General features: G+C 42.6%; 95 protein-coding genes and 1 other RNA gene (2 of these 96 running past the window's edge). 30 read left to right on the top strand and 66 right to left on the bottom strand.

Features of this window, described 5'->3' with window-relative positions; all coding sequences use genetic code 11:
• The 3 genes in view from HOP08_02570 to HOP08_02560 are tightly spaced (at most 44 nt apart) and all read left to right on the top strand, a layout consistent with a single transcriptional unit that may run on beyond the window.
• On the top strand, positions 1 to 262 hold the 3' portion of the coding sequence (locus HOP08_02570) for a hypothetical protein (protein NOT73785.1). Its footprint begins 344 nt before the window's first position; 262 of the gene's 606 nt are visible here — the last part of the coding sequence; its start codon lies beyond the left edge, outside the window; its stop codon occupies positions 260 to 262.
• Positions 262 to 1,044: a 5'/3'-nucleotidase SurE gene (surE, locus tag HOP08_02565; protein ID NOT73784.1), complete on the top strand. Its 783-nt coding sequence runs from the start codon at positions 262 to 264 to the stop codon at positions 1,042 to 1,044. The genes HOP08_02570 and surE overlap by 1 nt, the downstream gene beginning before the upstream one ends.
• Positions 1,045 to 1,088: 44 nt before the next feature.
• A complete protein-coding gene (locus HOP08_02560) occupies positions 1,089 to 3,866 on the top strand; it encodes a TonB-dependent receptor plug domain-containing protein (protein ID NOT73783.1) in 2,778 nt (925 codons plus the stop codon).
• Here the strand turns inward: HOP08_02560 and priA are convergent, their stop codons facing one another.
• Genes priA through HOP08_02540 form a run of 4 tightly spaced genes read right to left on the bottom strand, consistent with a single transcriptional unit; the run spans position 3,867 to position 10,836 of the window.
• A complete protein-coding gene (gene priA / locus HOP08_02555) occupies positions 3,867 to 6,362 on the bottom strand; it encodes a primosomal protein N' (protein NOT73782.1) in 2,496 nt (831 codons plus the stop codon).
• A 58-nt stretch (positions 6,363 to 6,420) separates the two neighbouring features.
• Positions 6,421 to 7,863: an alpha-L-fucosidase gene (locus HOP08_02550; GenBank protein ID NOT73781.1), complete on the bottom strand. Its 1,443-nt coding sequence runs from the start codon at positions 7,861 to 7,863 to the stop codon at positions 6,421 to 6,423.
• A gap of 4 nt (positions 7,864 to 7,867) precedes the next feature.
• Positions 7,868 to 9,841, bottom strand: coding sequence for a thioredoxin domain-containing protein (locus HOP08_02545; GenBank protein ID NOT73780.1), 1,974 nt, complete (start codon positions 9,839 to 9,841; stop codon positions 7,868 to 7,870).
• Between the two features lie 20 nt (positions 9,842 to 9,861).
• On the bottom strand, positions 9,862 to 10,836 hold the full coding sequence (locus HOP08_02540; GenBank protein ID NOT73779.1) for a GSCFA domain-containing protein: 975 nt from the start codon (positions 10,834 to 10,836) through the stop codon (positions 9,862 to 9,864).
• A 78-nt stretch (positions 10,837 to 10,914) separates the two neighbouring features.
• Between HOP08_02540 and HOP08_02535 the strand changes: the two genes are divergently transcribed.
• From HOP08_02535 to xth, 3 genes are read left to right on the top strand one after another with little or no spacing between them, the layout of a single operon-like run.
• Positions 10,915 to 12,108, top strand: a complete 1,194-nt coding sequence (locus HOP08_02535) for an anhydro-N-acetylmuramic acid kinase (GenBank protein NOT73778.1) — start codon at positions 10,915 to 10,917, stop codon at positions 12,106 to 12,108.
• A 29-nt stretch (positions 12,109 to 12,137) separates the two neighbouring features.
• The gene (nagB, locus tag HOP08_02530; GenBank protein NOT73777.1) at positions 12,138 to 14,036 is read left to right on the top strand and encodes a glucosamine-6-phosphate deaminase; all 1,899 of its coding nucleotides are present in this window, start codon (positions 12,138 to 12,140) and stop codon (positions 14,034 to 14,036) included.
• Between the two features lie 36 nt (positions 14,037 to 14,072).
• Positions 14,073 to 14,846, top strand: coding sequence for an exodeoxyribonuclease III (xth, locus tag HOP08_02525; protein ID NOT73776.1), 774 nt, complete (start codon positions 14,073 to 14,075; stop codon positions 14,844 to 14,846).
• A 10-nt stretch (positions 14,847 to 14,856) separates the two neighbouring features.
• Here the strand turns inward: xth and HOP08_02520 are convergent, their stop codons facing one another.
• On the bottom strand, positions 14,857 to 15,255 hold the full coding sequence (locus HOP08_02520; GenBank protein NOT73775.1) for a hypothetical protein: 399 nt from the start codon (positions 15,253 to 15,255) through the stop codon (positions 14,857 to 14,859).
• A gap of 109 nt (positions 15,256 to 15,364) precedes the next feature.
• On the opposite strand from HOP08_02520, the gene HOP08_02515 reads away from it, so the two are divergent.
• Entirely contained in the window at positions 15,365 to 16,180 is an 816-nt protein-coding gene (locus HOP08_02515) for a hypothetical protein (protein ID NOT73774.1), read from the top strand.
• A 13-nt stretch (positions 16,181 to 16,193) separates the two neighbouring features.
• Here the strand turns inward: HOP08_02515 and HOP08_02510 are convergent, their stop codons facing one another.
• Positions 16,194 to 17,021 (bottom strand): helix-turn-helix transcriptional regulator, encoded by an 828-nt coding sequence (locus HOP08_02510; GenBank protein NOT73773.1) that lies wholly within the window; start codon positions 17,019 to 17,021, stop codon positions 16,194 to 16,196.
• Positions 17,022 to 17,086: 65 nt separating this feature from the next.
• Between HOP08_02510 and HOP08_02505 the strand changes: the two genes are divergently transcribed.
• Positions 17,087 to 17,920 (top strand): alpha/beta hydrolase, encoded by an 834-nt coding sequence (locus HOP08_02505; GenBank protein ID NOT73772.1) that lies wholly within the window; start codon positions 17,087 to 17,089, stop codon positions 17,918 to 17,920.
• Between the two features lie 57 nt (positions 17,921 to 17,977).
• Here HOP08_02505 and HOP08_02500 read toward each other — a convergent pair whose 3' ends face one another.
• The 8 genes from HOP08_02500 to HOP08_02465 form a co-directional block, all read right to left on the bottom strand.
• The gene (locus HOP08_02500; protein ID NOT73771.1) at positions 17,978 to 18,403 is read right to left on the bottom strand and encodes a hypothetical protein; all 426 of its coding nucleotides are present in this window, start codon (positions 18,401 to 18,403) and stop codon (positions 17,978 to 17,980) included.
• 3 nt (positions 18,404 to 18,406) lie between these two features.
• The gene (locus tag HOP08_02495) at positions 18,407 to 18,820 is read right to left on the bottom strand and encodes a hypothetical protein (GenBank protein NOT73770.1); all 414 of its coding nucleotides are present in this window, start codon (positions 18,818 to 18,820) and stop codon (positions 18,407 to 18,409) included.
• A gap of 13 nt (positions 18,821 to 18,833) precedes the next feature.
• Entirely contained in the window at positions 18,834 to 19,544 is a 711-nt protein-coding gene (locus HOP08_02490; GenBank protein ID NOT73769.1) for a hypothetical protein, read from the bottom strand.
• Positions 19,545 to 19,559: 15 nt separating this feature from the next.
• Entirely contained in the window at positions 19,560 to 20,525 is a 966-nt protein-coding gene (locus HOP08_02485) for a hypothetical protein (GenBank protein ID NOT73768.1), read from the bottom strand.
• A gap of 73 nt (positions 20,526 to 20,598) precedes the next feature.
• Positions 20,599 to 20,901 carry a DUF1330 domain-containing protein gene (locus tag HOP08_02480; GenBank protein ID NOT73767.1) on the bottom strand — a complete coding sequence of 101 codons (303 nt, stop codon included), beginning with the start codon at positions 20,899 to 20,901 and terminating at the stop codon, positions 20,599 to 20,601.
• A 69-nt stretch (positions 20,902 to 20,970) separates the two neighbouring features.
• Complete coding sequence (locus HOP08_02475) at positions 20,971 to 21,441, bottom strand: nuclear transport factor 2 family protein (GenBank protein NOT73766.1); 471 nt, start codon at positions 21,439 to 21,441, stop codon at positions 20,971 to 20,973.
• 150 nt (positions 21,442 to 21,591) lie between these two features.
• A complete protein-coding gene (locus HOP08_02470) occupies positions 21,592 to 22,161 on the bottom strand; it encodes a dihydrofolate reductase (protein NOT73765.1) in 570 nt (189 codons plus the stop codon).
• A gap of 33 nt (positions 22,162 to 22,194) precedes the next feature.
• Positions 22,195 to 22,767: a hypothetical protein gene (locus tag HOP08_02465; GenBank protein NOT73764.1), complete on the bottom strand. Its 573-nt coding sequence runs from the start codon at positions 22,765 to 22,767 to the stop codon at positions 22,195 to 22,197.
• 737 nt (positions 22,768 to 23,504) lie between these two features.
• Here HOP08_02465 and tnpA point away from each other — a divergent pair.
• Positions 23,505 to 23,957, top strand: coding sequence for an IS200/IS605 family transposase (gene tnpA, locus HOP08_02460; protein ID NOT73763.1), 453 nt, complete (start codon positions 23,505 to 23,507; stop codon positions 23,955 to 23,957).
• A gap of 368 nt (positions 23,958 to 24,325) precedes the next feature.
• Here the strand turns inward: tnpA and map are convergent, their stop codons facing one another.
• The 29 genes from map to HOP08_02315 form a co-directional block, all read right to left on the bottom strand.
• The gene (gene map / locus HOP08_02455; protein ID NOT73762.1) at positions 24,326 to 25,090 is read right to left on the bottom strand and encodes a type I methionyl aminopeptidase; all 765 of its coding nucleotides are present in this window, start codon (positions 25,088 to 25,090) and stop codon (positions 24,326 to 24,328) included.
• Positions 25,091 to 25,143: 53 nt separating this feature from the next.
• Positions 25,144 to 25,767: a dihydrofolate reductase gene (locus HOP08_02450; protein NOT73761.1), complete on the bottom strand. Its 624-nt coding sequence runs from the start codon at positions 25,765 to 25,767 to the stop codon at positions 25,144 to 25,146.
• 168 nt (positions 25,768 to 25,935) lie between these two features.
• The gene (locus HOP08_02445) at positions 25,936 to 26,562 is read right to left on the bottom strand and encodes a hypothetical protein (GenBank protein NOT73760.1); all 627 of its coding nucleotides are present in this window, start codon (positions 26,560 to 26,562) and stop codon (positions 25,936 to 25,938) included.
• Between the two features lie 30 nt (positions 26,563 to 26,592).
• Positions 26,593 to 27,036 carry a hypothetical protein gene (locus HOP08_02440; GenBank protein ID NOT73759.1) on the bottom strand — a complete coding sequence of 148 codons (444 nt, stop codon included), beginning with the start codon at positions 27,034 to 27,036 and terminating at the stop codon, positions 26,593 to 26,595.
• A gap of 74 nt (positions 27,037 to 27,110) precedes the next feature.
• Positions 27,111 to 27,743, bottom strand: coding sequence for a hypothetical protein (locus HOP08_02435; GenBank protein NOT73758.1), 633 nt, complete (start codon positions 27,741 to 27,743; stop codon positions 27,111 to 27,113).
• A 3-nt stretch (positions 27,744 to 27,746) separates the two neighbouring features.
• Positions 27,747 to 28,520, bottom strand: coding sequence for a nuclear transport factor 2 family protein (locus HOP08_02430; GenBank protein NOT73757.1), 774 nt, complete (start codon positions 28,518 to 28,520; stop codon positions 27,747 to 27,749).
• Positions 28,521 to 28,678: 158 nt separating this feature from the next.
• Entirely contained in the window at positions 28,679 to 29,311 is a 633-nt protein-coding gene (locus HOP08_02425; protein ID NOT73756.1) for a hypothetical protein, read from the bottom strand.
• A gap of 33 nt (positions 29,312 to 29,344) precedes the next feature.
• Positions 29,345 to 31,093: a beta-lactamase family protein gene (locus HOP08_02420; protein ID NOT73755.1), complete on the bottom strand. Its 1,749-nt coding sequence runs from the start codon at positions 31,091 to 31,093 to the stop codon at positions 29,345 to 29,347.
• Positions 31,094 to 31,158: 65 nt separating this feature from the next.
• Positions 31,159 to 32,100: an alpha/beta hydrolase gene (locus HOP08_02415; GenBank protein NOT73754.1), complete on the bottom strand. Its 942-nt coding sequence runs from the start codon at positions 32,098 to 32,100 to the stop codon at positions 31,159 to 31,161.
• Positions 32,101 to 32,157: 57 nt separating this feature from the next.
• Positions 32,158 to 33,195, bottom strand: coding sequence for a S41 family peptidase (locus tag HOP08_02410; GenBank protein NOT73753.1), 1,038 nt, complete (start codon positions 33,193 to 33,195; stop codon positions 32,158 to 32,160).
• 41 nt (positions 33,196 to 33,236) lie between these two features.
• Positions 33,237 to 33,890, bottom strand: a complete 654-nt coding sequence (locus HOP08_02405; GenBank protein NOT73752.1) for a CPBP family intramembrane metalloprotease — start codon at positions 33,888 to 33,890, stop codon at positions 33,237 to 33,239.
• 3 nt (positions 33,891 to 33,893) lie between these two features.
• Entirely contained in the window at positions 33,894 to 34,472 is a 579-nt protein-coding gene (locus HOP08_02400; GenBank protein NOT73751.1) for a dihydrofolate reductase, read from the bottom strand.
• A gap of 28 nt (positions 34,473 to 34,500) precedes the next feature.
• The gene (arr, locus tag HOP08_02395) at positions 34,501 to 34,941 is read right to left on the bottom strand and encodes an NAD(+)--rifampin ADP-ribosyltransferase (protein NOT73750.1); all 441 of its coding nucleotides are present in this window, start codon (positions 34,939 to 34,941) and stop codon (positions 34,501 to 34,503) included.
• 218 nt (positions 34,942 to 35,159) lie between these two features.
• Positions 35,160 to 36,287 (bottom strand): TonB family protein, encoded by a 1,128-nt coding sequence (locus HOP08_02390; protein ID NOT73749.1) that lies wholly within the window; start codon positions 36,285 to 36,287, stop codon positions 35,160 to 35,162.
• A 280-nt stretch (positions 36,288 to 36,567) separates the two neighbouring features.
• A complete protein-coding gene (locus tag HOP08_02385; GenBank protein NOT73748.1) occupies positions 36,568 to 36,933 on the bottom strand; it encodes a hypothetical protein in 366 nt (121 codons plus the stop codon).
• 40 nt (positions 36,934 to 36,973) lie between these two features.
• Positions 36,974 to 37,447 carry a hypothetical protein gene (locus HOP08_02380; GenBank protein ID NOT73747.1) on the bottom strand — a complete coding sequence of 158 codons (474 nt, stop codon included), beginning with the start codon at positions 37,445 to 37,447 and terminating at the stop codon, positions 36,974 to 36,976.
• Positions 37,448 to 37,514: 67 nt separating this feature from the next.
• Positions 37,515 to 37,979, bottom strand: coding sequence for a VOC family protein (locus HOP08_02375; GenBank protein ID NOT73746.1), 465 nt, complete (start codon positions 37,977 to 37,979; stop codon positions 37,515 to 37,517).
• Between the two features lie 20 nt (positions 37,980 to 37,999).
• The gene (locus tag HOP08_02370; protein ID NOT73745.1) at positions 38,000 to 38,425 is read right to left on the bottom strand and encodes a DUF1801 domain-containing protein; all 426 of its coding nucleotides are present in this window, start codon (positions 38,423 to 38,425) and stop codon (positions 38,000 to 38,002) included.
• 32 nt (positions 38,426 to 38,457) lie between these two features.
• The gene (locus tag HOP08_02365) at positions 38,458 to 40,182 is read right to left on the bottom strand and encodes a hypothetical protein (GenBank protein ID NOT73744.1); all 1,725 of its coding nucleotides are present in this window, start codon (positions 40,180 to 40,182) and stop codon (positions 38,458 to 38,460) included.
• A gap of 192 nt (positions 40,183 to 40,374) precedes the next feature.
• The gene (locus HOP08_02360; protein ID NOT73743.1) at positions 40,375 to 41,010 is read right to left on the bottom strand and encodes an alpha/beta hydrolase; all 636 of its coding nucleotides are present in this window, start codon (positions 41,008 to 41,010) and stop codon (positions 40,375 to 40,377) included.
• 139 nt (positions 41,011 to 41,149) lie between these two features.
• Positions 41,150 to 42,019, bottom strand: coding sequence for an alpha/beta hydrolase (locus tag HOP08_02355; protein ID NOT73742.1), 870 nt, complete (start codon positions 42,017 to 42,019; stop codon positions 41,150 to 41,152).
• Positions 42,020 to 42,225: 206 nt separating this feature from the next.
• Positions 42,226 to 43,440, bottom strand: a complete 1,215-nt coding sequence (locus tag HOP08_02350; protein ID NOT73741.1) for a hypothetical protein — start codon at positions 43,438 to 43,440, stop codon at positions 42,226 to 42,228.
• Positions 43,441 to 43,453: 13 nt separating this feature from the next.
• Positions 43,454 to 44,101, bottom strand: coding sequence for a YceI family protein (locus HOP08_02345; GenBank protein NOT73740.1), 648 nt, complete (start codon positions 44,099 to 44,101; stop codon positions 43,454 to 43,456).
• A 424-nt stretch (positions 44,102 to 44,525) separates the two neighbouring features.
• On the bottom strand, positions 44,526 to 44,897 hold the full coding sequence (locus HOP08_02340) for a hypothetical protein (protein ID NOT73739.1): 372 nt from the start codon (positions 44,895 to 44,897) through the stop codon (positions 44,526 to 44,528).
• A 158-nt stretch (positions 44,898 to 45,055) separates the two neighbouring features.
• Complete coding sequence (locus tag HOP08_02335; GenBank protein ID NOT73738.1) at positions 45,056 to 45,736, bottom strand: hypothetical protein; 681 nt, start codon at positions 45,734 to 45,736, stop codon at positions 45,056 to 45,058.
• Positions 45,737 to 45,929: 193 nt separating this feature from the next.
• Positions 45,930 to 46,934, bottom strand: a complete 1,005-nt coding sequence (locus HOP08_02330) for an HNH endonuclease (GenBank protein NOT73737.1) — start codon at positions 46,932 to 46,934, stop codon at positions 45,930 to 45,932.
• 474 nt (positions 46,935 to 47,408) lie between these two features.
• Positions 47,409 to 48,716: a UDP-N-acetylglucosamine 1-carboxyvinyltransferase gene (gene murA, locus HOP08_02325; protein ID NOT73736.1), complete on the bottom strand. Its 1,308-nt coding sequence runs from the start codon at positions 48,714 to 48,716 to the stop codon at positions 47,409 to 47,411.
• Positions 48,713 to 49,417 (bottom strand): DUF4290 domain-containing protein, encoded by a 705-nt coding sequence (locus HOP08_02320; GenBank protein NOT73735.1) that lies wholly within the window; start codon positions 49,415 to 49,417, stop codon positions 48,713 to 48,715. Before HOP08_02320 ends, murA begins: the two co-directional genes overlap by 4 nt.
• A gap of 54 nt (positions 49,418 to 49,471) precedes the next feature.
• The gene (locus HOP08_02315) at positions 49,472 to 51,727 is read right to left on the bottom strand and encodes a UvrD-helicase domain-containing protein (protein NOT73734.1); all 2,256 of its coding nucleotides are present in this window, start codon (positions 51,725 to 51,727) and stop codon (positions 49,472 to 49,474) included.
• 101 nt (positions 51,728 to 51,828) lie between these two features.
• Here HOP08_02315 and HOP08_02310 point away from each other — a divergent pair, with 101 nt between their 5' ends.
• Positions 51,829 to 52,398, top strand: a complete 570-nt coding sequence (locus tag HOP08_02310) for a DUF3109 family protein (GenBank protein ID NOT73733.1) — start codon at positions 51,829 to 51,831, stop codon at positions 52,396 to 52,398.
• A gap of 72 nt (positions 52,399 to 52,470) precedes the next feature.
• On the opposite strand, the gene HOP08_02305 is transcribed toward HOP08_02310, so the two are convergent.
• The 6 genes from HOP08_02305 to apaG all read right to left on the bottom strand — a co-directional run bounded on the left by HOP08_02305 (position 52,471) and on the right by apaG (position 55,884).
• Positions 52,471 to 52,914, bottom strand: coding sequence for a 50S ribosomal protein L9 (locus HOP08_02305; GenBank protein NOT73732.1), 444 nt, complete (start codon positions 52,912 to 52,914; stop codon positions 52,471 to 52,473).
• Positions 52,915 to 52,934: 20 nt separating this feature from the next.
• Positions 52,935 to 53,186, bottom strand: coding sequence for a 30S ribosomal protein S18 (locus HOP08_02300; GenBank protein ID NOT73731.1), 252 nt, complete (start codon positions 53,184 to 53,186; stop codon positions 52,935 to 52,937).
• On the bottom strand, positions 53,183 to 53,578 hold the full coding sequence (locus HOP08_02295; protein ID NOT73730.1) for a 30S ribosomal protein S6: 396 nt from the start codon (positions 53,576 to 53,578) through the stop codon (positions 53,183 to 53,185). The genes HOP08_02300 and HOP08_02295 overlap by 4 nt, the downstream gene beginning before the upstream one ends.
• A gap of 162 nt (positions 53,579 to 53,740) precedes the next feature.
• A complete protein-coding gene (locus tag HOP08_02290; GenBank protein ID NOT73729.1) occupies positions 53,741 to 54,655 on the bottom strand; it encodes a chromosome segregation protein SMC in 915 nt (304 codons plus the stop codon).
• Positions 54,656 to 54,697: 42 nt separating this feature from the next.
• Positions 54,698 to 55,480: a class I SAM-dependent methyltransferase gene (locus tag HOP08_02285; GenBank protein NOT73728.1), complete on the bottom strand. Its 783-nt coding sequence runs from the start codon at positions 55,478 to 55,480 to the stop codon at positions 54,698 to 54,700.
• A gap of 17 nt (positions 55,481 to 55,497) precedes the next feature.
• Positions 55,498 to 55,884: a Co2+/Mg2+ efflux protein ApaG gene (gene apaG / locus HOP08_02280; protein ID NOT73727.1), complete on the bottom strand. Its 387-nt coding sequence runs from the start codon at positions 55,882 to 55,884 to the stop codon at positions 55,498 to 55,500.
• A gap of 58 nt (positions 55,885 to 55,942) precedes the next feature.
• Here apaG and ung point away from each other — a divergent pair, with 58 nt between their 5' ends.
• Positions 55,943 to 56,611: a uracil-DNA glycosylase gene (ung, locus tag HOP08_02275; GenBank protein ID NOT73726.1), complete on the top strand. Its 669-nt coding sequence runs from the start codon at positions 55,943 to 55,945 to the stop codon at positions 56,609 to 56,611.
• Between the two features lie 48 nt (positions 56,612 to 56,659).
• On the opposite strand, the gene lepB is transcribed toward ung, so the two are convergent.
• From lepB to HOP08_02240, 7 genes are all read right to left on the bottom strand, one after another.
• A complete protein-coding gene (gene lepB / locus HOP08_02270) occupies positions 56,660 to 57,817 on the bottom strand; it encodes a signal peptidase I (GenBank protein NOT73725.1) in 1,158 nt (385 codons plus the stop codon).
• Positions 57,818 to 57,868: 51 nt separating this feature from the next.
• Entirely contained in the window at positions 57,869 to 58,579 is a 711-nt protein-coding gene (gene dapB / locus HOP08_02265; GenBank protein NOT73724.1) for a 4-hydroxy-tetrahydrodipicolinate reductase, read from the bottom strand.
• Positions 58,580 to 58,584: 5 nt separating this feature from the next.
• On the bottom strand, positions 58,585 to 59,187 hold the full coding sequence (locus HOP08_02260; protein NOT73723.1) for a hypothetical protein: 603 nt from the start codon (positions 59,185 to 59,187) through the stop codon (positions 58,585 to 58,587).
• Between the two features lie 4 nt (positions 59,188 to 59,191).
• Positions 59,192 to 60,079, bottom strand: coding sequence for a ParB/RepB/Spo0J family partition protein (locus HOP08_02255; GenBank protein NOT73722.1), 888 nt, complete (start codon positions 60,077 to 60,079; stop codon positions 59,192 to 59,194).
• Entirely contained in the window at positions 60,079 to 60,852 is a 774-nt protein-coding gene (locus HOP08_02250; protein ID NOT73721.1) for a ParA family protein, read from the bottom strand. The genes HOP08_02255 and HOP08_02250 overlap by 1 nt, the downstream gene beginning before the upstream one ends.
• A gap of 142 nt (positions 60,853 to 60,994) precedes the next feature.
• Complete coding sequence (gene yidC / locus HOP08_02245; protein ID NOT73720.1) at positions 60,995 to 62,833, bottom strand: membrane protein insertase YidC; 1,839 nt, start codon at positions 62,831 to 62,833, stop codon at positions 60,995 to 60,997.
• A gap of 29 nt (positions 62,834 to 62,862) precedes the next feature.
• Complete coding sequence (locus HOP08_02240) at positions 62,863 to 64,482, bottom strand: CTP synthase (protein ID NOT73719.1); 1,620 nt, start codon at positions 64,480 to 64,482, stop codon at positions 62,863 to 62,865.
• Between the two features lie 254 nt (positions 64,483 to 64,736).
• Between HOP08_02240 and HOP08_02235 the strand changes: the two genes are divergently transcribed.
• The 8 genes from HOP08_02235 to HOP08_02200 all read left to right on the top strand — a co-directional run bounded on the left by HOP08_02235 (position 64,737) and on the right by HOP08_02200 (position 88,269).
• A complete protein-coding gene (locus tag HOP08_02235; protein ID NOT73718.1) occupies positions 64,737 to 78,968 on the top strand; it encodes a T9SS type B sorting domain-containing protein in 14,232 nt (4,743 codons plus the stop codon).
• A 13-nt stretch (positions 78,969 to 78,981) separates the two neighbouring features.
• The gene (locus HOP08_02230) at positions 78,982 to 80,013 is read left to right on the top strand and encodes a type IX secretion system membrane protein PorP/SprF (GenBank protein NOT73717.1); all 1,032 of its coding nucleotides are present in this window, start codon (positions 78,982 to 78,984) and stop codon (positions 80,011 to 80,013) included.
• A gap of 197 nt (positions 80,014 to 80,210) precedes the next feature.
• Positions 80,211 to 83,903 carry a PKD domain-containing protein gene (locus tag HOP08_02225; protein ID NOT73716.1) on the top strand — a complete coding sequence of 1,231 codons (3,693 nt, stop codon included), beginning with the start codon at positions 80,211 to 80,213 and terminating at the stop codon, positions 83,901 to 83,903.
• Positions 83,900 to 84,916, top strand: coding sequence for a type IX secretion system membrane protein PorP/SprF (locus tag HOP08_02220; GenBank protein ID NOT73715.1), 1,017 nt, complete (start codon positions 83,900 to 83,902; stop codon positions 84,914 to 84,916). Before HOP08_02225 ends, HOP08_02220 begins: the two co-directional genes overlap by 4 nt.
• 68 nt (positions 84,917 to 84,984) lie before the next feature.
• The gene (locus HOP08_02215) at positions 84,985 to 86,406 is read left to right on the top strand and encodes an HD domain-containing protein (GenBank protein ID NOT73714.1); all 1,422 of its coding nucleotides are present in this window, start codon (positions 84,985 to 84,987) and stop codon (positions 86,404 to 86,406) included.
• 7 nt (positions 86,407 to 86,413) lie between these two features.
• Positions 86,414 to 87,166, top strand: a complete 753-nt coding sequence (locus tag HOP08_02210; GenBank protein NOT73713.1) for a hypothetical protein — start codon at positions 86,414 to 86,416, stop codon at positions 87,164 to 87,166.
• 42 nt (positions 87,167 to 87,208) lie between these two features.
• Positions 87,209 to 87,760: an RNA polymerase sigma factor gene (locus HOP08_02205; protein ID NOT73712.1), complete on the top strand. Its 552-nt coding sequence runs from the start codon at positions 87,209 to 87,211 to the stop codon at positions 87,758 to 87,760.
• On the top strand, positions 87,757 to 88,269 hold the full coding sequence (locus HOP08_02200; GenBank protein ID NOT73711.1) for a hypothetical protein: 513 nt from the start codon (positions 87,757 to 87,759) through the stop codon (positions 88,267 to 88,269). The genes HOP08_02205 and HOP08_02200 overlap by 4 nt, the downstream gene beginning before the upstream one ends.
• Here the strand turns inward: HOP08_02200 and HOP08_02195 are convergent.
• The 4 genes from HOP08_02195 to HOP08_02180 form a co-directional block, all read right to left on the bottom strand.
• A complete protein-coding gene (locus tag HOP08_02195; protein ID NOT73710.1) occupies positions 88,266 to 88,979 on the bottom strand; it encodes an ATP-binding cassette domain-containing protein in 714 nt (237 codons plus the stop codon). The genes HOP08_02200 and HOP08_02195 overlap by 4 nt on opposite strands.
• 52 nt (positions 88,980 to 89,031) lie before the next feature.
• Entirely contained in the window at positions 89,032 to 89,688 is a 657-nt protein-coding gene (gene fsa, locus HOP08_02190) for a fructose-6-phosphate aldolase (GenBank protein ID NOT73709.1), read from the bottom strand.
• A 166-nt stretch (positions 89,689 to 89,854) separates the two neighbouring features.
• An RNA gene (gene ffs, locus HOP08_02185) (signal recognition particle sRNA small type) lies at positions 89,855 to 89,950 on the bottom strand.
• Between the two features lie 45 nt (positions 89,951 to 89,995).
• Positions 89,996 to 90,865 carry a flagellar biosynthesis protein FlgM gene (locus HOP08_02180; GenBank protein ID NOT73708.1) on the bottom strand — a complete coding sequence of 290 codons (870 nt, stop codon included), beginning with the start codon at positions 90,863 to 90,865 and terminating at the stop codon, positions 89,996 to 89,998.
• Between the two features lie 146 nt (positions 90,866 to 91,011).
• On the opposite strand from HOP08_02180, the gene HOP08_02175 reads away from it, so the two are divergent.
• The 5 genes from HOP08_02175 (at position 91,012) to HOP08_02155 (ending at position 99,914) form a co-directional block, all read left to right on the top strand.
• Complete coding sequence (locus HOP08_02175) at positions 91,012 to 91,653, top strand: hypothetical protein (protein NOT73707.1); 642 nt, start codon at positions 91,012 to 91,014, stop codon at positions 91,651 to 91,653.
• A 134-nt stretch (positions 91,654 to 91,787) separates the two neighbouring features.
• Complete coding sequence (locus HOP08_02170) at positions 91,788 to 94,208, top strand: FtsX-like permease family protein (protein NOT73706.1); 2,421 nt, start codon at positions 91,788 to 91,790, stop codon at positions 94,206 to 94,208.
• Positions 94,209 to 94,374: 166 nt separating this feature from the next.
• The gene (locus tag HOP08_02165) at positions 94,375 to 96,759 is read left to right on the top strand and encodes a hypothetical protein (protein ID NOT73705.1); all 2,385 of its coding nucleotides are present in this window, start codon (positions 94,375 to 94,377) and stop codon (positions 96,757 to 96,759) included.
• A 136-nt stretch (positions 96,760 to 96,895) separates the two neighbouring features.
• Complete coding sequence (locus HOP08_02160) at positions 96,896 to 97,234, top strand: PadR family transcriptional regulator (protein NOT73704.1); 339 nt, start codon at positions 96,896 to 96,898, stop codon at positions 97,232 to 97,234.
• 4 nt (positions 97,235 to 97,238) lie between these two features.
• A complete protein-coding gene (locus HOP08_02155) occupies positions 97,239 to 99,914 on the top strand; it encodes an FtsX-like permease family protein (protein ID NOT73703.1) in 2,676 nt (891 codons plus the stop codon).
• A gap of 7 nt (positions 99,915 to 99,921) precedes the next feature.
• Here the strand turns inward: HOP08_02155 and HOP08_02150 are convergent, their stop codons facing one another.
• From HOP08_02150 to HOP08_02140, 3 genes are all read right to left on the bottom strand, one after another.
• Positions 99,922 to 100,863 carry a hypothetical protein gene (locus HOP08_02150; protein ID NOT73702.1) on the bottom strand — a complete coding sequence of 314 codons (942 nt, stop codon included), beginning with the start codon at positions 100,861 to 100,863 and terminating at the stop codon, positions 99,922 to 99,924.
• A 78-nt stretch (positions 100,864 to 100,941) separates the two neighbouring features.
• Positions 100,942 to 102,081, bottom strand: coding sequence for an ATP-binding protein (locus HOP08_02145; GenBank protein NOT73701.1), 1,140 nt, complete (start codon positions 102,079 to 102,081; stop codon positions 100,942 to 100,944).
• 57 nt (positions 102,082 to 102,138) lie between these two features.
• On the bottom strand, positions 102,139 to 103,008 hold the full coding sequence (locus HOP08_02140; protein ID NOT73700.1) for a YihY/virulence factor BrkB family protein: 870 nt from the start codon (positions 103,006 to 103,008) through the stop codon (positions 102,139 to 102,141).
• Positions 103,009 to 103,222: 214 nt separating this feature from the next.
• Here HOP08_02140 and HOP08_02135 point away from each other — a divergent pair, with 214 nt between their 5' ends.
• Positions 103,223 to 105,661 (top strand): FtsX-like permease family protein, encoded by a 2,439-nt coding sequence (locus HOP08_02135; protein NOT73699.1) that lies wholly within the window; start codon positions 103,223 to 103,225, stop codon positions 105,659 to 105,661.
• Here the strand turns inward: HOP08_02135 and HOP08_02130 are convergent, their stop codons facing one another.
• From HOP08_02130 to kduI, 3 genes are read right to left on the bottom strand one after another with little or no spacing between them, the layout of a single operon-like run.
• The gene (locus HOP08_02130) at positions 105,662 to 107,104 is read right to left on the bottom strand and encodes a tagaturonate reductase (protein NOT73698.1); all 1,443 of its coding nucleotides are present in this window, start codon (positions 107,102 to 107,104) and stop codon (positions 105,662 to 105,664) included.
• A 29-nt stretch (positions 107,105 to 107,133) separates the two neighbouring features.
• Positions 107,134 to 108,165 carry a LacI family DNA-binding transcriptional regulator gene (locus tag HOP08_02125; protein ID NOT73697.1) on the bottom strand — a complete coding sequence of 344 codons (1,032 nt, stop codon included), beginning with the start codon at positions 108,163 to 108,165 and terminating at the stop codon, positions 107,134 to 107,136.
• A 47-nt stretch (positions 108,166 to 108,212) separates the two neighbouring features.
• Positions 108,213 to 109,055 (bottom strand): 5-dehydro-4-deoxy-D-glucuronate isomerase, encoded by an 843-nt coding sequence (gene kduI, locus HOP08_02120; GenBank protein ID NOT73696.1) that lies wholly within the window; start codon positions 109,053 to 109,055, stop codon positions 108,213 to 108,215.
• Between the two features lie 319 nt (positions 109,056 to 109,374).
• On the opposite strand from kduI, the gene HOP08_02115 reads away from it, so the two are divergent.
• The 5 genes from HOP08_02115 to HOP08_02095 form a co-directional block, all read left to right on the top strand.
• On the top strand, positions 109,375 to 110,775 hold the full coding sequence (locus HOP08_02115) for a glycoside hydrolase family 28 protein (GenBank protein NOT73695.1): 1,401 nt from the start codon (positions 109,375 to 109,377) through the stop codon (positions 110,773 to 110,775).
• A complete protein-coding gene (locus HOP08_02110) occupies positions 110,759 to 112,045 on the top strand; it encodes a DUF4861 domain-containing protein (GenBank protein ID NOT73694.1) in 1,287 nt (428 codons plus the stop codon). The genes HOP08_02115 and HOP08_02110 overlap by 17 nt, the downstream gene beginning before the upstream one ends.
• Positions 112,042 to 113,559, top strand: coding sequence for a glycoside hydrolase family 88 protein (locus tag HOP08_02105; protein ID NOT73693.1), 1,518 nt, complete (start codon positions 112,042 to 112,044; stop codon positions 113,557 to 113,559). Before HOP08_02110 ends, HOP08_02105 begins: the two co-directional genes overlap by 4 nt.
• Complete coding sequence (locus tag HOP08_02100) at positions 113,556 to 114,899, top strand: pectate lyase (GenBank protein NOT73692.1); 1,344 nt, start codon at positions 113,556 to 113,558, stop codon at positions 114,897 to 114,899. The genes HOP08_02105 and HOP08_02100 overlap by 4 nt, the downstream gene beginning before the upstream one ends.
• A gap of 326 nt (positions 114,900 to 115,225) precedes the next feature.
• On the top strand, positions 115,226 to 115,343 hold the start of the coding sequence (locus HOP08_02095; protein ID NOT73691.1) for a TonB-dependent receptor. 3,119 nt of this gene lie beyond the right edge of the window; the window shows 118 of its 3,237 coding nt (coding positions 1–118); the start codon lies at positions 115,226 to 115,228; its stop codon lies beyond the right edge, outside the window.

Genomic DNA, 115,343 nt, shown 5'->3' with positions numbered 1-115,343 from the left:
TGAATCCATTGAGTATCGCAATTACCCCAATACTTTCTATTCTTACGGTTCAAGCTCCAGGCTGGTGCTCGTCAACCACTATTTTATTCTGAAAGAGAATGGAAATATTGAACCGTTTTCCGGAACGAAGAATGATGTTCTGGACTTGATGGGTAATAAATCGGAGCAGGTAGCGAAATACATGAAAGTCAATAAACTTAAGGTTGATAACAAATATCAGTTTGCCATGACCGTAGCATACTTCAATTCACTTTATAAATAATTATGGCAAAACCTCTCATTCTTGTTATCAACGACGATGGAATCACATCTCCCGGGATAAAAAACTTAGTAGACGTCATGAAAGAGCTGGGGGATGTATTGGTGGTGGCACCCAATCGTCCGCAGTCAGGAATGGGTCATGCCATTACGGTAGGGGACACCCTTCGGCTTAAAGAATCAACCATCTTTGAAGATGTCCGTGCATTTGAATGTTCCGGTACACCGGCAGATTGTGTGAAGATGGCGAGGCACTATGTGCTGAAAGATAAACGTCAGCCGGATGTTGTGGTGAGTGGAGTGAATCATGGAAGCAATACTTCTATCAGTGTATTGTATTCCGGTACCATGTCCGCTGCGATTGAAGCTGCTATTGAAGGAACTCCTGCAATAGGTTTTTCACTGTGTGATTTTGGCAATGATGCAGATTTTTCACACACGCTTGAGCCGATAAAGAAAATCACCCAACAGGTATTAGATAAAGGTCTGCCAAAAGGTGTTGCTTTGAATGTGAATTTTCCAAAGAAAAAGAAAGAGTCACTGAAGGGCTTTCGTATCTGCCGGCAGGCTAACGCAAAATGGGTAGAGGAGTTTGATGAACGAAAGGATCCCAACGGAAGAAACTACTTCTGGATGACGGGAAAGTTTGTCAACTTCGATAAAGGTGAGGATAATGATGAGTGGGCTATTGCCAATAACTATATTTCGGTAGTTCCATGTCAATTTGATCTGACCGCTCATTCGGCAATACCTATATTAAATGAAGAGTGGGATATATTGAAATAGAAAATATTTGATCTTTGCAGTCCTTACTGGACAGGTAGTCATATATGAGACGTTGTTTATATTTTATTCTTGTATTTGTCTGCACATCGGCCATAGCTCAAACCGGTATTATCAACGGCCGGGTATTGGATGCCGAAACTCTTGAACCGCTTCCTTTTGCCAACATATTCATCAATCATACTTCCATTGGTGTAGCCGCCAATGATAAGGGTGTTTTTAAATTGATCAATGTCCCTGCCGGGGAAGTTGAAATTGTCTTTTCTTTTGTAGGGTATCAATCGTACCAGTCCAAAGTATCCATTCGTGACAACCAGACTTTGGAAATAATCGCAAGGCTGCTGCCAGATAAAAAGTTACTGGACAACATTCAGGTTCAGGGCACACGTGACAAGAAGTGGGACAGTCAACTGAAAAAGTTCTCCCGTATTTTTCTTGGCGAGACCCGCAACTCATTGTCATGCAAGATTCTTAATCCCTGGGTGCTTGACTTCAAAGAAGGAGTGGCCGGAGTCAATAATATTTTATATGCAGAAGCCTCTTCTCCAATTATGGTTGAGAATCTTGCCATGGGCTATCGTATCACTTATTTTTTAAAGCGCTTTAATTCAAGTGGCGACTCTTACGTCATTCAGGGTAATGTCAGGTTTGAGGATATGATCACCAATGACCTCGAGCTGTTAAAAAGATGGGAAACGAACAGGCAGGATGCTTATCGCGGATCTTCGCGTCATTTATTTGATGCAATCCTTCATCATCGCATAAAAGAGGAAGGGTTTCAGGTGTATTATGAAAAGCGTGTTGTGACCAATACAATTGTTCGGGCTCCTGTCTTTACAAAAGAGCTTGGGATTAATGTTTTTGAACTGAAGCCAGAGGAAATTATCATCAAGCCAAGTTTAAGAGTTGTGGGCTCCAGAATTGAACTTAAGAAAAGGCTGGAGATTCATTATATAAATAAAGTTGCTCACATTAATACTTATAAAGATGTGAATTGCCCCGTTTCGTGGATTGAATTCAGAGATGGTACGATCACCGTAAACAATGATGGCATTCCTCAGGATCCGGAAGGGATGATCACCTCCGGCGAAATGGAGAAGGCACGCGTATCAGGACTCTTGCCTTATAACTACAAACCTTTTGAGACGCCAGTAAAGATCCAGCTGGAGGACACCATTAAATCATCGGGCTGGCAAGCGCTCCAGGAAAAGGTTTTCATGATCACAGACAAGCCATACTATTATCCTGGTGAAATGATCTGGTTTGATGCAATGATCCGCTATAGTAATCCTCTCAAGAGAGATACACTAAGTAAGGTCCTGCATGTAGAGCTGATAAGTCCCGAAAAGAAGGTTGTGCAATCCACTTCGTATGCGATCACACATTCCAATGTCTCAGGGAATTTACTGATCAAAGGAAATCTGCCTTCCGGAAATTATTATTTGAGGTGCTATACACAATGGATGCGCAACTACGGCGATGACTCTTTCTTTTCAAAGCCTCTGCCTGTTTTGAATTTATCCGAAAAGGTAGTCTCTGCTCAGGATGCACCAACGGCTTTCACCGGAATCAAAGCGGAGGTAAGCTCTGAAAAACAATCATACAAACCCCGGGAAAAGATTGATCTTGAAATTGCGCTTGAGAACAAAGAAGGCTCATCTCTTATATCCAATCTGACGGTCAGGGTAGTGGACGAGAAACAAGTAGCGCACATCCACTCATCCGTCATCGGAGATGCTGTCTTTGCAAAAGAATCTGAAATAGATCACATGAAGTATGCTTATCCGATTGAAAGTGGAATAGGTTTCAGAGGACAGATCAACAATGGGAAAGAGAATTCGAAGGTGACGATTGTTCAGGGAAACAATCAGGATTTTGCAACGGTAGAAACAGATGCTGACGGAAAATTCTGGGTCAATGGTTTTCAGTTCAATGATTCCTCTGAATTCTTTCTTCAGGCTAAAACCAAAAAGGGAAAATTATCAGGCACCGTCAGTATTACTCATGAAGATGTTTTTTCCATGGATCATCTCGCGCCGCCACTGGTACTGAACCTTGAAAAAAATGTAAGCGATCAACGTGCTATTGTGGGTTATACCCTTCCGGACGATTCAAAGATGCTGGAAGAAGTTTCTGTGGAGGCAACCCGGCTTCAGGCAACTGATTTTTCCAAGAGATTCGGTCAGCCGGATTTCAACGTTAACCGTAAGGACATTGAAAATGAAACCGATGGCACTCTGTTGAATCTGCTTCAGCGGAAAGTGCCGGGCATGCGTGTTGTTTCCTATTTGGCCAACGGAAACATTCGTAACATGATCGTATTACGCTCCGTCAGAAATGCCCGTGAGCCTCTGCTCATGATCAATGATACTCCTTTCTTTTCTGAAGACGGTATTTATGTGACCATCATGCAATTTGATGTTTCTACCATTGACCGGATTGAGATCAAGCTTAATGCAACATCAGGAAATGGTATCAGGGGACAGGGGGGTGTCATTGCGATCTATACCAAGACAGAAGATTCCAAATATGTCGGAACGTTCAATAAAAAGTATTTCCAATCATCAATGATGAAGGGATACTCAGAACCTCTGCCATTCAAAGCACCGGACTACGGCAATCAGCAGGAGGATCATTCCCAGCCGGATTACAGGTCAACGCTTTACTGGAATCCGAATGTGATCACCAATGAAGTAGGAGAGGTAAAGTTTTCTTTCTATGCTGCAGATCCTATAACCAAGTACCGGGTCATTGTAGAAGGCATGACCATTGAAGGTAAACCTGTTTATGGTGAGACCACCATCGAAATCAGAAACGATCACTGATCACACAGGATCAACATCGAAAACAATCTTGCAGTTTCTGAATTCTTTTTCTTCCTGCAGGCCATCGCTCAGGTGGATGAGTCTCAGCTTTATATCGCCAAGCTTCCCCTGATTTCTTGGAATCTTCAGAAGGATAGTTTGTAAAAATTCATTTCTGATCTTTGATATAAAAGACTCTTTCGGTCCGAGCAGCTTGATCCCTCCAATGGTCTTCTCAATGTGACCGGCAAGCGTCTCCGCGGCCTTTCGACAGGTTGCCTTGTCAGTATGCTTTACTGTTATCTCAATAAGTCTTGAAAAAGGAGGGAAGAAATGCTGCTCCCGGTCGTGAAGCTGCTCTGCTAAAAAACCTTCGGTATCGTGATCAACGATGAACTTGAATAATGGATCGCGTGGATTGGATGTCTGAATAATAACATAACCCTGCTTGTCCCGGCGGCCTGCTCTGCCGCTGACCTGAAGGATCAACTGGAAGGCGCGCTCATAGGAACGAAAGTCAGGGAAGTGCATCATCCGGTCCGCATCAAAAACTCCGACAAGGTTGACCCGGTCAAAGTCAAGACCTTTCGTGACCATCTGCGTTCCAACTAATATATCGGTATCACCCTTTTCAAAATCACCGAGGATCGTTTCATATCCGCTTCGCGTGCGGGTAGTGTCCAGGTCCATGCGACTGATATTCGATTCAGGGAAATGAAGCTTCAGCTCTTCTTCCAGCTTCTCTGTTCCATAGCCATGGGTAAGAATTCTTTTTGACGAGCACGTCGGGCATTGCTTTGGAAACTCTTCACGGTATCCGCAATAGTGACAGATCAGCGCATGACGATATTGATGATACGTAAGACTTACTGCACAATTGATACAGGTTGGCACCCATCCGCAGTCTTCACACTGAACGAACGGCGAATGTCCCCGCCGGTTTTGAAACAGGATCACCTGCTCTTTTTTATCAGTCGCTTCTTTGATCTCGCGCAGTAGAAGAGAGGAGAAGTTTCCTTTGATGGTCTTCTGCTTTCGCTCTTTGGAGAGATCAGCAAAAACGATCTCCGGTAGTTTAGAGTCACCGAATCTCTGTGTGAGTGAACTGAATCCGATCTTTCCGGCTTTCGCCAGATAATAGCTTTCGCAGGATGGAGTAGCTGTCCCCATCAGAACTTTTGCATGATGCTGATGAGCCATCATCATCGCCACATCGCGGGCATGATAGCGTGGCGCAGGATCGTGCTGCTTGTAGGATGGATCGTGCTCTTCATCAACAATGATGAGTGCGAGATTATCAAAAGGAAGGAACACGGAAGATCGTACGCCCACAACAAATCTTAATTTGCCGGTAAGGATTCCATTCCACACTTCAACCCGCTCGTTGTCGGAGAACTTGGAATGATATACACCCATAGACGCTCCGAATATTTTCTTCAGACGAAACACGATCTGGGTCGTCAATGCGATCTCGGGCAGAAGGTAGAGCACCTGCGATCCGCCTTCCAGCGCACGGCGGATCAGATCGATGTAGATCTCTGTCTTTCCGCTGCTGGTAATCCCATGAAGCAGCGCCGCATCTTTCTCCTCAAAGCTTTTCAGGATCTCATTCCGTGAAGTTTCCTGTTGCTCACTTAATAACAATGGAGGTGTGATGATCTCATCGTCAAAACCGAAACGAGGCACCACCACTTCGAACTCTTCAAACGTTTTGTTTTTGATCAGCGTGTTGAGGGAGGACTCAGAAATATCTGTAGCGAGCAGTGCTGATTTTGAAATACCCTTTTCATTCAGGTGCTGATCCTGAAACACAGGAACCTCCTGAAGAAACTTTAACAATACCGCTTCCTGTTTTGGCTTCGCGGAAAGAATCTCAAAGAGCGACTCCAGTTTTTTCTTATCCAGATGATCGTGATGGATCCTTATTCTCTTTTCTGTCCTGGGTTTATATTTCTCCTTTACCTTTTCAAAAAGAATGATCGCGTCTTTCGAAGTAAGGGATTTCAGGATGCTGTAAATAGACTTAACGTCCAGCAACTTTGCTACATCCGAATAGGAGAGTGAACCCGATTTAAGATGCGCCAGCACCAGTCTTTCCTTTTCAGAAAAATCAAATAGACTTTCCTCCAGGTTAAAAGATGGATGCATTTGCACCATCGACTCGCTTGATAGTTTTAATCCCGCTGGCAACGCTGCATTCAATACCTCGCCCACCGTGCACATGTAGTACGATGCCATCCATTCGTACAACTGGAACTGCAGGGGAGTAATGATCTCCGATTCATCCAGAAGTTCGAGAAGATACTTCGCTTCATATTCCGCCGGGGGCTGGTGGTGAAGTTGGGCGATGACTCCCGTCAGGATCTTACGTTGTCCAAAAGGAACGATGACGCGCTGTCCTTTCTTTACCAGTGAATTCCAGGCAGCAGGCACCCGGTAGGTGAATAACTTTGGAATCGGCACAGGCAATACCACTTCCGCAAAAAATGTCCCGTTATCCTCGTTTTGATCGAATATTTCCACCGCAATAAAAGTAAGAACTTAATAGGAGACCGTGATGGTAAGGTTATCCTGATTAATAGATTTCTATGTTGGAAATGGCAAGGCAGGCTTTCGCGTCCTGAAAGGTGATCCGGATCTTTTGTGTCGCGGTCGGTGGAAGTTGTACGATTCTTTTGTACCCGATAGTCGTTCCTTCTGAGATAGGTTTCCATTTATTCCACACCCAGGCCTCAATGGTAAACGACCGCACCCGCTGACCTAATGGAATGTATTCTTGTAAGACTACGTAGTGAATGACCTTGCCCTCATCCATCTGGATCTCCACACTTCCGGAAACCACATCGTCATCGGTCGACCAGAATGTTTCAGGGTCTCTATCGTTTAGCTGTGCCGATGAAAATTCGTTTGCGTCTCCGCGAGTGGTGCTCACTTCAAGGATAGCGCTCAACGCCAGGTTATTCTTAAATGCACTGTCCCGTAACGCCTTAAAACCTTTGAGTGCGGCAACATCATTTTCATGAATGAGCCCGCGTCGATCCGGTGGAATATTTAACAGGAGGGTAGACCCTCGTCCCACCGAAGTGAGATAAATATCAAACAGTCGCTCAGGACTTTTTACAAGTGCATCTTCCTCTGCGTGATAGAACCATCCGGGTCTTATGGAGACATCTACTTCCGCAGGTACCCACGATGTTCCGTTTTCTGATCCTGTGTTCAATAGACTTTCAATGCCTGCCTTTCCCGCAAAGAGGGTGTCCGTTGAAATGGTATTCCAGTTTGTTTCACCCGCAATTCCTTTTTCATTTCCTACCCAGCGCACACCTGGTCCCGCGTCGCTGAAGAAAATGATGGCAGGCTCCAATGTTCTGATCTCATTCAGTGTTGCGGGCCAGTCATAGTACTTCGAACCATCAATGCTGCGCTTCTCTTTAGCGCCACCATAAAATCCATCTCCTCCGTTAGCACCGTCAAACCACATTTCGAAGATCGGGCCATAGTTTGTGAAAAGCTCTTTGATCTGATTGCGGTAGTATTCAATGTATTCAGGAGTGCCATAAGCTTTGTGATTGCGATCCCACGGAGAAACATAGATCCCAAACTTTAATCCATACTTTTTACAGGCTTCCGCAACATCTCTTACAACATCACCCTTGCCATCTTTCCATTGACTGGATTTTACAGAATGATCGGTGAACTTACTGGGCCAGATGCAAAACCCGTCGTGATGCTTGCATGTTAATATCACACCTTTGAAACCTGTTTCTTTAAAAGTCCGGATCCACTGCTCTGCATCCATCGCTGTAGGATTGAAGATGTTGGGATCTTCATCACCATATCCCCACTCTTTTCCTGAAAATGTGTTGGTGGTAAAGTGAACGAAAGCATTCATCTCCATGTCGTGCCATGCGAGCTGAGACTGACTGGGGAGTGGAAGCAGGGGAGCAGGTGGTTTTGTTTCCCGATAGCATGAATTCATTATAAAGATCAGCGTGATAAGGAATATGACTTGCTTCATGGTTTTACAGTTGAGCAAGTGCTTCGTTAATAGTTTCCACAGGAAGCTGACAGACTTTATTTCTGCACACGTAGATCTTTGTTCTTCCATCTGTCTGACCACGTCCTTCAAATAAAGGCAAGGCGCTCGATGACTCGGTTCCCAGCGTCAACGCAAATGGTAGATAGTGTTTGTGAAGTTCTTTCCTGATTTCAGATGCCTTCTTTCCTACGATAACGATCTCCGCTGTCTTTGCTGTGATCTGTGAAAATAGAATTCCCCAGTTTGAAGAATAACCTGGTTCGCTTTCTATCAGGGAGGCTAGCCTCGACGTCATGTCGGTTGCCATCTTTTTCCACGACTCATTATCAAGAAGAATCCCGAGATGGAAAAGATTTCTTGCCATAACTGAATTTGCGGAAGGGATAACATTGTCGAAGATCTCTTTCTTCTGGGCGATCAGCTTCTCTGCTTTTACTGAAGAGAACCAGAAATATCCTTCCTCGGCATCATAGAAATTTTTCAGGGCGTACTGCGTGCTTGCCTCTGCCTTCTTCAACCATTGTTCATCAAAGGTCACCTGGTAAAGTGAAATATATGCCTGAATGAGAAACGCATAGTCTTCCAGAAACCCTTCCGTTTCTGAACGCTTGTTCTTAAAGGCTCTGAAGATCCGGTCGCCTTCCATAAGATTAGCCTCAATGAAACCGATATTCTTCAATGCGAGTGCCAGGAATGACTCATCACCAAACGCCTTATAGGCATCCACCAGTCCCTGGATCATCATGGCATTCCAGCCGGTCAGTATTTTATCGTCGAGTCCAGGTCTGATCCTCGTTGCTCTTACTGATAACAGCTTCTCTTTTATCTTTTTTATTTCCTCCGGAACAGAAAGATCATCGGGACGAAGTAAAATATTCATTCCATGTTCCCAATTGCCTTCTTCATGCGCATTGAAATAATCTGCCGCCGCAGCAAGATCTTTTCCCAGCGCCTTTGTCAGCTCTTCATATGTCCAGGTGTAGAATTTCCCTTCGACACCTTCACTGTCGGCATCCAGCGCTGAATAGAATCCGCCTTCTGAATGCATCATCTCTCTCTTTAGCCATCCTACCGTTTCATAAACAGTATCCCTGAACAATTCATCTTTTGTAATGGAGTAAGCTTCCGCGTAAAGACTTACCAGTTGCCCATTATCATACAGCATTTTCTCAAAGTGGGGAGCAAACCATTCACCATCGACAGAGTAGCGTGAGAAGCCGCCGCCAAGCTGATCGTAAAGTCCGCCCATATTCATTTTCTTCAAGGTGAAGCTCACCATGTGGAGGGCTTCAGCATTTCCGGTCATCTTATAATATCGCAACAGGAAAAGCCAGAGGGTGGGCATTACAAACTTCGGTGACTTTTCCATTCCTCCCCACGTAGCATCGAATCTTGATGCAAGGACTTTATACATGTTCTCAAGACTTTCCTTTGTGAACTTTTCCAGTCCCGGTTCCTGGGCGAATCTTGAAAGGTCACTTCTTTGTAAATGATTCCGCAGATCTTCTGATGACTCGTTGATCTGATCGCGCTTGACTTCAAAGGTCTTGTAGATCTGTGTTAATAGCTGAGTCCAGTTCTGTGGAGGAAAATAGGTGCCTCCATAAAACGGGTTCTGATCAGGGGTAAGGAATACATTCAGTGGCCACCCGCCTTGCTGTTGCATCGCCTGAACAGCATCCATATAGATCTGATCAATGTCGGGTCTCTCTTCGCGATCTACCTTGATGCAAACAAAGTGTTCGTTCATGATGCCGGCTATATCATTGTTCTCAAATGACTCCCGCTCCATCACATGACACCAGTGACAGGATGAATAGCCAATACTGACAAGAATGGGCTTGTCTTCCTTCTTCGCTTTCTCCAATGCTTCTTTTCCCCATTCAAACCAGTCGACCGGATTATGAGCATGCTGAAGAAGGTAAGGGCTGGTGGAATGTATAAGACGATTGGACATTGATACTTAAATGAGAAGTGTTATGAAGTGATCTGTGATTTCAAATGGGATATTTCAACATCAACATTTGTAAAGAGTTTTAGTTCTTCAAGTTTGGAAAGAGTCTGATGCAGGAATTTTTGATGAGCAGAGCCGGCAGGGAGGAAGGGCCGGTGGTGAATTGCCTTTTGTATCTGACTCCATTGATCCAGGAAATTCTTCGTCGGTTCATCAAAATAGGATTCAATGAATTTCTCCCAGATATAATTCTCTGCTGTTTCGGTTGGATGGATCAGATCGCTTTTATAAAAACGATAATCACGCAGGTCGTCCATCATGATCTCAAAGGCCGGAAAGTATTCTACATCCCGGTTTTCTGTTGAAAGCCTGTGACATGCCACTCTCAGTATTGATTTGCTCACGCTGTTCAGTTCAAGCGTGTCGTTCACATGACGAACCGGACTTACGGTAAGAATGATCCGCAAAGAAGGATTGATGTTCTTGAGGATTTCATAGGTCTCTTTGAAAGAGATGCAGATATCATTGGAATCAATCAGTTCTTTGTTGAACAAATGCGATGGCATCTTATGACAGTTTGCCACCGGATTTCCATTGTCAGTACGTTTATAGCTCCAGGCAGTCCCGTAGGTGAGGATGATAACACTGCAGCTCTTCAGATATTGATGAGCGGATGTTATGATGCTATGGATATTCTCTTTTAACGATGGTAGCGACGTTCCATGGATGGCTGAATGAAAGTCGTAATTATAATGTGTGTCGTTATTGACCAGAAATGTATCCTGGTCAGGACTCTTTTGTTTCGCGGCCAGCGACAGCAGCTTATGGATCGCGTAAGGATGATAGGTTGTTCCAAACGGATTGATGCTGGTCTGGAATTTGAAATCTGTGAACTTCTTTCCGATGGATTGTGAAAAGCAGGAACCCAGTGTAAGGATCGGGTCCTTTAAATTGATTTTACGTGAATGCTTCGGCGTAAGCTCTGTTCTGAAATCCATCGCCTAAAGTTATGATTTTTAGACTGTCCCGAAGGGCCAAAAGATATTGACTTCTGTTGACTATTTTTGGTATTCTCTATGAATTCAAGCATCAGCAGACTCAGTCAGAGTGCCCGAAAGAAATCAAGGCTTATTATCGGCCTCATGTCAGGCACTTCCATGGATGGACTTGATGTTGCTCTTTGTCAGCTCACCGGTCATGGTACCAGCACGAAGCTTGTATTGAAGAAGTTTGAAACCGTCTCATATTCCCCTGAGATCAAGGACAGGATCAGTGAAGTCTTCGCAAAGAAGCAGGTCAACTTTGTGAAATTGTCCAATCTTAATCCATGGATCGGAAGGCTTCATGGTAAAATGGTTCTTGATTGTCTTAAGAAATGGAAGATCAGCACAAATAAAATTGATGCGATCGCTTCGCATGGTCAGACGGTCATGCATGCTCCGGCGTTTCTGCATCCGGAAGATCCTATCAATTCGACCTTTCAGATTGGAGATGGAGATCACATTGCCCGCACAACAGGGATCATCACCATCAGCGACTTTCGTCAGAAGCATATTGCTGCCGGCGGGGAAGGTGCGCCCCTGGCGGTTTATGGTGATTATCTTTTAATGGCAGACAAGAAAGAGAACCGCATACTTCTGAACATCGGAGGCATTGCAAACTTTACCTGCCTGCCTGCCGGAAAGAATGCAAAGAATGTTTTTGTAACAGACACCGGACCGGGCAACACGTTGATGGACCAGACCGTCCGTCACTACTATCCTGATCGCTACTATGACAGGAATGCAAAGTATGCTTTGGAAGGCAAGGTGAACATGACGCTCCTCAAAGAATTAAAGTCCGATTCGTTCTTCGATCTTCCTCTTCCTAAAACGATCGGTCCTGAGTTATTTAATCTTGACTATGTACGTCAGGCGCAGGAGCGGTCCAACACTCAGGCGCTGTCGGTATTTGATCTGCTGGCAACGCTGACACGATTCACGGCGGAGACCGTTTGCGAGTGCATACAGAAAGCAATTGGCAAACAGGAGTTTGTTGTGTACGTGAGCGGCGGCGGCGCCCACAATCCATTATTAACAGGCTGGATAAAAAAGATATTGAATCTCCGGTCGCTGACAAGCACAGACTCATTGGGGATCGACGGTGATGCAAAGGAAGCTATATTGTTTGCCGTGCTGGCAAATGAAACACTTGCGGGCAAGCGGATAGATTTCGGAGCGAGAGCAAAGGTGCCATCCGTTCATCTCGGTAAAATCTCTTTTCCTGACTAATATTTATCATCATTCACAAATCAACAAATATGTTATCTGATCATTCTGTTGAAAAAGTTCCTGTAAAGATCTTCGGCACATCGGAAGATGCCTCTGTCTTTGTTGCGAAAGAAATTGCCACACTCATCAAACAGCGTCAGCGGGAGAAGAAGAATGTAGTGCTGGGACTTGCCACAGGTTCGACACCCACACGCGTGTATGAAGAGCTGGTGAAGCTTCATCAGGGTGGTCTCAGCTTTTATAATGTGATCACGTTCAACCTTGATGAATATTTTCCCATGCAGCCTGACTCATTGCAGAGCTATGTCAGATTCATGCGGGAACATTTGTTCGATCATGTTGATATCCCCAAAAAGAATATCAATATCCCTGACGGTACAATCTCCAAGGACAAGGTCGCTGCTTTCTGTAAAGCCTACGATAAGAAAATTGAAAGTCTGGGAGGGATCGATATCCAGATTCTGGGCATCGGAAGAACGGGACACATCGGATTCAATGAACCTGGATCTTCCGAACGATCAGCAACGCGCATGATCACACTGGATCAGGTGACACGCATGGATGCTGCCAGCGATTTCTTTGGTGAAGAGAATGTTCCAAAGAATGCACTCACCATGGGTGTGGGTACGATCCTCAAATCCAGGCAGATCATCATGATGGCATGGGGAGAAGGTAAAGCTCCGATTGTTCAGAAAGCTGTTGAAGGTCCTCTTACAGATCAGGTGCCATCAACCTATCTGCAAAAGCACTCCAATGTATTAGTAGTGCTGGATGAAGCAGCATCATCTCATCTGACCAAAGTAAACACTCCCTGGCTTCTTGACAGTTGCGACTGGAATGACGAACTGATCCGCAAAGCAGTTGTATGGTTATGTCAGAAAGTAAAGCTTCCCATCCTGAAGCTGACGAATCACGATTATGCCGAACATGGTATGGCCGACCTTATCACAGAGTACGGCTCTGCTTATAATGTTAATATTAAAGTATTCAATCACCTTCAGCATACCATTACCGGTTGGCCCGGAGGCAAGCCCAAGGCCGATGACACCAATCGTCCTGAACGTGCCAGGCCTTTCCCCAAGAAGGTTATTATTTTCAGTCCGCACCCCGATGATGATGTGATCTCCATGGGGGGGACTTTCATACGACTGGTAGATCAGGGACATAAAGTGCATGTTGCCTATCAGACTTCCGGAAACATTGCAGTGTTTGATGATGACGCCGTTCGCTTTGCTGACTTTGTAAGAGATTTTAACGAAGCATTTGGATTAAAGAAGTCCGACGGTGAGAAATTCTATAAGAAGACACTGGATTCTATCAGGAAGAAAAAGCCGGGCATGGTAGATACACCCGAAGTCATGACTATCAAGGGACTTATCCGCAGGGGTGAGGCGAAAGCAGGATGCCGCTATACCGGTATTCCGGATTCACAGGCTCATTTTCTTGATATGCCATTCTATGAAACCGGCACGGTGAAGAAGAAACCATTGAGTGAAGCGGATATCAGGATCATTGTTGATCTCATTGAAGAGATCAAACCTCATCAGATCTATGCAGCGGGTGACCTGTCGGATCCGCACGGGACACATCGGGTGTGCCTGGCTGCCATCTTTGAAGCGCTGAGAAGGTTGAAGAAGAAAACCTGGATGAAGGATTGTTATGTATGGTTGTACAGGGGAGCGTGGCAGGAGTGGGATATCGATCAGATCGAAATGGCAATACCTTTGAGTCCGGATGAACTGATGCGCAAGCGTCGTGCAGTATTCAAACATCAGTCGCAAAAAGACAGCGCTGTGTTTCCCGGTAACGACAAGCGTGAGTTCTGGGTGCGGGCTGAAGATCGCAACCATGCTACCGCCGCCGCTTACAATGCTCTTGGTCTTGCCGAGTATGAAGCCATGGAAGCTTTTGTCCGTTATCGTTTTTAAATTTTAATTGTGCATTTTTAATTCTTAAACAGATCTATGCTTCTTCACTTTGTCTCCTGGAACGTCAACGGCATTCGTGCTATCATGAAAAAAGAATTTCTGAATAGTGTGAAGGCCATGAAGCCGGATATCCTCTGCCTTCAGGAAACCAAAGCCAGTGAGGAGGATACCCTGGAGGCACTGGAAGCATTGAAGGGATATCATGTGTTTGTGAATTCATCCAAAGCGAGGAAAGGATACTCGGGAACCGCCATTCTCACCAAAGAAGAGCCCGTCAATGTTACTTACGATATGGGGATGGGTGAGTTTGATGAAGAGGGAAGGGTGATCACAGCTGAGTTCACTAATTATTTTCTGGTAACCGTTTATACCACCAACTCAGGGGATGGTCTTGCGCGACTGGATTATCGCGAGCGATGGGATGCTGAGTTCATGACCTATATGACCTGGCTGAGAAAGCGCAAGCCGGTGATTGCCTGTGGTGACTTCAATGTTGCGCATGCAGCCATTGATCTTGCCCGACCAAAAGAAAACTATAATAAATCTGCCGGCTACACGCAGAAAGAGATTGATGGATTTACCCGTCTTCTTGATTCAGGTGTCGTGGATACCTATCGTCATTTCTATCCCAAAGAGATCAAGTACACGTACTGGAGCTTTGTGATCGACGGCAGGAACAAGAACATCGGATGGCGTATCGATCACTTCCTTGTGGACCACCGTGTCATGCCTGCTGTGAAAGATGCAGTGATCTATGATCAGTATCATGGATCGGATCATTGCCCCGTAGGACTGAAGATCGATCTGTAATACTAATTAATCAGTTTACCTGAATGATCGTGTCAATGTACTGATCTCCCTGCTTGAATTTCAGAATGTATTGTCCCGTCTGGGTGGGAGTAAATTGAAAGGGTGTCTCCAGTGTTGCAATAATATCAGTGCACGCTCCGGTGCTCGGATATTTTCCATAGAAGGTAATATGCCAGGTCTTTCCACTCTCCGTAACTTCATTTCTTGAGTATCTTCCGCATCCATTGAATACCTGATGACGAACATTGAAGCTTATGGATTGCCCCAGCATGACCGTGGAGGGTGCATAGACTTCAACAACCGGTGAGGGAGAGTCGGCGGGAACAATCACTTCATTTCTCTTGTCACAAGAGAATGCTAACGTCATGATGAAGCCAGCAATAAGAAGGAGGGACCAAAGATGTTTCATATGAATGTGCTTTTTGTTTTAGACACAGGTTCATGAATGAAGGTTGGAAACATTCTCTCAGCGTTGTGATTTTGAGATAATACCCCTTTATTTATATCAAATCGAACTTATGATTTCCCTTTCCCCCTTCAAATCGATGACCGCAGGACTCATTGCTCTCGTTGTTATAATTCTGGTAAGCGCTTTTTTATGGTCGTGCCGCCAAAAGCTCGACCAGTCGGAAGACCTTGATTACAAAGGCGCCAAATACCGTTTTGAATCTTTTTCCAAAAAGACCATAGAGACTACCATCCGGAGCCGGCAGATCTTATACACACCTGTTAATTCAGATGATAAGAAGGTCCTTGTGGGATTTGCGTCGGAAGAACTTAACACCTTTCCGGTAGATCCCGATATTTTAAAGAATACTGAGTATGTGATCATTGATACCGTTCTTCATGACCGCTACAAGCTTCTTCCAACTCAGGCGCCTCACACATTGTATCTTGATCCAAACTTATTTTCCAAAGAGGATTATAATGCCATCGTTGATTTTGTCAGGGACCTGTATGCAAAGCCCATCGAATCGAACAAGCTGGTCAGGTGGATGGATGACACAGTCCTGGGTGTCGAGCCCGGAGATGTTTACTTTACCATTCATGCCATCGTGTATGAAAAGCTCTCAGCCTTTGAACCTGTCTTCACATCGCCCAACGGCAAAGACTGGCTGAGGGTGAAAGTCAATCAACAGCTTCACCTTTTCAAGATCCTTGAAGGTGGGATGCAGAGTGAAAGTGAATCGGATTACTACCTGAAGAATGACACGCTGTATTATCCTGACTATGAGCAGCGCGCCGCGGTCGATGAATTGCTTGGTTATAAATCCAGCGATGGAACTTTGTTCAGCTCAAAGGCTAAAGTAGTTGTTCCAACGAAAGTCAATTGATACTTTAAAGAGATCAGCTTTTTGTTTTTGGATGGATCAGCAGATCACTCTTTTTGGAAACAAGCTGAGACATAAGCTTCTTGGGCGTGTGGCCTGTGATCCTTTGACAGGTTTTAATAAAGTGAGACTGATCGTGATAGCCGGCTCCAAGTGATGCTGTGAACTTTCCATGAACTGCAGGTTCTTTTATAATTTCATGCAAGGTCTTCTGAAGTTGAGTAAAAGAAATAAACTCCTTCGGACTGAGTCCGGTAGCTTTCTTGAATTTCCGCTCCAGCGTTTTGATGTTGATCCCAAGATGATCTGCAATGCTCTCGATCTTCAAGGGTGCTGTATCATCTTTCTCAACGAGTCTGAATACTTCTGTCAGCCAGGCATCGGTATCTGCTGTCAGGAGACATTCGATAAAGTAGTCATCCAGAATAACTGCATGAGCATCATGGGAAGTCTGGGCTTTCAAATCACGTAACAACTTATCCACTCTTTCCTGAGAGCTGAATATATCCTGAAAGCCGATCGGGCCTTTGATCATTGCAGTGTTCAGTCCGTTCAGTGTAAAGAGTTTGGGAAAGAATTTGATTGCCAGGCAAACGGTAGGCCCATCGGTGCGGGCGCGACCACCGTTAGTAGTGGCAGGGTAAAGTGTGCAGGGAGGCAGAAGTTCAAAGGTGCCTTTGTCAGGAAAATACCATTCCAGTTGACCTTCGAGAAGAATCGATCCGTCCGGTCTGCCGTTGGGAACTGTGCTTGCATCGATGGGCTCCGGGCTTCTGACACAATAATATGTTTCAATCAATTGACTGAGGTCTTTGCGATTGGAAGGAAACAATTCTATCTGCATGTCCAAAATGTACAATTATGGGTTAGAACGTGACAATACATTTGAATGTTTAAAATCGATAGACAATGAAAAAAACAATCTCCTTTTTACTGTGTTTGATGATCTCGGGAATGCTGGCCGCCCAATCCGGGGTACCGTATGGCAACTCCAAAGATGGCAAATTTGCCAATGTCAATGGTATCAAATTGTACTATGAGGTGTATGGAAGCGGTCCGCCGCTGGTGCTGCTGCACGGCAATGGTGGATCGATTGGCTCCCGGGCCAACATGCTTAAATCCCTCAGCGATAAATATAAAGTCATTGCGATCGACAGCAGATGTCATGGCAAAAGTGGCTGCTCCAAAGAGTTGAATTATGAGATGATGGCTTCGGATGTGAATGAACTTATGGGTCAGTTGAAAATTGATTCAGCATACATCTGGGGTCATAGCGATGGAGGTATCATCGGTCTGATCATGGGCTATACATATCCGGCAAGAGTAAAGAGGCTGGTGGCGAGTGGCGCTAATATCTTTCCGGATCGTACCGCATTGGAACCGGTATTAGTTGATTTCATGAAGAAATATCCATCCATCCCGGATACGCTGATGAGAAAGCACATCAAGCTGATGGTGGATAATCCTCATATCGACTACGCACAATTAAAGAAGATCAAGGCGCCTGTTATGATTGTTTCAGGAGACCGCGATGCTGTGTTGCTGGAGCACTCGATCAGTATCTTCAGGGCAATCCCGAATTCAAATCTTTGTGTACTTCCTGCCTCAACTCATTTTGTTGGAGAAGAGAAGCCCAACCTGATGGTCTACTGGCTGAATGAGTTCTTCTTCAAGAATTTCACCAAGCCGTCAACGGTAGAGTGGGCGATCAAGACGGCCAAACAAATGGGACTGGATAAATAGATTATAAATGGATGGCTGATCGTTGAGTGATTCAACGATCAGCTATATAAAGTATTGTTATTTGAGTCCCGTGACTCTGATAAAGAAGTATTTCTCCAGGCCATGGTAGTCGTTGATCATACTCTTTACATTCAAGATCAGCGTTTGATCTCTGTTGATCTCACCTTCATAGGTGACTGTACCATAAGAGCTGGTGCTGGAAAATTCAATCTTCCTGTTTGTTATTTTATATTCTCCCTGGGAGATATCGTCATGTCTGAGGTTAAACCATCCTTTAAGATCATATGCTTTGCCGGTAGATCCGACGGTGATCACCTTTCCATCCGGATAGAATCTTATGAAATTGGTGGTGGTATCCGACGTCTCCGGATCTACTTCGGGCTCAGTCTGATAAAGACCATCAAAGCGAAGCAGCTCTGTAGTGCTTTGTGCAGACGCGAAGAAAGAAGATAGTATCAAAGAAATAAACAGGATTGATTTCATGGGTCATTTGAGGTCTGAGACCTTTACAAAGTGGTACTTTTTAACGGATATATCACCATTCGATTGGGTAATGTTCAGGGTAAGTCCGGCGTCTTCATCTATTCCACCCTCATACTGAACGGTGCCCATGGAGCTGGTTCCCTCAAACCGGAGTGTATCCTGTTTCAGATCAACCGTTCCCTTTGAAACATCTTCCAGGTCGAGGTTAAACCATGATTCAATATCTTTTGTGCTGCCCAGCTTATTCATGGAGATCACTTTTCCATCCGGATAGAACCGCAGGAAGCTGGTAATGGTATCGCGGGTGAGTATTAAAGATTCGGTCCGGTAAAGTCCGTCGTAGCGGATGACCTTTTCCTTCGACTGGCAGGAGAGCAGCAACACCATCGCCGGAAGGATGAGCAGAAGACGCCTCATTGTTTCATTCAGCTTATTTGAAAACGACCTTTCCATCGATCGACTTCTTGCCGGTAATGAAATCGTTGAACGATACCTCTAATTCACATTGATCTCCCTGGATTACAGCATCGGGGATCGTGGTGCTTTTTACTTTTCCGGGAAGGTGGTAGATGGTCTTTATTCTGGCTCTTGACAAAGCATTCTTGACAAAATCGTAGTCAGGATTTTCCCCGACATTTGAGATCACGGATGTCCTTTCCATGGATCTCTTTTCTTTGACAAGATGAGGGACGTATCCAAAGAACCCTGTGATCTTTTGACCTGCTTTTCTTTTTCCATAGCGCTGAAGATCCTCCTGCAACAAGCTGATCTCACTAAGATCTTTAAATGGAAATTCCAGTGTGAATTTCATCACGCCCGTTTCTTCATTGACCACCATTCTCATGCTGGAAACTTCAATCAGTTCAGGATGCACGAACCGTCTCCGGATCGAGTCGGCCATATCTTTAAATGCGATTACGCTGTCGATCTTGTCACTCTTTGAAACTTTCTTACCGGTATTCCCTTCGATCTGGCCCATCAGCAGATCTTTCATCGCAAGCATGGAACTTATGTCTGCCGTCAGCAGGTATCTTCCTGTGCCGTCCTTGTTTAGAAAGATCTCTTCAATGATGTTAAAACAACTCGTCAGCGAGAAGAGGCAGATGATAGAGAGAAACGAGAGGATCTTTCTTGTTTTCATCTGTCAGTTCTGAATTTAAAGATTGGATACATTGACTACTGCCTTTTCCTTACGCAAACCGCTTGCTTTCAGAAGTCCGGTGATAGTGCTCAGTAATTTCAAAGATGCTTCTACTTCTTCCCGGCGGGTGGCAACACTTTCAATATTAAATCCGAATGGTATTCCTTTCTTCTGGCAATACTCAATGAGCTCCTTGGCGACCAGTACCGCGAGATCAACTGAATGATTTGCAGGATCGGTGCTCGCCTTCAGCTGTTCTTTGATGTTGTCGGGAATATGAATACCCAGCCATTCCATGAAGTCAATGGTCTTTGGTGAGCCACAGATGGTAAGCGTGAAAATGATGGTGGGTAGTTGCTGATTTTTACTCTTGCATGCGGAAGTAAGATCTTCCAGTATGCGCAAGGTATATTCTACATTGAAGATACACTGTGATATAAAGTAGGAAACACCGGAGTCTACCTTATCAAGGATCCTTACTTCCTCGTCTTTCAACACGGCATGTCGTTCGGGAATGGTAACAGCACCAATGACGGAGTGATCGCCATGTTCATTGCGCCATAACTCATAGGCTTCTTTCAGACTGGTCTTTACTACATAGTCGGGAGCGGGGAGACCCACGAACACAGGATAGAAACGATTTGCCTTAAGGCCATTGAGCCAGGCGGCAAGCTCTTCTTTGGTGAACATCCCGGCGGGACGATAGATGATCTTGGGAATATCGAGCGTGTGTAAATACGTGCTTGCGTAGGAAAACGGATCGAGTGCGCTGGAGAATGGGAAAGGCCTTTCTTCTGCTGTGCGTGCTGATTCATCCTGCACATCATATACAACGAGAGCGTCAATATCCAGTGAAGAGAGGATGTTAAGACTTTTGGCAGCCATCTCAGTTACTTTCTCCGGCGATGTCTGGGCTTTGGGGGGTGTTATTCCGTAGAGTAAAACTCCGGACTCTCTTTCTTTGATCTTCTTTAGAAACATTGGGTAGGGTAGGTGTCCAATAAAAAGATAAAAGTATGAAATGATGGTTAATTAGCCATAAGCCACCCGTACCCTATAATTTATTCCCCTGAATGAGCCAGACCTCTTTGATCGACTGCTCCTTCAGATGGAGGAATTTCTTCCGCTCCTCATCCTTCATGAAATTATGGAAGTCGTTCTCGGCATCGAACTCCACTAGGTGGATCTCATACGGTCGTTCGATGCTGGCCTCTACATATGAGTGGGTGGTAGGGCGGACACGCAAGAGGAGCCGGCCGTTGTAGCGGGCGATGGTTGGAATGGCGACGTTCTCGAACTGATCAAAAACCTTTTCCTGACCTTCTTTGATATAGATGAGCTGTGTGATGTAAAGCATGTCTCTGCGTTTTACGCAAAGTAAAAAGATAACGAGCTATCACCATGCACGCGACAGAAGAGATTTTCCTTACTCGTATTTTCTGACGATGGTGGCGTCGCTGGCGTAATTTTCGGGAGTGACCTTTCCAATCTGCGCCTGTATGCATTTCCATTCACCATGCTCTTTGATGTAGACGTCAGTATAAGTGGCCATGCCTGAAACCTCTTTGCCATCTTTTACGAAGATGAATTTGTTCTGTGAGCGTACCAGCGCGGTGGTTCCGAAAACGGTGATGCGTTCATCGCGGTAATCCCAGTATTTGAATCCATCATAACCATGTGCCCACTCCAGCAAATAATCTTTTCGGTTGACATACTGACCGTCACTGCGGAGACAGACAAAGTCAGGATGAATGATCTTGCTGTGTGAGGCTGTGTCGTTGGTGACGAAGTTGTGAATGAATTTTGCATTCAATGCTTTGAGTTTCTGCAGGTCGTCCTGTGCATTCATGGTATGAAAGATTAGTTGGAATACGATGAGTGATAAGATTGTTTTCATTGGGCAGTATCTTTTGCTCGAGGCAAAAGTAGAAGCCGTGAATAATAATCCTAACTCGCAGAGGAGGTATTTTAAGGCAACCGGACGATTTTCAGTAAAGATGAAACGAGAGTACCGGAGAGGAGTAATTTGGTTGCATCATATCGCTAATCATTTTCTTAGCGGCTCATAATAATGAACAATGGCGCCGGAGCCAAAGGTCTTTAGCTTTAATAACTTAAGAACTGACATATCGGTTATGTTCCTGAACAGGGGCAGGCCGCTTCCTGCGATAACAGGATGAATGCAGAGCTGAAATTCATCCACCATGTTAAGCTTTGTCAGGGCGTCGATGAGGCTTGGACTTCCTGCAAAGATGTCTTTTCCGGGTTGTTGTTTGAGCGCTGTAACTTCTTCTTTAATATCATGCCTGGCCAGCGTTATATTTTTCCAGCCGATGGACTGAGGCTCTACGCTCTTCAGTGTTCGGGAGAAAACAACTTTGGGAACGTCTCCTATGGCTACTGCAAAGTCATCGGTGGATCTTTCGCCGGTAGGAGTCTTCACTACCGTTGGCCAGTAGCTTTCCATCATCTGGTAGGTAGTTCTTCCATACAACAGGGTGCCTGCATTTTTTATGAGGTCAGCGTAATGCTGGTGGAGCTCTTCATCTGCAATCCCAATAGTATGATCGCAAAACCCGTCGAGGGACATGTTGATGGAGGCGATTACTTTTCTCATGATATTATTTTAAGTGATCAATTATAAAGTTAATTATTCACCTGACAATTTATATTCCATCTCGGTCACGTTTCCTGGCAGGTCCATGGCAGAGACGATGAAGACCGTTCCCGGAAGGAGAGGATTGCCAATCTTTGTATTGTATAACCACATGGTCGGCTTGCGCTTATAGCGAATGGCTTCATCTTCTTCCAGTAAGATACCCTTTGCATTGGTGATCTTGACGATCACACTGGTTACACGAAAGTTGTCGGTGGCTTTGATTCGAATAGGATCACCTGGAGTGCCGGTATAATCTTTCAGATTGACATAGTGAATTTCAGGTGCATGAAGATAATCAGTCAGGGCAACTGTGTGGGCATTAGATAATTTGTCGTTAACGCCTTTCTCATAATACTCTCTCATGGCCGGATCTTTTAAAGTTTCCTTTGCCCATGAATTTGCTTCTGTAAACAGATCATTGATTTCCTTTCTCTTGATGGAATCTGATGGCCGTGGAACTGTGACCTTTGATACGACGGTCTGGTTACGATAGGTACGTATTACTGCGTCATTGGCAAACACAGCAGAGAGTTCGGCTTTCGTTTCCTTTCTTAGTTTCGGCACGGTGATATGCTATTGTCTTAACCTGAATATAATTGGATTTCACCCTTACGTCAAGAGGTGTAGCGTGACATTATGGCTTCGACCTATGGGTCAAGAGTCCTTTATGCCCACCTAATTTTCGAAGGCTGAAGCCAGCTTAAATGGCCCTTTTTCGGATCCATTGGCCTCTTTCGGGGACTTTACCCGGTTTGAAACCGGAGACATTCCCTTAAATCGAGGGGGGTGACCGTGGGGTGACTGTGGGGTGACCGTGGGTCGACCGTGCTTTTGAGTGATTTTCTTTGAATTGATGCTGGAAACGGTGGTGCATGCTCAAAAAAGTGTGCAACTGAGCAAATTATTAGGTTTTTGGGTTTTCAAATTTGCTCTGATCGAACCACGCTTATGTCAAAGTGTCCCGGGGCGGGATGAGGGGACAAGAAACAAAAACTGGAAAAAAAGTCAAGGGATTTCTGAGAATTATTGGGCCTAGGTAGCACGTTGGCTACATGGCGTACCTGTAGCACGTAGGCTACATGGCATAGTTGTATTGTTCATGCGTTTTAATCTATCTAAGGCCCGAAGGGTCGAGATTTATTAGCGGCATGCGAAGCGTGCCGTATAGGAATGCGGTAGATAAGCTTAAGCCCTACAGGGGCGAGATTGTGGTTGAGAACTTTCATCTGGAAAACATTCATTCATCATAACTTAGATTCTTTTCCGATTTTCCAACATTTGCATCATCAAAAATGAATGCAATGTCACAATCGCTCGTTAAGATTTATCTTCACATTACTTTCAGTACTAAATATCACGAACCGTTAATTTTTGAGGAGATAGAAAAAGAACTTCATAACTATCTGGCTGAAATTTGTGCAAGTATAGAATGTCACCCCATCAAAATTGGAGGATACGATGATCATGTTCACATTGTTTGCTCTCTTTCCAGGAAGATCGCATTGATGAACCTTATAGAAGAACTAAAGACCTCATCTTCCGGATGGATGAAGTCTAAAGACGTGAGGCTAAAGAAGTTTTATTGGCAAGGTGGCTACTACGCGGTATCTGTAAATCCTGCCGACCTTCAGGAACTTATTAATTATGTTGAAAATCAGCGTGAGCATCATAAGAAAGTAACATATAAAGAGGAAGTCATTGCTCTTCTTAAGAAGAACAGGATTGCCTACGATGAACGTTATGTATGGGATTAAATTTCGCGTAATAAATCTCGCCCATTCAGGGCTTAAATGCACGTATACTCATGAAACCCTGGCCTGCGGCCAGGGCTAATAAATCTCGACCCTTCGGGCCTTTAGCGTAGCTAATCAATCCGTGTCAATCCATGCATTGTCTTCCGGATGGATATGTATTTATCCGTGCATCCGTGATCCGTGTTTTTAGTAATAGTTTTTAAAAGGTTGGTGAAAACACCAACCTAAGGCAATTAGCGTAGCTAATCAATCCGTGTCAATCCATGCATTGTCTTCCGGATAGATATGTATTTTATCCGTGCATCCGTGATCCGTGTTTTTAGTAATAGTTTTTAAAAGGTTGGTGAAAACACCAACCTAAGGCAGCCTTAACCCCACACTCCATTCCTCTCCGTCAGGATCATCGGCGCGCCATCCGTAACAACTATCGTATGCTCATGCTGTGCCATGAAGCCTCCGTTATTTCCTACCATCGTCCAGCCGTCTTTTAATGTCTTGGCATAGGTGGAGGTGGTTGAGATAAATGTCTCAATCGCCACCACCGAATTTTTTTTGAACCGTGCCAGGTTAAACGGATCTCGGTAGTTTGCTATTTCGCTTGGCTCTTCATGAAGGCCTCTGCCGATTCCATGACCCGTCAGATTACGGATCACTTTGTAGCCGCGTTTCTTCGCTTCTGTTTCGATCAGATGTCCTATGTCAGAGATGCGAACACCACCTTTAATATTATAGATCGCTTTATGCAGGATCTCTTTGGAGGCGTCTACCAGTTTCTGATGATGATGGATGTCTTCGCCCAGCACGAAAGAACTTCCGTTGTCCGACCAGAAGCCGTTGAGCTCGGCGGAGACATCGATATTAATCAGATCACCTTCTTTCAGTATTTTATTATCTCTAGCGATGCCGTGACAGAATTCATTGTTTACACTGATGCACGTCCAGCTTGGGAAGCCATAGGTGAGGTAGGGTGCCGACTTCGCTCCGAAATCAGAAAGAACTTTTGCTCCATAATTGTCCAGCTGCTTTGTGGACATGCCCGGATGAGCATAGTCTCTCATAGACTTTAACGTGAGGGCAACTGCTTCGCTTGCCTTCTTCATGCCGGTGAGCTCCGATTCTTTTGTTATGGACATATCCTTCGTGTTTGAAATACAAACTACAAATTACAATGCACAATTAACACAATCTACTCACCAACCGTTCCTGTCTTCACTTCTCCGGCGCGCTTGTAGTTGGCAATAATTACTCCGCTGGTCGTAGCGATGCTTTCCGTTAGTTTAAATGCCGCCGGAATCGGGCCATTGGTGAACAGCTTTTTCCCTTTGCCCAGGGTCAACGGATGGATCATCAGCCACAGTTCGTCTACCAGATCATTCTCCAGCAGGAGCTGAACAAGTTCACTGCTTCCCCATACCTGAATGTCGTTGCCATGCGATCCAGGAACCTTTCCTGACTTAAGCGCTTTGATATCTTCAAGTCCTGTGAGGAATACAGAGTTCTTCCACTGCGTTGCTTTCGGGTCTGACTTTTTTATCGTGGTGGACACGACGTACTTGTTGACATCATTGATCCCAGGCCAGATCTTTTCATTCTGCGGCCAGTAGTCTACCCAGATATCGAAGGTCTTTCTTCCCAGGAGAACATCTGTGGGCTTCATCAGGCGCTGCATCAGCTCACCGGAGACATCGTCATTATACGGTGCCACCCATCCGCCATATTTGAAACCGCCTGATGGGTCTTCTGTTGGTCCGCCCGGCGCCTGCATGACACCATCCAATGTTATCATCGACAATACAATTATTTTTCTCATAACGTTCGGTTTGATTTTGTAACGATACAAAGCTCGGTTACAAAGACCGGACCGCGGAGGTGTGAAGATGACAATCCTGATGGGGGAATGCGACAGGTTGTGGAATGAAGGACTGGAGTAGAAGAGTAGAATTTTGCGCTTGGTCGTACTCCACTATGATGAATTCTATTACTGACTTTTCTCTACTTTGATGCCCTCCGGTAGTTCAAAAATTTTACTGTCAAGCTTTTCAGATGTAATTTCTGTAGCCGTAGAAACCACCGAAAATTGAGTACTGTCCAGGATCATTTTTAAGGGGAGTCCATTAGTTCTTAATAAGATCTCATTCCAATTTCCGTATTTGTGCTGTTCATACAGTTTGGGATCGATTTTTATTTTTGAACTGAAATAGTATTTCTTAATACCACTTTTGCAGGTGAAGATTAGTTCGTCACATAAATATCCCAGCACCTCCGTTACTTCCTTGTTTATTTCAACCTTAAGGATTTCATCTGTATTGACCGCACCGTCGAGCCAAAAAACTGTCGGTGAGTGGGACATTTTATTATATAATTTGTTGTCCTTATTGATGTATAGCTGCCATTGTGCAAATGTACCGTTCGTTAAAGATTTGTAGTCACCACCCTTTAGAAGGTATATCTGAGTTGTCCCCATCATTGAAGTGAATTGCTCGGATGACAAATTGGAAATTTTACTCGTATACTCATTCCTGTAAATTACTTTTCCTTCAAAATCCTGGCCAAATGAGGATGATGCGATCGTCAGAAAGAATAGAATAGCCTTTAATGCTTTCATTGGTTTTACTTATTGAGATATTGGATTTTACTATTCTGCATACAACTCCGGAGTAACATCCATCTTAATAACAAAGACTCCGTTTTTGTCTCTATAGTTGTACGCTATGGTTACTTTGTTGTCACGGAATCCTTTCATTTCAGGACTTGTCCTTACCCCGTTGATCAGACCAGGTTCGATGTACTTTTTCACGGTGTCGACATTGACTTCTGATTTATCGAGGTTGATCAAAGTATAATTGTATTGAAAGATATTGCCCGGCATGGCTACGGCATTGTCAAGCCGGGTGTCCTTGTCAATCATAACCGGGCACGCCTTATTGATCTCACTCGCTGCTTCCATTAACGCCTTGTCGAGGCCAGCCTTCTTGAAGAATATTTGCTGAACGGCAAAGTAGGAGAGTGCAAATGCTGCAATTCCAACAATGATTCCGATTACTTTTTTGCTATTGCCTTTGTTATCAGTCTGGTCCATGGTTTTTGGTTGAGGGTGGAAAGATCAACGGAAATATAATGCCTTATTTTGTCTTTTTCAGATATCAGGGGAGCCTAAGGATATTTTCTCAGGTTGCCATTCCAGTAGGTCTTCGTTCCATAGAAAAGCTGCTTTTCAAAGAAGAACTTTCTGACTGCTTGATTCACCTGTTCAACATACATCAGTTCAAGAAACAGATCCTCTTTCTCCGATTTCAGGTTGTCTTTTATGAAAGCCGTGAGTTCACTCTGTAATTGACCGGAATCGACTGGCTTGTCTGTCAGCACTGTGCAGAATGTCGTGAGGGTTAATGGATGACCGTTCTCAGTCTTGCTGGTGGTGAGAGTAGTCCATTTAAGATTGATCACTCTGAACTTTAATGTATTGGGTCTTTCCTTGGCGGGATTTATTCCCGGGTCAAAGGCAGTACGCTTTTCAATTGTGAATAGAAGAGTGTCTTTATACAATGTCCATTTGCCAATCACCTTAGCACTGGGATTGGGAGGGGTGTCATCACGTTCTCCGAACCGGAGTTTATAGTCGTCGTCAAGTTTCCAGTAACCGGAGCCAAGTCCGCTGCTTATTTTAAATTCATCGACATAGAACTCGGAGGTTTTGAGAGATGTGTCAACCTGTATGTCGGGATATACCTGTGCTGACGCTGAACTCACGATCGCAAAGAGGACCATACTCATGAGAAACTTCATATCTTATTTATCTTTTCTGACTCCTGATTCCACTTGTTTTCCATTCTCATAGATTATTAATTTCGTGGGACTGCCTTTTTGTCCCCGCACGAATCCAAATTGTGTGTTGCCATAGTTGAGATAGAATTTTGAAATTGATTCAGGATGCAAGTCTGCACTCCAGTCTCCATCTTTTGCCTTTAATAATTTTTGATTCCGGGTGATCACGATCGTCTTGTCCTTAGACATTTTATATTCTCCGACATATTGGTCAAGAACTTTGTCAGCCAGGTTAATATTGCTTACCGGCGTATGCTCATAACTAATCACCCGACTTAATTTCCAGCCAGAGGCCTGACGTTGCCAGATGTTCGTAAACCTCGCTTCTTCAATCAGCTTCTCTGTAGTGTTGTCAATGACAAGGTAAAAGAGATGACGACCGGTTTCAATAGCGCCAAAGTCTTTGACCGGACTTATCTCAATACTTTCTCTGATGAGTTCCCTGCGTAATTTTTGCCGTTTTCTTTGTTCTCCGCAAAACGAGGCCATGGATTTCATTTCAGTATCCCTGGATTTGGTCAGTCCACCCTTGTCGTGATAAAACTCAAAGTCCTCCGTAAGAAAAGACTCATACGTTTTCAGGTCACAGTTGTTCATTGACTGGAAGAAAATGCTGTCTGCATTCATTACTTGTTTGAACAGGGGGCTTCGGTCAGTGCGGGTGGTGTCCTGACCAAACAACTGTGTTCCAATTGTCAGGAGTAAAAGGGTGAGACTTATTTTAAGAGTGGCGTTCATGATCAGGTATTTGAATTAAGCTCAATTGGGCTTCAGGTTTTTTGATAGACTGGTGACGTCTGTAAGTTTCTCTATGAATTTATTGTCGATCCTCTTCGTGAGCTTGCTCTTATAAAATTCCCGCGACTTGCTGAATTAGATGTGAATGTCTGCAGTTATTAGTCAAACAGATAGTATTTCCAATGATTTATTCCGGTATCATAAATGTCTTTAATTTCCCCTTCAGCTTTATGGTTATCGGTTGGATCAAATGTCACGACTTCAAAGTTGAAATTCAATATGACGTTTTGTTCGAATGAAATGGTGTAGGTGTTACCTAGTTTGGTATAATAATAGTTTTTAATACCCATTATAAAGGGGGAGGGAATATCGGCAATGAATTCAGGAGTTAATTCAGCCAAAGACTCAGGATATGTTCCTTTTTTCTCTTTGAATTTTTCAATTGATTGTATTAATTCCTCCGTTCTATTGATAGCAAAGCCACGACTGAAATCTCTCAGCAATTCCGAAACATAAATTGATGTTATAAAAACAGTTATCGGGAGTGTCAATAGAATGATGGCTTTAACATCAATTTGATGTTTTCCGCCATTCCTTTTTTGTTTTAATTCTCTAATGGTCCATGTAAGACCAAAGGGGACAAGAATCAGTCCCAGAGTCCCTAAAATTAATCCTGCATTATAGAATAAATTGACAATGTCATTAGGTGGACCCGGAAGGAAAGGTGAAATTACAAGAAGGCCAGCCCCTAAGTTTATCAATATTAGCTTAACCCAATCGATACTCTTCATAGCAATAACTTTTTTCCGTAGCAAATAACGAATTCAATTTTTTACTTTATCGAACCTATGATGCAATAACCTCGGGTTGTGAACATCAAACCAGATTGCTTCTCCGGCTTCGTTGTAATAGAACTGTATCCAGACTCTTGATTCATCGTCTTCCCTGAATTCTATTGTGAGTTTGAATTCATTGTCAAAAAATGGTTCCAGTAGTTTATCAGCAATCGTGGGACGTTTTACCACCAAATTCCCATCCTCATTCATGACAATCGTCCAGTAAAAATCCAGGTGCTTGCTGTAATATTTACCAGTGAGTTTCTGCAGTTGCTCTTTTGAATACTGTTTTTTGGCATTCATTTCTTTTTTCCAATGCCATGTTTCAGGATTATCGTCCTGCTTATAAACAGTTACTTCCATAGCAGAATCAGGATGAGCTTGTGAAAAAACTGACCAGATGGGAAAATCAGGGTCTTTAAAAATATTGTCACCTACTTTAATAAAAGGGAAAAACTCACTGGCGGAGAACTCCAGAAACAGACTGTCGCCAACAATTTTATGAATAACATATTTCTTTGTTTCCAAAGAGCTTTGAAAGGTAAGTTGATTGAGCCATCGGTAAGTGCCTGCATACTTTTGCAGTTCAGCATTGGTGGTGGGTAACGCTTTTGAAGGAAATACTTTTTTGGCAGTGGCAGCCGGTGATTTCACATTCAGCAGCTGGCTTACAAAGTTGTTAATTCTTTCAGCGAAAGGATTTCTAAGATTATTTCCCAGGCAAATAACAGTAAGTTTTGAATCGGGCACACGGGCTAAATAGGAGTAACCACTGACACCCTGGTGTACGATCATTTCATGCTCTCCGATTTTTTTAACCTTTTGGCCAAAGACATAATTAGTGCCTTCCTGAGCAGGTATGGGCCTGGAGAATTGTTTTAACCGCACCACAGCTTTCGAAATAAAAGAGTTAGCATCGTTATGTGCGGCAGCCCATTTTTCCAAATCTGCGGCAGACGTCAGCATCATATAGTTACCACCCGGAGAAGTTTTATCTCTTAGCCATACAAAATATTTTTTATCATCATCGGAATAGTATGATAACGCATGATTAGGAATTAGTTCTTCCTTGTTATTGCGCATTTGTGTTGATGACATACCCAGCGGCGTAAAAACTTTTCGTTTTAAGTAGGCTGATAGATTTTCTCCTGAGGCTTTTTCCAGAATAAGACGAAGCAAGCCAAAATCAGAATTGGAATACATGTAGCCTTTGCCCGGCTCCACCTGCGGGTCGGGCTGATTGTATAGAAAGGACAGGAACTGGGACACATCCAGTCGGTTACTCATGCTTGCCTGTGTAAGCACCAATGTTGCCCACTCATCGCAGAAGCCACTGCTGTGATTTAGTAAATCCTGTATCGTTACTATTTCACTCCAGGCAGGCAGCTTGGGAAAATACTGACGCACTTTGTTTTCCAGTTTCAGAATGTTGTCTTTTTCCATGAGTGCCGCGGCGATGGAAATAAACTCCCTGCCTTCTGAATAGGGGATGCCTACAATAGTGTTGTGTGTTAATGGAATGCCAAATTCAAGACTGGCCATGCCATAGCTTTTTTTAGAGATCACTTTTCCATCAACAAGAACAGTGATGGCGAATCCGGGGGAACTTTTTCTGTTGTAAGAACTGAAGAGTGAATCAATCTTTTTATCCAGCTTTATTTTATCAATATGCAAAGCAGGTTGAGCGGCAAGCAAGAGATTTAAAAATAGTGCCGGCAGGAAAAGTATTGCTCTCATATTTAATAGTTTGAGTAAAACGGAATATGTAGTCAGCCTGAGTGCCTGTAAACTTTGTTGGCCGGTTATCCTTTTTTAATAGTCGTTTTAGTTATCCAGCCGATTAACTCCTGTCCATCAATAATTGACCACGAGTGGGGATGTCTTCTTTTTTGGGTTACACGATAGCCTTTATTAGTTGATATTATTAATTCAGCCTTTGAATTCCCTAAGCTTCTTAACCAGTTTATCATTGCTGCACTGTCAAGAGAATTGATGCAATAGAAATCGAGGTTCCTGTTGTCCAGGTACCAATTGATGTCCGGCTCGTTGTAAATTCTTACAGGAACTGTCAGGAATGTTTTCAGTGATCTGTGTTCAGGGTCACTTTGCGAATAGGGTGAAACATTCCAGAAGAATTCAGGATTTGTTTTCGGGTCATTATTGAATTCCAGTTTGATTCTATTGGATATATAATTGTCTTCCTGAACCGAAACCGGATTCTTAGTGGGGCGGTTGGTTGTGGTCATACAACCATAGAGTCGTTCGATATCCAGTGGGGGGTCAGTGGCAAATACACCTGCCGGCTTTTTTAATGTTGATTTTTCTAAATACGCTCGTTGAGCATACTGAACTGCCATGGTTCCGCCAAAGGAATGGCCGCCTATAAAGAATGTGCTTTCGTTCAGGTTATACTTCTTAAACATTTCATCGACAAACTGATTTAGTTTTTCATGAGAAGGATTGTCGATATAGAAAAATGACCGATCTCCAAGCGCGGGTATGATTGTCAGATAGCCGGCGTTACTTGTATATTTATAGATGTCTGACTCGATCAATATTTGTTTTGGCAATTCGCCAAATCCCGGAAGTAATACTATGGCACCCTTTATTTTGTCCTTTGGGTAAACGGTCACGTAATAGTTTTGTGTTGTGTCTCCCGGTATGGAAAGAGAGTACTCAATTTTTTGTCCCAGCAGGTTGAATGAGATAGTCAGGAGAAGGCCAATCAGAATTTTTGTCGTCATGTTGAATCTGTTTACCGGGTTTGGGGAGCCACACGTTAAGGTAATAACTTAAATTAACTAGTGTTCTTTTATGCGCTCAAGAGCTTTTGTCTGGGCAGTTTTCAAGGCATCATTGGCGCTCACTTCAATATCAGGTGTTACACCAATCCCTTCCCAGTTTGAATTTGTCACCGGACTTGTTGTGCGACCCTGAGGTATCCTGACGTAAAACTTATTGGTTGCTATGACTGATCCTGTCAGATGTGCTCCGCCTGCGGTCTTTTCACCCACGATCGTTGCGCGTTTCAATTGCTTTAGTTCATAACTAAATGCCTCTGCAGCAGAGAATGTCTTGCTGCTGGTTAATATGTATAGATCTGTTGCGGGTCTTCGCACGCCTGTTATGTTGGGTAGCGTCCATGATTCAGTGAGCTCATTTTTTGGACGGTTATAGTGATTGCCGAGGTGAACATGTTCGGAGAAGAAGTAGCTTGCCAGAAGCTGAACCATTTCTGGTGAACCGCCATCGTTTTGACGCAGATCGATGAGGAGTGCATTTGTATTCTTGAGGAAGTCCATTGCGTTGGCAAGCGTTTCGCTGCCATATTTCGGATCGACGAACTCTCTCAGATCAAGATATCCAATGTTGCCATCAAGAATCTTTACTTCTTTGAATCCATAGTTGTCCTGCTTTAAGTGACTTACCAGCTCTTTGGCCCATTCGGCTTCTTCGTTTGCCCTGTCTTTATCAGTTAAGGCATTTTCCCGGGCAATGATCGTTGGGTTGTAAACCACCATCAGGTGTTTGTCCTTGCTTATTTCATGAAGATCAATGGTAAGTTGACGCGCAAGTTCTTCGGGATTTGTCAGTGCAGAGTATTTACCATTCTTAAGATTGGCGCTGAGAGTTCCCGCCATTTTAGTCGCTGTCTCGGGAAACACATAGTTCTTATTCAGCTTGCGACTGATAGAGTCTATTGTAACGGCAATCTCTTTTTTAGTCAGTTTGGTTGTGGGCGACTGTGCGACAACGTGATACTGTAAAAGCAGGAGCAAGGCTATGGCAGGAAGGGCGCGTTTAATGGTGATCCAGTTTGAATAGGAGAGATATGTCATTTTTTTGGTGTGTTCAGGATGTGGTTCGTTGTGATTAGTATCTACTTATTTATAAAGAGCTTCCCCATTGTCTCGATAAATGGATCGCGATCTAAAACCGTGTAGTAGAAAAGTCCACCGAGAACACCATGGAATATCCCCAGTACATAAAGGTTCCTTTTTCTTGAATATATCCAGCCATAGAACAACGCCAGTACAAAAGTTCCAATCATCAACCACTTATCGGGATAATGAAGGGCCGAGAATAATAGCGCTGCGCCGAAAATCAGAATAGGATTGTTTATCTTTTGATTTTCTAAATCCTGCATATTGCCGAGAGTTAAAGCAATCAATAAGTATTGCTGGATGGTTCCCCAGATAGGGTAGGTGATCAGTATCGGAATAATATGCCAGGTGAGATTTAGTGTACTTTGGTAGTAACCTATTGCAATAAATGAGATGATTGCAACGATGCCAAAGGGAAGTATCATTTTCGCGACGGCTTTGAAGTTGTCAGTTCTGAAGCCATGGTATTTTAATAGTTCTTTGTCGGTTTTGCCGGTATAAATGATATAACTGATCCATACTAAAGTTGCTGTTGCCACAAAGGGAAGACGCCAATTCAGGTAATCCATAAAAATAAATTTTCCAGCGGCTGTGATGAGTACAGCAGTGATTTCCAGAATTCGTCTTTTGTCAGATATTGGAGATATCATGTATTAAGGTCGCTCGGTGCTATTGTCCACTAAGTAATTCAGCTCTGTTACCCCACTTGTAAACTGTCGCGTGGTCAATAACTTCAGTTTTATTTTGTCTTTGATGTTTGTGAACAATGGAATGCCTTGTCCAAGAACCACCGGATTTACAAACAGCCAGTAGCCGTCAATTAAATTCAGTTCAATGAGAGAGTGTGTTGCGGCAGGACTTCCAAAAACGAGGATGTCATTACCGGGCTGTTGTTTTATTTTATTGATGCTGTTTGATAGGTTGTCGCTGATAATTGTTGTGTTTGCCCTGTCTTTAAGAGTTTTTGAGACAACAACTTTGTGAACCCTGGCATACCACTTTGAATGTTCGATATCGTGTTTGGAAGCTTCCGGCTGATCTGCTGCGGTGGGCCAGTAACTTTCCATCATCTGATAGGTTACCCTTCCGTATAAAGCAGTGTCGCCTTCACCTATGCGCTTTGCGCCATGATCAAAGATCTCCTCATCAACTTTGATCCAGTCCATTTCTCCATTCGGTCCTGCGACAAAGCCGTCGAGCGAGATGTGCATAAATGAAATTATTTTTCTCATGTGGTTCTGTCTTTATAATTATGTGCGTCTAATCGTTCAGGGAGTCAATGCCCTGCTGTTTAAGTTTTTCAAGGTGTTCTTTCATCATGTTCACCTGCTCCATGGGATGACCTTGCCAAAGAGTAACCTCTCCGACAACTTTAAAGGGATGAGTGGAACGATAGGATTTTGACGGATTGCCCGGAAACTTTTTGTCTGTAAGATCAGGATCATCTTCAATGGGACCTGTCGGTTCGACTAAATAGATCCTTTGCCGGCCTTCGCCAAAGGCAAGTTCGGCTCCCCAGATAGCAGCGTCCAGTGTTGCTGTCAGGAATATGTATTTCGCATTTTTCCTTTTTCCATAGTTTGAATTGAATCCAGGTTCGATAAGGTGACCTACTTTTAGATCGCTCTTTGTGCCATGAAAATAAGTCTGCGCAAAAGGTGTTGCGCCTGGTTTGTTTAGTGGATCGTTTGCTTGCTCCATTATAAAATTACTTTTCTTCAAGTCTGACAATTTCTGTTTCCAGGTTTTTAAGTAAAGTATTTATGAATCTGATCTGGTTTTTGGCCTGTTTAATATACTGTCGACTGGGCGGTAATAGTCCGCAGCCAATGAGTAGTAAGGTTAACAGCACGATGCCGAATTTTCCTGATGTCCTCATGATTATGATCTATGAACATGAGCGAAATTTTTAATTCTGGTCAATTTTGCGGCGCCTTATCCAGAGTGAAAGTTATGGGGATTGTAATAGTCTCTTCATATGGCTGTCCATCACGCAATGCGCAAGTCCATTCCTTGATGGAGTTTACAATTCTAAGACTCTCGTCGTCCAGAGATGGATGTACGCCTTTCAATATGGAAATGTTTTTTGCTTTACTGTTTATGTCTATTGTTACCTGTACAGTTACCTTTCCCTGATACCCACCTTTTCTCGCCTCAAAAGGATATCTTATGTTTACTGCAATGTATTCGTACATTACTTGATTTCCACGGAGATGCCCTGCAGGTCTGTTAAGATCGAATTTCACCAATTCCCAGTTATTGGTCTGTTCCTGATTCCTGAAGCAGCGAAATACCTGGAATAGTTCTGCTTTCAAAAACTTTGGAGTATTCTCAATAGAACAATACACGGTATCTTTATAAGACTCTGATCCTCCAACCATTGAAATCAATCTCCCGCTTAAAAATTTGCCTTCTTTGTACTTTTCAATATTTGTCGTCATGTTTCTGATGACGACTATAGTTTTCCATGTCCCATTTTTCCTTCCATTAAGAACTTCGCCTGAGGTTTTCTTGAATTTCTCCGGTGAATCGTAGATGAACCATTCACCGTTTCCTGCATCGACCAATTTCTTTCCTTCTTCATTCCAGAACTCTTTAATCAGAACTTCATTTTCCTGAAAGTCCAGTATTTGTTGCCGGGTACCATCCTTATAGAAGTACTCCCAAATTCCACTTTTCTTGTTATTGACATAATTCCCGGACTGCTCAAGGTATCCGTTTCGGAAGTAGATATTAAATTTCCCTTCCTTTTTTCCATTTGAATAGTTTCCTTCAACGGCTATTTTATTATCGGATGAAAAGTAGTCAACGAATTGTCCGGTAAAAGTTCCAAGGGCCGCGTCTACTCGTGAAACTCTGAAGACTGTCTTGCAGACTGACTTTACCAAATGCCAGTTGTAATTGTAGTAAAAAACCATTGTGTCAGCACCCAGCTGTCGACTGACTTCTTTTATTGAGGTGGGTTCTCTAAAATCTGATTCATTGGTCTGGGAATACAGACTGGTGATTGTTGAAACAAAGAGCAACAATGTCAGGAGTGTTTTCATGGGGGTGGTATTCTTAATTGCGAATTGGTGATAAAGGTTTTGTTTGGCGGTTTATCTTACCTCAATTTAAAAATAAACATTAAGAGGCAAACTTGTAACAGGAGTGGGGATAGGTCTTGTCGGTAGAAGATCAATTATTCTTAATAGGAAAGGTAGTTATTTCTCTAAATACAGTATTGGTTTGCCTGTCCGTCATGATTATTGGATAGGTTGGTTCTGTCATGTTATTCGGTACTTATTTACTGTCAACAATTCTAAGTCTATTAATTTGGAAACGATACTATTCCCACTGCTGAATAACTATCCCCAATTGCTTATCGGTGATTGCAAATTCTTTTGCTCCCCAGGGACGAAGTGTAACCTTACTAAGATTGGGATGTAAAAACCTGGGATGGGATGAACTTACTTTTTGGTATACTTCTTCAATGTTATGAGTGACAAGTCTGAACTCAGGGTTATGTTCTTTTGCCAATTCTTCATTCTCAAAAAGATTAATGCGCAAACCATCTCTCTCTATGACACAAAATGGACTATTCGAATTTATTTCATCGTGAACGATATCAAATTCAAGGCAATCAACAAACAGTTTTAGTGCCACTTTGATGTCGGCATAGAACACATTGGGAACTAGCTTGGTAAAATTCATATTTGAATCCGGATTTTTTTGAAGGCTATCACCAATAAATTTATTTTACGTTAGGCATTCTGCTTACGTCCTCTATGTGAATCAGGGTCAGCTTCCATTCATTCTTATCTGTCTTTGTCCAGACAAAACTGTAGTTTCCTTTTTCCTTAAGGAAAGGCCCTCCCGGAATTGTTAAGTCAAGACTATAGGTACCGCCATCAAAAGCAACGCTTTCGCTGGCTCCCTTTGTGGAAGAAACGGTCTTGATGTTGCTGATTACTTTGAGGCCACCGCTTATCCAGTTTTTGGCAATCTCATTTATTCCGTTGTGCAGCAGGGTGTCGTTCATTACTATTGCGTTGTCTGCTATGATGCTTACTGCAGCCACGGAGTCTTTGTTGTTCCAGCTGGCAACGAAGACTGAGTTCAAAGAATCTACATCGACTAGTTTCTGATCGCTGCCACCTTTTTTATCAGTCTGTTGATTGCAACTTATAATGGCGATGCAGACTAGTAGAATCAGGATATTTCTCATGTTATTGGATTAAGGTATCGGTCGGTGATTTTATTCCTTTTTGGTTTTACAGTTTCTGCCTTACAGTTTATTTAAGTTCTGCAAGTATCAGTTTTTTCTGTGTTAATGTATTCTTCATTGCTTTTTCCCTTACGATCGGGTCAGAACTATGTATTAATTCAAAATATTCAGTTGGTACCACCTGCCACGATAATCCATACTTATCCTTACACCATCCGCAAGAGCCTTCCTCGCCACCGTTTTTAGTAAGGGCTTCCCAATAATAATCCGTTTCCGCCTGGTCTTTTGTATTGATAACAAAGGAAACTGCTTCATTAAATTTGAACAGGGGACCTGCCGCCAATATGCTGAACTCCATTCCGGCAATTTCAATTACAGCTGTTGTTATGCCAGCATCATTTCCACTTTCATCACCGTCGAACGTGCGAGAATCTTTCAGCTTGCCGTCCTTAAAAATGGATAGGTAGTAATCTGCTACAGCTTTGGCATCTTTCTCTACCCACAGATAAGGTGTAATTTTTTGAGTGCTCATATTTATTTTTTAATGTTTTATTAATTTTTAAGCACTGCTCTATAACGAATTGCTTCTTTAAGTACTTCTAAATTAATATCCTTTATTGACTTAAATGCGATACCATAACTACTGACTTTTGCTTTCCCGATCGTTTTTCCATAGTTATCTATCAGGAATTTTTTATCGTCTAAACCCATTATATGAACTGCAAGTCCGGTCGGGCTGGCCAATAACCCGATTCTAAAAAAGTCTCTAACGGTTCTGTCCTTATAGGTTATGATGTATTCTCCATAACCAATAGTAGGATGAGCAACCTGTTTACCATCTTCATTTTTTCCGTCAAAATACCATTGTTTGCATTTAGGCATTAACTGAAGAATGAGATCGTGCAATTCCTGCATTTCACTCCGCTTTGGTTCAGCCTGACTTTTAATTAATTCTTTTATTTGAGATTTAATTTCCATTTCAAAGAATTTTAAGATTGAATCTCTTTATTTCACTTGTTAAAGCAAAGAGTGCTCGCCAGGTAAACCAAAGTATTTGGGGAATTCTTATCAATTCTCAATGCCAGGTCCTTTCTGTTATTCTTGTCAATGCGTGAGTACTTCAATTCAGAGTCGGCATACTTCCAGGCTTCGTCAAATTGTTTCTTAATGTCTTCAGCTTCTTTAGTTTTATTTTGTCTCTTCAGGCTTTCATAAAGTCCGTTAAGGGCAAAACCATTTTTGGGCCAATAGGTTAAATCTTCAAGATAGATCTTTTCTGCACCAGCAAAGTCATTGTCATTCATAAGGACATCACCCAAGAGATGCCTTACTGAAAAGAACCAATCAGGGGGTTCATTATAATTTAAGCCGTCTTCAAGCTGGATGGCTTGCTTCAATAATCCAATGGCGGATTTATAGTCTCCACTCTTTGCCAGCAATTCGGCTTCCAAAACATTCGATGCAATTTTACAAACCTGTCCGGCTGGATTAATTGACCAAATCATGATTCTCTTCACGTCCCCGGATTCACTTAATTTATTCAATGAGTCCAATTCATTCCGGGCTTGATCAGGTTTATTCAGATTAGCATACGCCATTCCTCTGGCGTAGTGCCAGATGGCTTTGGGATAGGAGAGGTCATCCTCGGGTTTTGGACTGGCAAGGATTTTTTCCCACTGTTCAAATTTTACAAGAACGTGCATCGGGATGGTGACGTAATGCAAAACAGTTTCATAACCTTTTTCACGAAAGTATTTTTTGTCAAGAATATTTACGGCTTTGTAAGCTGCTTCAATTGACGTTGAGCCTCTGCCTTCAAAAGTTGCTGTCGCGGCCAGGAAATGATAGTTGTGCGGATAATAGTATTGAGGATAAATTCCTTGCGATTTACATTCTGCTATGTAGATGCTGTCGGCAATCACGGCCTGCTCATTGGCAATGGAACCTTCGTGATAGGCTCCCGTATTTATATAGATGTGTGACGGCATGTGAACCAGATGTCCGGCCGATGGGACCAGGGTTTTTAATCTTTCGGCACTTGCCAGAGCTTTTTCAACACCAGGCCCTGCCTCGGTTGCATGCAGATAGAGATGATTGGCTAAGGGATTTTTTGGATTGAGTGCGATAGCTTTCTCCAGTACCTCAAGCAATTCTGAAGTCCATGGCCGGAGTTCACCTCCTTTTTTTACATAAAAATCCCATGCATGTAAATTCATTATGGATTCGGCATACAGTGTTGCCACAAAATCATTGTCGGGAAATTCTGAATGGGCAGCTTTCATTGCAGCAGAATAACCTTCATCATTCGTTGCCGAGGAGTCCGCTGGGAATTTAATCTGGATTGCTTTTATGGTGGCCCTTTCCCATGGGGTAGCATTGCGGCCGAACCTCACGGCGTTTTTAACTGCATTCTTTATGTCATTGATGGTTCCCATATTTTCGCCACCGGAATTGTAGTTAGGGCCAAGCACATAAGCAATGCCCCAATAGCCCATGGCAGATGTCGAGTCCTGACGTATTGATTCTCTGAATGACCGTTCGGCTTCGGCATGGTTGAAACCGTTTGCCATTATTATTCCCTGATTAAAGAAAAGCTGTGCGTACTCAGTGTTAGTGGTTATGTTAACCTGATAGTTTCCAATATTTTTAAGAACAGGCGCTTCAAAAGCTGGCTTCTTCTCTGAACATCTTGTCAAAATAAGAATAAATGAAAAGAATACAAGAAATCGTTTCATATCGCTATAGTTTCGGTTGACATCACTTTTAGCTAAATTACTATTCGGCCACTTTTTCAAATTTTTGTCTTAATACTTGGCTAACTTAATTAATCGCATGGCGCAGGCAGGTCGGCTTTACCTTAATTTAAAAATAAGCAAAAAATGACCAATGCATTATAGCTGGTGTTGGCAGTAGTTGCGCTTCGCCGCTCAGTTCAGAATATTTTTTATGAGTCGGCTTAATTCATCTCCTCGATTTAGAATCATCAAATGCCCGCCATTATGCATTTTGAAGTCAGATGTCTTTAAAGGTAAAATTTTGTCTGATGTCCCGTGAATATGAGTCAGATTCCCAATCTGAGTTACGTTTTTCCAGTTTACAATCTTGTCTACAGCCCATTTTAAAAACCTGCTGTCAGTCCCTTTTATAATTCTCCTTAGTAATTCTTTTTCCCCTTGTGTCTTAGTCCCGAAAAACCAAAACGTCAGCCCGTTAGTGATTTTCAAAAGCTGTGGGGGCATTAATTTGTTTAAACCCAGATTTCCTGCGATCCTGAAATAAATTGGGATGTCCAATTTTGACTTGGCCGATGAAATCAAGATTACTTTATCAGTCTCAATTAATTTGGAAATCTCCACAGCTATCATGCCCCCAAATGAAACGCCTATGAGTATAGGTAGAGTTGTTTTAATCTGTGGTAGGAGACGGCTGGCATAGCTTTCAATTGATTCTTTATCTTTTGGTTCGATCCAGTCCAGGTAATTTAAACTGAATTCAGAGAGGTCAATGAAGTCAAATACTCTTTTGTCTGCACCAAGTCCACTTAGTAAATAAATCTCTCTCATTGTTCACTTGTCACACAGAGCAATTAACGTCAACGTTTAGTTATAAGGCGTTTACCATACCAAAATAAAAGTAAACATTAAAAGGCAAATGACTTATATAAATGATGTTAATGACCGTTCAGTTCACAATCTTCACTTATTATTTTTTCACAGAGGGTGTCCAATCCTGATAAATAAATCGTAATGCGTCGTAATAAGCAACTATGGGTTCACTCATGTGACTTTCTTCAGGATAGGACTTGAACTTATATAAAAGCCCTTTTGGTGTTCTGTTTACAATCAAACTATCAAGTTTCAATACATCAGTATGAAATGAATTTGGGTCTTTAATTCCTTCGTTTCCAACACTGTAAAAAAACCTTTTGTTGAGAGGTACTGACTGTGTCAATTTATTTTCTACAAGTTTTAATATGTACTTATTGTCCCACCAAAGCGAAGGACTTATTGCTATATAGGCATTAAACATATCAGGGCGAGTAAGCATGCAATTTATTGTTGTAATGCCACCAAAAGAGTGTCCCGCGAATATTTTGTATGATCCGGCTTTATAATTTTTTTCAATGTACGGCATTAGTTCTTCTAGCATAAAATGAAGAAAATTCTGGTTGCCACCGCTTGTCTTATACGTAGAGTCGTTTTTTCCAAAGTAATCAATTGTGCTTTTGGTAGGGGTAAGGTCTCTTCTTCGGTCTTTACTAATAATACCGACAACCATTATTGGAGGGATTATTTCATAATGGCTCAGGTAGTCAATGTATGCAGAAAGTATATGAAAATGATTTTCTCCATCCAATAAATACAACACGGGAAAAGTCCCATTAGAGTTTGCGGGAACTTGTTTTGGAACGTGAATATAAATCTGACGTTCCTGGTTTAGCACCTTGGAGGGTATTGTAATTACTTCATTAGATACGTGATTAAATAACTCAACATTTTGCGCTTTGGATTGCAATGAGAAAAGCAAGAAAAATACTATGTAATATTTTGCCCGATTGAGAAAGGTTGACATAATCAGATATTGATGATTTTAAGCTTAGCAGTATGACCAAACGTAATTTGAAAACTAAGCTACAAATTTACACTTAGCTTAAGCCATGGATATACATTTGTTGTGTACGGTCCACATTTTGTGACCTACAGGACTTGTCAGCTTTGGCTTTCGCGAGAGATTCGCGGATTGCTTGTTGATTGGCGTGTTTGTTAGTCCGTTACAGACTAAGGTTTATATTCCGAATAAGTAGTAAATGTTTTTCCCTGCCCGTCTGGCAGGCGGGCATCGTAAAGGTATAGACCTGTTTCTCTGGTGCCCACCCAAATATTTCCACTTGTATCTTCCAAAATTGACCAGATGCTGTTATTGAGTAGACCATCTTCTGCTGTAAAATGAGTGATGGACATACCTTGCCCGACTTTGTCATTCTCATCCGATCCGACACGGAGGGGCAGGCGGGCATCGTAACGGCTAAGTCCAGTACTGGCATCACCACCAAACCAAAGGTTTCCCTTTTTGTCTTCTATTATTCGTGTAACACAACCAGGCAGGCCATCGCTTTTTGTAAAACTCGTAAATGTTTTTCCATCATACCGGTAGACTCCACCCCAATTGCTAAACCAGATATTCCCGTTTTTGTCTTGTAATTGTGGCCATGCCCAATTATGAGCTTTTGGCTTTGGCCCATCTTGAAATAGATCTTCCAGTGGAATGTTGGTTACAGATTTACCCTGCGCGACTTTGTCATTCTCATCTGATCCGGCACGGAGGGGCAGGCGGGCATCGTAACGATAGACACCATGAGTACCCCGTCCACCAAACCAGATGTTACCTGCTTTATCTTCTAAAATACGTTCCGCGTTATTGTTACTGCTCATATAGCCCATTGCGCTCTCATCAATTATAAACGGAGTAAAGCTTCCCTGTCCGACATAGGTATAAACACCATCAATGGTTGCGAACCATAGTGTTCCGCTTTTTGATTGCATGATACTGAATACCTCATGTGTATTTCTAAACTTGTTGGGCGGGAGGTTTTTCCTTAAAGGGATCTGGATTTTGGTAAATGTTTTAGCCCGCCCATCCTGCAGCCGGGCATCGTAGAAACAAACTCCTGCGTCAGTACCTATCCAGATGTTACCATCTTTATCTTCCAGAATAGAAGAGATATTATTACTATTTAGCCCATCGGCCACCAAAAATTGTCTAAATGATTTTCCATCATATTTATAAAGACCATTTTGTGTAGTTCCGAACCAAAGGTTACCGGCTTTATCCTGTAAACTGCATTGAACATTGCCATACCTGGGGTTGCCTATGGTTTTGATAAGTTTGGGATGTTCACTCTTTTCTTTTGGTAAGTCGTTTTTAACTTGTCCGCTGCAGGTAGTGGCAAAAATTAATATTGTGAGAGAAGTAAAGAAGTGAGCGTATCTCATATTGATTCAGCTATTATTTCTTTGCTACAATCTTTATTTCGAATTCAATGTCATCCGCAATAGCCTGATCCTTTAAGTTATCAAAGAACTTTCTGGATTTATACCGGACATCCCATTGTGTCCGATCAATGATCAGCTTACCACTGGCTTTGACAATTCCGTCTTTCATTTCCACCCTGACCGGAAAAGTAACGGGGTGTGTGATACCTTTAATGGTTAGGTTCCCTGTGATTTCCTTATTCTCAGTATTTATGGATGCGACCCTGGTAAGTACGATTGTAGCAATGGGAAATTTTTTAACATCAAAAAAATCAGCATCTTTTAAATGATTAATAAGGTTATTATCACTTCTATGGTCATCACCTTCAATTGTACTCATGTCTACTTCAGCTGCACCGCCCACCAATTGACCGTTTTGAATCATCAATTCACCTACTGATATATAGACATACCCTGCATGTCCCCCTTTAACGCTTGACCCTTTCCATGTTACAACACTTTCCTTCGTATCTATACTATATTTTTGTCCCAGGGTGGTTACCGGGCTTGCCGATGCATTGATTTTATTTTCCTTTTTTACAGGTCCACCGCAACCAAAGAACAAAGGAGTAATAATTAAAAGCAGGTAAGTGATCGATAGCTTGTTGTTGTGTTTCATCATTTTTCATTTTTTATAAATTCCAACCAAGCTACAAGTCTTTGTGTCCGACTTTGGTAAATGAATTGTTAAAAGATGTAAAATGAAATGTAAAAGTTGTCAGGGGAGCAGAATGAGGGGAGGGGGAAGGCGAGCGTTTCTATCTGGGCATGGCTTATAGCTTTTGTTGTGGGCCGTTAGTTTCCGCCGTCACTTCAAGTCAGCCGTCTCGCGTAGATCGATAGTATGGTTACGAAGGCTTCTCAAGCTATTTGCGGAAATTTAGTTAAATATTTATGCTTATTCTATCGATTGTTTTTTGAATTTTTCCTGATCCACACTTCACGACCAGTCCAAAGTGTCCACCGTTACAAATTTAACTTAAGAAATGAGTTTATGATTAACAGTAGACTCCAAGGTGGCATAAACAGGTGTTGTAAGCAGTTCTTTATTCAACTACTAATTCTGTTTTCTCTGCTTTAGCTTTGTCAATCGCGTCAAATAGAACTTCAAATAAGTCTTTGCCTTCTGAAGTCACAAAGTAATTTGACAAGTCCGTTATTTCATCGCTTATGTCGTCACCCCATGGCGGTCTCTTGGTCAAGTCAAACTTGTCCCATACAACTTTTGACGGGTCAAATTTCTTAAGTCTTTGTTGAATTTCTTTTAATTCTGTTTCAGCTTGAATTAAACTTTGGTAGGAAAGTCGTCCGTTATAAAATTCTTTCAATACTGTCGGATACTTTTTTCCAAAAAGCCCTTTAGTCAAATGATATTCAATTGTATCAAAAAAGGATGTCAAAAAATCATTACTTCCAATTTCGTAGAAAAATCACTTGTCCTTAGATGTAATCCCATTTGTCAAAAAAAAATTGCTTAACGTTTGTGTCCCACGATACCAAACGTATTTTGAAAAACCAAACTACAAATTTACACTGAACCCCAGCCATGTTTCATACACTTTGTTGTAGCGCGTTTTTATAACTCAATCCATTCAATGTGATCTTTGTCGGGGAAGTCTTCATCGATTTTCTGCATCAATACTTCCTTGCTAAATCCACCGTTGTCGGCTGGCTTGTATCTAAATACTTTCTCTGCCTTAGTCCAATATTTACCTTCCTTCTGAAGCAAAATAATGTGTTGAGTTATTTCTCCATTTCTTGCTTTTATTTTCACAAGAAATTCTATTTTCCCTTTGTCACCGTGCAGTGTCAGAAGTCCAATGTTGTCTTGGTGCAATGATGGTGTAATTGTCCCAAGATGTTTTGAAAGAACTGTAATTAAGTTATGTGCTTTAGTTGGTAATGTATTATCGTGTTTAATCTTGTAGAGGGTCAAACTAACATCATATAATGGAATGTCTCCTACTAAATTTATTGTCCAAAGTGACTCTTGATTCATTATTCCTTTTTCGGTCTCAAGTCCACTTCTAATAAATGCCCATGATTTTCCTCCCGTTATTTGGTCAAGGGCTTGTTTGCTTAGTTTTGCATTTTCCTTAGTCAGTTCAATTATTTGTCCGTTTCTGCTGTCCAACTCTTTGCCGTCATTAATTGCTTGTCGAGCTGCTAAAAATGCTCCGACTACACTAAATAGTCCACCGATAAATATGATTGTCGCTGCTATCAAGTTTGTATTTGTTTTTAGTTTCTTAATCACTTGTCCTAATTGTCAAAATAAAAATGAGCTACAACGTTTGTGCATAAGCAGTGACGGGAATTCGAAGCGCGTCACTGCCCCACGACAAAAAGCGTCATTTGAAAAACTAAACTACAAATTTACACTGAACTCCGCATTGATTATGCATTTTGTTACCTGCCATTTTTTCCTACGAAGCACAACTGTTTCAGGGTCAGTTTGATTTTAGTTGAGTCTTTAATTCTTCAATCGTGAGCGGTGGATTGTCCTTGTGCAACATAGCATGACAGTTTGGGCAGACAGGTCGTAAGTCCTCAATAGGATTTACTTTATACTCTTGCTTTTTATCTGATACCTGTGTCAGGTGATGAACGTGTATAAACTGATAACCGATGTTGCCATAATATTTTTCAAAGTTAAAGTCACAAACCATGCAACTATATCCGTAATGTTTTAAACATTCTTTTCTTGCTTGCGTGTTTCGCTCATAACGTGTCTGCGTTACTTGTGTTGCTGCGCCTTCAATAAATGTTTTTGTTGCGTCTGCCGCTTCTAAAAATGGATTGTAGCGAATGTCTTGCGTTTTCAAAAACTCAAACCATTCTTCTTCAAGTTCGTCAACAATCTCTGATTTAATTGATATTCCAGAGGATTGTGGTGTCCAATTTTGGTTGACCAAATTTCCACTGTCAAGATTGTCAAGAGTAAGAATTGGATCTTTGTCAGGGTTGAGCAAAACATCAAACTCTATTAAAACTCTTGGAACATCTTTGTCCACGCCACTCCAATGCGGTGATAAGAATGGTTCTGACACTACTTTGCCCGATGCCATAATTCCTCTTGGAATAGAACCAAGTCTTACTAAAAAAGCTCTGTCACCTGGCCGGATGCTTTTGTGACTGCGGCAACTCCACATCAACGTAACCTTACCTGTGTTTTTTAATTCTTCAACATTGTCCTCAATATACGGAACGTTCTTTGGGTCTGTCCATTGGTGCCAGTTGTTGGGATTCCAAGCAAATAAATACGCGCGTTGTATTGAAATAGGTTTTATGTTGTCAGTTAATCCGCATTCTTCTAAAGCATCTTTGAGTTCGGGTTTGAGTTGGTAAATGAAAAAAGTCCCTTTGTCATAACCTGTGAAAAAAAAGTCCCAAAATGATTTTGTGCCATTCTCTCGTTCACGTTGCTGGATGTCGTATTTCTTTAGTATCCGCATACCAAGTCCAACTAGTCGTCCAACAACTGCGCCTTTGTCTGTCCAACCAATAATACGAGCAAGGTCGGTTGCAGATGCTTCTTGCTTGTCAAGTGAGTAAATAGTTTGGAAAATCAACAAGTCCTCAGGTCGAACCAACATTTTGTCTTGCAGAATTTCTACAAAAGTGTCCTTTGAGATATTTGGTGCGTTAACCATGCTTGAGTGTTATGAAGGTCTTCGACAGAAAAGCAGTTAGGATGGCCTGTTTGAGATTCTTCAATTATCAATTCTTTATTCTCGGTAGATCAATGGCTGGCAACATCTGATTATAAGCCACATGTGCCTTATGCATCCGTATTGGAAGTTAAGTTAATCTTGCCCATCTGACTATGCAAATGGAGCTATCCACATGTCATTCTTAGCCACAGTGATTCGATCGGAATCATCAAACCGACATATAACTTCAAAAAGCAATTGTGATTATACTATTCCTTAATTCACCCGCTCAATCTGAGCACCGATCTTCTTCAGCCTTCCCTCAATATCCTGATAGCCGCGATCAATCTGCTCTACATTAGAGATCTCGCTCTCACCCGATGCAGACAACGCCGCAATCAGCAAAGCAACACCAGCACGAATATCCGGTGACGACATCTTGATGCCGCGAAGCTGGAACTTGCGATCCAGTCCTGTCACCGTTGCACGATGCGGATCACACAGAATGATCTGTGCACCCATGTCAATAAGTTTATCAACGAAGAACAAACGACTCTCAAACATCTTCTGATGGATGAGCACCGTTCCTTTTGCCTGTGTGGCTACCACCAGGATAACGCTGATTAGGTCAGGCGTGAATCCAGGCCACGGAGAATCTGAGATCGTAAGGATCGATCCATCAATGAAATTTTCTATAACGATGTTCTCCTGGGCGGGTATGTAAATATCATCACCGCGGAACTCCATCTTAATACCAAGCTTGCGAAAGGTTTCTGGAATAATTCCCAGCATATCAATGCGGCAGTTCTTGATCGTGATCTCAGACTTCGTCATCGCCGCAAGGCCAATGAAGCTACCGATCTCAATCATGTCGGGCAGAAGGGTATGATCTGTTCCCTTCAGGGATTTAACTCCTTCGATCGTCAATAGATTAGAACCAATGCCGCTGATCTTCGCACCCATGCGGTTAAGCATCGCGCAAAGCTGCTGAAGGTAAGGCTCACAAGCTGCGTAGTATATAGTAGTAGTTCCTTTTGCAAGAACCGCCGCCATCACGATGTTCGCTGTCCCTGTTACGGATGCTTCATCCAATAACATGTAACTGCCTTTCAGCTCCGATGCATCGATGTGGAATAAACTTCCTTCCGCATCGAAATTGAATTTTGCTCCCAGGTTCTGAAAGCCAATGAAGTGTGTATCAAGTCTGCGTCGGCCGATCTTATCGCCACCAGGTTTTGGAATACTCGCCTTTCCATAACGCGCCAGGATAGGACCCAGCAACATGACAGAACCTCTTAATGCCGCCGCTTTCTTTTTGTATGAATCCGTTTCAAGATGTTTGATGTCGACGTTTGCTGCGGTGAAGCGATAACTTCCTTTGTCCAGTTGCTCAACTTTACAACCCAGATCGCCGACAAGCTCAATCAATTTGTTGACATCTACGATATCGGGAATGTTGTGAACGGTGACAGGTTCCGGAGTCAGGAGAACAGCACAAAGAATTTGAAGGGCCTCGTTCTTGGCTCCTTGAGGAGTGATCTCACCTTTCAGGCTTTTACCACCCTTGATTCGAAAAGAACTCATTGGTCTCTTCTGCGGTGTGGATTGAAACGCTTGTTGAATGGGCGACCGCCACCGCCACCACCGCCGCCTTCGCGACGCTGATTGTTGGAATGTACGCCCTGACCGCCGCCGACCTGAGGACGTGGCTTCTTTTTCTCACGATAAAGTTTTTCGAAGAGATTATCCTCACGTACTTTATCAAGGTTCATGCTCAGCTTTCCGCCAGACATCAATTGAATGTCTTTCAGGATCACAGAGTCATCCAGTATTTCTTTGTTCCAGTTGCCGTAGAATGTCTTCATCAGCTTACCCAGATAGATGACAGCATCTTCACGATCCTTTGGATCTTCCTTCTTCAGAGCCTCTTTCACAAGACGCTCAATGTTCTTTCCATAATGTTTGAAACGAACATCGCTCTGAGGATAAGGAACCAGCATAGGTCTCTTTGAGAGAATGTCTTTTTCAGGAGGAGTAAAAGGATTGTTTACATCCAGGTCAAAGTCGGCGATGATGAAAAGATCATCCCAGAGACGTTGTGGATTTTCAACCGATTCGCGAACGGTAGGATTGAGCTGCTTGATAAGCTCGATCAGTGTATAGGAGAGTTCTGTTCTCTTTGCTTTGTCTTCGACTGTGCGGATGTAGGCCACCAGCTTTTGAACATTACGTCCGTATTCCTTTAAGATGATCAGGGGACGTTGTGAATTGTATTCTGGAATCATTAAGTGATTTTAAATTCTATTGATTTGTGTCAACTGCATTGTGTCGACCTGTGACTAGTTCTCGTGAATTTTCAACTTAGCAAAACTAAGCAATAAGGTCTTCTCCCCAAAATTGTCAAAATGGATCTTGGCCTTGCGATCTGCCCCGGTTTCGTCCATTTTGAGCACTTGCCCAAAGCCGAACTTGGGATGCTCCACCTTCATGCCTTCCCTGAGCGTAGAAGTGTCGCTGGGAGTAAAGTCTGCAGAAGGTTTGTAGGATGTTGCCTTGGGAACCGGCTTGGATGTTAGCGTCTTCTGAATGCCAGTCACAAAGCTCTTGGCAAAGTTGCTTCTGGAGGGTACCGATTCTGCCCCGATATATTTAGCGCTCACCTTTACATAATTCCTATCGATATCATCGAGGAAGCGGCTGGGTTCACAATTCTTAAGTCGTCCGAAGCGATAGCGTGTCAGGGCATAGGAGAGAAACAGTCTCTTCTTTGCGCGTGTGATCGCCACATAAAAAAGTCTTCGCTCTTCTTCCAGTTCCGCGCGACTGCTCAGCATCATTTGTGATGGGAACAGATCTTCTTCCAAACCAGCGATGTACACGTATCCAAACTCAAGACCTTTCGCCATGTGAATGGTCATGAGTGTAACTTTCTCAGGATCTTTATCCTTGTCTTCATCCTGTCCGGTAACGAGGGAAACCTCCTGGAGGAAAGCACCCAGTCCTTTGTCTTCACGTTCAGGGTCGTCGGTAAATTCTTTAATGGCATTCAGCAACTCCTGAATGTTTTCATAGCGACTTAATCCCTCAACGGTTTTATCTGCATAGAGCTCTCGCAGCAGGCCTGAACCTTTTGCAATTTCTGATGCGGCTTCATAAGCATCCTTGTTCAGAATTTCCACACCGAAGCGAAGGATCATGGAGACAAAGTCATCGATCTGCCCGACGGCACGACCACCGAGGAAAGAGGAAGCGTTCTGTAATACTTCCCAGATGGAGATAGCATGATCATTGGCAGCAACGACGATCTTGTCTACGGTAGAATCACCGATGCCTCGTTTCGGTAAGTTGATAATTCTCCTGAAGGAAGCTTCGTCCTGCTGATTGATAGAGAATCGTAAGTAGGCGAGGAGATCTTTAATTTCCTTGCGTTGATAGAATGAAAGACCACCGACTACTTTGTACTTGATGTTCATTCTTCGCAATGCTTCTTCTATGGCGCGGCTCTGACTGTTGGTGCGATAGAGGATCACAAAATCGCTGAACTTTGCCTGGTGCTGCATGCGCTCTTCAAAGATGGAAGAAGCGATCAGCTTGCCTTCTTCATTGTCAGAGACCGCCTTGATGAGTTCGACCAGATTGCCATCCTCATTGGCAGTCCATACATCTTTTGGTATCTGTGCCTTGTTTTTGGCAATGACGGAGTTGGCGGCTTTGACGATTGTATTGGTGGAACGATAATTCTGTTCCAGCTTGATGATTTTCAGATCCGGGTAATCTTTCTCAAAGTTGAGGATGTTGCTGATGTCTGCTCCGCGAAAGGCATAGATGCTTTGTGCATCATCACCGACCACACAAACATTTTCTCTGACGGCGGCGAGCTTGCGGATGATGAAGTACTGGCAAAGATTGGTATCCTGAAACTCGTCAATCAACAGGTAGTGAATCCGTTGTTGCCATTTGTTCAATACATCAAGATGCTCTTTGAATAATTTATCGGTATTGAAAAGAAGGTCATCGAAGTCCATTGCGCCGGAACGGAAGCAACGGAGAGTATAGTTCTTATAGATGTTTCCGATTTCGGGACGCATGTTGGCGGCATCGTCGCCCATGAGCATTGCATTGGTTAAATATTCCTGCCAGGAGACGAGGCGGTTCTTGGCGGAAGAGATACGGTTATAAACAGCGTTGGCTTTGTATTGCGTTTCGTCAAGACCCATTTCCTTTACGATCTGCTTGATCAGGGATTTGGAATCGTCTGTATCGTAAATGGTAAAGCTGTTGGGATAGCCAAGATGATGAGCTTCGCTTCTTAGTATTCTTGCAAAGACAGAGTGAAAGGTGCCCATCCAGAGGTTGCGTGCATCGTGGCCCACTACCTTTTCGATACGTTCACGCATTTCTTTGGCGGCCTTGTTCGTAAAGGTCAGCGCCATGATGTTGAAAGGGTCGACGCCTTTGCTTTTCATGAGATGAGCGATACGATAGGTGAGCACCCGTGTTTTTCCGGAGCCAGCTCCGGCAATCAGCATACACGGTCCTTCTGTATTGATGACACCCTCCCGTTGAGGAGGGTTTAGGGTTTCCAGGTAATCCATTCAAAAATTCTCCGCGCAAGTTAACACGGAAGCCGGGGATTTGGTTGCCTGAAATGGAATTTTGGTGACACCATCAGGAATTCCTGAGCTATCTTTGCGTCATGTTACAGGTAGGAGAAATTCTGGTTTCGGATGACATCAAGCATATCGAATTTGTATGCCATCTGGAGAAGTGCAAAGGAGCTTGTTGTGTAGAGGGTGATCTTGGCGCTCCGTTGGAGGAAGATGAATTGCCAACAATGCATAAGATCCAGAAGGCGATTGCGCCTTACCTGACAGAAGAGGGAAAGAAAGCGATTGCTGAGCAGGGACCCTATATACTGGATGAAGATGGAGACTATTCGACACCTACCATTGGAGGAAGAGAATGTGCGTATGCGCTCTATGATGAGAAAGGAATTTTAAAGTGCGGCATTGAGCAGGCTTATCTGGATAAGAAGATCAAGTTCCGCAAGCCGATCTCCTGTCATTTGTATCCGATACGGATAACGAAGAAGAAAGGGTTTGAAGCGGTGAATTACAGCAAATGGAATATCTGTGCAGATGCGTGCAAGCTGGGTAGTGCGCTGGGAGTGCCACTTTACAAGTTCTTAAAGGATCCGCTGATACGCAGATACGGAAAGGACTGGTATGCGGAGCTGGTGAGGCAGATTGAAGTGAAAGAAAAGTAGGAGAGCCTCTGAAAAAAGAAACCCGGTCTCTTTCGAAACCGGGTCTATCAAATGATTTGAATCAACGACTGATTATTCAGCGATAACGTTCACCTTGATATCATGCTTCACTTCTTTGTGAAGGTCAAGATGAGCAACATATTCACCGAGTTCTTTAGGTTGTTCTTTGAAAGTGATCTTCTTACGATCTACATCGAAACCTTTCGCTTTCAATGCATCAGAAACCTGAAGTGAAGTGATTGCACCGAAGATCTTGCCGGTTTCACCAGCTTTGGTCTTCAATTCAATAGTAAGGTCTCCGATCTTCGCAACCATCGCCACTGCTTCATCCTTGATCTTGGCTGCCTTGTGAGCAACCTGACGGACGTTCTCAGCGATCATGCGTTTGTTGGAATCATTGGCGATAATAGCAGAACCATTAGGGATCAGGAAGTTTCTTCCGTAGCCTGGTTTTACTTTAACGATGTCGTTCTTATAGCCAAGTCCTTGTACGTCTTGTTTTAATATTATTTCCATTGGTCGGTCAACGTTAAGGGTTATTTTAATGAGTCACCGAGGTAAGGAAGCAATGCAATCTGACGTGCACGCTTGATCGCCTGGGCAACCTTCTTCTGATACTTCCAGCTGTTGCCGGTAAGACGGCTTGGCAAAATCTTGCCTTGCTCGTTCACAAACTTCATAAGGAAGTCAGGATTCTTATAATCGATATAACGGATACCGTTTTTCTTGAAGCGGCAGTATTTAGGTTTAATCTCTGCGCGCTTGATTGGTTCATTTACTAATGTCATGATCTTGAATCCTCCCTTTCTTTTCTTGGTTGCGGAGTTTTAACGTCCTTTTTCTTGTTGAATTCACCTTTGCGTCTGCGAGTGTTATACTCAGTTGCAAACTTGTCAAGGCTGATAGTCAGAAAACGCATTACTGACTCATCCCGTCTGTATTCTGTCTCAAGAGTGGCGATGGATTCCGGAGCTGCTGCAAATTCGATCAGGTTGTAGAACCCTGTGGACTTCTTCTGGATGGGATATGCCATCTTCTTTAGTCCCCATTGTTCAACATTAATTACGTTGGCTTTTTGATTGCCCAACACCTTCACGAACTTTTCAACAGTATCCTTTGCCTGATCTTCAGACAAAACGGGATTTAAAATGAATACCGTCTCGTAGTTGTTCATGTTTATTAATTGTTTTTAAAATGAGGGTGCAAAAATACAAGGAAATCTGGTTTCCGGGAAGTATTCCTGGAAAAAAGGTGAGATTAAGGAGGACCTTCTGGGCGCTAATTCAGGCCTTTATTAGCGAAATCAGGCCGATTTGAAAGAATGGATCAATCCTGATCTGCTTTATTTCACTTCAAACTGTGCATTGCCCATCTGATATCCATCGGTATATATCTCAATTCTGTAAGTTCCTGAGGCATATTCAGACCCCTTTGTATAGAAGAATGTCAGCTTCTGGCGGGTGTTGTCAAACAGAATCTCCTGAATGGCTGTGAAAAACTCCTCCTTGTTGTTCAGCATAAACGTGCCTGAACCTTTCGCCACATCGAAGATCACCTGACCATTCTCATCAATGACACGGATCATGATCTTCTTTCCTTCAACAGGAGCGACCTTATTCTCAGCAAGATTAAATTCCACCTTAAGCTTTTCAAGCTGGCGATTCTTGAATGGTGATTCACGCTCTTTGCCTTTTGAGTTAACGGCCATCACCGAAACGTTCTCAGCCTTCAGCTGACTCGCAATAGCAACTTTGGTAGCTAGCTCATCCTTTTTTGTGGAAAGCCTGTTGATGGAGTCATTCAATACATTCTTCTGGGTTTTGAGCGTCTTGTTCTCTGTGAACAATTCTTTATTAACTGACTTCAGCTGTTCGATCTCATCATCTTTCAGCTTCAGCAATTCTTCATATCCCTGCACACGGTCTTTCAGTTCTTTGATAGACTTGGCGCTGGAAGAGACATTGCGCTTTAGCTGTGCATTGATCTCCGCCTTTGCCTGTTCCAGTTCCGCCACATCACCACCCAGCTTTTTTATTTCTTCAATCTTCTGATCCAGCTCTCCCTGGATCTCTTTAAGACGCTGCATCGTTCCGGCAAGATCTTCCTCAACGATTGCCTTCTGTTCTATGATCTGCGCCTTGTCGTTAAAATCAAGATAGATCTTTACGCTCTGTATGATAACGATGATGGAAAGCAATGCAATGATGATACCGGCTTTATTGGAAGACTTCTTAGGGGCAACAGGTGGCTGTTCCATGAATAGCAGAATTTAAAAGTTCAAAGTTAGGGGAAGCAGGTCTTATTTCAATGACCACACGAAATGCTGCTTGTTCAGCACGGGATCAAAGAATAAAATACCACAACGATAGAGATCAACACTTCCATACACGAGAATATCGGTACGGATCTCTTTCCAGGCTTTCTCCATTTCAGGAGAACGATGAATGTCATCAATTATTACAATGCTCTTTTCAGTAAGCCGTTTGGTGAGCTGCTGATAGTAGCGTAGGGTAGGGCCATAAAGATGGTTGGCATCGATCAAAGCAAAATCAACCTTGTGTGTTTGTTCAAGAAAACGATGAAGTGTTGCATCGATATTTCCTTCGATCAGCTCAATGTTTTTTTGCTCTGCCCATTCAAAATTGGTGAGTGCGGCATTGGCAATAGAATGACTTCCTTCAAAGGTGAATACCATCGCATCTTTCTTCTGCGCGAGGTAAAGGCTTGTCACTCCCAAAGAAGTTCCCAACTCAACGATGCGACGTGCATTGATATAGTGAACCAGATCAAGATAGAACAACGCAATGGGCGCAGGGGTGAGGCTGTTAAGAGCAAGGTCGGCAATGGTCCTGTTTTGCTGTGGATTGGTTCTGCCACCGGAACCAAGATCAGTGATCGACAACATCGTTTGGTTGTCAAGCAAGCTCGTTCTTAGCTTTTGAAGAAGTTCGATGTCAGGGCGATTCTTCTTTGAAATAGTTTTTGAATAGAAGTCGTAGAAATAAGGTGAATGAATGGAATGTTCATCAACTTCCTGCAGCCAATGGTCAACGAATGATTTTACCTGGTGAAAAGATGGCACGAATGATTTTTGTTTTCTTAGTTCAACCTCATCGGGGCTACCATGCTGAACTCGGGGATGTTGACGGAGAAAGTTCCGCCATCAACAATACGTTCCATGAGGTAAGTGCCGACCATTTTTCCGATTCCCGATTTCAAGTTACAACCTGATACATACTGATGTGTCTGGCCCGGCTCCAGCACAGGCTGCTGTCCAACCACACCATCTCCTTCCACTTCACGTGACATAAACCCTGCGTCGTAAATGTGCCATTTTCTTCTCATCAGCTGAATGGTAAAGTCCCCTCCATTCTCGATGGTGATGCGATAGGTGAAAACATAATGGTACTGACTCGGGCTCGAGTAGGAAGGCTGGTATTCAGTCTCCACGGTAACTTTTATCCCTTTCGTAACTTCAGTGACCATTGATTCAAAAATATCAATTTTTTCGATTTTTCAACCTTTCTTGTGATATTACCGCATCATGGCAAACGACATAAAAATTGATCCATCGTGGAAATCACGCCTTCAGAAGGAGTTTGCGCAACCTTACTTTACCGAGCTGATTGATTTTGTGAAATCCGAGTATGCATCCGGGGTTGTATATCCCCCCGGCGGTGAGATATTTCATGCCTTTGATGCCTGCCATTTTGATGATGTGAAAGTGGTCATCCTGGGTCAGGATCCATATCATGGTCCGGGTCAGGCCAACGGACTTTGTTTTTCTGTTCATGATGGAGTGAGAATGCCTCCGTCGCTGGTGAACATCTTTAAAGAGATACGCAATGATATCCGCAAGCCCATTCCTGCTTCCGGAAATCTTGACCGCTGGGCGAAGCAAGGTGTGCTGTTGTTAAATGCAACGCTTACAGTTCGGGGAGGCTCACCGGGATCTCATCAGAACAAGGGATGGGAAAAATTTACCGATGCAGTGATCAAAGAGATATCAGACGAAAAGGAAAACATCGTGTTTATACTTTGGGGAGCGTATGCGCAGAAGAAAGGAGAGATCATTGACCGGAAGAAGCATCATGTGATCATGTCACCACATCCTTCACCGTTTTCTGCCGACCGGGGATTCTTCGGCAGTAAACCGTTCAGTAAAACGAATGAATATCTGAGATCGAAGAGTGTATCTGAGATTGACTGGTGATATAAAGAAGAAAGATCAGGATTTAGTCCTGATCTTTCGTTATTGTTCTTATCGGATAAGATTAAAGAATCTGCTCCAACGAATCTTGTGAGCAAAGTCTCCGTACTTGTCGATCGACAGCCAGATGAAGAATGCTTTACCTACGATGTGATCATCCGGCACGAAACCCCAGTATCTTGAGTCCATGGAATTATGACGATTGTCACCCATCATAAAGTAATAATCCTGCTGGAAAGTATATTGTTTGATGATGTTGCCATCAATCGTTAATGTGCTATCAGTAAGAACCACATTCTTGTTGTGATCCAGCTTCTGAATGGTGTGGCCATAAAATGCAAGAGTGGAATCATTGATATCAATGCTCATGCCTTTTTTGGGAATGGTAACAGGACCGTAGTTATCGATGTTCCACTTGATGGAATATTTATCTGCCTGAGGGAACAAACCACCGGAATGCTCAGTAGACGAAGGATCGTATTCAACGGACACGATATAGTTCAGGCCTTTCAGCTCTTCAGCTTTGGCTTTCGTTAGCACCATGTAATAGACCGCTTTATTGTCAGGTGACCTTCGTCCACGGAATTGATAATCTTCAGGATCCAGCTCAAGCTTTACAAGATTCCTGGAATTGATCTCATCGTTTGCAACGACCGTATAACTGAATTGCATGCCAGGAGGATTTTCCAATGGTTGCCCATTGATCATCACCTGTTTGTCTTTCACCTGAACAACATCACCGGCAATTCCGACACATCTTTTGATATAATTTGTTTTCAGATCAACAGGATAATCAATCCATTCGTTTCTTGGAACATTAAGATTATTCTCACTGATTCCGGGGACATTGAATACAACCACGTCGCCGTTCTTTACATGCGAAATTCCCGGAAGACGATACTGTGGTAATTGTATCCAGGTCAGATAAGAAGGTATTTCGGTGAACCAGATCTTTTGATGAGTAAGAGGAACCTGAAGAATTGTTTTTGGTGTACGTGTGCCGTAGTGGAACTTGCTTACAAACAGAAAATCACCGACGAGGAGAGAATTCTCCATGGAAGGAGTGGGGATCGTGTATGCTTCCATGATCAGCCAGCGGATAAGAGTTGCTGCGATGACAGCAAATGCAATTGCATCAAGCCATTCGCGAACAAAGGATTTCTTCTTCTTTTCTTCTTCCTTTTTCTTTTCCCAGAATTTCCAATTCATATTATGTGTGCCTTAAAAAGTCCCGCAAATAAAGTAAAATAATCCCGAAGGTTAGAATTTGAGAAAGTCGTCCATACCCAGGATGCCTTTCTTGTTATAAACCCATTCGGCTACCATGACAGCACCAAGGGCAAATCCTTCCCTTGAATGAGCAGTATGACGAATTTCAATATCATCCACGACGGATTGATATTTTACGGTATGAGTGCCGGGAGCAGGATCTTCACGGAATGATCGGATAAGGAGTTCTTCCGCCTGGTGGGCTTCATTTTTTGTCCACGTCTTCTTGCGACTCAGATTTTTAATAACTCCTTCCGCCAGGGTGATGCCGGTTCCGCTGGGTGCATCTTTCTTTTGTGTGTGATGGATCTCATCAATGCTCACTTCATATTCTCCCTGCCTTTCCATCATGCGGGCAAGCTGTTCATTTAGCTTGAAGAATAGATTTACGCCAAGGCTGTAATTCGATGCATAGAAAAATGTTCCGTTCTTCTGCTTGCAATAATCGTCTACATCTTTTTTACGATCCAGCCATCCGGTTGTTCCGGATACAACAGGTACCTGATGATCGAGGCAAAGTTTGATGTTGGAAACGGCAGAATCCGGTGTTGTAAATTCAATGGCTACATCAGGCTTCTTTGTAAAGTCAAATGAAAGTCCTGCAACAGGATCAAGCTTTCCTGCAATGGTATGATTTCTTTTTAAGGCGGCGGCTTCTATGGTCTTGCCCATTTTGCCGTATCCGATCAATAAAATATTCATGTGATTTAAAAAGTTAGGGTCAGTGAGAATCCTGACATTCTTCCGGTCAATTCATTTCCCTGAGTGGAAGGCTTCATGCTTACTTTCAGCTTGGGATTCAGATCAAATTCTTTTAAGTGAGCATCTACATGTGCATCTACCATCTGAAGGAGATACCAGAATCCTCCAAGGATGATGAAGAAATCGCGCTCACGCCGGTATGTATCAACAATGCTTCGAAGCTGTGTCTCTGAAAAGATACTGGAGCCCGGCACAGCAATTTCCTGAATCAGCAATCCTCTGTATTTGTTATAGGTGTTGTGATATAGACTGCCGTATGCACCCAGTATGATGAAGCCACCATATACAATTGGCATCTTCCAGTATTTCTTGTTGTATGCCTGTCCCATTCCTGGAATCAACGCTGAATACAGTAAAGCTTTACGGGGTTGAAAGCGTTTTGCGTAGGATTTGATGTTGATGATCTTGCCGTTCCTGCCAATGACCGTAGAGTCATTTTCAACTCTGACGGTATCGGATTTTACTGTGTCTGCCTTTACTTCAACCTCCTGTGCAAAAACACAAGTCGGGAGGATGACCATAAAGAGTACAGCAGCAATTTTGGACATGTGATCAAAGCTTGAAAATATCAAGTATTCGGTTGAGGTCTTCAACAGAAAGGAACGGGATCTTAATTTCTCCTTTACGGCCATCGCTCTTAACACTAACTTTCGTGCCAAAGTGTGATGAAAGCTTTCCCTGCAACTGTGTAATCTCACGGGAAGAGGAGGGGGCAGTGCTGGTAGTAGAGGTTGTGGAGGTTCCTTTATTGCCTTTGCCGAATGAACGTGCCAGCTCTTCAACCTGTCTTACCGAAAGGTCTTCTTTGAGGGTCTTCTTGAATATCAGCAACTGACTGTCTGCATTCTCAACACTGATGATCGCACGGGCATGGCCCATGGATAGTTTATTGTCGCGTAAAGAAATCTGAATATCCGGTGGAAGCTTTAATAATCTGAGATAATTGGTAACCGTTGTGCGGTTCTTGCCAACTCGCTCACCGAGTTCTTCCTGCTTAAGATTACACTCCGTCAGCAAGCGCTGATAGCTTAATGCAATTTCGATCGGGTTAAGATTTTCGCGCTGAATGTTTTCGATCAATGCCATCTCCAGCATCTGCTGATCATCGGCAGAGCGAACATAGGCAGGGATTGTTTTTAATCCGGCAAGACGTGATGCCTGGAAGCGACGTTCACCTGAGATTAACTGATATTGATTGCGGGAAAGCCTGCGTACTGTGATCGGTTGAATGATGCCGTGCACTTTAATAGATTCAGCAAGCTCTGCCAATGCTTCCTTATCAAAATATTGTCTCGGTTGAAAAGGATTAACTTCAATTTCACTGATGGCAAGTTCATTCATCGGACCGGATGTTGCTTCCGGTGCTTCTTCCAGCTTTCCTGTTTCAGGAGTATCGCTGAGCAATGCGCTGAGACCGCGGCCAAGTGCTTTCTTCTTCATTATTTGCTAGCGCTGTTTTTATCAAGTATTTCGTGTGCAAGATTCAGGTAGGCAATTGAACCTTTGCTTTCCGCATCGTGAACAATTACCGGCAAGCCAAAGCTCGGTGCTTCGCTCAGCTTCACATTCCGTGGAATGATGGTCTTGAAAGAGATATTCTTAAAGTGAGTTCTTACTTCTTCTACAACCTGATTTCCAAGAGAAGTTCTGGAATCATAAAGTGTCAGTAATATGCCCTCAATCTCCAGCTGGGGATTAAGTCTGGTCTGAATGATCTTTATTGTATTGAGCAACTTACCGAGACCTTCCAATGCAAAGTACTCGCACTGTACCGGAATGATCAATGAATCGGCGGCTGTCAGTGAGTTGATGGTGATCAGGCCCAAAGAAGGAGAGCAGTCGATGATAATGTAGTCATACTCATCCTTGATCTTCTTTAATGCCTGACGCATTCTTTCTTCACGCTGTTCAATGTTTACCATTTCCACCTCTGCACCGACCAGATCAATGTGAGAAGGAAGAACATGGAGATATTTCAATTCATTATGAACAATTGCCTCATGAATATTCGCACCATCCACCATACACTCATAGATGCTGAGCTTCACGCCCTTGGGATCAATGCCTAGTCCGGAAGAAGAATTGGCTTGCGGATCAGCATCCAGCAGCAAAGTCTTTTTCTCAAGAACAGCAAGGCTTGCCGCCAGGTTAATGGCAGTAGTCGTCTTTCCGACGCCCCCTTTTTGATTTGCTATCGCAATAATTTTGCCCATTCGCGGGTAAGTGGTTGTAAATCAGTTGATAATTACCAGATCAAATCTGACCGGGTGACAAATATAATTCCTTAGTTCGATTATGGAAGTAAGAACTTAAGAGACCGAATCGATAAGTGAATCAATAGATTCTTATCAAATCCTAATTCTTTTTCTTCTTCCTTGCTTCGTCACTCAGTCTTCTCGCTTCCTCGCTAGCTTTCATAGCATCATTGAGCTTGCTCATGAACTTTGACTTGGTAGGAGTGCCGCTTGCTGCTTTCTTTTTATGATCGTCCATCACAGCAAGGATCTTGTCCTCATCGACAAATCGTTTGATGATCGCCTGCTGCGCGAAGGTCACAAGATTGGAAACGAAGTAGTAAAAGCTTAAGCCTGCAGAGAATGAGTTCAATACGAACATGAAGATCACAGGCATGATATAGCCCATTGATTTCATCGGGCCGGTAACTGAACTGATCTGATTGTTCTGCCATGTTGAAACCAGAGTAGAAGCTGTCATCAGCAATACGAACAAACTGACGTGATCACCATAACCGAATGGAACGGTAAAAGGAAGCGTGATGATAGAATCGTAGGTAGATAAGTCAGGTGCCCAAAGGAAAGCCTGCTGACGAAGTTCGATCGATACAGGAAAGAAATAGAACATCGCAAACAGGATTGGCATCTGAAGAAGCAATGGGATACATCCGCTGAAAGGATTTACACCTGCCTGCTGATAAAGCTTCATCTGATCCTGCTGAGCCTGTGTAGCATTGTCACCATTCTTTTCCTTGATGGCATCAAGCTCTGGCTTCAATAGACGCATTTTCGCCATTCCAAGATAAGAACTGTAGGAGAGTGGTGTCAGTATCAGCTTGATGATCAATACAAGAATTACAATGATCACACCGTAATTGCCAATGAATGTCTCCAGGAAATTAAAGATCGGAATGATGACAAACTTATTGACCCAGCTTACCGGCGGCCATCCAAGGTCAAGGTTCTTTGAAAATCCGTCAGTGATATTTGTAATTACTTTATAATCGTTTGGACCGAAGAAGAATTCAAAATTTGCCTTGTTGGTGATCAGGTCTGCTTTTGGAATAAACAGTTTCAAACGTGCAGATTTCACTGTCAGTGTATCATTCGTGTTTACGAACGTGCTGACCTGGCCTCCATTGAATGAGTTCTTTGCAATGAAACCACTGGTAAAGAATTTCTGCTTGATGCTTACCCATTTAACTGGGCCTACCAATGTTTCTACCTCATTGTCAAGAGATGATTCACTGATCCCATCAAATCCATCGACCGGTGTAAAGTAGTTAACAGTGGTCTTGGGGCGGATATCAATAATATCTTTTTCGTGAACGGGAATGTTGTCACTCCAAAGGAATGTCAGGTTCTCACCATTGATAGATTCTGTGATGCCGGAAGATTGAATTGAGTACTTTATCTGATAGCCGTTTGCGGGAACGGTATAGATATGGCGGATCGATTTTCCTTCACCAAATACAGTTGTAAAGGTGACGATCGTGCTGTCTGCAGTTTCCTTTGTATCAGGATTGACTGATTGAGATTGTTTGCTTTCAACAGAATAGAACAATGAGTAGAGATCAATTTCTTTTCCTTCGTAAGTAGCATTCAGCTTGAAAGAATTGAAAGATGGAGAGGCAAGCAGTAACGGTTGCTGATAGTATGTTTTGAATTTCTTCAACTCAACTTCCCTGATCACGCCACCGCGATTGCTGAAGGTTACGATCAGATCACCGGTCTCAATTTTAGTTGACTTCTCTTCACCCTTAAACAATGAATCAATGGCAGTGCCGGTCTTCATCTGAGTTATTTCTTCCTTTGCAGGTGTTACCTGAGAGGTAGTATCTGTCTGCTCGGTAGTAACAGTTGAAGGAACTTCTTTTGGTGGTTCGGGAGCAAAGAAGTTGAAGTAAACCAGCAACAACACAGCAATCAACGTGAGCCCAATGGCGGAATTACGATCCATAGTAGATAAGTATAACTAAATTAAAATGATCAGGAGTCCAGTTTTTTATGATTCAACGCGGCCCCAATGAACTTTACAAAGAGGGGATGAGGATTTAATACAGTGCTTTTCAGCTCAGGATGGAATTGCACACCGACAAACCATGGATGGTCTTTCAACTCAACGATCTCAACAAGTCCTGAATCAGGATTTACACCAGTAGCTTTCAAACCACCTTCTTCAATCTGCTCAAGATATTTATTGTTGAACTCATAGCGATGGCGATGACGTTCCTTGATCATAGTCTCTCCATAGATGGATGCTGCCTTTGATCCTTTCTTGATCTTGCAATCATAAGAACCCAAGCGCATCGTTCCACCCTTCATGGTGATCTTCTTCTGTTCTTCCATCATGTCGATCACCGGATATTTGGTTTTCGGATCAAGCTCTGTTGAGCTGGCATCCAAACCCAGCACGTGACGACTGAATTCTACTACAGCGCACTGCATTCCAAGGCAAATACCCAGGAATGGGATCTTATTCTCACGCACATAGCGTATGGCTTCTATCTTTCCTTCCAGGCCACGTTCTCCAAAACCAGGGGCAACGAGCACACCGTGGAGGCCACCGAGTACATCACCAACTGTTTCTTTAGTAATTTCTTCTGAAGAGATCCATTTCAAATTGACCTTGCAGTCATTCTCAGCACCTGCATGGATGAAAGCTTCAGCAATAGATTTATAAGCATCAGGCAGTGAAACATATTTTCCAACCAGACCGAGGCTGATCTCATCGGTTGGATTTTTCAGCTTGCCGAGGAATGTTTTCCATTGTTCGAGATCGGGTTCGTTCTTGGCAGTGAGCTTGAGTTTTGAAAGCACACGCTCATCGAGCTTTTCCTTTCTCATTAATAGAGGAACGTCATAGATGGTATCAGCATCCATGGCTTCGATGACCGAGTTCAACTGCACGTTGCAGAACAATCCCACCTTTTTGCGGATGTCCATCGGCAATGGGTATTCGGTACGGCAAACGAGAATATCGGGCTGAACACCTTCTTCCAGAAGTTTCTTAACGGAATGTTGTGTTGGTTTTGTCTTAAGTTCTTTCGCCGCCTTTAAATAGGGGATGAGTGTCAGGTGAATGACCAGGGAGTGATTGGATCCCAGTTCCCAGCGAACCTGACGAACGGCTTCCACAAAAGGAAGAGATTCGATATCACCTACTGAACCGCCGATCTCGGTAATGATAAAGTCGTACTGACCGCTTTCACCTAATAAATAGATGTTACGCTTGATCTCATCGGTAATGTGAGGAATGACCTGAACAGTCTTTCCGAGGAATTCTCCCTTTCGTTCTTTGGTGATCACATTATTATAGATGCGACCGGTGGTAATATTATTGGATTTTGAAGTGCGAATGTTTAGAAAACGCTCATAATGGCCCAAATCAAGGTCCGTTTCGGCCCCGTCTTCCGTTACGTAGCATTCTCCATGCTCATAAGGATTGAGAGTACCCGGGTCTATATTAATGTAGGGGTCAAACTTCTGGATGGTGACGGTAAATCCTCTTGCCTGAAGCAGCATTCCGAGAGATGCGGAGATGATTCCTTTTCCAAGGGAGGAGGTTACACCACCGGTAACGAATATATACTTAGCTGAAGAGGTCATGGGCGCCTAAAAAATATGGGCGCAAAGGTAGATTATTTGAGAGAGGGAGAAACCGCAATTCTGAAATATTTCATTTTTGAGGATTTATGAATAAGTTTGCTCATAACGTGTTTTCCGAATAGTGGTTACACTTTTTAAACTGGCTGTATTCAAACCTGACTGATTTGGGTAAAATAACTTTACTGACACCTATGTTGAAAGCCCCCTCGAACTCTATAGTTAGGTTATTCTTTGGTTTATTCTTGTTTTTAAGCGTGTCTGGACAGATTGCCTATGGGCAGGCAGTATCAGTAACCACTACAGACCCGCGCCATGAGACTCAAGATCAGGCTTCCGTTGCTGTTCTTTTCACTGGACTGGTAGGAGGAACTACTTCAAATGGTCAATGGGAAGTTCAGATAAATAATATTCCTGTTACTGTAATAGGTGCAACCAGAAATGTGCCCTCTGCTAATTATGTAACCGTATCCTTTGACGCGACTGGGCTTAACGGTGTTCCTTATTTGCTACCGACCCAGGTACTGACGGTGAGATTTACGAATGTGGGAAGCACGTTGACCGTTGGTGGTGTCACGGCGCTATCTCAGGTTGCATTCGCTACTTCAAAAAACACGTGGACAGGGGATTGTAGTGATCTTGCCTTTTTCCAACAGGGGCTTATTCCAACAAAAGTTGCCAAGGTTTGCGTCCCAGTAGTTGAAGACTTTACTCAATATCAGTTTTATCTTAGCTTAAGAGTTAGGAATAGTGATGCTTACGCTGGTGGTAACGTTCTTCACAATATTAGCTGGGGAGATGGTAATAATACTTCTGAGGCTTCATATCAATCGGACGCAGCAGGAGCGGCATCAACTACATTTATTGATCCAACAGCTTTATCAGGTCTTCCTGCGATCATTGTAACGTCACGTCCTACCCATACTTATCCTAATAGCACTACCGGACCCGCTCCAAACGCGTGCGGCTGGACAGCCTCTGTTACACCAGCATTAAATTTTGCAGCAGGTGTTCTATGCCCAGGACTTACCAAAACAACACTTTTTGCCAACTATGACACAGATAATAAGAATACAGGTACATTAAATTTACCTCCATTGCCGAATGCCAATTCCAATCTGGTGTGTCGTGGGACAAACGTTAACATGAATTTCACGGACAATACAAATATTAACTGTCCTTTAGCTTTTGAGGCCAGAGTTCCTAATCAGGCAAGAAGAGCAATTCGTATCACATACGGAAGTCGCGATAATGGTGGAGTTGGAAATATTCCTGACATATTTGTCACGCTACCCTCAGCGATCTTTGGAGTCATTCCACCGATCAGAGTAACCAATAATAATGCTACCGGAACAAGAGTTTCGCCCACAGGATATTTTCCAACGAATACCGGCCCTGCTGATGGTAATGGTGTAATCGTTATTAATGCTCCGGTTTTAACAAGCACGGCAGCTACTTACATGGCCACTATCACCACAACTGATCCGACCCTTCAGGTCGTTACCCAACGGCTTTATGTTAAGCTGGAATACTGGGATGTTTGTAATGCTTACAACGCACTAGTCCCAGCGACCTTGGCATTAGCTGAAAGTGTAGAGAACTTTGTTGAAATAGTTACGACACCGCCAGCTCCTACATTCACGCCAACACCTCCTAATTTTTGCGAAGGGCAGGCCGATGGTAATTATAATCTATCAGCCGCTGTCGCTGCAAACACAACCTATAGATGGTATAGTACTTTCCCGCTTGCCGTAGCAGGAGACTTAGAGGTAACGGCAAACACTTTTAATCCAGTGACAGAAGCGAGTGTTCCCGGAGTTGTGAACAAAAGCCCGGGAGCTCCAACTACAAGAAATTTCTTTTTGACAGGAACTTTAGTCAATGGATGCGAGAGCTTACCAACAACTGTACCCTTTACCATCCATAAACAGGTTGTCCCTGGTGTTATAGCCCATGCTGTTCCGCTTACTTTGTGTACAGGTGAAGATCCTCCGGCCTTTACAAGTACAACTCCAGCCTCTGGTGGAGATGGTGTGCTCTATGCTTATCAATGGCAACAAAAGAACGGTGCAGGGGTGTTTACTAATATAGGGGGTGCCACAGGACTGACCTATGATCCGGGTGTACTGACGGCAGCGATGTCTCCGGTTCAATTTCAACGAATCGCGAGTTCGGGAGTTTGCGCATCTCAGGCAAGTAACATTGTAACCTTTGTAATAGAACAGGCTGTTACGGCGGGTACCATTGGTAATTCACAGACCGTTTGTACAGGTGCCAATCCAGCTGCATTTACAAATACTTTATCACCAACATTGGGTAGCGGTTTGTACGCATATCAATGGCAGTCCAGCACGGCGGGTCCGGCAGGTCCGTATTTTGCAATAACAGGTGCAACTTCAATAACATACGATGAGCCGGGTCCTATTACCACCACTACGTATTATCAGCGAGTGGTAACTTCTGGTGTTGCTACAGGTGCATGTCCTGGCTTTGCAACAACCGCTGCGGTAAGTATAACAGTAGATCAGGCAGTAGTGCCTGGTACGATTGGCAATACACAGGTTGTTTGCGCGGGTGTTGACCCTGCTGCATTCACGAGTTTAACACTTGGAAGTGGTGGCAATGGAACGCCTCCCACGTATCAATGGTCTTCCTCAACAGTAAGTGGTGGACCCTATAATCCTATTGCTGGTGCAACTAATCCAACATATGATCCACCCGTATTAGCAGTAACTACTTATTATGTAAGAATTGCAACATCGGGTGTCTGTGCACCTCAACCAACCACTGAAGTAAGCGTAACGGTTAATGCTTTGCCTACAGTTGCCAGTGCAACGGGAGGTGGTTCTGTTTGTAGTGGAAATCCTGCACCGGATATCGTATTTAATTTAACCGGAACAGGACCATTTACTTTGACGTATACTATTAATGGGGCGACGATTCCAGCCAGTATTAATATTGTCGAGCCAACCAATGTTTTTACTATCGTAGGCCCTACGACGGCTGGGACTTATAAAATTTCTGCGTTGAGTGATAGTAACTCACCGGTTTGCGCGGCAACAGCTATTAGTCCTAGCAGAACTGTTGCCTCAGGAGGTAGTGCGCCAACATTTGCAACAGGTCCAACGTTGGATATTTCTGCAGCTTGTAATGCGGGCTCTCCAGGCACGACCGATCCTAAGCTGGTCTTTACACTTGATGCTGGTTCCGCTAGCACGGCAGGTTTTATATTGACCTACAGAGTGGATGGAGTTTTACGACCTACGAAAACATTTACAACAACTGCAACGAGTGCACCAACAGTTGCGACACAACCTACTTTTTCAGAAGTAACATTAGATGCGGTAGGGCCTCATACGATTCAATTAGTATCTATTCAAAGTGCTGCAGGATGTCAGACATTGGATAATACAAGCTTGGCATTTACGGTAAGACCTGTACCTGTAATGGCTAATCAAGCTAAAACAATATGTAGTGGAGCGGCCGTTAATCGTGAAATACTTCTTACACCTGCCAATACTCCCGCTGGTACTACCTTCTCATGGCCATTACCAACGATGTCAGCAGGAGGTGCCCAGGGATCTATTGGAACTGCTGTTGCTGCAGACCCGGCAACTACGTTGCACATTACGGATGTATTAACGAATACAACGGGTGCCAATATTACGGCTACGTATGTTGTTACTCCAACCAGTAGTTTGGGATGTGTTGGAACTCCACGAAATATTACTATTACTATTAGACCTCAACCGGTTGTTGCTGCGGGTCAGGTTAAAACAATTTGTAGTGGTCAAACGACTAACTATGAAGTTCTTCTGTCCCCTCTTAATGCACCCGCAGGCTCAACTTTGACATGGCCCGCTCCGGTAGTATCAGCAGGACCAGCACAGGGAGCAGCGGGTACTATACTTGCGGATCCTGCAGGCACAAAACATATTAATCAGACTTTAACAAACCTAACTGGTGCTCCGATTACGGTAACTTATACGGTAACACCGAGCAGTGCCTTTGCATGTGCGGGTGCACCAGTCGACATTGTCTTTACAGTGAATCCTGCTCCTGTCATTACTGCGGGTCAGGTTAAAACAATTTGCAGCGGTGATCCGGTGAATCTTGAAGTATTGATGACTCCTGCCAACACACCTGCAGGAACCAGATTTAGCTGGCCTGTTCCAACAGTGTCAGCAGGACCAATTCAAGGTAACTTGGGTGCAGCAGTAGCTGCTGATCCGGCTGGAACACTTCATCTTACAGATGTTCTTACAAATGTTACTGGTAATAACATTACTGTTACATACAACATTACTCCAACCAGTAATGCACCGGCTTCTTGCGCGGGTGCATTGACTCCGGTGGTTATCACGGTTCGACCTGCTCCAAACCTTGTGTCCGGACAAGTTGTTACTATTTGTAGCGGACAAAATGTGAATCGTGAAATTTTACTGACGCCAGCAAATTTACCAGCGGGTACTACGTTTACATGGCCTGACCCTGACGGTGCCGGACCAGCAAACGGTCAGTTGGTCGATCTTCCAATGGGTGCGGCAGGTACAAAGCACATTATGGATGTTCTTACCAATTTCACTGCTGCTCCTATCAATGTAACGTATGTTATTACACCAAAAAGCGGAGCAGGATGTCTTGGAACTCCACGAAATGTAGTTGTAACTGTAAATCCATTACCTGGAACCAATGCTGTTAGTGGACCTGGTACAGTGTGCGCTAATGCAACGACTACATTACTTTACCAGGTAACACCGAATACAGGATCATCCTATAACTGGGTTGTACCTGCGCCATTTGTAAAGTTTGCAGGTGGAACAACAGCTGACTTCTTTGTCCTTGTAAGATTCCCGACCGTTGGTGCAGGGAATATCACCATGACAGAGACTAATGTTTATCTCTGTACTGGAACTACCCAGTCCTTGCCTGTTACAGTTGCAAGTGCTCCAGGTGCACTGGCAATCAACGGGCCGGATCCTGTTTGTAAGAATCAAACAGGTGTTAACTACACCATACCTCCTGGAGCATTTACTCCCGGATCTACCTATACATGGACTGCCTCAGGTGCAACGATTACCAGTGCAGCCAGTGGTCCTAATCTTCAAACTATTACGGTAGATTTTGGATTGTCTGCAGCAGCAACGGTTAGTGTAAGCGAGACTAGTTCTTCCGGTTGTTCAGGTACACCATTCACAAAAAATATTACGGTCGGAGATAGACCTGTAATGACGTCTTTAAATACTACAACAATCTGTAGCGGAGCTGCGCCAACACTTCCTTTTGGAGCTTCACAGCTCAGTACCTTCAGTTGGACTGTTACAAGTATCACTGGATCTGTGGATGGAGTTACTAATGGACAAGCCGGAACAGGAAATTTAGGCGTGACATTTACGGGCGTTGCCGCACTCCGAAATACATCAGGTGCTGTCGGCTCTGTTGCTTTCGAAGTTATACCAACGGCGCAAGCATCACCTAATTGCCAGGGTCCTGCTCAAACTGTAACAGTTTTGGTAAATCCTGAACCTGTTTTAGTATTGAATCAAGCAAAAACAATTTGCAGCGGACAATCTGTTAACTATGAGATATTATTAGATCCTGCTAATCTTCCTGCCGGAACTAATTTTGATTGGACTGCACCTGTTATGTCTGCGGGTGCTGCACAAGGAACGGCTCAGAGTGGTGTGCCTATGGGGCCAGCCGGAACTAAACATATCCTTGATGTATTGACCAATACTTCCGGATCTACTATCACTGCAACATATACTATTGTTGCACGAAGTGGCGCAGCCTGTCTAAGCAATCAGACAGCTGCTCAGAGAAGGATTGTGATTACTGTAAATCCAGAACCGGTAATGGCAGCTGTGTCTGATATTATAGTATGTCCTGGACTCGCTGTCGGACCAATCTCATTTAGTGCAAATACATTGGGAGGAGAGACCTTCTCATGGACAAATGACAATCCATCAATAGGACTTCTTGCCAGTGGAACAGGAAATATTGCAGCCTATACAGCACCGCTTAATGCAAGTGGTTCAAACATGGTTGGAAACATGAGTGTTACGGCCACCAAAAATGGTTGTGTTAGTGCTCCTGTTACTTTCAAAATCACCATCCGGCCTCAGCCAGTTGTTTCACCAATCATCGATATAACAGTTTGTCCAGGTCAGACAATCGGACCAATAAACTTTGTTGCAAACTCCGGCGGATCAGAAGCATTTAACTGGACGAATACAAATCCTGCAGTTGGTGTTGGTCTAAGCGGTCTTGGAAGTATTCCTTCTTATATAGCTCCTGCAAATCTTACCGGGGCAGCATTTGTTGGAGACTTCAGTGTAACAGCCACTAAGAATGGTTGTACCAGTACGGCAGTCACATTTAAAGTGACCGTAAAGCCAGAGCCTGTTATTTCAGCTATCAGTAGTATTTCTGTTTGCCCAGGTCAAACAATTGGTCCGGTTAACTTTACTGCTAATACGGGTGGAGGAGAAGTCTTTACCTGGACGAACGATAATACAACGGTTGGACTTTCATCCGGTAGTACAGGAAACATTGGATCATTTGTAGCTCCTGCAAATACTACAGGAAGTCCATTCATTGCTAACGTATCTGTTACAACGAATAAAAACGGATGTAATAGTCTCCCTGAGAATTTCCAGATTATTGTTAAGCCACAGCCGATCATGTCGCCTGTTACAGACATCACAGTGTGTCCGGGTGTGAGCGTAACAGCAATAAATTTTGTTGCTAATACGGGTGGTTCAGAGACTTTCAATTGGACGAATGATAACCCTGCGGTAGGAGTGCTGGGTAGTGGAACAGGAAGTATTGCTTCATATACTGCACCACCAAACGTTTCAGGTGTTAACATCGTGGGTAACTTCAGTGTGACTGCAACTCTTAATGGTTGCGTAAGTCCTCCTATCACATTCAAGATTACTATTAAGCCACAACCTGTTGTTAATACAGTTACAAGTGTGACAGTTTGCCCAGGTGTTTCGGTTGGTCCTTTTACATTCTCAGCTAATACAGGAGGAAGTGAAGTCTTCTCATGGACTAATGATAATACCCTGATTGGTCTTGCTGGAAGCGGTCCTGGTAATATTGGTGCATTTAATACTCTATCCAATACTACAGGTGCTAACATTGTCGGAAATATCAGTGTGTCAGCTCTTAAGAATGGTTGTACCAGTGCGCCATTTGTATTCCAGGTTATTGTTAAACCACAACCAGTGGTTACACCAATCACTGATATTGAAGCTTGTCCAGGTCAGGGTGTAGGACCTATTACTTTCACAGCGAATACTGGTGGTTTGGAAACATTTAACTGGACCAATGACAATACAACAATTGGATTGGGAGGAAGTGGTACAGGAAGCATTCCATCATTTATTGCTCCTGCCAATGCAACCGGTTCGAATTTCGTTGGAAACATAAGTGTTACTGCAACGAAGAATGGTTGCGTAAGCACCATTGCAACTTTTAAAATAACAATCAAACCACGTCCAGTTGTAACGGCTGTTCCAGACATCACCAAGTGTCCTGGACAAAACGTGGGGCCAGTTAATTTTGTAGCCAACACAGGCGGTTCAGAAACTTTTAATTGGACAAATGATAATACCGCAATTGGTATTCTTGCAAGTGGAGTGGGGCCAATTTCATCTTATGTAGCACCTGCTAACTTAACAGGAGCACCAATAGTGGGTAATATCAGTGTGACAGCAGTGAAAAACGGTTGTACAAGTCCGCCAGTTACATTCCAGATTACGATTAGTCCTCAACCAGTGATGAACGCTGTTCTGAATATTGCAGATTGTCCTGGTCAGACTGTAGGTCCGATTAACTTTGGAGCAAATACAGGTGGAGGTGAAACTTTCGCATGGACAAATAGTAATACTGCAATTGGTCTTGGGCTTAACGGAACAGGTATTATTCCTTCTTATGTAGCGCCTCCCAATATTTCAGGTGTTAACATTGTTGGTAATATTTCAGTTACCGCTACGTTAGCGGGTTGCACGAGTACTCCTGGAGCATTCACAATAACTATTAAACCACAGCCTGTTGTTAATACTGTAACAGATATTACAGTATGTCCTGCCGGGCTCATTGCTCCCCCTGCGTTTGTTGCAAATACTGGTGGTGCTGAAACTTTTAACTGGACCAATACAAATTCGGCAATCGGCATTGGCTTAAATGGAATTGGAAATATTGCATCATATGCTGCGCCTGCCAACATATCAGGAGTTCCTATTGTAGGTACTATAAGTGTAACAGCGACTAAGAATGGCTGTACCAGTAACGCGATGACATTCAAGATCACAATCAGTCCACAACCTGTAGTCAATGCTGTTACTGATATTGTTGCTTGTCCTGGAGCGACGGTTGGTCCTATAACTTTTGGAGCAAACACCGGGGGAGGAGAAAGCTTCTCATGGTCAAACACGAATACTACCACAGGTTTAGCGTTGAATGGAGTGGGAAATATTTCCTCTTATATTGCACCGGCTAACTTAACTGGAGCAGCGTTTACGTCAACCGTTTCTGTTACTGCGACACTCAATGGATGTCCAAGTGTAATCAGAACCTTTAACATCACTATAAATCCTCAGCCTGTAGTTGCTGTAATTCCTGATGCGTCCGTTTGCCCAACGGCAACAGTAGGGCCATTCAACTTTACTGCAAACACCGGAGGAGCGGAAGTATTTTCATGGTCGAATTCTAATCCTTCTATTGGTCTTGTAGCAAGTGGTGTTGGTAATATCCCATCATGGGTTGCGCCAGCTAATTTAACAGGAACAGCTTTTGTTGGAACCATCAGTGTAATTGCTACAAAGAATAGTTGTGCCAGTGTTGCGAGAACATTCCAGGTAACCATTAAGCCAACACCAGTTGTATCCTCTGAATCAAATATTATAGTTTGTCCTGGAGATCCTATTGGACCGATAAACTTTGCTGCAAATACAGGCGGATCGGAAACATTCAACTGGACCAATTCAAATGGTTCAATTGGCTTGCCAACCGTGGGTGTAGGCGATATCACAACTTATGTTGCGCCAGCAAATCTTACAGGTACTGCGATAGTTGGTAATATGAGTGTCATCGCAACTAAAAATGGTTGTGCCAGTGCGCCGATGTTATTTACAATCACCATCAGACCTCAGCCTGTTGTAACTACAGTAACTCCAATTTCAGTTTGTCCTGGTCAGACCATCGGGCCAATCAATTTCGGAGCTAATACGGGTGGATCAGAAACTTTCGATTGGACTAATTCAAGCGCTGCTATCGGACTTCCTGTTTTCGGAAGCGGAAACATAGCTGCATATGCTGCACCTGCTAACTTAACAGGAACTGCTTTTGTTGGAAATATTAGTGTAACGGCAACTAAGAATGGTTGTACCAGTACAGCGATGGTTTTCAGTATTACCGTGAAACCTGAGCCAGTTGTGTCAACTGTTCTGGATATTTCAGTTTGTCCAGGCTTTACAGTTGGGCCAGTTAACTTTGCGGCCAATACAGGTGGATCAGAAACTTTCAACTGGACCAATAGCAATCCACTTATCGGACTTGTTGCCGGTGGATCAGGACCTATATCATCTTATGCAGCTCCGCCTAACAATACAGGTTCTGACATTGTCGGAACGATTTCAGTAACCGCTACAAAGACTGGTTGTACAAGCGTTGCAAGAACATTCACCATTACGATCAAAGCAGTTCCGGTTATTACAGCTCAACCAAACATTGATGTTTGTACAGGTGCAGGCATTGGACCTATTAACTTCGTGTCCAATACAGGTGGGGGAGAAACATATTCCTGGACAAATAGCAATACAGCGATCGGACTTCCTGCTACCGGAAATGGAAACATTGCTTCCTACGTTTCACCTAATAATACAGGTAACACCAACTTCGTTGGAACGATCACCGTGACTGCTACAAAAGGAACTTGCGTTAGTGGAACAATGGTATTTACGATCACTGTTAGACCTAAACCTGTTGTTTCAAGTTCATTGAGCAAGACATTGTGTAGTGATCAGATTTACGGATCTAATATTAGCACGGATGGAGTTTCAGTGGGTGCTTCAAATTATGATATCACTGCCGTGGTGGATGCCGGCCTTGTTGGATCCGCTACCACAGGTTTAGCGCGACCTGCTGCTGCCATCTTTAATGATGTATTTACAAATACTACAGCTGTTCCTAAGAACGTAACCTATACCATTACTCCTCATGGAACGAATGGATGTGTTGGTGATCCAAAGGTGGTGGTGTTTACTATCAATCCTAAGCCAGTTATTTTCAATCCAGGTGTACCAGCTGTCTGCAGTAATGATATCAGTAATGTTGTTTTGGGTACAGACGGTATCTCCGTAGGTGCTTCCAGTTACAGAATCATTGCCAAGCAATACAGCACAGATGGTGGCTTCACATTTGGCGGTGCAATACCAGCAAACTTTACTGATGCTGGTAACGCTGCTTTGAATACTCCCGGAACATTCAACCTTATTAAGAATGACAAGTATTCTAACACACGTGCAACCACGGTAATCGTTCGTTACACAATCGTGCCTACAGGTCCAAGCAATCCCCCAGCACCATGCGATGGTGCAGCGGTGAACTTTGATCTTCCAGTGAATCCTCAACCTACATTGGATCCAGGTTTGAGTCCAACTCCGGTTTGTAGTGGATTGCCAACCTCTATCACGTTAGGTGTTCAGGCTGGTTCCGTAGCGGCTGCTACTTACAACATTAATAGTATCATCATTCCTGCCGGAGTTACTTCTGGTGGAACAAATGCTGGTATCGGACCTGGTCAGTTATCAAACGCTATCTTCAATGATGTTTGGATCAATACAACTTCTGGCCCATTATCGGTACAGTATCATATCGTTCCGGTTGTAGGCACACCTTCATTCTGTGAAGGCGCAGAAGCAATCCTGGTATTTAATATCAATCCTGCACCTGCCGTTGAGGATAATCTCAACAGGACTGTATGTTCTAATGTGGTAGGAGGAGTTGTGTTGGCTTCTAAATCAACCAGCGTAACCGCAACATCCTATGATGTGATTGGAATAACTGTTATGGGAGGTCTGGTTCCAAACGGATCAAATGCAACTTCACCAGCAGTAGCTGTCGCTGCCAACTATTTCGCAGCTGATAGATTTGATAATCCAACCAACAATCCATTAACGGTTACATACAGTGTAAGGCCTAGATCTTCTTTAGGCTGTCTTGGTCCTTTGAAAGACATTGTGTTGACTATTGAGCCTACTGTGGTCGCGACACCAGTCAACTTTAAGGCTAACATTTGTAGTAGCACAACACTGAATGGTATTGATCCTGTGGATATAGAGTTTGTTTCTCCAACCAATCCAACGGCAGGTGTAATCACATTCAACTATACTGCAGTTTCTTCTATCGGAGCGCAAATGACAGGATTCATTCCTGCATTGAGCAATCTTGCTGAAGGACATCATATCACTGATAATCTGGTGAACAGTTCTGACTCACCTGGCTTTGTTACTTATAACATAACTCCGGTTGCTAATGGAGCAAGAGGAGGCGCCGGTTGTACAGGAGCGCCTGTGCCGGTGATTGTTAATGTAGAGCCTAAGCCTAAGCTTATTGCTACACCATCATCAAGAATTGTTTGTGAAGGAGACGCGACTAACATTGGTCTGTCTTCTCTGACGGCACCATCTACGGGAGTCGTAGAATATCTCCTTCAGAATGTTGTTGCAACAGGCGGAGTAACAGGTATGACATTAGTGAACACAGTATTCCCTAAGACTTCAAGCCTGAATGATAATTTGAACAATCCTGGTCTCAATATTGAAACAGTCACTTATACTTTCCGCCCAAGAATTTCTGGTGGTGCAGGTTGCGTAGGAGACGATGTTAATGTCGTGATCACGGTTAATCCTCGTCCAAACATTACAGCATCACCGCAAGCTCCAATTTGTAGCGGCGAAACGGTTGATATTACCTTAACCTCAGATCTTGGACCGACTACGGTTAGTACATGGACTGTGGTTGCACCAATCGCACCAAATGTAACAGGTGCCAGCAGCGGAGCAGGAGATCGTATCTTCCAGGTACTGTTTAATAATAATGGTACTACCGCAGAGACAGTTCATTACCTTGTTACACCACGTGTTGGAACGTGTACAGGTCCTGCAATTCCTGTTGATGTTGTTGTTAATCCGAAACCAAAAGCAACAGTGCCAAGCACATTGAAGGTTTGTCATGGTGGATTCCTGAATATCAATCCAACCAGCAATGTAGCGGGTACTACTTATACGTGGACAGTTGATGATTCAAATGGTTTGGGAGTTACACCTTCCGGATCAGGTCCGATTATCAATTACCAACTCTTCAACACCATTGGATTCCAGGCTACATTGGTTTACACATTTGTTCCTACAGGCCCTGCAGCAACAAATTGCGTAGGGGATAGTAAGATCGTTATCGTTACTGTTTCTCCTGAGATGAAGGCTCAATTCCTGAATCCAAATCCGGAATACATCTGTAAAAACAGCACTGAATTCCTGATCGTAGAATTGACTGGTCAGCCATTGTTCAGCTTTAAGTATACTGATGGAACGACTGTATTCAATGTGCCTAACAAGGCGGGAACTACAGTCATTTCCAAACCGAACATGCAGACGACTACAAGATTTGCATTGATCAGTGTAACCGATCCTAATGGTTGTTCCATCGATACATTGGCAAATCCTGCAAGCTTCCCTCAGAAGTTTGTGAAGGTGTTTGTTGGTGATACAGATCCTACTTTTGCGATTACAAATCCATTACCAGCAGAAGGATGTAGTCCTGTCGAAGTATCTTTCCAATACAATCAGGTTCAGGATACTTATTACAGATGGTCATTTGGAGATGCGGCTGACTCATTGAGTACTGGCGCAGCAACTTCTACCCAGCTGAATAAGATCATCAAGCATACGTATGTGAATGATAATCCAACATCGACGTTCAATTTCAGGGCATCGCTGGCCACTTATCTGGATACGTTAAAATATCCGGCACTGGGTTGCTTGAAACGAAGCGCTAACCTGCCTGTCAGAGTTTATCCGAACATCGTAATAAATGTTGTTGCGGATCAAACTGAGATATGCAGTGGAGAGATAGTTCGATTCTCAAGCCAGACAATTGGAGCGACCTCACAAACGTGGTCATTCAGAATACAAGGACAGGTTCCTGAAACAGTTATTGGTAGTGGTACAACATTGAATTACGCATTCACAAATAATACGTTGGCCAATCCAATCATCTATGAGGTTCTCTTCCGGGCTACCAATGGACACTGCCCGGCCTCAAATGATTCTAGTCCTATTGAAATTAAAGTGTACAGAAGTGTAGTTGCTGACTTTGATGAAGGCCCTGCGCCTCATGAATTCCTGAATGGAACCGCTGATCTGACGTATACCAATACTTCTACTCCTGTGGATCCGGCGTTCTACACTTATGATTGGAGCTTTGGAGCAGATGCAACACCGGCAACATTCTCGGGACCTGTTCCTCCACTTGTTTCCTATTCAACTCCTGGAACCAAGAGGGTAACACTGGATGCATTCAACACATTAAGACCGTCTTGTAAATCTGTTCAGCGAGTTAAGTTCATAAATATTACTATAAAGCCTCTGGTAGCAACATTCATAGCGTCGCCTTCAGAGTCCTGTTTCCCGGCAACTATTGAAGTAACTTCAAGTACCAGCACAGGTAATGTTTTGGAATACAAGGTTTATTTGGGTGGAGATGTAGTGGCGACTTCAAATGTTCCGCTGCCGAAATTCCTTCTGACAAGACCTGGTATTTACAGAATTGAAATGAGTACATCCAATACATTTACTCATCAGATAGCGTTTGCGACACCGCAGGAAGTAACGGTATTCCCGAAACCAATTGCGGCATTCACGGCAACACCGACAACAGTCTTTGTTCCGGATCAGAAGCTAACATTGCATAACCAAAGCCAGGGTGCGAACCAGTATTATTGGGATTTCGATTTCAATAATGAATTCCTGGTTCAGACAGAGCCAGCCGATGATCCGAACTATAGTTATAAGATTGAGGGTATCTACAACCTGGCACTGTATGCACAGTTTGATCACGGAAATGGTGTAGTCTGCGCGGATACGTCGATTCAGAAGATCACTGCCAAGCAGGGTGGGGTAACGAAAGTTCCAAATGCATTTACTCCTAACCTGAATGGTCCGGGTGGTGCAAATGGACCTGGAGATAAGGCCAATGACGTATTCATGCCGATTGTCAAGGGAGCTGAGGAGTACAACCTGCAGATATATGATCGCTGGGGTAATTTGATATTTGAAAGTAATAGCACACAAACGGGTTGGGATGGATACAATGCTGATGGCAAGCTGCTGCCGGCCGGTGTATATGTCTACAAGCTTACCATTCGACTGTCGGATGGCCAGCGAACGACACAAATTGGTGATGTTACTATGATTCGATAAATTTATGAGCGTTATGCTGAAGAGAGGTTTTTTACTGGGGATTTTGATGCTGGTAGCAGCAGGTGCCTTTGCGCAGGATCCTCAGTTTTCTCAATATTATCAATCACCTCTTTATCTGAATCCTGGATTTACTGGGGTCACTCCTCAGCAGCGCGCAACATTCAACCACCGTATTCAGTGGCCAAATTTGCCTCAGGCCTTCTCAACTTTTGCAGCATCCTACGATATCTGGGTGGATGAGTTGAAAAGCGGATTCGGAATTCTTGCCACCACAGATAAGATGGGATCTGCCGGATGGAGAACAACCAATGTGAATTTATTGTATAGCTATAAGTTAAGAATCAATGACAAGATAATATTCTCTCCAGGTCTTTCCTTTGGATATGGAATCAACGGACTTGACAGGAGCAAGCTTCGACTGGGAGATGGTATTGAATTTGCCAATGGTGAATCAGTAGACCCCGCACTGTACAAGTTAGGTAATCAGCAATACTTTGACTTTAGTTCTGGGTTCCTGGTATATTCAAAAGTTCTATGGTTTGGTGCAGCTTTTGCGCACATGAATCAGCCCAATCTTTCCATCCTGAACAATGAGACACGTCTCTCCACAAAGATCACTCTTCATGCCGGCGCAAGATTAACGCTTATGAATGGATTGAGAACGTCTTCAAGAATGTCGTACCTGACACCTTCATTCATTTATCAATCTCAGGGTGGTATCTCTCAGTTGAACATTGGATTGAATTATCACATTGATCCGGTATTTGTTGGATTCTGGTATAGAGGAAAACCATTCGAGAAGACATCTACTAATACCATTCAACAGGATGCTATCATTCTTCAGTTAGGTATGTATCTTGATAAGATGACGATTGGATACAGCTATGACTTCAATACGTCGCCACTCTCAACTTCCTCTGGTGGTGCGCACGAACTTTCAATCATGTATGAGTTCAGTGCGAAGCCTATACACCGAGGAGTAAAGAAGCGTAATCGCCTGATTCCTTGCCCTACTGGTGGCCGTCAGGAAGGCTTCTGGAAGTAATTTGCAAGAATCAGTAACTGCAGATTATCTACTATTTTCTTCTGTTAATCGATCTTTAATACCACTTGCCACCTGTTTGGATTTTTAAGACTAAATCAGTCTTATATATGCCAGTCTAAGTGAACTTTAATCGGCTTAACCCCCGATTGACGATGCAGGTTTACCGTTCTATCCGCCTATTGATCTTTATAGGCGTAATGTTGCTTATTAGCCAGACTAATGTGTTTGGTCAGTGCGGCGGCATTATGGAACCAGGCTTTGCTTTTCTTACCAGCAGCCGGGGTTGTGCACCTTTTACAGTCAATATTCAAACCATCTACCTTTCTTCTGTTCCTGGCACCCAGTACTTTGTTGATTGGGGTGATGGAACTCCCGAGCAGACCTACGTCCAGGGTGCAACGCCGGTGATTATGTCACACATTTATCCACTGGCGTCCGTGAATTGCGGGTATGATGTAGTAATCGACGCATCCAACGCCTGTAATCCTAGAGGAAGCGTAGTTCCTATCACTACACAAGTGATAGTATGGACAAATGATGTTATATCAATTGATCCTGCAGTGTATCGCGTTTGCGCGGGATATGCTGCCAATGTTTCTTTCACCGATAACAGTGACTGGAATTGTTTTCCCAGGGCTACCCGTGAGAATAATGCCCCACGATGGATACAATGGATCTACGGAACAGGTCCTCTTCCGACTTTCATTCCTGGAATTCAGGTTAACAGCGTAACTCCAGGCTCTTATCCTTATCTGAACCCTGCACCCAACAGAAATCCTATTTATCCTGTCACTGCTCCGGGACAGGTAAGCTTGCCTATTAACGTGCCTGTCACCACCCTTGCAGATATCGGAAAGGAATTTGAGATCACATTAAAAAACTGGAATCAGTGTAATGCATATGATGACAATCTGCTGGATGGAAATGCTTTTAATCCAGTGAGTGGAAATCTTGTCAATGGCGATAATCCTCCCCAGATAACACGTGCCAGGATTGTTATTGTTGACGCACCTCAGCCAACGTATGTTACCCGTTTGGGAAATGCAGGTGGACCTATTCAAACAATTTTTTGCTTGAACGACATTATCTATTTCGATAACAATACCCCGGCAATTGCGGGTGCGAATTTTCAATATACCTGGCAATTCTATGATAATAATACGGGAACAGGTGTTCCTTTGGCTACTTCAGGTGCGACTAATCCTACATTCTCCTATTCTTCATCAGGGCAGAAGATGATCAGGCTTTCTGTAAGAGATCAGAATGCAGCAGGTAATTGTATTGCGATCTATGAAGCATTGGTCTCTATCTCTCCTTCATTGGTTGCGAATATCCAGACTACTGATTTTTTAAATAACCCTATTACGCCAGATTTCTGTCAATCTGTAATTGCCCCCTTTACTGGGTTTCAGGTGCGCTTTACTGATGCATCAGTAGGAGTGGTAACGCCAACAACCGAATGGAGATGGGAATTTTATGATGAAAACAATATCATGGTGCTTCAGGCTCCTTTGGCCGGAGGATTTTCATCAACAGCTCTTGGTCCTTTTGACAGGACGTTCACAAATCGCGGTATTTATCGTGTGAGATTAATCATTCGTGACAATGTAACGGCATGCCAGACAATAGATGAAGTGAATGTCCGTGTTTATCAGAACCCTGTTCCCGTCTTTACAGCAAACAGGGTTTGTCAGGGAACTCCAGCTTCTTTTAATGAAGCTTCTACCTTAGTACCGATCAACGGGGAAAGCATAGTGTTGCGTGAGTGGGATTTTAATTACAATGGCTCAACGTTCATTAAGGATCCTGCATTTGATAATCAGACAACCTTTACAAGATCCCTTGGAGCAGCAGGTCTCTATCAGGTCGCGCTGAGAGTTACCACCAATCAGAATGGATGTTCAGATTTACTGGTAATACCTGTAAGAGTTGATCCGCTACCCACTGCGAATTTTGTACCGGATGTCGTGTCAGGATGCAGTGTTCTGACAGTAATCTTTACAAATAATTCAGTAGGAGGACAGCCCGATATTGTCGACAGGTTTGTATGGGAAGTTGATGAAAGAGGCGGATTGGGGTTTCTTCCGGTAAGCACTCAACGTCCAACGGATATTGGGTTTACGAATCAGTTTGTCCATGATTTCATAAATGTTACAACGGTTAATAAACTATTTGACGTCCGGCTTCGGGTAGTAACTGTCAATAATTGTGAGAGAATATCACCACCAGTAATCATTACTGTTTTTCCGGGTACCGCTTCCGGATTTATATCGACCAACTATTCCCCCTTCAATGATAATTGTTCTCCAGTGAGTGTAAATTTTTCGGTTGATCCGCAGACTCAATCCCTAGGACCAACTAATTATCAATGGAGGATCAGTGATGTTTCGGGAGTAATCTCCAATGTAAGCACTGGTACAACGCCAACGTACACTTATAATTTTATCAACACCACGCCGTTGATAGAAGCCTTTCAGGTACAGTTAACGACTACGTTGCCGAGTGGGTGTTATGGAGATTCTGTTCGTGTTATCCGTGTAAGTCCTGTGCCAGTATCAAATTTCAACATTGATACACTTGTTTTTGATTGCGAAAAGATGCGCCTTCGCTTTGAAGCTTCACAAAAAGGACTTCAATATCACTGGACTGTTTCGGAGAATACAATAATGATGTTAAATACGTCAGGCTCGAGTGACATGATTGAGTATGAAGTGCTTCGTTCTGGAGTAGATATTAATCTTGCAGTCGGATTGGATACCAGGAACATTGCAAATTGTACGAGCAACATCACAACCCAAAGCATTGTGGTTCCCAGAAGAGATATTATTAACACGTCTTTTACAGTAACTCCTCTGACGCAATCGCTTCCTGCTTCAACAGTCTTTATTACCAATACAACAAATCCTGGACCATGGACATATGAATGGGATTTTGGAGATGGGATCACTTCCAATACTTCAACCACTAGTTTTTCACATGTCTACGCAACGTATGGCACCTACGTGATCAAACTGACCGTCACCAACAATGTGTGTATTGAAACACAAACAGCAAACATTACGATATTTCCGATTCCACCAGTGGTTAATTTTAGCTATGATCCTGCTTCCGGATGTTCTCCATTAAAAGTAAAATTCACTAACCTTTCTATGTTTGCGGATCCCGCCACCTATCTGTGGGACTTTGGCGATGGAGCTGCCACCTCAAGAGCAGCTAACCCAACCTATACTTACTTTTTGCCAGGGAAATATACCGTAAGTCTTTCTGCATCTAATATTTCAGGTACTGTAATCACTGAAACGAAGCAAATGATCATTGAAGTTTTTGAGAAACCTATTGCCAGATTTGATATCAAGCCTAAGCTCCTGTACATACCAGGCGGAATCATGTACACAAAGAATAATAGCATTGGCGCCGGAAGATATGAATGGAATTTTGGAGATGGTGAAACTTCTGATCTTGTGGAACCACAGCATGTTTATGAGGACGAAGGTATTTTTGACATCTCTTTGATTGCAATCAGTCCACATGACTGCGCCGACACCACTCTGGTAAAGGGAGCTGTTATAACACAAAAAGGAGGGCAGCTTCTGGTGCCGAATGCATTCTCACCAAATCTTTCCGGAGTACAGTCTTCCCCAGGTTCAGGTCAAAGCGATGGGAAGAATGATGTTTTTCTTCCGGTCATGCGTGGCGTTACGCAATTTGAAATGCTGGTATTCAATCGTTGGGGTCAGCTTTTATTTGAAAGCAGAGATCCTCAGATAGGATGGGACGGCTACTTCAATGGAAAGCTTTGTGCTCAGGATGTCTATGTATTCAAGATTTCAGCGAAGTACGAGAATGGCGAGACGGTGGTAAGAACGGGTGATATAAATCTGATACGATGAAGAGAAGTATACTTACCCTTATCGGATTGCTTTTACTTACCCTTGCATTTGCGCAAGATCCTGAATTTTCACAATACTATGCTGCTCCATTGTATTTAAATCCTGCCTTTACGGGAACAACCACTGATCACAGATTCATAGCGAATTATCGCAATCAGTGGCCCAACATTGCCAGAGGTTATGTAACCACAGCACTTTCCTACGATTATAATTTACATGACTATCACAGTGGTGTGGGTTTCCTTGTTACAATGGATAAGGCTGGTACAGCAGGGATGAAGTCATCTCAGTTTAATTTTCTTTATTCGTATAGGGTCAATGTTGCAAATAAATGGGTTATATCAACTGGATTAAGTTTTGGATATGCTTTCCGTACGATTGATCTTAATAAACTCATCTTTGCAGATCAACTTCAATTTGACTCGAAAGGTCAGGTACCAAGTGATGACCCTGCTCTTTTTAATTTAGGAATGTCTCATTACTTTGATTTCAACGCGGGCTTACTGGCATATAATAAATCATTTTGGTTTGGATTTGCAACAAGTCATCTCAATCAGCCGAATCGAACTTTGTTGAATCAGGAAGCAACACTTCCGATTAAGACAACGGTGCATGGTGGGGTGAGAATACCCTTAAACAGAGGACCTTTCAAGAAGGCCCATGAAGCGGTACTATCACCTTCCTTTGTTTATAAAAGACAAGGCAACTTTGATCAATTGGATGTGGGAGCTTATTTCCTTTACGATCCCATCGTTATGGGGGTGTGGTATCGAGGTATCCCGATCGAACAGAATGTGAAGGATAACATTAGTCAGGATGCTGCTGTAGTCATACTCGGATTTCAGTTGACGAAAGTCGAAGTCATGTACAGTTATGATTTTACTGTATCAGAGCTTGGGCCTGTATCGGGAGGTACTCATGAGATTGCTCTCAAGTATAAGCTCGCCATCCAGATGAATTCCCATGCTAAAAAGAGGGAAAAGTTTATTCCTTGCCCAACCTTTAATCACTAAACACTTTCTTTAACGCCACGCGATAAAACTTTACCTTTGGGAATCCCTTTTTCTAAAAGGCTTAAGTAATGAATTTTTCGAGTGATTTAGCATCAAATCCCATTTTCAAGACGATTTCTGAGGCCGCAAAAGACCAGAATGTAGAAGCCTATGTTGTGGGTGGATTTGTCCGTGACTTGATTCTAAAACGTCCCAACAAAGATATTGACTTTGTCTGCGTCGGAAGCGGTATTGCTCTGGCGCAAAAAGTAGGCGAGAAGCTGGGCGGTCTTCAGGTGACGGTATTTAAGAACTTTGGAACGGCTATGATCCGCCAGGGAGATTATGAGCTTGAATTTGTCGGCGCCCGCAAGGAGTCGTATTCCAGAGATTCACGCAAGCCAATTGTTGAAGATGGCACACTGGAAGATGACCAGAGGAGAAGGGACTTCACTATCAATGCGATGGCGATTAGTCTAAACTCGGCCAGCTATGGTGAATTGATTGATCCTTTTGAAGGAGTGAAGCATCTAAAGGAGAAGATGCTCAAGACACCACTTGATCCTGCTATTACCTTTTCTGATGATCCATTAAGAATGATGAGGGCGGTGCGCTTTGCTTCGCAGTTGGCATTCGATATTGAGCCTGATACTTTCCAATCGATTATAGATCAAAAGGAAAGATTAAAAATTGTTTCGATGGAGCGGGTTATTGAAGAGACCAATAAGATAATTCTGTCTCCGGTTCCATCGTATGGATTCAAGCTTCTTTTTCATAGCGGACTGCTAAAGCAGTTTTTTCCTGAGATGGTCGCACTGCAAGGTGTAGAGTATGTAGATAACAAAGCACACAAAGATAATTTCTATCATACTCTTCAGGTACTTGACAATGTTTCAAAAACTTCGGATGATCTGTGGCTGCGATGGGCTGCAATCCTTCATGATATTGCCAAACCGTTAACGAAAAGGTTTGAGCCCGGACACGGCTTTACTTTTCATGGTCATGAAGACAAAGGTGCGAGAATGGTGCCGGGTATCTTCAAACGATTTAAGCTTCCGCTGAACGATAGGATGGATTTTGTACAGAAACTAGTGAGACTTCACCTTCGTCCCATTGTTTTGGCATATGATGTTACAGATTCAGCAGTGAGAAGATTATTGTTTGAAGCAGGCGATGATACAGAAGCACTAATGAAATTATGTCGCGCAGATATAACGTCCAAGAATTCTGAAAAGGTAAAGAAGTACATTAAGAATTTTGAGAAGGTAGAGGAAAAGATGCTGGAAGTTGAGAAGAAAGATCATATAAGGAATTTCCAACCTCCCATTACGGGTGATGAAATCATCAGGATGTTTAATATTCCTCCTGGCCCGATAATTGGTGAAATAAAAGAGCAGATCAAAGAAGCTATATTGGAGGGTGAGATAAGAAATGATCGGGAAGAAGCTCTTGCTCTTCTGACAGATATAGCAAGTAAAAAAGGAATTGTTAAAATTGAATTAAACCACTAACCAACAAATGAAAAAAGTTATTATTATTCCTCTGATGATTTTATTGAGTATGTCTTTTGTCATGGCTCAGAAACAAAAGACGACGACTGCCAAACCGCAACCTACAGAACCTCAGACTCAGCAGCAGGTAAATAGCGATCCTCAACCTAACAATTCTCTAATACAGCATTATGCTACCAAGTATGCTTTTGCAACCAGATGGAATGATTTAAAGTTGGCAAAGGATGCTTTGTATGACCTGATTGTTGAATTTCCCGGGAGCGATTCATTGATTTTTTCGCTTGCTGTTTATTACTATCAGAACTCTGAATTCACATCCAGTATTTTGGTAGGACAAGATCTTTTGAAACGTTCACCAAAAGATCCCGAGGCTCTCGAATTGGTGGCAGCTTCTTTTGAGGCCCTTAACCTTGGGGATAGAGCTTTGGAATATTATGAAAGTTTATATCTGCTTAAGAATGAAAGTTACACTTTGTATAAAATGGCTTTTCTGCAATACTCAGCTAAAAAGTATCAGGAAGCTATGACCAATGCAGATATCTTGCTGGCTAAGCCTGATGTGGATGAATTGAAAGTAACTTTCAATGATGCTCAGGGGAAACCGAAAGAGTATAAGTTGAGAGTTTCTCTTCTGAATCTTAAAGGACTTATTTATAAGGATCAAGGCGACAAGGTGAATGCAAAGAAATTCTTTGATCAGACACTGGCAATTGCCCCGGATTTTGTTTCAGCGAAAGAGAGCCTTGCTACTTTAAAATGATGCAACCTTTTCCTTTATGATGGGTCATTAGCAATCAGGACTATGAGTTCGGAGGCAGCCACTGTACACATTCATGCGGAGATCATTGAAAAGTGCCGATTGGGTGACCAGGAAGCCCATTTTCAGCTTTACAGGCTTTATTCGAGAAGCATGTTCAATGTGGGTTTCCGGATCGTCAATAGTGAGGAGGAAGCGGAGGATGTACTTCAGGAATCATTTATCAGCGCCTTCAGAAATCTTCATCTTTATCGTGGAGATGCCACTTTTGGCTCATGGTTGAAAAGAATTGTAGTCAATAAGGCTATTAATGTTCTGAAAGGCCGTAAGACTGAAAGACTTCCCGAGGATGATCAGTTTGATGTGGAAGAAGAGACTTTTACCGAAAAGGAGTTTCAGTTTTCTGTGGAAGAAGTGAAGAGGGCAATTGAAGGTTTGCCAGACGGATATAGAAGCGTCCTATCGTTATATCTTTTGGAAGGATATGATCATAGTGAAATTGCCGAAATTTTAGGTATAACAGAGTCAACATCAAAGTCGCAATTTAACAGATCAAAAAAGAAGGTTAGGGAAATTTTGGAAGGAGGAAAATTATGAAAGATAGACTTGAAAAATTTGTAGAAAACCATCGTCAGGAGTTTGATGAAAAGCAACCTTCGGAAAAAGTCTGGCGAAATATTTCATCGAATCTATTTGGCGTTAAAGATTCTTTCTGGAATTCCGCTCCACTGTGGCGAGCCGCTGCGATCGTTCTGATGGGCTTCTCTGCCTATTTGCTCTTCTCCAAATCAGATGTAATGCCGGTGAACGCCACCAGTGCGAATCAGGACTTTAAGGACATAGAGTCTTTTTATTCTGCACAGATATTGGAAAAAGCCACATTGATTTCAATGGAAGATCTCCATGCGGACAATTCATTTACCCAGGATATTCAGAAGCTTGAAGCGATGTATACTGTATTGGCAGAGGAAATGAAAAAACATCCTTCTGAGAAAGTGAAGGAGGCTTTGGTTTTAAACATGTTGGTAAGAATTGATTTGCTAAATCAGCAGATTCAAAAGCTTGAGGATTCGAAAAGACCTAAGCCCTCGCAGGCAATCATTTAAAAATCTTCTTCGCTCTTTAATTCTATCAACTCCTTATTAGAGTCGAGAATTTTTCCGTCTTCGCACTTCAGCACGCGGTTAGGAAATTTTTTAATCAGACCATAACTGTGAGTTGCCATAAGAATGGCAGTCCCACTTCGGTTGATCTGCTGAAACACCTTTAAAATCCCGGAAGAAACTTCTGGATCAAGATTTCCTGTTGGCTCATCAGCAACTAGAATGTGTGGTTCATTAAGAAGGGCGCGGGCAATTACAACCCGTTGCTGTTCACCACCGGAAAGCTGATGAGGCATTTTTTTCTCTACCGAGCCAAGACCTACCTGCATTAATACATCTACAAGTCGGCTCTTCATTTTGAGATTGTCACGCCATCCCGTTGCCCGCAGAACAAACGTCAGGTTTTCACCGACGGTTCTGTCCGGAAAGAGTTGAAAGTCCTGAAAAATCACTCCAACTTTTCTTCGCAATAAGGGTACCTCCTTGTCCTTAATTCCCCGAATATTAAAACCAGCTATGTTGATATCGCCTAAGCGAAGGGGGAGGTCAGCATAGAGTGTTTTTAATAGAGAGGATTTTCCTGAGCCAGTGCGGCCTACCAGGAAGACAAAGTCACCTTTCTCAACATCAAAAGAAAGATTGGTAAGGACGGCTTGATTACCCTGAAAGATGGTGGCGTCTTTTACTCTGACTACCGGATCGGATGAAAACATAGAGAGGCTTAAAAAATTTCAGGTCCCAACTTTTGGCTGGGACCTGTATAATTTATCCATTTACTTTTTTGTGATCTGCCAAAAATTTGGCCAATCCTGAGTCTGTTAATGGATGGTTCAGTAAGTCGGTAATAACCTTCAAAGGACAGGTTACTACGTCCGAACCAATTTCAGCACATTTGATCAGGTGAATAGTGTGACGAACGCTGGCTGCAAGAATCTCCGTTTGGAAACCGTAGTTATCATAGATCACACGGATTTGTTCAATAAGTTCAAGGCCATCCTGAGAGATATCATCTAATCTGCCAATGAAAGGGGAGACATAAGATGCACCCGCCTTAGCTGCTAAAATTGCCTGGCCCGCTGAGAATACCAGCGTACAATTCGTGCGGATACCTTCACTCGTGAATTTCTTGATTGCTTTTACGCCATCCTTGATCATCGGAGCTTTCACAACAATCTTGGAATCGATTTTTGCAAGTTCACGACCTTCTTTAAGGATGCCTTCATAATCGGTAGCGATCACTTCAGCACTTACATTATTATCTACAATGTTACAGATTGCTTTATAGTGAGCTCTGATATTTTCTGCTCCTTTAATTCCTTCTTTTGCCATGAGGGAAGGATTGGTTGTTACGCCATCCAATACACCCAGGTCGTAGGCTTCTTTAATGTCATTTAGATTCGCTGTGTCAATGAAGAATTTCATAAGATTAGTGAGTTTTGGCTTTAAGATTTTCTGTTTTACAACAGAAATGATGTTAGAAATTATTGTTAGCGTAAATCTACGCTTTAGAATTCAATGAAAACTACAGGTTGAGGTAGTTTTTAAGCCAGATTATGGCTGAAAACGGGTTTGGAGGGCTTAAATAAAAAATGGCAAACCGAACATCGCACCGCTACAACCGCCTACCCTTGCTACCTTCCGGTCCTGGGGGAGTTCAGCAGGAGCTGGTCGTGCCCGATTTGCCGGTGCAAAGATAGGAAAACTCATTGAAAACAGAATTGATTTTGGACTAATCCAACGACTTGTCAGAAAAGGTATCACCCTGCTTTATGTCTCCGGTCTCAAATCCTTTACGAAACCAGAATACTCTTTGAGCAGAGGTTCCATGCGTAAAAGAATCAGGAACTACGTATCCCTGAAATTGCTTCTGTAAACGGTCATCACCGATAGCGGAGGCGGCATTCAAAGCTTCGTCTATATCACCGGGCTCAAGAATGTTTTTCATTTCATTGTCGTGGTGAGCCCAAACACCAGCAAAAAAATCTGCCTGCAATTCGAGTTTAACGGAAAGCTTGTTATAATCTTCTTCACTTAGGTCATTCTTCATAGCATGAATTTTGTCGGTGATGCCCATCAGGTGCTGGACATGGTGGCCAACTTCATGAGCAATGACATAGGCCTGTGCAAAATCCCCAGGAGCATTCAATTTGCTTTGAAGTTCATCGTAGAATGATAAGTCAATATAAACTCTTTCATCTTCACTGCAGTAAAAAGGACCTGAGGATGCGCTTGCCTGTCCACATGCTGATTGAACCTGATCGGTAAACATCTCAAGGGTTGGTTCTCGATAATCAGACAAAAGCTTATGCCATACATCTTCTGTATCAGCGAGGACAACCTTCACAAATTGTGCACGCTCTTCATCTTCCGCACTGACCTGAATTGCCTGACCTGAAGATCCACCGGAAGTATCCACCTGCTGAAGGAGCGTCAAGGGATTTGTTCCCGTCAGCCAGCTAACAATAAAAATAATGACCACTGTGATCAGTCCGCCTTTCGAAAAAAGGCCACCGGGTAAATTGAATCCACCACCACCACCGCCGCCGCTTCCCCGCTGATCGTTAACGTTTCCACTTTCTCTTCGTCCTCTCCATTGCATGATGTGAATATTTAGGTGAAAATATGGATGAAGGTACCGAAAGCTTTTGATTTGATTTTTTCCACAGATCAGAAATCTGAGCGAACCAATAGGGGTTAATCCCAGGTCGGTTGTCATTAGAGAAACATAATAATTATTACCCTTATATGAAAAAATCGATATTAGTATTTGCAATCGCGTGCGGTCTTATGGTCTCGGGTCATTCCTATGCTCAGGACTCATCCCGGCACAAAATCCGCACGATATTCAGGCCCGGAACATCCTCCGGAGGTTATGGTGCCCTGTCCAACAAATTCACAACTATCAGAGGGCAGTATGCAAACATTGCTGAGGTTTATGGTGGTTGGTATGTCAATCATTGGTTTATGATCGGATTAAGTGCGGCCGCAGTGACCAATAATCTCCCGGTCCCGATTGAAAATAGTGCTGATCCTTCTTTAAATCTTAGTTATCAGTATGGACAGTTTGGTCTGATGACTGAGTATGTGATTGGCTCTGGTAGAGCAGTGCATTTAGCTTTTAGTCTATTTGCAGGCCCTGGCTTTACATTGCAATATCAACGTTATGATTTCAACAATAACAATAATCGTGAAAGGCACATTCGTGATGAAAACTGGTTTTTTGTTGCAGAACCTGGTATGCATCTGGAATTTAATGTTTTGAAATGGATGCGTTTTAGTCCTGGAATATCTTACAGGGCAACCGCAGGTAGTAATGCTTCAGGACTCAGTGATTCTGACTTAAGTAATTTGTCTTATAATGCTACCCTGAAATTCGGACGGTTTTGAGGTATTTTTAGGGATGGCTTTTCACGAGGGAAACAACGAACTTCGTAAAGCCATCACCCTAAAAAGGGCATTTATACAGATGGAGAAACTTTAACATGACGTTGACGTAACGAGTATGTACCATCCCTCTGCTTATGATTAGAAATTACTTCACTTCGGCAATAAGAAATTTTCTTCGTCACAAATCTTTTACTCTTCTCAATATAATCGGACTTTCTCTGGGGATAGCAGCCAGCTTGCTGATCTTGCAATATGTAAAGTATGAGCGGAGCTTCGATAAGTTTCATAGTAATGCAGAAGATATTTACAGAATTCAATACAATGGATATCAGGGTGGAAAATTAAGATTTGAATGTGCCGCTGCAGTTCCAGCCGCAGGTCCAGCACTGAAGAATAATTTTTCTGAAGTAAAACAATTCGCTCGCCTATATCCGGTGAGTGGCATTGTGAGCTATCAAAGTCCTGACAGGGGAGTGATTTCTTTTCGGGAAGAGAAAATGCAGATTGCTGATCCGGGAATTTTTGAAGTTTTTGATTTTGACCTTGTGAAAGGAAATGAAAGTGACGCATTGGTAGGTCCCAATAAAGCAGTTATCTCAGAGCGTGCAGCAAAGAAGTATTTTGGAGAAGAGGATCCCATCGGAAAGAACATTGATTGGGACGGTACAAATAAATTTGAGATCACGGGGGTTATGAAGAATGTTCCTCAGAACTCTCATATCAAGTTTGACATACTTTTCTCATATCAGACATTAAATGCTCAGACAAAGAATGAATCTGAGACGAATTGGGGGTGGTATGATTTCAATACCTACGTTCTGCTAAAACCAGGAACGGACGTAAACGAATTACAAGGACGTTGGAATGCTTTTCTGGAAAAGAATAGAGGAGAGGAATGGACCAAGAATAACAATCGTCAGGAATTCATCCTTCAACCTATGTTGGCAATTCATCTTTACGCTAACCTTTTGCAGGAATCTCAACCAGAAGAGAGGGGCGATGGTGATTCTGTTTATGCATTAAGTATCATCGCGCTTTTTATTTTAGCGATTGCCTGGGTAAACTATATCAATCTTGCAACTGCCAAATCTTTTGAACGTGCCAATGAAGTGGGCGTGCGAAAAGTGATGGGTGCTCAGAAAGAACAGCTTGTCAGACAGTTCCTTGCTGAATCTTTTCTGGTGAATTTATTCGCTGCCCTCATCGCAATCCTTTTGGTACGGATAGCATGGCCGTCATTTTCAAACTTATCAGGAAGGATCATTCCACTCGACTATATGATGCAGGCAGATTTCTGGCTTTTAGTGAGCCTTTTGTTTTTAGCCGGATCTGTGCTTTCCGGATTCTATCCTGCTATTATTCTTTCCTCCTTTAAGCCTATTTCAGTTCTCAAAGGAAAGAGCATGGGAACATCTCAGAGTGGAGTTTTAAGAAAGGGCTTGGTGGTATTTCAATTTGTTGCCTACGTTGTACTGATCATTGGATCAATAGTTGTTTATCAGCAATTGAGCTTTATGAAGAATCAAAATCTGGGTGTTAACATCAATCAGACTCTTGTTTTGAAAGGTCCGAGTGCCATTGATTCTACCTATCGAAAAAACCTGGAAAGCTTTAGAACGGAAGCATTGAGAATTCCTGGAATTAAAAGCATGACGGCATCAACCAATGTTCCGGGTGACGAAATTTTCTGGGCTAGTGGTATCAGGAGAATTAATGCTGGACCAGAGAATTCAATCTCAGGATACTCGGTAGGAATTGATCATGAGTATGTGCCTGCTTTCGGTCTTCAGATTATTGCCGGCAGAAATTTTGACCTCGACCATCCAAATGAAAGAAAAAGTGTGATGCTCAATCGGGCTATGATTCATTCGCTTGAATTCAAGGATCCTGAATCTGCAATCGGAGAGAAGGTCAGACATGGCGGGGATACACTTGAGATCGTCGGAGTGCTGGAAGATTATCATCAGATGTCTCTTAAGACGATGGTGTCACCATTAGTTTTTAGATTTATTTCAGCATCGAGTTTCTTTGCGTTTAAGATTGAATCTGAAAACAGTCAGCAGCTTTTATCAACTCTTGATGGTCCATGGAAAACATTCTTTCCAGGTAATCCAATAGATTATTTTTTCCTGGATCAGTTCTTTAATCGTCAATATGAAAGTGATCTTCAGTTTGGAAGAGTCTTTAGCCTGTTTACCGTGCTGGCTATTTTTATAGCGTGTCTGGGTCTCTTTGGACTCGCCTCTTTTATGACCATACAAAGGACGAAGGAGATTGGGATCAGAAAAGTATTAGGTTCGAGTTCCGTGAGCATTGTACTTCTGCTCTCAAAAGGATTTATACAACTTGTCCTTGTCGCCAATATCATTGCGTGGCCGCTGGCATGGTGGGGAATGAATTTATGGTTAGAGTCTTTCCCTTATAGAATTAGTGTCAATCCGCTGCTTTTTGCCCTTGCTGGGTTTGGCGTCGTATTCATTGCATTCGTTTCAGTCGGCTTTCAAACCCTGAAAGCTGCAAGAGTTGATCCTGCAAAGACATTGAAGTATGAGTAAATTAACTCTTCCGAAATTACGGGGGATTTCCGCTCTTTGATGACCGAAACCGGACGGGCTTGTTCGTAATTGAATTGCCAATAGAACTACAAACTTAGATTCTGAGCTAAATTCGTCTCTTTCATCTGGTACTTTTTTTGTAAACCAGAAGATAAATGCCATCACTATGCTAAGAAATTACCTGGTAGTTGCCCTACGCAACCTTAAGCGTCAATTCTCTTATTCCATCATCAATATTTTCGGATTAGCAATCGGCATTGCATGTAGTCTGGTGATGTTCCTTTTTGTTTACAATGAGTGGAGCTATGACAGGCATTACAAAAATGCTGATCGCATCTTTAAGATTGGTGTGTCCTTCTTTAACATGGGAAATTTCGGTCCGGGCCCTGAAGTATTGGGTGAGTATCTACCGAAAGAGTTTGAGGGAGTAGAAGCCTTCACCAGAATTTTACGCTCAAGGGAAACACCTCTATCAATCGGAGACAAGACTTTCGATGAGATGGTTTACTATACTGATTCCTCCTTTTTCAAAGTTTTTTCATATGAGTTTTTGGAAGGTAATAGAGATTTTGCACTGAGCACACCTGATCAGGCAGTAATTACCCAGCGAATGGCAAGGAAGTATTTTGGAGATGCTCCTGCATTGGGCAAAGTCATTGAAGTTGGAAAAGAAAGAACACCTTTTACGGTTTCAGGAATTGTAAAGGATGATGATCGAAGTTCCCAATTAAAAGCTACTCTATGGCTATCAATTGATCATCAATTGAAAAACAGTAAAATATGGACATCTGCCTCAGTATTCAATTATGTGTTGCTGAAAGAAAATAATGGTCGGGAAGACCTTGACAATGCCCTTGATAGAATTATGGAAAAGCAGGTTTATCCTTCTGCAAGTTCGGCTGGTATGCCTCCCAATATTTCATTTGAAGATTACAAGAAGAATGAAAATGCATTGCGGTTCAATGTTCATGCTTTAAAAGATGTCCATTTAAAGTCGTCATTGAATTATGAAATATCAACCCCCGGAAATGAATCTAATATGTACACATTTGCGGCTATTTCTGTTTTTATACTTCTGTTAGCTTCTGTCAATTTCATTAATCTTACCACAGCCAGGGCTTCCCGTCGTGGAAAGGAAGTCGGAATTAGAAAATCAATTGGATCGGGCAGGAGCAAGTTGGTAATTCAGTTCATCCTTGAATCCGTAATTGTAAGCCTAATTGCAATGCTTCTTTCACTCGCACTTGCAGAGATGTTTTTGAAAGTATTTGAGATAGTGACAGGCACTCAACTCATCAATACACTTTGGAATAGTGGATGGAGTCTGTTGATATTACTTGCCTTCGCTGTTTTGGTTGGGTTCATCTCAGGTATCTATCCGGCGTTTTATCTTACCTCTTTTACGCCAATCAAAGTCCTAAAGGGAAATATTGCAATGGGTGGTGGATCACAATTCAGAAATCTTCTTGTGATATTTCAGTTTTCTATTTCTATCTGCCTCATGATATGTTCAACGATCATCGTGCGTCAGATGAATTTCATGCAAACAAAGGACATGGGATTTACCCAGGAGAACATGATAACAATTGACAACGTCGGTGCACTGAAACAGCACGCAGATGCTTTTAAGAATGAACTTTCTCAAATGTCTGGGGTATTGAAAAGCAGCCTTCATACCGGTGAACCGGGAAGTAAGGCAGTCATGTCATTCTATACATTCCAGACTCCTGAAATGAAGGATCCTGTCGCTATCAATACCTATTTTGGAGACGCCGAGTATATTGGAGTAATGGAATTTAAGTTGCTTCAGGGTAGAAGTTTTAATAAAGACATTGCATCTGACTCGGCAGGAGTTGTGCTAAATGAATCCGCAGTGGAGTCCCTGGGATTAAAGGAGCCAATAGGAGCGGTGATCAACAAAGACCTGCATGTTATTGGGGTGGTAAGCGATTTTCACTGGGAATCATTACGTAACTCAATAGCACCTGTAGCCATCTTGCTAAGCAAGAATAATTATTATCAGTTGGGATTCCGGGTAGAGCCAGGTGCAGCTGGGAATTTTATTTCCAAAGCAGAAGTAAAATGGAAATCGCTTGTGGCTGATGAACCATTCAAGTATCATTTCCTGGATGATAACTTTGGTGAACTCCTTGAAAAAGAGCAGGTCTTCAGTAAAGCTATCGGATTTTTTACGGTACTCGCTATTTTTATTTCCTGTCTTGGACTTTACGGACTCTCTGCCTTTACAGCGGAGCAACGTACCAAGGAAATTGGTATCCGGAAAGTTCTGGGTGCAACTGCAGTCAACATTGTGAGTATGCTTAATAAGAAATTCACTATCCTGGTTTGTATATCAATATTTATTGCCACACCGGTCTCCTTGTATTTTATGCTAAAATGGATGGAAGGTTTTGCCTACAAGTCAGAATTGAGTTTATGGACCTTCATTATAGTATCCATTTCAGCTATTGTGATTGCCTTAACTACTGTAAGCTTCCATTCACTAAAAGCAGCAACGGTTAATCCGGCCAATACTCTCAAATACGAATGATATTTTGATGATCAGGTAATTTAGGATTTGCCAGGGATGTTCGGGCGCTATCTGAACATTGACTTCAAAATAACTTTTACAAAGTAGTAACTAATCCACCAAAACTCCGTTAATTAGTTTTACAATCTATATACAAATGTCGAAAGAATACATCGGTGAATTTGAGGAGCTGATTCTGATGGTGGTGAGCATCCTTCAGGAGGAAGCATATGGAAATGCGATAGTGACCGAAATCAAAAAGAGAGTAGGGAGAGATTCGAATCTCAGCGCTGTTCACGTAACTCTTTACCGCCTTGAGGATAAGGGCTTTGTTAAATCCAGTATGGGTGGTGCGACCACTACGCGCGGCGGAAGGAGAAAAAGAATTTTCCAGATCACAAACTCCGGCATGGCAATGCTGCGCTCTATGAAGGAATCCAGAACAGATCTTTGGAAGCTGATCCCACAATTAAAAATGGTAAGTGTTAAGGGGTGATTGAATGAAGGAGAAAGATATCACTGATGCGTCAGGTTTCCCATTTCGTATTCTTAAAGCACTTTGTCCCCCGGTTTTGTATGAAGGCGTTGAAGGGGACTTGCTTGAAAAATTTGATAAGGATGAGAGATTGTTCGGAGTGAGGAAAGCAAAGCGGAAATTATTCTGGAATGCAATTGCATTTTTGAGACCCGGGATTATACTTAGAAACAAATTTTCAGGTGAGTTAAACACGATTACTATGCTAAGAAGCTTTTTAACGATAACGATCAGAAGTTTAACAAAGAACATTGAGTATTCAATTATTAATATAGCAGGCCTTGCGATTGGAATAGCTTCCTGCATTCTCATTTATAATTATGTTCAGTTTGAAAATAGTTTTGATCAATCTCATCCTGATGTTGATCGTTTGTATAGAGTAAACCAGACTGCTATATGGTCACCCAATGGAGGAATAATGTCTTCATCCGGCCCACAGGTAGCGCACGCTCTTCAGAACGACTATCCGGAGATCGAGCAGGTGCTGAGAATCAATACACCGGGAGATTATGTTGTTCGTTCCGCCGAGAATGGAGGAGATATAAAAGCTTTTCGTGAGAGTAAGGTACTGGCGGCTGACTCAAACTTCTTTGCATTTTTTGATTTCAAGCTTAACGAAGGCGACTATAGAACTGCTTTGATCGGCAAAAATAAGGTAGTGCTCTCAAAAGAAGCTGCGAAAAAATATTTCGGAGATAAGCCTGCGGTTGGCCAAATGCTACTGTTCGGGGATGAGCGTACTGCAGTGGAAGTGACAGGTGTTACAGAAACTCAGCCTGCGAACATTCACTTTCATTTTGATTATCTCCTTTCAATTTCTACAAACGAAAACCTTAAGCGGTTTGAATGGAGTTTTATATGGACTCAGGTGGTGACTTATATAAAAGTGCGCCCCGGAACCAATCTTACTGCTCTTGAGGGAAAAATTCAAACCATTACGGATCGTCGCGTGGCTCCCACTTTTAAAAGACTTGGAATGGATTTTAGTGACTTTATCAGGAGTAAGGGTGGATGGAACTGGTATCTTCAGCCAGTAACAGATATTCGCCTGGAATCAGGAGAAATTTTTCCAAGATATGAAGAGGTCAGTGATAAGGTATATGTTTATATCTTAAGTGGAGTTGCAGGATTTATCCTTTTAATTGCATCCATAAATTTCATTAATCTCTCCACGGCCCGAGCAACAATGCGTGCTAAGGAAGTCGGGGTGAAGAAAACACTTGGTGCTTTCAGAAGTTCGTTGATCGCACAATTTCAGTTTGAATCAATCTTTGTGACCATCCTGGCTACGGTCTTATCACTGGCATTAGCCGCAATTTTTAAACCCTTGATTTTTAATTTGAGTGGTTTCGATCTGCCGTTTAATCTTGCCGGAAACTGGAATCTTATCCTCATGATTTTTCTGCTTCCTTTTGTGCTTGGATTTATTGCTGGCTTCTATCCAGCATTTTACCTGACCGCTTTCCAGCCCATTTATGTGCTGAAAGGAAAATTAGCATCTGGAATGAAGTCAGGTGGCTTACGCAATGGCTTAGTTACATTACAATTTACCATTGCAATTGCATTGATATCTATTACTCTCATTGTTTTTCAACAGCTGAGGTACATTTCGACAATGAATCTTGGTCTTGAAAAGGAAAATGTTCTTTTAATAAATTATGCTGAAGCATTAGGACCTCAGATTGAATCTTTCAGAAATGAAATTTCTGCAATTGATGGTGTGGTTGATGCAACCGTGGCTGCCCAGATTCCTGGTACTGGAACAAGCGAGGATATTTTTTCTAAGGAAGGAAGCCAGGAGAACCTTCCCATCAACCAGGCAAAGATAGATGATCATTATTTTTCAACATTAGGATTAAAGCTTGCAAGTGGAAGGCAGTTTAAAGCAGGAAGTGTTGCGGATTCAGCTTCAGTGATTTTAAATGAAAATGCTGCACAACTTTTCGGATGGAGTCCGGAAGAAGCTTTAGGCAAATTCATTGTTTATCCTGATAAAGGAAAACTGGAAGTCGTTGGCGTGGTGAAGGATTTTAATTTCCGGTCTCTTCATTCGCCTATCTCACCAATGTTATTCTTTACACTTAACTCCGGATTGTGGGGAAGTGAGCGCTTTATTGCGATTAAATTTAAGACGCAGGATGTTTCGGAATTGATGGAGAAAATTGAGCAACATTGGAAGCGCCTTGCGGTGGCAACTCCAATTGAATTTCAATTTTATGATGAATTGCTAGCGCGTCAGTATGAGGATGAGTCAAAGTTGGGAAGACTTTTTGGCGTGTTTGCGTGCTTCTCTATCGGTGTTGGAATTATTGGATTGATTGGATTAGTGGCGTATTCCGCAGAGCAGCGTAAAAAAGAGATTGGAATTCGAAAAGTGTTTGGTGCATCGGTCACTAAAATATTTGTGATGATGAATAGTCAGTACATTAAACTCATTGTCATCGCCCTGGTAGTGGCGACCCCATTTGCATGGTGGGCGGTTCAGCAATGGCTTGATTCTTTCGAATACAGAATTAAAATCAGTCCGATTGTTTTTGTAATCGCAGGTGTGAGTGAGATCGTGCTGGCAGTTATGTGTGTAGGGTATCTTTCCTTACGAGCGGCGACTTTGAATCCTTCGACAGTGTTGAAAGAGGAGTAGGAATTATCTATGGTTCATACTTGTAAACCTGACCTGATTGACCTGCTGCCCATGCATTTGAACCGAAAAATGATAGCGCATACAGATCGCCGGAAATTCCGGACTTGGTGTCCCAGGTCATTCCTCCATCACCAGATTTCAAAAGTCTTCCTGTACCTGCTACAATGATGGTATTCATATCGATCTGACATACACTGTATAAATCTCCGGTTGAGCCAGCGGGAGCAACGCTTGTCCAGTTCTGTCCACCATCCAGAGTTCTCAGGAGAACGCCATTAATGCCCACTGCAGTGCCTGTTGACGCATTGCTGAAAAAGACACTCCTCAGGTCCTGCGTAGTTCCGGAGGAAAATGGTGTCCAGCTTGTGCCACCATTGGTGGTTCTTAACATTTTGCCGCTAAAGCCAACAATGAAAATTGTCTGATCAGAGATCATGAAAACTCCAGATAGTTCCACAGTAGTGCTGCTGACTTGAGCAACCCAGTTTGTGCCACCATTGATTGTTTTAAGTATTGTCCCGCCTTGGCCTGTTGCAATGCCAATATTTGAATTGATAAAGTGAACGTGCACCAAATGTTCTGTAGTTCCACTTGCTTGCGTTGTCCATGTGGTTCCGCCATTAATCGTTCGCATGATGAGACCTGATTCACCGACAACAGTACCGGTTTGTGAATCGAAAAAGTATATGTCTCTTAAAAATTTTGTAGTTCCGCTGGTTTGAATACTCCATGTTTTTCCACCATCCGAAGTTTTCGCGATGTATCCATCCGTACCTGACATGAATCCAATATCACTGCTGACGAAAGAAACTCCTAGAAGGGTAGTGTTTATGCCGGTTAGAATTCTGGACCACGGGTCAGTTGGCGTTTGTGGCTTTGGTGATGAATCACTGCTGCAAGAGGCATTAAGCAAAAATGCCAGAATCAGAAAAATTATTGTTCTTCCCATAATTGAAATGACTTTTCAAGTATAGTCATTCAAGTCATAAGATAATATCCCCTTGTTGGTAGGACTTAATTTATATGATCAGAGTATTTTAAAATAGTATTTTTGAAGCCAGTGCTTATACATCGGATCCAGAAATTCAATTTGATTTCCATTGATGTCCAGAATTTCCTTGTTAACCAGGGCATCTTTAATTCGTAATACATTGGCAGAAGTTCCCAGGTCATAATCATTTAGTGCTTGTTTGGCGCTGAACTGCTCAACACCTTTAAGCATAGCATTCAGAAAATTGACTTGAGTTGCTGTCAGGCTATCCGTTACATTTTGAAATAGCAGACTTAGCTGTAACAGGACCCCATCGTAGGCGCTTAATACAATTTCTTCAGAGCATATCTTTGGAGTACGCAGCCACGCTTGCTGAGCTAGTTGCTGAACATAATAGGGATGACACTCCGCTAATGACACTAAGAGTTTTGCTTCTTTCTCTTTAATCACTTTTTTTCCCGAGCCGGAGAAACGTTTGATTAAAAAAGGTACCCAGTCTTCGGACCTGATCTTTTGCAGAAACATTAAGTCACCGAATTTGTAGAATGGCATCTCGGAAGAAGTAAAAACTTCCATCATCATGTTGCGCTTGCTTCCATAAAGACAATAAGAAACATTCTGATGCTTTTGCCAATGGGAGCGGAGCTTTTTCTGAAAAGCGAGCGGAGACTCAAAGGTTTTGATGTTTTGAAATTCATCAATACAGAAAACGAATTTTATTTTCTTTGATTTAGCAATGTGCTCAGCCATGTTCAGAATATCATCTGGCTGCCGGGTAACTTCTTTCCAGTCAAGTGATAAAGTAAAATCACTTTGGTTTCCCGGATTAAAGCTTAGGTTTGGAATAAATCGTCCAAGGAATTTTTTTGCATTGTCCATCAGATCTGCCCATTTGCCTGAGGATGCACGAAGAATTTCCTGTGCCAGAATTTGATAGAACTGCTGCTCGGTCCTAACATTATAGAGATCAATGAAACAGAATTTTATTTTTTTGTCCTGCTGCGTTACAAGCCCTGCCGCCTGTTGAACCAGTGAAGATTTACCCCACCGACGTGGGGAGATAAGAATGGTATTTACACCTGCCTTAAAGTTTCCGGCAAGGTGTTGAGCTTCCTGTTCACGATCCGTGAAATTCTTGCCACTGGCAATGCGCCCGAAGATGAAAGGAGTTTCCATACCATAAAGATAAGTTACATAAATGTAAGTTACAAACTTGTAATAAAAGTTAAACTACTATTTAGCCTCTTCTGTGAATTCAATTGCGAACTTCCCCGCCCGGATCGGCTTGCGAATAGCCTTTGCAAATTCATAAGTAAATGCAACGCTCAGATATAGGATAAAAGAACAATAGAAGATAAAGAGCAGTACCATAGCCATGGAACTGGATGCTCCGAAGATCATTGCAATCTTCTTATGAATCAGAATTTTACCAAGAATGAATACCCCAGCATTAAAAAATAGTCCTGTAAAAAATCCACCAGCAATCGCTACGGGCCACCTGACTTTAGCTTCTGGAAGAAACTTCAAAAGGATCGTAAAGAAGATTGTAACAATCGTAAGAGAAAATGCAGTGCCGATTAAAAAAGCAAGTATCCTGTTGCCTTGAAGCGTAAGCTCAAAAACATCCATCGCGTAGGAGATGGCAGCCAGGAGCGCAACAAGGAACATGATGGCAATTCCCGTCAGTCTTTCCTTTACAAAATACATCGCTGTGTGCGGTGTTTTTTTCTTTAGGCTCCAGATCTGATGAATGGCTTGTTTAACAACGCTTAGTAAAGTTGTAGCAATGAAATAGAAGAACAATGTTCCAATTACGATCAGGAGTGGGTTACTTTCCAATCCTTCGAAACCATCGACAATAGTATGGACGTCCTTTGCGGTAGCTGAACCTAAAGGATCCTGAATTTTATCGAACAATTCCTTGTGAACAATCTCTCTTCCCATAAAAGGAGACAAAAGATCTGTTAGAATGATGAAGATCGGAGAGAGCGAGAACGTGGTAAAGAATGCCGTTGATGCTGACAAGATCAGTGGATCATTTTTTTGAAGGAGCTGGAATCCTTTTTTTATCGAAGCTGAAATCTTACCAAAGATGTTGGGCATTTTTCCAATCTAAGCTTCGAAATTATACAAATTTCATATAAAGGCCCCTCATCCAGAACGGGAACACTACAACTATTTCCCATTTCAATACATCTAAAAGAGACTTGATAGCTGATTGTTTCCGGGCACGGTAAAAAAGAGACAGATTGCCGTAACTATTTGAATATTTCAAAGTAAGTGTAATACCTGAACACAATTCCAATAAGACCATCCTATGATCCAGAATTACCTCAAAGTTGCATCCCGCAATATCGTAAAGCGAAAAATGTATTCTTTTATTAATGCTTTTGGACTGAGCATTGGTATTGCGTTTTGTATTTTGATCTTCCTTTACATTCGCGATGAAAAGAGCTTTGATCAGTTTCATCAGAACAAAGCCAGTATCTACAGAATAGAGGCAAAGCGATATAATTCCTGGAATCCTGACCCTAATGAACCATATCAGCAGTACGCATGGCTTCAGGCTGGATTGAAACAGGCATTAAAAGATGAAATTCCTGAAGTTGAACTTGCAACGCGATTCAATTCAGAAAATAAATGTGTTTTTCGTCAGGGGGATAAAGTATTCACGGAAGATATTACATATGTCGATGCCGATTTCTTTAAGATGTTCTCTTTTAAATTACTCTCTGGTAATGCCGACAAACTGTTTTTGAATACTGATGAGATTGTACTGACACCAAAGGTGGTGAAGAAATACTTCGGCGATGCAGATCCTATTGGTAAGATTGTGCAGGTAGATAATCAGGGAGAGAAATCCTATACGGTAACGGGAGTGGTAGAAGCACCTCCGGCAAATTCAAGTCTTGATTTTAGTGTTTTACTTCCGCAGCAGAATCGTCCATATCATGATAGGATGGTAGCGCAGTGGGGAAATTCCAATTCTCCCACATTCGTTCAGTTGGTTCAGGATACTGACCTTTCTAAATTCAGTCGCAATCTGGATAAGCTCCTGGAAAAATACATGAGCGATAGATTTAAAAAATGGAGAGACGAAGCGACAACACCTATTCCGGCAGACATAAAATTATTAGAGCTAAAGTTTACACAACTACCGGGCTGGCATTTGAAAAAGGAAATCGGATGGCACAAAGTAAGTGATCCTTCGTATTCCCTGATTCTTGGAGGTGTAGCCTTGCTGATTCTACTGATCGCCTGTATCAATTATGTTTCACTTGCTTTGACGACATCAACATCTAGAAAAACAGAAGTAGGAATAAGAAAGGTAGTGGGTGCGCAAAAAAATCAATTGGTGTGGCAGTTCGGATTGGAGTCATTGATATTGGCCTTCATCTCGATGTTCACCGGTATTCTATTAGTGTTTTTGTTTCTGCCTGCATTTAATCAGTACACAGGTAAAGAGATCACACTTACTTTCACTGTATTTTTCCAACTCCTTGGTGTTAGCACGTTGCTGACATTCATCGTTGGAGCAATTGCCGGAAGTTATCCGGCTATTTTCCTCTCAAGTTTTCGACCAGCCCTTGTATTAAAAGGCGGCTTTACTTCGAAACTGCAAGCTGGCTTCACAAAACCTCTGGTGGTCGTACAATTCGCACTATCTGCTTTTCTGATCATCAGCTCAGTAGTTATGTATCGTCAGATGCAATATGTTACAACAAAAGATCTTGGTTATAATCAGGAGCAGGTAATTGTTGTTCCGACACAAACCGGCTGGAATTCTAAAGCAGATGAAACTGTAGAGCAATTCAGGGCAAAATCGTTGCAAGAGCCTTCCATTATTTCTGTAGCCGGTACCAGTTCTTCTTTTACAGAAGGTTATTCCAGATATGGATATAAGATCAATGGTGAGCAAAAGGATGCTTACGTGTATTCTGTCGATTCATATTACATGTCAACATTGGGAATTGAACTTATACAAGGAAGAAATTTTGATATTAACAGACCATCTGATAAAACAGGAGTGATTGTCAATGAGGCGTTGGTACGTGATATGAAATGGACAGATCCTTTGAATGAACATCTTAACTGGAGAGAAGATACTGTAGGAATTGGGTCTCAGGTAATTGGGGTTGTGAAAGACTATCATTTCCTTTCTCTTGAAAGAGATATTGATCCTATGTTCATCTCTATGGACAAAGAGAGTATTGGTAATCTGGTAAATATCCTAATAAAAGTTTCACCAGAGGATATGCCAGGAACCGTTGAGAAGATTCATAAAATATGGAAAGAGATATCTCCTGATAAGCCTTTTGACTATGCATTTCTGGATCAGAATGTTGCAAAACAATATGAATCTTATCAGCGATGGATGAGCATCATGGGATTGGCAACAGGTTTTGCTATTCTTATCTCATGTCTCGGCCTGTTTGGACTGGCGGGAATTAATGCAGTCAATAAGACGAAGGAAATTGGTATACGTAAAGTAATGGGAGCAGAGATCGCAAGCATTTTCGTTTTGCTCAACCGACAGTATGTGTGGTTGTCATTTCTTGCATTCATAATTGCTGCACCAGCGTCTTATTACGCAATGGAAAAATGGCTTTCAAGCTTCAAATTCAAAATTGAAGTAGGATGGGAGCTCTATGCCATTAGCATGCTTGCAGGACTCTTTGTTGCTCTTGCAACGGTAAGTTATCACGCGATCAGAGTTGCGTTGGTAAACCCTGCAGAGACATTGAAGTATGAATAGTTAACGGTTACCGGTAAGGCCCTCCAAAGGAAGAGATTTTTCACTTTCAATCTGATTGAGGTAAAGTACAACAATCTGCAGTAGACCTTTGATCTGGGTGAGATCCTGTCCCCAGAATGAAACGTTTGACAGAGTTAAAGTTGCGATTTTATCTGTAGATCCGCTTTGCCATGCATCCTTAAAGAACTGAAGGACTTCCGGAGTATCGTTGAGTGGAATTTCTTCGCCATTCCAGTTCCCTTTATAGAAACGTATCAATGCAGCAAGAGAAAATAGTAATCTGGCCGGCAATTGATTTCTGATCTCGATGTACTTCAGAACCGATGGCAGTACTCTCACTTTATACTTGGATATTGAGTTGAGTGATATACTGATCAATTCATGACGAATGAAAGGATTTTGAAATCTCTCGATAACGTCATTGGAAAACTGAGTTAATTCCTCCTGTGAAAGATCAAGTGTTGGAATGATCTCTTCAAATATTGTTTTTCGTAAATAATTTCCCGTTGATGGATCTTCTATGGATTCACGAACGGTTCGAAGTCCTTTCAGATAGGCAACAGGAACTAATGTTGTATGGGCTCCATTGAGTATCCTTACTTTTCTGGTACGATAGGGTGTAAGATCTTTTACAAATTTGACATCTAGCTCAGCCTCGTGCATGGGTAAAGCTTTCTGAACGATAGCATCACCTTCGATTACCCATAAATGAAAGGGTTCAGCCATTACCACTAACTGATCTTTGTACCCGGTGGATTGTTGAATCTCACCAATGGAGTCTTTTGGAAAACCAGGTACAATCCGATCTACCAGCGTATTGCAAAAAATGTTATGATCTTCTATCCAGCTCTTAAAATCGGATGAAAGATTCCAGTGATGGACGTATTGAATGATGGCAATTTTAAGATTCTCCCCATTCTTTTCAATCAATTCGCAAGGGATAATGATGAGTCCTTTGTCGGGAGATCCATTGTAATATTGAAAGCGATGGAAGAGAAGTTGCGTAAGCTTTCCTGGAAATGTCTGAGCAAGTGTTTTTGAATCAGTATCCTTTTGATCAAAATTTATCCCTGCTTCAGTGGTGTTAGAAACAATGAATCTTAAATCCGGATTTTCAGCTGTTTTCAGAAATGCACCATGATCTGTAAAGGGATTGATTGCACCTTTAACACAGGTAATGAGTCGTGTGTTTTGAGATTCCTTTCCGTTTTTGATACCATTGAGTACTACGTGATATAAACCATCCTGAGAATTGATCATGTCACCCATGCCTTGAGCAATTGGTTGAATGATCTGAACAGACCCGTTGAAACTTGTCTTTTCATTGAGAATGTCGATCATCCAATCAACGAAAGCACGAAGAAAATTACCTTCTCCGAACTGAAGGATTTTTACCGGACGCACTGAAGAGTCGGAGATCGTTGTGCGATTAAGTTCTTTCAACATAATAATAAACAGTGCTGAATAAGCGATTAGATCTTTTTGCGAAGTGACGATTGACGAACAATCAATTCAGGTTTTAAAACAATCTTCTGAGGAATGAATTTTTTTGTTTCATCAGAGATCTCCTGTAAAAAGATTTCGGCTGCCGCATTCCCCATTCTCATGCTGTGCTGCTCAACGGTGGTGAGAGATGGTTCTGTAAAAGAGGTGAAGGGCTCGTTACTAAATCCTACAAGTCCAACTTGCTCAGGTATTTTAATACCTCTTTCTTTCAACAACTGCATCGCACCCAGAATACCAAAGGCGCTTGAAGAGAATACGGCATCCGGTGGTTCTTTTAATTTAAGAAGCTGGACCATACTATTGCGACCATCTTCCAATTGAAGATTGGTGTAAGTGATCAAAGTTTCATCGTAAGGAATGCCATTTGCAATTAACGCTTCGCGATAGCCACGAAGACGCTCTTTATAAATGGAGATATTCCGGGTATTTGAAAAGTGTGCAATGCGACGATATCCTTGCTGAATAAGATGTTCTGTTGCCTTGTAAGCTCCGAGATAGTCATCAATTACAATGTGACTTACTTCCAGTTCATCATTTGACCGATCAAATAAAATCAGAGGTATTCCTTTCTCTTTTACCTTAAGGAAATGATCGAAGTTTAATGTCTCCTTGGCATATGAAGCAATGATTCCATCAACACGGGCATTCAATAAAGCTTCAACCGTAGCGATCTCTTTTTTTGAATCATCATAGGTCTGGCAGATCATAACGTTATAATTTGAGCCATTCGCAATTTCTTCAATGCCTCTGACGACTGAAGAAAAGAAATTACGATCCACAGTTGGTACGATAATTCCGAGGATATTACTTCTTCCATTCCTCAAAGCCGCAGCGATATTATTAGGTTGATAATTAAGCTTCTTGGCAGTTTTTAATACAGTTCTTTTAGTCTCAGCACTAATGCGTGGATGATCCTTCAATGCCCTGGAAACAGTGGAAGCAGTAATATTAAGCTTCCTGGCAATGTCGTGTATTGTGATTCTTCCTTTCACGTTGATGGGTTTATTAATTGTATCGTCGCCGATTCATTAAAGCAAAAGCATAATTACAAAAGTTTGCTGGTGGCAACCTGATCCATATCTGAGTAGTCAAGATTTTCTCCTGCCATTCCCCAGATGAATGTATAGTTGCTGGTGCCCGCTCCACAATGAATTGACCACGGTGGAGAAAGTGCAGCTTGTAAATTATTTATCCAAAGGTGTCGGGTTTCAGTTGGCTCTCCGAGAAAGTGACAAACCATTTGATTTTCAGGTATCTCAAAATAGAAGTAAGCTTCCATTCTGCGGCTGTGTGTATGCGGTGGCATTGTATTCCATACACTTCCGGTCTTCAATTCTGTCAATCCCATTTGAAGCTGACAGGTGGGAAGAACACTATTAACCAACAATTTCCTGATGGTGCGGTGATTAGCAGTAGCTAAGGAGCCCACTTCAACCGTTTCAGCTTCTGCGAATGTGACCTTGCTGGTAGGGTAGGACTTATGTGCAGGTGCACTGTTAAAATAAAACAATGATTGTCCTTCTTTGGAATTATTGAAAAGTATTTCTTTAGCACCGCTGCCAATGTACAAGGCTTCTTTAAAATTCAGGGAGTAAACAGTCCCATCGACCGATACAGAAGAGGGTGCTCCAACATTGATAATGCCAATCTCTCTTCTTTCTAAATAGAAGGATGACTTCAACTCATCGATAGTTTCCAGCTTGACAGGGCCTTTGGATGGTTTTGCACCCCCTACAATCAGTCGGTCATAGTGTGTATAAATGTTTACGATCCTGTCATCCTGAAAAAGATTGTCAATCAGGAATGATTTCCTGACACGGTCAGTGTCATATGTTTTGAAATCGGAAGGATGTATGGCGTAGCGCGATTCTGTCGTCGATTGCTGCATATAAGTGTAATCGGTTGCGCAATATATAAGAAAAACCGATTGTAATCGATTGAAGGCTATGAAAAGTGCGGCTTTCAATACCTTAAAAAGCCATAAATCAAATAAAATTGAATTTATTTGCTGAAATCCCAGAATCCCCTTAATATGCAATCGATTGCATTTTCGCTCATAAAAAGGGCATATTTGCCACTTTTAAGGGTCTGCATTCTGCCTAAAAAACGGTTTAATGCGCCATTTTTGCCGTAAAAATGCAATTAAATGTAAGTTTCTGGGATTAGAAATGTTTAGCCTCTGAATTTTGAAGTCAAACCATCGCACAATGAAGATTCTCTCTTATCTCTTTCTTTTCTCTATAATTTGCAGTGGCCCACTCTTTAGCCAAACCTCCATGCAAAAGGATCCCTGGAAACAAGTCCAACAGATAGAATCTCAGATCAAGGCACCGTCTTTTCCTGATAAGAATTATCTGATAACAGATTATGGCGCCGTAGCCGACGGTATCACTCTTAATACTGATGCCTTTTCAAAAGCCATCAAAGCATGCAATGCTACAGGAGGAGGACATGTAATCGTACCGGAAGGCAAATTCCTCACGGGGCCCATTCATTTGAAAAGCAATGTCGATCTAAAGGTTTCAAAAGGTGCGATCATCTTGTTCAGTCAGGATACAAAACTGTATTTGCCTCAAGTGCTCACGCGATTTGAAGGTGTTGAACTGATGAACTACTCCCCATTGATCTATGCATTCGAACAGGAAAATATTGCGATCACAGGAGAAGGTGAATTGAACGGGCAAGGCGATGCAAGTCATTGGTGGTTTTGGAAAGGCAAATGGGAAGATGGCGAACGCATGGGTGTGAAGTGGAATGAAGGAATGCCATCACAGAAGGAAGCAAACGATCGGTTGAAATTAATGGCAAAGAACAATGTTCCAGTTGCCCAGAGAATATTTGGGGAGGGAGATTACCTGCGTCCTAATTTTATTCAACCATACAAATGCAAAAACATTCTGATTGAAGGTGTGACGATACGAAATTCACCTATGTGGATCATTCATCCGGTTCTGAGTACAAATATCATTGTTCAGAAAGTGAATATTATCAGTCATGGTCCCAACAATGACGGATGTGATCCCGAATCCTGTAAGAATGTGATGATACGCAACTGTTTCTTCGATACGGGTGACGACTGCATTGCTATTAAGTCAGGACGTGATGATGATGGAAGAAGAGTCAATGTAGCCAGTGAGAATATCATCGTTCGCGACTGTAATATGAAGGATGGTCATGGCGGTGTTGTGATTGGAAGTGAGATCACAGGCAACGTAAGAAATGTTTACGCAGAGAACTGTGAGATGAGCAGCCCCAATCTTGATCGTGCCATTCGGATTAAATCAAATTCCAACCGTGGGGGAATTATCGAGAACATATTTATCCGCAACATAACGGTTGGAACAGTAAGAGATGCAGTTTTTCTTGTAGAACTCTTTTATGCAAATGAGAAGGGAAATCATCATCCGCAGGTCAGAAATGTGCAGTTTAAGAATGTCACAAGCAGTAAATCAAAATATGGAATAAAAATTGAAGCAGAAGAACAATACCCTGTAGAGAATGTGCTTTTTGAAGATTGTTCATTCAATGAAGTGACAAAAGGAAATTCAATTCAGGGAGCAAAGAATATGGTTTTTAAAAATTTAAAGATCAATGGAAAAGAACAGTAACTATCCACTTAAAACCGTTTTATTAACATTTATTCTGGGGGGAATTCTCGTCATTGTTTCATCATGGAATTTTGAGGGAGAATTTTCAGAGTCTTTTGTAGTAAGAGTTACAAATCAAATGAAGAGAAATCGCAGTAATGTGATGGTTTTTATCCCTTCTGAAAAGATTAAAGCAATTAGATCTGATTTCAATTCAAAAGCATTCATCGTAGCAGATGGCGAAACAGAGTTGGCAAGCCAGTTCAATAAAACCGATAAAGAATTCAATGGCATCGTCGTGGTTATTGATAATCTGAAAGCCGGTGCATCAAAGGATCTAACAATTCAATATAACAAGTCTGGAGAAATAAGCCGTCAGTATCCGAAGAAAACGCAGGCTGAGTTGTCTTCCAAAGTAAATGGAGAGTGGAAGGGACGTGAATACATCGGCGGTGAATTTAAGAACATAGATTATTTGCGTGTGCCTAAAGAACATAAGGATCATTCATGGTTTCTACGTTACGAAGGTCCTGGATGGGAATCGGATAAAGTTGGATATCGATTTTATCTCGATCAGCGAAACGCAACAGACGTATTTGGCAAGAAGGTAAGCGAACCGGTACTTCAGAAAGTAGGTCTTGATGGTTTCGATTCCTATCATGAGATGCAACCCTGGGGAATGGATGTCATGAAGACAGGAAAAGCATTGGGTGTAGGATCATTGGGCATGTGGGTGAACAATGCTGCGACACGAGTTGAGTTTACGGATAGCGTGATATCAAAAATAGATGAGAATGGAAATGTGTTCTCATCCATTCTTACAAAATACTATGGATGGAAAGCAGGAAATGAAATGCTGGATGTAAGTTCCAGACTGTCTATCCATGCAGGCACGAGATTAACCAACAATCAGTTTGATTTCAGTAAGGATTCAGAAAACCTGTGTACCGGAATTGTTAAAGATGTAAAGGGTAAGCTCTTTACAAAACAAGGAGATGATAAAAGCTGGGGATACATTGCAAGCTACGGCCCGCAAAGTCTTAATAAAGACAATCTTGGTGTGGCTGTCCTGTTTGCTCCAAAGAATTTCTCAGGGTTTACATCAGACGAATTCAGCCAGGTAGTCAAATTGAAAAGCCTGGATCATAAGCTTCAATACTATTTCCTGGGCGCATGGGAAGGAGAGCCAGGTGGTATTAAAACTGAAGCTGAGTTCCTGGATTATCTTAATGATGTGGCAAATCAACTTGCACAACCCGTTACTGTTCAAATTTTAAAATCAAAGAAATGAAGAGCCTTACATTTCTGATCGGAGTATTTTTAGCTTTTCCTTTGTTCTCGCAGGAGAGTAACGACAGAGTAGTTATTTCTGTTAAGAGAAATTACAAACCGAAGGATACAGAGAATGCAGTCCTTGTCTTTGATTGGAATGAATTGAAGAAAAGAGTTAATAATCTCAAACCTTCAAATTTGCTGCTTGTGGATCAGCACTTTGTGCTGCCCATCGAGGCGAAAATCATCGATGCGAATGGCGACGGTAAGCCTGAAAGTGTAACAGCAGATGTTACCTTCAAATCCAATGAGCCTGTTTTTGGATTCATGGTAAGTGCAAAGGGACAGGGTTCAAAGGTCATTCGTGAAGCGATTACTCCTGATCCAAGATTTGAAATCACATATCTTGTGCCGTATGCTTCGAATGGACAGAAGATTGCCGATAGAATTATTGAAAGCACGATTCATACCTATCCGGATACAAAAGACCTGAGCATCATTTCACCTGGCAAATGGACTTATGAGTATGGATTCTTTCTGAACGCCGCATATGTTCAGTATGAAAACACGAAGAATGAAAAGTACTTGAGCTATATAAAAAGCTGGGTTGATAACTTTATTACCACTGATGGTTCCTGGAGGGATGGGGTTTATGATGTTGAAGAGTATCGGCTTGATGATATCCTTCCCGGCAGACTGTGCATTTATCTTTATCAGAAAACAGGAGAAGAGAAGTATAAAAAAATTGCTGATCAGTTCATCGCACATCTTTCCCGCCAGCCAAAAACCAGCGAGGGAGGTTATTGGCATAAAAAGATATATCCAAATCAGATGTGGCTGGATGGAATTTACATGGGAGATATCTTCTCAACTCAGTATGCTGCAGCTTTTAATGAACCACATTGGTTTGATGAAGCAGTTCAACAGATTAATCTTATGTACAAGCATGCATATGATCCTTCCACAGGTTTACTTTTTCATGGATGGGATGAATCGAAAAATAAAGTGTGGGCTAATCAGGAAACTGGAACCTCTCCTGAATTCTGGAGCCGGGCGGTTGGCTGGTATGCAATGGCTTTAATTGACTGTCTTGATTATTTGCCGAAGGACCATCCACAGAGGAAGAATATTGAACTGATCTTTCAAAAACTTTGCGGAAGCATTCGCAACTTTCAGGATAAGAAAACCGGACTATGGTTTCAAATTACAGACAAAGGAAATTTAAAGGATAACTGGATTGAGACCTCCAGCTCGGCCATGTTCTCTTACGCTTTTGCGAAAGGCGCAAATAAGGGAATCCTAGATAAAAGCTATACAACTGCTGCAGAAAAGGCATATTCATCCATTTTGAAAAATTATATTTATCAGGACAATGAAGGATATGTTCATTTGGATCAGGCTGTAAAAGTAGGTTCATTGAATATCAAGAATTCAAAAGGAGATTATCCCTACTATATCGGAGGGGAGCGTCGTCTGGATGATTATAAAGGGCTTGCGGCATTGTTGTATGCAAGCATTGAACTAAAGAAATGATGCGTCAGATAATATCCATTGTTTTAATTCTTCTCTCTTCAACAGGCTGTGCGCAGAAGGTTGTGCCTGTATCGGAAAGGACTTCCATTCCATTGGCTTTTCCAGGCGCAGAAGGATTTGGAAAATATACATCTGGTGGCAGGGAAGGAAAAGTTTATGTTGTAACCAATCTTAACGATAGCGGACCGGGAAGTTTGCGTGAGGCAGTAAAGAAGAAAGAGAAGAGGATCATCACTTTTGCAGTTTCAGGAACCATTGCTCTGGAGTCCGATCTTAATATTAGTTATGGGGATCTTACAATCGCTGGACAATCTGCTCCAGGAGATGGTATTTGCATTAGGAATTATCCGGTGAAAGTCGGCGCCAGTAATGTGATCATACGATATTTGAGATTTCGTTTAGGAGATGAAAGAAAAGTTCAGGAAGATGCATTCTCCGGTGTCCGTCAAAAAAATGTTATTATTGACCACTGTTCGATGAGCTGGGCAACCGACGAATGTGCGTCATTCTATTACAACGAAAACTTCACGATGCAATGGTGCATCATTTCAGAAAGTCTTAATAATTCTGTTCATGAAAAAGGTGAGCATGGTTATGGAGGAATCTGGGGCGGCGTGAAGGCTTCGTTCCATCACAATCTATTGGCAAATCATTCCAGCAGACTTCCAAGATTCAGCGGATCTTCAACTACACCCAACACACCTGACGAGTTGGTGGACTTCAGAAACAATGTGATTTATAACTGGAGAAGCAATAATACATATGGAGGTGAAGGCGGTCGGTATAATATTGTTTCAAACTATTATAAGCCCGGACCTTCCACCGGAAATTCTAAGAAATGGATTGTGAACCCATCCTCACCTGTTGGAAAATTCTATATCGCTGATAATTTACTGGATGGTGATGAAAAGATTTCGAAGAATAACTGGAGTGGAGTAAAGACAAACTCTATTGATTCAACATTGTCTGCCAAACCTTTTGCAACAGAAGCTATGGAAGAGGAATCTGCTTCTTCAGCTTTTGAATCCGTTGTCAAAAATGCCGGTGCAAGTTTTAAGAGAGACAAGGTTGATGCAAGAATTGCTGACGAAGTAAGGAAGGGAAATTCATCTTCCGGAAAAAAGAGCAATGGAATCATTGACTCTCAATCGGAAGTAGGAGGGTGGCCCGAATTGGTTTCGCTGCCAGCTCCACAGGATGCCGATGGAGATGGTATCCCTGATGAGTGGGAGATCAAAAATAGGCTTGATCCAAAGAATGTAGCCGACGGCTCAACTTACAGTCTGAGTAAAGGGTTCACAAACATAGAGGTATATCTTAACAGCCTTTTGAAAAAGTAATCCTGCCTGACCTTTTCGATCTGTGCAACAAGCTGCAGATGCAGAAGGCCGTAGCGCACGCAATCCCCGCATCATCGTGTAATCGATTGTCCTCCTTTTTGGGGTGGTTTTCGCCTGTCCAAATACTCGAATCTGGTTCCGAATGACCTTTTATAAAGATTTAGAGATTTTATTTGGTCAATTCCTAAATTCCCATTAATATGCAATCGATTGCACAACAAATCAGATCACAACCGATTGAATGTGGCTTAAAGAGTGCAAAAAAGCAGTATTGATGAGTTTACCGATGGCTTCACGATTACCTAAATAACCCTAAAAGAATTCGTATGGATAGAATTGTACGACTAATCAAACTTACCAGCGCAGTGATTTTGCTTTTGATCAGCGCTGATCTTCATGCCCAAAAGCGAGCAATATCCGGGGTTGTAAAGACCGATAAGGAAA

The sequence above is a fragment of the Cyclobacteriaceae bacterium genome, from assembly GCA_013141055.1.
Classification (GTDB): domain Bacteria; phylum Bacteroidota; class Bacteroidia; order Cytophagales; family Cyclobacteriaceae; genus ELB16-189.
This window is presented reverse-complemented; position numbering and strand designations above follow the sequence as displayed.

Excerpts from the sequence above, each read along its gene's own strand:
- HOP08_02250 (NOT73721.1), bottom strand. The coding sequence starts at position 60,852 with ATGGGCAAAATTATTGCGATAGCAAATCAAAAAGGGGGCGTCGGAAAG.
- HOP08_02110 (NOT73694.1), top strand. The coding sequence starts at position 110,759 with ATGGAAAAGAACAGTAACTATCCACTTAAAACCGTTTTATTAACATTT.
- HOP08_02330 (NOT73737.1), bottom strand. The coding sequence starts at position 46,934 with ATGCGGATACTAAAGAAATACGACATCCAGCAACGTGAACGAGAGAAT.
- HOP08_02355 (NOT73742.1), bottom strand. The coding sequence starts at position 42,019 with ATGTCAACCTTTCTCAATCGGGCAAAATATTACATAGTATTTTTCTTG.
- HOP08_02410 (NOT73753.1), bottom strand. The coding sequence starts at position 33,195 with ATGACATATCTCTCCTATTCAAACTGGATCACCATTAAACGCGCCCTT.
- HOP08_02305 (NOT73732.1), bottom strand. The coding sequence starts at position 52,914 with ATGGAAATAATATTAAAACAAGACGTACAAGGACTTGGCTATAAGAAC.
- HOP08_02515 (NOT73774.1), top strand. The coding sequence starts at position 15,365 with ATGATTTCCCTTTCCCCCTTCAAATCGATGACCGCAGGACTCATTGCT.
- HOP08_02430 (NOT73757.1), bottom strand. The coding sequence starts at position 28,520 with ATGAACGCCACTCTTAAAATAAGTCTCACCCTTTTACTCCTGACAATT.
- HOP08_02400 (NOT73751.1), bottom strand. The coding sequence starts at position 34,472 with ATGAGAAAAATAATTTCATTTATGCACATCTCGCTCGACGGCTTTGTC.
- HOP08_02380 (NOT73747.1), bottom strand. The coding sequence starts at position 37,447 with ATGAGAAATATCCTGATTCTACTAGTCTGCATCGCCATTATAAGTTGC.
- HOP08_02560 (NOT73783.1), top strand. The coding sequence starts at position 1,089 with ATGAGACGTTGTTTATATTTTATTCTTGTATTTGTCTGCACATCGGCC.
- HOP08_02310 (NOT73733.1), top strand. The coding sequence starts at position 51,829 with ATGTTACAGGTAGGAGAAATTCTGGTTTCGGATGACATCAAGCATATC.
- HOP08_02195 (NOT73710.1), bottom strand. The coding sequence starts at position 88,979 with ATGTTTTCATCCGATCCGGTAGTCAGAGTAAAAGACGCCACCATCTTT.
- HOP08_02505 (NOT73772.1), top strand. The coding sequence starts at position 17,087 with ATGAAAAAAACAATCTCCTTTTTACTGTGTTTGATGATCTCGGGAATG.
- HOP08_02495 (NOT73770.1), bottom strand. The coding sequence starts at position 18,820 with ATGAGGCGTCTTCTGCTCATCCTTCCGGCGATGGTGTTGCTGCTCTCC.
- HOP08_02140 (NOT73700.1), bottom strand. The coding sequence starts at position 103,008 with ATGCCCAACATCTTTGGTAAGATTTCAGCTTCGATAAAAAAAGGATTC.
- HOP08_02470 (NOT73765.1), bottom strand. The coding sequence starts at position 22,161 with ATGAGAAAAGTAATCGCCTCCATCAACATGTCCCTCGACGGGTTTTGC.
- arr (NOT73750.1), bottom strand. The coding sequence starts at position 34,941 with ATGGAGCAAGCAAACGATCCACTAAACAAACCAGGCGCAACACCTTTT.
- nagB (NOT73777.1), top strand. The coding sequence starts at position 12,138 with ATGTTATCTGATCATTCTGTTGAAAAAGTTCCTGTAAAGATCTTCGGC.
- yidC (NOT73720.1), bottom strand. The coding sequence starts at position 62,833 with ATGGATCGTAATTCCGCCATTGGGCTCACGTTGATTGCTGTGTTGTTG.
- HOP08_02345 (NOT73740.1), bottom strand. The coding sequence starts at position 44,101 with ATGATGAAACACAACAACAAGCTATCGATCACTTACCTGCTTTTAATT.
- HOP08_02260 (NOT73723.1), bottom strand. The coding sequence starts at position 59,187 with ATGTCCAAAATTGCTGCTGTACTCTTTATGGTCATCCTCCCGACTTGT.
- HOP08_02290 (NOT73729.1), bottom strand. The coding sequence starts at position 54,655 with ATGGAACAGCCACCTGTTGCCCCTAAGAAGTCTTCCAATAAAGCCGGT.
- HOP08_02540 (NOT73779.1), bottom strand. The coding sequence starts at position 10,836 with ATGGATTTCAGAACAGAGCTTACGCCGAAGCATTCACGTAAAATCAAT.
- HOP08_02425 (NOT73756.1), bottom strand. The coding sequence starts at position 29,311 with ATGAAGAGTATCGATTGGGTTAAGCTAATATTGATAAACTTAGGGGCT.
- HOP08_02170 (NOT73706.1), top strand. The coding sequence starts at position 91,788 with ATGATTAGAAATTACTTCACTTCGGCAATAAGAAATTTTCTTCGTCAC.
- HOP08_02160 (NOT73704.1), top strand. The coding sequence starts at position 96,896 with ATGTCGAAAGAATACATCGGTGAATTTGAGGAGCTGATTCTGATGGTG.
- HOP08_02490 (NOT73769.1), bottom strand. The coding sequence starts at position 19,544 with ATGAAAACAAGAAAGATCCTCTCGTTTCTCTCTATCATCTGCCTCTTC.
- ung (NOT73726.1), top strand. The coding sequence starts at position 55,943 with ATGGCAAACGACATAAAAATTGATCCATCGTGGAAATCACGCCTTCAG.
- HOP08_02450 (NOT73761.1), bottom strand. The coding sequence starts at position 25,767 with ATGAGAAAAATAATTGTATTGTCGATGATAACATTGGATGGTGTCATG.
- HOP08_02385 (NOT73748.1), bottom strand. The coding sequence starts at position 36,933 with ATGAATTTTACCAAGCTAGTTCCCAATGTGTTCTATGCCGACATCAAA.
- HOP08_02320 (NOT73735.1), bottom strand. The coding sequence starts at position 49,417 with ATGATTCCAGAATACAATTCACAACGTCCCCTGATCATCTTAAAGGAA.
- HOP08_02420 (NOT73755.1), bottom strand. The coding sequence starts at position 31,093 with ATGAGAGCAATACTTTTCCTGCCGGCACTATTTTTAAATCTCTTGCTT.
- HOP08_02545 (NOT73780.1), bottom strand. The coding sequence starts at position 9,841 with ATGTCCAATCGTCTTATACATTCCACCAGCCCTTACCTTCTTCAGCAT.
- HOP08_02300 (NOT73731.1), bottom strand. The coding sequence starts at position 53,186 with ATGACATTAGTAAATGAACCAATCAAGCGCGCAGAGATTAAACCTAAA.
- HOP08_02115 (NOT73695.1), top strand. The coding sequence starts at position 109,375 with ATGAAGATTCTCTCTTATCTCTTTCTTTTCTCTATAATTTGCAGTGGC.
- HOP08_02350 (NOT73741.1), bottom strand. The coding sequence starts at position 43,440 with ATGAGATACGCTCACTTCTTTACTTCTCTCACAATATTAATTTTTGCC.
- HOP08_02475 (NOT73766.1), bottom strand. The coding sequence starts at position 21,441 with ATGAAAACAATCTTATCACTCATCGTATTCCAACTAATCTTTCATACC.
- HOP08_02510 (NOT73773.1), bottom strand. The coding sequence starts at position 17,021 with ATGCAGATAGAATTGTTTCCTTCCAATCGCAAAGACCTCAGTCAATTG.
- HOP08_02100 (NOT73692.1), top strand. The coding sequence starts at position 113,556 with ATGATGCGTCAGATAATATCCATTGTTTTAATTCTTCTCTCTTCAACA.
- murA (NOT73736.1), bottom strand. The coding sequence starts at position 48,716 with ATGAGTTCTTTTCGAATCAAGGGTGGTAAAAGCCTGAAAGGTGAGATC.
- HOP08_02155 (NOT73703.1), top strand. The coding sequence starts at position 97,239 with ATGAAGGAGAAAGATATCACTGATGCGTCAGGTTTCCCATTTCGTATT.
- HOP08_02200 (NOT73711.1), top strand. The coding sequence starts at position 87,757 with ATGAAAGATAGACTTGAAAAATTTGTAGAAAACCATCGTCAGGAGTTT.
- HOP08_02360 (NOT73743.1), bottom strand. The coding sequence starts at position 41,010 with ATGAGAGAGATTTATTTACTAAGTGGACTTGGTGCAGACAAAAGAGTA.
- HOP08_02315 (NOT73734.1), bottom strand. The coding sequence starts at position 51,727 with ATGGATTACCTGGAAACCCTAAACCCTCCTCAACGGGAGGGTGTCATC.
- HOP08_02370 (NOT73745.1), bottom strand. The coding sequence starts at position 38,425 with ATGGAAATTAAATCTCAAATAAAAGAATTAATTAAAAGTCAGGCTGAA.
- HOP08_02535 (NOT73778.1), top strand. The coding sequence starts at position 10,915 with ATGAATTCAAGCATCAGCAGACTCAGTCAGAGTGCCCGAAAGAAATCA.
- HOP08_02520 (NOT73775.1), bottom strand. The coding sequence starts at position 15,255 with ATGAAACATCTTTGGTCCCTCCTTCTTATTGCTGGCTTCATCATGACG.
- HOP08_02405 (NOT73752.1), bottom strand. The coding sequence starts at position 33,890 with ATGATATCTCCAATATCTGACAAAAGACGAATTCTGGAAATCACTGCT.
- HOP08_02225 (NOT73716.1), top strand. The coding sequence starts at position 80,211 with ATGTTGCTTATTAGCCAGACTAATGTGTTTGGTCAGTGCGGCGGCATT.
- HOP08_02365 (NOT73744.1), bottom strand. The coding sequence starts at position 40,182 with ATGAAACGATTTCTTGTATTCTTTTCATTTATTCTTATTTTGACAAGA.
- kduI (NOT73696.1), bottom strand. The coding sequence starts at position 109,055 with ATGCAGCAATCGACGACAGAATCGCGCTACGCCATACATCCTTCCGAT.
- HOP08_02135 (NOT73699.1), top strand. The coding sequence starts at position 103,223 with ATGATCCAGAATTACCTCAAAGTTGCATCCCGCAATATCGTAAAGCGA.
- HOP08_02500 (NOT73771.1), bottom strand. The coding sequence starts at position 18,403 with ATGAAATCAATCCTGTTTATTTCTTTGATACTATCTTCTTTCTTCGCG.
- HOP08_02145 (NOT73701.1), bottom strand. The coding sequence starts at position 102,081 with ATGGAAACTCCTTTCATCTTCGGGCGCATTGCCAGTGGCAAGAATTTC.
- HOP08_02485 (NOT73768.1), bottom strand. The coding sequence starts at position 20,525 with ATGTTTCTAAAGAAGATCAAAGAAAGAGAGTCCGGAGTTTTACTCTAC.
- HOP08_02205 (NOT73712.1), top strand. The coding sequence starts at position 87,209 with ATGAGTTCGGAGGCAGCCACTGTACACATTCATGCGGAGATCATTGAA.
- HOP08_02480 (NOT73767.1), bottom strand. The coding sequence starts at position 20,901 with ATGCTTTACATCACACAGCTCATCTATATCAAAGAAGGTCAGGAAAAG.
- HOP08_02550 (NOT73781.1), bottom strand. The coding sequence starts at position 7,863 with ATGAAGCAAGTCATATTCCTTATCACGCTGATCTTTATAATGAATTCA.
- HOP08_02105 (NOT73693.1), top strand. The coding sequence starts at position 112,042 with ATGAAGAGCCTTACATTTCTGATCGGAGTATTTTTAGCTTTTCCTTTG.
- map (NOT73762.1), bottom strand. The coding sequence starts at position 25,090 with ATGTCCATAACAAAAGAATCGGAGCTCACCGGCATGAAGAAGGCAAGC.
- HOP08_02165 (NOT73705.1), top strand. The coding sequence starts at position 94,375 with ATGCTAAGAAATTACCTGGTAGTTGCCCTACGCAACCTTAAGCGTCAA.
- HOP08_02375 (NOT73746.1), bottom strand. The coding sequence starts at position 37,979 with ATGAGCACTCAAAAAATTACACCTTATCTGTGGGTAGAGAAAGATGCC.
- fsa (NOT73709.1), bottom strand. The coding sequence starts at position 89,688 with ATGAAATTCTTCATTGACACAGCGAATCTAAATGACATTAAAGAAGCC.
- HOP08_02230 (NOT73717.1), top strand. The coding sequence starts at position 78,982 with ATGCTGAAGAGAGGTTTTTTACTGGGGATTTTGATGCTGGTAGCAGCA.
- dapB (NOT73724.1), bottom strand. The coding sequence starts at position 58,579 with ATGAATATTTTATTGATCGGATACGGCAAAATGGGCAAGACCATAGAA.
- HOP08_02150 (NOT73702.1), bottom strand. The coding sequence starts at position 100,863 with ATGGGAAGAACAATAATTTTTCTGATTCTGGCATTTTTGCTTAATGCC.
- HOP08_02445 (NOT73760.1), bottom strand. The coding sequence starts at position 26,562 with ATGAAAGCATTAAAGGCTATTCTATTCTTTCTGACGATCGCATCATCC.
- HOP08_02210 (NOT73713.1), top strand. The coding sequence starts at position 86,414 with ATGAAAAAAGTTATTATTATTCCTCTGATGATTTTATTGAGTATGTCT.
- xth (NOT73776.1), top strand. The coding sequence starts at position 14,073 with ATGCTTCTTCACTTTGTCTCCTGGAACGTCAACGGCATTCGTGCTATC.
- apaG (NOT73727.1), bottom strand. The coding sequence starts at position 55,884 with ATGGTCACTGAAGTTACGAAAGGGATAAAAGTTACCGTGGAGACTGAA.
- HOP08_02220 (NOT73715.1), top strand. The coding sequence starts at position 83,900 with ATGAAGAGAAGTATACTTACCCTTATCGGATTGCTTTTACTTACCCTT.
- tnpA (NOT73763.1), top strand. The coding sequence starts at position 23,505 with ATGTCACAATCGCTCGTTAAGATTTATCTTCACATTACTTTCAGTACT.
- HOP08_02180 (NOT73708.1), bottom strand. The coding sequence starts at position 90,865 with ATGCAATGGAGAGGACGAAGAGAAAGTGGAAACGTTAACGATCAGCGG.
- HOP08_02390 (NOT73749.1), bottom strand. The coding sequence starts at position 36,287 with ATGAAAACACTCCTGACATTGTTGCTCTTTGTTTCAACAATCACCAGT.
- HOP08_02255 (NOT73722.1), bottom strand. The coding sequence starts at position 60,079 with ATGAAGAAGAAAGCACTTGGCCGCGGTCTCAGCGCATTGCTCAGCGAT.
- HOP08_02415 (NOT73754.1), bottom strand. The coding sequence starts at position 32,100 with ATGACGACAAAAATTCTGATTGGCCTTCTCCTGACTATCTCATTCAAC.
- HOP08_02240 (NOT73719.1), bottom strand. The coding sequence starts at position 64,482 with ATGACCTCTTCAGCTAAGTATATATTCGTTACCGGTGGTGTAACCTCC.
- HOP08_02175 (NOT73707.1), top strand. The coding sequence starts at position 91,012 with ATGAAAAAATCGATATTAGTATTTGCAATCGCGTGCGGTCTTATGGTC.
- HOP08_02440 (NOT73759.1), bottom strand. The coding sequence starts at position 27,036 with ATGGACCAGACTGATAACAAAGGCAATAGCAAAAAAGTAATCGGAATC.
- lepB (NOT73725.1), bottom strand. The coding sequence starts at position 57,817 with ATGAATTGGAAATTCTGGGAAAAGAAAAAGGAAGAAGAAAAGAAGAAG.
- HOP08_02435 (NOT73758.1), bottom strand. The coding sequence starts at position 27,743 with ATGAAGTTTCTCATGAGTATGGTCCTCTTTGCGATCGTGAGTTCAGCG.
- HOP08_02215 (NOT73714.1), top strand. The coding sequence starts at position 84,985 with ATGAATTTTTCGAGTGATTTAGCATCAAATCCCATTTTCAAGACGATT.